At 54.9% G+C, this 111,684-nt stretch carries 114 protein-coding genes, 2 tRNA genes, 1 pseudogene and 2 riboswitches (2 of these 119 only partly in view); of the genes and pseudogenes, 47 read left to right on the plus strand and 70 right to left on the minus strand.

Going from position 1 to position 111,684, the window contains the following annotated elements; all coding sequences use genetic code 11:
* The 8 genes from msrB to ACFIO0_RS18135 form a co-directional block, all read right to left on the minus strand.
* Positions 1 to 286, minus strand: the 5' portion of a protein-coding gene (gene msrB / locus ACFIO0_RS18100; RefSeq protein WP_390911796.1) for a peptide-methionine (R)-S-oxide reductase MsrB. The gene continues 164 nt to the left of window position 1, outside the view; 286 of the gene's 450 nt are visible here — the first part of the coding sequence; the start codon lies at positions 284 to 286; its stop codon lies off the left edge, out of view.
* A 188-nt stretch (positions 287 to 474) separates the two neighbouring features.
* Positions 475 to 738, minus strand: coding sequence for a hypothetical protein (locus ACFIO0_RS18105; protein WP_390911797.1), 264 nt, complete (start codon positions 736 to 738; stop codon positions 475 to 477).
* 274 nt (positions 739 to 1,012) lie between these two features.
* Positions 1,013 to 1,264: a hypothetical protein gene (locus ACFIO0_RS18110; RefSeq protein WP_390911798.1), complete on the minus strand. Its 252-nt coding sequence runs from the start codon at positions 1,262 to 1,264 to the stop codon at positions 1,013 to 1,015.
* Positions 1,265 to 1,514: 250 nt separating this feature from the next.
* Positions 1,515 to 2,198: a YjbF family lipoprotein gene (locus ACFIO0_RS18115; RefSeq protein WP_390911799.1), complete on the minus strand. Its 684-nt coding sequence runs from the start codon at positions 2,196 to 2,198 to the stop codon at positions 1,515 to 1,517.
* 5 nt (positions 2,199 to 2,203) lie between these two features.
* Positions 2,204 to 4,378, minus strand: coding sequence for a YjbH domain-containing protein (locus ACFIO0_RS18120; protein ID WP_390911800.1), 2,175 nt, complete (start codon positions 4,376 to 4,378; stop codon positions 2,204 to 2,206).
* A 151-nt stretch (positions 4,379 to 4,529) separates the two neighbouring features.
* Positions 4,530 to 6,434: a polysaccharide biosynthesis protein gene (locus tag ACFIO0_RS18125; RefSeq protein ID WP_390911801.1), complete on the minus strand. Its 1,905-nt coding sequence runs from the start codon at positions 6,432 to 6,434 to the stop codon at positions 4,530 to 4,532.
* 138 nt (positions 6,435 to 6,572) lie between these two features.
* A complete protein-coding gene (locus tag ACFIO0_RS18130; RefSeq protein ID WP_390911802.1) occupies positions 6,573 to 7,199 on the minus strand; it encodes a sugar transferase in 627 nt (208 codons plus the stop codon).
* Complete coding sequence (locus ACFIO0_RS18135) at positions 7,196 to 8,035, minus strand: NAD-dependent epimerase/dehydratase family protein (protein WP_390911803.1); 840 nt, start codon at positions 8,033 to 8,035, stop codon at positions 7,196 to 7,198. The genes ACFIO0_RS18130 and ACFIO0_RS18135 overlap by 4 nt, the downstream gene beginning before the upstream one ends.
* Before the next feature lie 184 nt (positions 8,036 to 8,219).
* Here ACFIO0_RS18135 and ACFIO0_RS18140 point away from each other — a divergent pair, with 184 nt between their 5' ends.
* Positions 8,220 to 9,263, plus strand: coding sequence for a polysaccharide biosynthesis/export family protein (locus tag ACFIO0_RS18140; RefSeq protein WP_390911804.1), 1,044 nt, complete (start codon positions 8,220 to 8,222; stop codon positions 9,261 to 9,263).
* 37 nt (positions 9,264 to 9,300) lie between these two features.
* Here the strand turns inward: ACFIO0_RS18140 and ACFIO0_RS18145 are convergent, their stop codons facing one another.
* The 7 genes from ACFIO0_RS18145 to ade all read right to left on the minus strand — a co-directional run bounded on the left by ACFIO0_RS18145 (position 9,301) and on the right by ade (position 16,508).
* Positions 9,301 to 9,915 carry a GH25 family lysozyme gene (locus ACFIO0_RS18145; RefSeq protein WP_390911805.1) on the minus strand — a complete coding sequence of 205 codons (615 nt, stop codon included), beginning with the start codon at positions 9,913 to 9,915 and terminating at the stop codon, positions 9,301 to 9,303.
* A 75-nt stretch (positions 9,916 to 9,990) separates the two neighbouring features.
* The gene (locus ACFIO0_RS18150) at positions 9,991 to 11,241 is read right to left on the minus strand and encodes a glycosyltransferase (protein ID WP_390911806.1); all 1,251 of its coding nucleotides are present in this window, start codon (positions 11,239 to 11,241) and stop codon (positions 9,991 to 9,993) included.
* A gap of 41 nt (positions 11,242 to 11,282) precedes the next feature.
* Positions 11,283 to 11,696, minus strand: coding sequence for a thioredoxin family protein (locus ACFIO0_RS18155; protein ID WP_390911807.1), 414 nt, complete (start codon positions 11,694 to 11,696; stop codon positions 11,283 to 11,285).
* A gap of 82 nt (positions 11,697 to 11,778) precedes the next feature.
* The gene (locus tag ACFIO0_RS18160; RefSeq protein ID WP_390911808.1) at positions 11,779 to 12,648 is read right to left on the minus strand and encodes an EamA family transporter; all 870 of its coding nucleotides are present in this window, start codon (positions 12,646 to 12,648) and stop codon (positions 11,779 to 11,781) included.
* 145 nt (positions 12,649 to 12,793) lie between these two features.
* Positions 12,794 to 13,081: an HU family DNA-binding protein gene (locus ACFIO0_RS18165; RefSeq protein ID WP_390911809.1), complete on the minus strand. Its 288-nt coding sequence runs from the start codon at positions 13,079 to 13,081 to the stop codon at positions 12,794 to 12,796.
* Between the two features lie 139 nt (positions 13,082 to 13,220).
* Positions 13,221 to 14,684 (minus strand): AMP nucleosidase, encoded by a 1,464-nt coding sequence (locus ACFIO0_RS18170; RefSeq protein WP_390911810.1) that lies wholly within the window; start codon positions 14,682 to 14,684, stop codon positions 13,221 to 13,223.
* A gap of 21 nt (positions 14,685 to 14,705) precedes the next feature.
* Positions 14,706 to 16,508 (minus strand): adenine deaminase, encoded by a 1,803-nt coding sequence (gene ade / locus ACFIO0_RS18175; protein WP_390911811.1) that lies wholly within the window; start codon positions 16,506 to 16,508, stop codon positions 14,706 to 14,708.
* An 89-nt stretch (positions 16,509 to 16,597) separates the two neighbouring features.
* On the opposite strand from ade, the gene ACFIO0_RS18180 reads away from it, so the two are divergent.
* Both ACFIO0_RS18180 and ACFIO0_RS18185 read left to right on the plus strand, forming a co-directional pair.
* Positions 16,598 to 17,020, plus strand: coding sequence for an ArsC/Spx/MgsR family protein (locus tag ACFIO0_RS18180; protein ID WP_390911812.1), 423 nt, complete (start codon positions 16,598 to 16,600; stop codon positions 17,018 to 17,020).
* A gap of 38 nt (positions 17,021 to 17,058) precedes the next feature.
* Positions 17,059 to 17,493, plus strand: a complete 435-nt coding sequence (locus ACFIO0_RS18185) for a VOC family protein (protein ID WP_390911813.1) — start codon at positions 17,059 to 17,061, stop codon at positions 17,491 to 17,493.
* On the opposite strand, the gene ACFIO0_RS18190 is transcribed toward ACFIO0_RS18185, so the two are convergent.
* A complete protein-coding gene (locus ACFIO0_RS18190; protein ID WP_390911814.1) occupies positions 17,448 to 18,350 on the minus strand; it encodes a LysR substrate-binding domain-containing protein in 903 nt (300 codons plus the stop codon). The two genes, ACFIO0_RS18185 and ACFIO0_RS18190, sit on opposite strands and share 46 nt — an antisense overlap.
* Positions 18,351 to 18,453: 103 nt before the next feature.
* On the opposite strand from ACFIO0_RS18190, the gene ACFIO0_RS18195 reads away from it, so the two are divergent.
* The 5 genes from ACFIO0_RS18195 to ACFIO0_RS18215 are packed head-to-tail and all read left to right on the plus strand — an operon-like array spanning position 18,454 to position 24,153.
* Positions 18,454 to 19,197 carry a class II aldolase/adducin family protein gene (locus tag ACFIO0_RS18195; RefSeq protein WP_390911815.1) on the plus strand — a complete coding sequence of 248 codons (744 nt, stop codon included), beginning with the start codon at positions 18,454 to 18,456 and terminating at the stop codon, positions 19,195 to 19,197.
* Complete coding sequence (locus ACFIO0_RS18200) at positions 19,187 to 20,170, plus strand: sterol desaturase family protein (RefSeq protein WP_390911816.1); 984 nt, start codon at positions 19,187 to 19,189, stop codon at positions 20,168 to 20,170. Before ACFIO0_RS18195 ends, ACFIO0_RS18200 begins: the two co-directional genes overlap by 11 nt.
* On the plus strand, positions 20,167 to 21,327 hold the full coding sequence (locus ACFIO0_RS18205) for an acyl-CoA dehydrogenase family protein (protein WP_390911817.1): 1,161 nt from the start codon (positions 20,167 to 20,169) through the stop codon (positions 21,325 to 21,327). The genes ACFIO0_RS18200 and ACFIO0_RS18205 overlap by 4 nt, the downstream gene beginning before the upstream one ends.
* Positions 21,328 to 21,363: 36 nt before the next feature.
* The gene (locus tag ACFIO0_RS18210; RefSeq protein WP_390911818.1) at positions 21,364 to 23,370 is read left to right on the plus strand and encodes an acetate--CoA ligase family protein; all 2,007 of its coding nucleotides are present in this window, start codon (positions 21,364 to 21,366) and stop codon (positions 23,368 to 23,370) included.
* A gap of 3 nt (positions 23,371 to 23,373) precedes the next feature.
* Positions 23,374 to 24,153, plus strand: coding sequence for an enoyl-CoA hydratase-related protein (locus tag ACFIO0_RS18215; protein WP_390911819.1), 780 nt, complete (start codon positions 23,374 to 23,376; stop codon positions 24,151 to 24,153).
* Here the strand turns inward: ACFIO0_RS18215 and ACFIO0_RS18220 are convergent.
* Complete coding sequence (locus tag ACFIO0_RS18220) at positions 24,150 to 24,776, minus strand: methyltransferase domain-containing protein (protein WP_390911820.1); 627 nt, start codon at positions 24,774 to 24,776, stop codon at positions 24,150 to 24,152. The genes ACFIO0_RS18215 and ACFIO0_RS18220 overlap by 4 nt on opposite strands.
* 76 nt (positions 24,777 to 24,852) lie before the next feature.
* On the opposite strand from ACFIO0_RS18220, the gene ACFIO0_RS18225 reads away from it, so the two are divergent.
* Positions 24,853 to 25,707 (plus strand): SDR family oxidoreductase, encoded by an 855-nt coding sequence (locus ACFIO0_RS18225; RefSeq protein ID WP_390911821.1) that lies wholly within the window; start codon positions 24,853 to 24,855, stop codon positions 25,705 to 25,707.
* A 78-nt stretch (positions 25,708 to 25,785) separates the two neighbouring features.
* Positions 25,786 to 26,574: an ion transporter gene (locus tag ACFIO0_RS18230; protein WP_390911822.1), complete on the plus strand. Its 789-nt coding sequence runs from the start codon at positions 25,786 to 25,788 to the stop codon at positions 26,572 to 26,574.
* A gap of 3 nt (positions 26,575 to 26,577) precedes the next feature.
* On the opposite strand, the gene dxs is transcribed toward ACFIO0_RS18230, so the two are convergent.
* The 7 genes from dxs to ACFIO0_RS18265 are packed head-to-tail and all read right to left on the minus strand — an operon-like array spanning position 26,578 to position 32,084.
* On the minus strand, positions 26,578 to 28,518 hold the full coding sequence (dxs, locus tag ACFIO0_RS18235; RefSeq protein ID WP_390911823.1) for a 1-deoxy-D-xylulose-5-phosphate synthase: 1,941 nt from the start codon (positions 28,516 to 28,518) through the stop codon (positions 26,578 to 26,580).
* Between the two features lie 10 nt (positions 28,519 to 28,528).
* Positions 28,529 to 29,395: a polyprenyl synthetase family protein gene (locus tag ACFIO0_RS18240; protein WP_390911824.1), complete on the minus strand. Its 867-nt coding sequence runs from the start codon at positions 29,393 to 29,395 to the stop codon at positions 28,529 to 28,531.
* Positions 29,395 to 29,637 (minus strand): exodeoxyribonuclease VII small subunit, encoded by a 243-nt coding sequence (locus tag ACFIO0_RS18245; protein WP_390911825.1) that lies wholly within the window; start codon positions 29,635 to 29,637, stop codon positions 29,395 to 29,397. The genes ACFIO0_RS18240 and ACFIO0_RS18245 overlap by 1 nt, the downstream gene beginning before the upstream one ends.
* Positions 29,634 to 30,560 (minus strand): histone deacetylase family protein, encoded by a 927-nt coding sequence (locus tag ACFIO0_RS18250; protein ID WP_390911826.1) that lies wholly within the window; start codon positions 30,558 to 30,560, stop codon positions 29,634 to 29,636. The genes ACFIO0_RS18245 and ACFIO0_RS18250 overlap by 4 nt, the downstream gene beginning before the upstream one ends.
* Complete coding sequence (locus ACFIO0_RS18255; RefSeq protein WP_390911827.1) at positions 30,557 to 30,817, minus strand: hypothetical protein; 261 nt, start codon at positions 30,815 to 30,817, stop codon at positions 30,557 to 30,559. Before ACFIO0_RS18255 ends, ACFIO0_RS18250 begins: the two co-directional genes overlap by 4 nt.
* Positions 30,818 to 30,873: 56 nt before the next feature.
* Positions 30,874 to 31,575, minus strand: coding sequence for a response regulator (locus ACFIO0_RS18260; RefSeq protein ID WP_390911828.1), 702 nt, complete (start codon positions 31,573 to 31,575; stop codon positions 30,874 to 30,876).
* Complete coding sequence (locus ACFIO0_RS18265; RefSeq protein WP_390911829.1) at positions 31,572 to 32,084, minus strand: MarR family transcriptional regulator; 513 nt, start codon at positions 32,082 to 32,084, stop codon at positions 31,572 to 31,574. The genes ACFIO0_RS18260 and ACFIO0_RS18265 overlap by 4 nt, the downstream gene beginning before the upstream one ends.
* A gap of 159 nt (positions 32,085 to 32,243) precedes the next feature.
* On the opposite strand from ACFIO0_RS18265, the gene ACFIO0_RS18270 reads away from it, so the two are divergent.
* Positions 32,244 to 33,113, plus strand: coding sequence for a branched-chain amino acid aminotransferase (locus ACFIO0_RS18270; protein ID WP_390911830.1), 870 nt, complete (start codon positions 32,244 to 32,246; stop codon positions 33,111 to 33,113).
* 13 nt (positions 33,114 to 33,126) lie between these two features.
* Positions 33,127 to 33,468, plus strand: coding sequence for a nuclear transport factor 2 family protein (locus tag ACFIO0_RS18275; RefSeq protein ID WP_390911831.1), 342 nt, complete (start codon positions 33,127 to 33,129; stop codon positions 33,466 to 33,468).
* Between the two features lie 45 nt (positions 33,469 to 33,513).
* On the opposite strand, the gene ACFIO0_RS18280 is transcribed toward ACFIO0_RS18275, so the two are convergent.
* The 3 genes from ACFIO0_RS18280 to aroC all read right to left on the minus strand — a co-directional run bounded on the left by ACFIO0_RS18280 (position 33,514) and on the right by aroC (position 36,637).
* On the minus strand, positions 33,514 to 34,458 hold the full coding sequence (locus ACFIO0_RS18280; protein WP_390911832.1) for a cyclase family protein: 945 nt from the start codon (positions 34,456 to 34,458) through the stop codon (positions 33,514 to 33,516).
* Positions 34,459 to 34,539: 81 nt separating this feature from the next.
* Positions 34,540 to 35,484, minus strand: coding sequence for an EamA family transporter (locus ACFIO0_RS18285; protein WP_390911833.1), 945 nt, complete (start codon positions 35,482 to 35,484; stop codon positions 34,540 to 34,542).
* 52 nt (positions 35,485 to 35,536) lie between these two features.
* On the minus strand, positions 35,537 to 36,637 hold the full coding sequence (gene aroC / locus ACFIO0_RS18290) for a chorismate synthase (protein ID WP_390911834.1): 1,101 nt from the start codon (positions 36,635 to 36,637) through the stop codon (positions 35,537 to 35,539).
* Between the two features lie 89 nt (positions 36,638 to 36,726).
* Positions 36,727 to 36,827: riboswitch (TPP riboswitch) on the plus strand.
* Positions 36,828 to 36,862: 35 nt separating this feature from the next.
* Here aroC and thiB point away from each other — a divergent pair.
* Genes thiB through ACFIO0_RS18305 form a run of 3 tightly spaced genes read left to right on the plus strand, consistent with a single transcriptional unit; the run spans position 36,863 to position 40,051 of the window.
* Entirely contained in the window at positions 36,863 to 37,840 is a 978-nt protein-coding gene (gene thiB / locus ACFIO0_RS18295) for a thiamine ABC transporter substrate binding subunit (RefSeq protein ID WP_390911835.1), read from the plus strand.
* Positions 37,816 to 39,375 carry a thiamine/thiamine pyrophosphate ABC transporter permease ThiP gene (locus tag ACFIO0_RS18300; protein ID WP_390911836.1) on the plus strand — a complete coding sequence of 520 codons (1,560 nt, stop codon included), beginning with the start codon at positions 37,816 to 37,818 and terminating at the stop codon, positions 39,373 to 39,375. Before thiB ends, ACFIO0_RS18300 begins: the two co-directional genes overlap by 25 nt.
* Positions 39,359 to 40,051 (plus strand): ATP-binding cassette domain-containing protein, encoded by a 693-nt coding sequence (locus ACFIO0_RS18305; RefSeq protein WP_390911837.1) that lies wholly within the window; start codon positions 39,359 to 39,361, stop codon positions 40,049 to 40,051. The genes ACFIO0_RS18300 and ACFIO0_RS18305 overlap by 17 nt, the downstream gene beginning before the upstream one ends.
* On the opposite strand, the gene ACFIO0_RS18310 is transcribed toward ACFIO0_RS18305, so the two are convergent.
* Entirely contained in the window at positions 40,043 to 40,489 is a 447-nt protein-coding gene (locus ACFIO0_RS18310; RefSeq protein WP_390911838.1) for a 6,7-dimethyl-8-ribityllumazine synthase, read from the minus strand. The genes ACFIO0_RS18305 and ACFIO0_RS18310 overlap by 9 nt on opposite strands.
* Positions 40,490 to 40,564: 75 nt before the next feature.
* Positions 40,565 to 40,723, minus strand: a riboswitch (FMN riboswitch).
* Between the two features lie 61 nt (positions 40,724 to 40,784).
* Between ACFIO0_RS18310 and ACFIO0_RS18315 the strand changes: the two genes are divergently transcribed.
* From ACFIO0_RS18315 to ACFIO0_RS18345, 7 genes are all read left to right on the plus strand, one after another.
* Positions 40,785 to 41,402 (plus strand): FMN-binding negative transcriptional regulator, encoded by a 618-nt coding sequence (locus ACFIO0_RS18315; RefSeq protein WP_390911839.1) that lies wholly within the window; start codon positions 40,785 to 40,787, stop codon positions 41,400 to 41,402.
* 55 nt (positions 41,403 to 41,457) lie between these two features.
* Positions 41,458 to 42,072: a glutathione S-transferase N-terminal domain-containing protein gene (locus ACFIO0_RS18320; protein ID WP_390911840.1), complete on the plus strand. Its 615-nt coding sequence runs from the start codon at positions 41,458 to 41,460 to the stop codon at positions 42,070 to 42,072.
* A gap of 9 nt (positions 42,073 to 42,081) precedes the next feature.
* Positions 42,082 to 42,510, plus strand: coding sequence for an NUDIX domain-containing protein (locus ACFIO0_RS18325; RefSeq protein ID WP_390911841.1), 429 nt, complete (start codon positions 42,082 to 42,084; stop codon positions 42,508 to 42,510).
* Positions 42,511 to 42,889: 379 nt separating this feature from the next.
* Positions 42,890 to 43,447 carry a ubiquinol-cytochrome c reductase iron-sulfur subunit gene (petA, locus tag ACFIO0_RS18330; protein WP_390911842.1) on the plus strand — a complete coding sequence of 186 codons (558 nt, stop codon included), beginning with the start codon at positions 42,890 to 42,892 and terminating at the stop codon, positions 43,445 to 43,447.
* 12 nt (positions 43,448 to 43,459) lie between these two features.
* Positions 43,460 to 44,788, plus strand: coding sequence for a cytochrome b (gene petB, locus ACFIO0_RS18335; RefSeq protein ID WP_390911843.1), 1,329 nt, complete (start codon positions 43,460 to 43,462; stop codon positions 44,786 to 44,788).
* A 6-nt stretch (positions 44,789 to 44,794) separates the two neighbouring features.
* Positions 44,795 to 45,667 (plus strand): cytochrome c1, encoded by an 873-nt coding sequence (locus ACFIO0_RS18340; protein WP_390911844.1) that lies wholly within the window; start codon positions 44,795 to 44,797, stop codon positions 45,665 to 45,667.
* A gap of 81 nt (positions 45,668 to 45,748) precedes the next feature.
* Positions 45,749 to 46,147 (plus strand): VOC family protein, encoded by a 399-nt coding sequence (locus ACFIO0_RS18345; RefSeq protein WP_390911845.1) that lies wholly within the window; start codon positions 45,749 to 45,751, stop codon positions 46,145 to 46,147.
* A 7-nt stretch (positions 46,148 to 46,154) separates the two neighbouring features.
* Here the strand turns inward: ACFIO0_RS18345 and mtaB are convergent, their stop codons facing one another.
* Together mtaB and dapF are read right to left on the minus strand one after the other, a co-directional pair.
* Positions 46,155 to 47,408 (minus strand): tRNA (N(6)-L-threonylcarbamoyladenosine(37)-C(2))-methylthiotransferase MtaB, encoded by a 1,254-nt coding sequence (gene mtaB, locus ACFIO0_RS18350; RefSeq protein WP_390911846.1) that lies wholly within the window; start codon positions 47,406 to 47,408, stop codon positions 46,155 to 46,157.
* Positions 47,405 to 48,247 carry a diaminopimelate epimerase gene (gene dapF, locus ACFIO0_RS18355; protein ID WP_390911847.1) on the minus strand — a complete coding sequence of 281 codons (843 nt, stop codon included), beginning with the start codon at positions 48,245 to 48,247 and terminating at the stop codon, positions 47,405 to 47,407. Before dapF ends, mtaB begins: the two co-directional genes overlap by 4 nt.
* A gap of 96 nt (positions 48,248 to 48,343) precedes the next feature.
* Between dapF and ACFIO0_RS18360 the strand changes: the two genes are divergently transcribed.
* Positions 48,344 to 48,419 (plus strand) — tRNA-Lys (locus ACFIO0_RS18360).
* A 291-nt stretch (positions 48,420 to 48,710) separates the two neighbouring features.
* On the opposite strand, the gene ACFIO0_RS18365 is transcribed toward ACFIO0_RS18360, so the two are convergent.
* Together ACFIO0_RS18365 and ACFIO0_RS18370 are read right to left on the minus strand one after the other, a co-directional pair.
* Positions 48,711 to 50,216: a hypothetical protein gene (locus tag ACFIO0_RS18365; protein ID WP_390911848.1), complete on the minus strand. Its 1,506-nt coding sequence runs from the start codon at positions 50,214 to 50,216 to the stop codon at positions 48,711 to 48,713.
* Positions 50,217 to 50,510: 294 nt separating this feature from the next.
* Positions 50,511 to 50,957, minus strand: a complete 447-nt coding sequence (locus ACFIO0_RS18370) for a hypothetical protein (protein WP_390911849.1) — start codon at positions 50,955 to 50,957, stop codon at positions 50,511 to 50,513.
* 372 nt (positions 50,958 to 51,329) lie between these two features.
* Between ACFIO0_RS18370 and ACFIO0_RS18375 the strand changes: the two genes are divergently transcribed.
* Complete coding sequence (locus ACFIO0_RS18375) at positions 51,330 to 52,211, plus strand: hypothetical protein (protein WP_390911850.1); 882 nt, start codon at positions 51,330 to 51,332, stop codon at positions 52,209 to 52,211.
* Positions 52,212 to 53,130: 919 nt separating this feature from the next.
* Here ACFIO0_RS18375 and ACFIO0_RS18380 read toward each other — a convergent pair.
* The 5 genes from ACFIO0_RS18380 to ACFIO0_RS18400 form a co-directional block, all read right to left on the minus strand.
* Positions 53,131 to 54,378 (minus strand): hypothetical protein, encoded by a 1,248-nt coding sequence (locus ACFIO0_RS18380; RefSeq protein WP_390911851.1) that lies wholly within the window; start codon positions 54,376 to 54,378, stop codon positions 53,131 to 53,133.
* 142 nt (positions 54,379 to 54,520) lie between these two features.
* Entirely contained in the window at positions 54,521 to 54,778 is a 258-nt protein-coding gene (locus tag ACFIO0_RS18385; protein WP_390911852.1) for a hypothetical protein, read from the minus strand.
* A 101-nt stretch (positions 54,779 to 54,879) separates the two neighbouring features.
* On the minus strand, positions 54,880 to 55,098 hold the full coding sequence (locus tag ACFIO0_RS18390; RefSeq protein WP_390911853.1) for a helix-turn-helix domain-containing protein: 219 nt from the start codon (positions 55,096 to 55,098) through the stop codon (positions 54,880 to 54,882).
* A gap of 170 nt (positions 55,099 to 55,268) precedes the next feature.
* A complete protein-coding gene (locus ACFIO0_RS18395; protein WP_390911854.1) occupies positions 55,269 to 56,123 on the minus strand; it encodes a hypothetical protein in 855 nt (284 codons plus the stop codon).
* 33 nt (positions 56,124 to 56,156) lie between these two features.
* Positions 56,157 to 57,314, minus strand: coding sequence for a tyrosine-type recombinase/integrase (locus ACFIO0_RS18400; protein WP_390911855.1), 1,158 nt, complete (start codon positions 57,312 to 57,314; stop codon positions 56,157 to 56,159).
* Positions 57,315 to 57,935: 621 nt separating this feature from the next.
* On the opposite strand from ACFIO0_RS18400, the gene ACFIO0_RS18405 reads away from it, so the two are divergent.
* Genes ACFIO0_RS18405 through ACFIO0_RS18415 form a run of 3 tightly spaced genes read left to right on the plus strand, consistent with a single transcriptional unit; the run spans position 57,936 to position 59,459 of the window.
* Entirely contained in the window at positions 57,936 to 58,139 is a 204-nt protein-coding gene (locus tag ACFIO0_RS18405) for a DUF4238 domain-containing protein (RefSeq protein ID WP_390911856.1), read from the plus strand.
* A 24-nt stretch (positions 58,140 to 58,163) separates the two neighbouring features.
* Entirely contained in the window at positions 58,164 to 58,418 is a 255-nt protein-coding gene (locus ACFIO0_RS18410; RefSeq protein ID WP_390911857.1) for a hypothetical protein, read from the plus strand.
* 51 nt (positions 58,419 to 58,469) lie between these two features.
* A complete protein-coding gene (locus tag ACFIO0_RS18415; protein ID WP_390911858.1) occupies positions 58,470 to 59,459 on the plus strand; it encodes a hypothetical protein in 990 nt (329 codons plus the stop codon).
* Positions 59,460 to 59,474: 15 nt separating this feature from the next.
* On the opposite strand, the pseudogene ACFIO0_RS18420 reads toward ACFIO0_RS18415, so the two are convergent.
* Positions 59,475 to 60,672, minus strand: a pseudogene (locus ACFIO0_RS18420) (IS3 family transposase).
* 227 nt (positions 60,673 to 60,899) lie between these two features.
* On the opposite strand from ACFIO0_RS18420, the gene ACFIO0_RS18425 reads away from it, so the two are divergent.
* Positions 60,900 to 62,251, plus strand: a protein-coding gene (locus ACFIO0_RS18425) for an IS3 family transposase (protein ID WP_390910864.1) whose coding sequence is annotated in 2 segments (ribosomal slippage) — positions 60,900 to 61,236 and positions 61,236 to 62,251 — 1,353 coding nt in all. Because the reading frame shifts where the segments join, the coding sequence is not laid out codon by codon here.
* Positions 62,252 to 62,345: 94 nt separating this feature from the next.
* Here ACFIO0_RS18425 and ACFIO0_RS18430 read toward each other — a convergent pair.
* Positions 62,346 to 62,795: a helix-turn-helix domain-containing protein gene (locus ACFIO0_RS18430; protein ID WP_390911859.1), complete on the minus strand. Its 450-nt coding sequence runs from the start codon at positions 62,793 to 62,795 to the stop codon at positions 62,346 to 62,348.
* Positions 62,796 to 62,944: 149 nt separating this feature from the next.
* Here ACFIO0_RS18430 and ACFIO0_RS18435 point away from each other — a divergent pair, with 149 nt between their 5' ends.
* The gene (locus tag ACFIO0_RS18435; protein WP_390911860.1) at positions 62,945 to 63,613 is read left to right on the plus strand and encodes an OB-fold-containig protein; all 669 of its coding nucleotides are present in this window, start codon (positions 62,945 to 62,947) and stop codon (positions 63,611 to 63,613) included.
* A gap of 48 nt (positions 63,614 to 63,661) precedes the next feature.
* Complete coding sequence (locus tag ACFIO0_RS18440; protein ID WP_390911861.1) at positions 63,662 to 65,332, plus strand: flotillin domain-containing protein; 1,671 nt, start codon at positions 63,662 to 63,664, stop codon at positions 65,330 to 65,332.
* A 71-nt stretch (positions 65,333 to 65,403) separates the two neighbouring features.
* Here the strand turns inward: ACFIO0_RS18440 and ACFIO0_RS18445 are convergent, their stop codons facing one another.
* Complete coding sequence (locus ACFIO0_RS18445; RefSeq protein WP_390911862.1) at positions 65,404 to 66,660, minus strand: Hint domain-containing protein; 1,257 nt, start codon at positions 66,658 to 66,660, stop codon at positions 65,404 to 65,406.
* A gap of 276 nt (positions 66,661 to 66,936) precedes the next feature.
* Here ACFIO0_RS18445 and ACFIO0_RS18450 point away from each other — a divergent pair, with 276 nt between their 5' ends.
* Positions 66,937 to 68,109, plus strand: a complete 1,173-nt coding sequence (locus ACFIO0_RS18450; protein ID WP_390911863.1) for an amidohydrolase — start codon at positions 66,937 to 66,939, stop codon at positions 68,107 to 68,109.
* A 28-nt stretch (positions 68,110 to 68,137) separates the two neighbouring features.
* Here ACFIO0_RS18450 and ACFIO0_RS18455 read toward each other — a convergent pair whose 3' ends face one another.
* The 8 genes from ACFIO0_RS18455 to ACFIO0_RS18490 all read right to left on the minus strand — a co-directional run bounded on the left by ACFIO0_RS18455 (position 68,138) and on the right by ACFIO0_RS18490 (position 73,111).
* Positions 68,138 to 68,566, minus strand: a complete 429-nt coding sequence (locus ACFIO0_RS18455) for a 5-carboxymethyl-2-hydroxymuconate Delta-isomerase (RefSeq protein WP_390911864.1) — start codon at positions 68,564 to 68,566, stop codon at positions 68,138 to 68,140.
* Positions 68,529 to 69,341: an amidohydrolase family protein gene (locus ACFIO0_RS18460; RefSeq protein WP_390911865.1), complete on the minus strand. Its 813-nt coding sequence runs from the start codon at positions 69,339 to 69,341 to the stop codon at positions 68,529 to 68,531. The genes ACFIO0_RS18455 and ACFIO0_RS18460 overlap by 38 nt, the downstream gene beginning before the upstream one ends.
* Positions 69,342 to 69,345: 4 nt before the next feature.
* Complete coding sequence (locus ACFIO0_RS18465; protein WP_390911866.1) at positions 69,346 to 70,503, minus strand: TRAP transporter large permease subunit; 1,158 nt, start codon at positions 70,501 to 70,503, stop codon at positions 69,346 to 69,348.
* A 33-nt stretch (positions 70,504 to 70,536) separates the two neighbouring features.
* Positions 70,537 to 70,716 (minus strand): hypothetical protein, encoded by a 180-nt coding sequence (locus ACFIO0_RS18470; protein WP_390911867.1) that lies wholly within the window; start codon positions 70,714 to 70,716, stop codon positions 70,537 to 70,539.
* A gap of 33 nt (positions 70,717 to 70,749) precedes the next feature.
* Positions 70,750 to 71,103 carry a TRAP transporter small permease subunit gene (locus ACFIO0_RS18475; RefSeq protein ID WP_390911868.1) on the minus strand — a complete coding sequence of 118 codons (354 nt, stop codon included), beginning with the start codon at positions 71,101 to 71,103 and terminating at the stop codon, positions 70,750 to 70,752.
* Between the two features lie 67 nt (positions 71,104 to 71,170).
* On the minus strand, positions 71,171 to 71,770 hold the full coding sequence (locus ACFIO0_RS18480; protein ID WP_390915366.1) for a hypothetical protein: 600 nt from the start codon (positions 71,768 to 71,770) through the stop codon (positions 71,171 to 71,173).
* Between the two features lie 6 nt (positions 71,771 to 71,776).
* Positions 71,777 to 72,247, minus strand: coding sequence for a hypothetical protein (locus ACFIO0_RS18485; protein WP_390911869.1), 471 nt, complete (start codon positions 72,245 to 72,247; stop codon positions 71,777 to 71,779).
* A gap of 93 nt (positions 72,248 to 72,340) precedes the next feature.
* A complete protein-coding gene (locus ACFIO0_RS18490; RefSeq protein WP_390911870.1) occupies positions 72,341 to 73,111 on the minus strand; it encodes a hypothetical protein in 771 nt (256 codons plus the stop codon).
* A gap of 135 nt (positions 73,112 to 73,246) precedes the next feature.
* On the opposite strand from ACFIO0_RS18490, the gene ACFIO0_RS18495 reads away from it, so the two are divergent.
* The 4 genes from ACFIO0_RS18495 to ACFIO0_RS18510 all read left to right on the plus strand — a co-directional run bounded on the left by ACFIO0_RS18495 (position 73,247) and on the right by ACFIO0_RS18510 (position 76,375).
* Complete coding sequence (locus ACFIO0_RS18495; RefSeq protein WP_390911871.1) at positions 73,247 to 74,296, plus strand: aminotransferase class I/II-fold pyridoxal phosphate-dependent enzyme; 1,050 nt, start codon at positions 73,247 to 73,249, stop codon at positions 74,294 to 74,296.
* The gene (locus ACFIO0_RS18500) at positions 74,251 to 74,523 is read left to right on the plus strand and encodes a hypothetical protein (protein WP_390911872.1); all 273 of its coding nucleotides are present in this window, start codon (positions 74,251 to 74,253) and stop codon (positions 74,521 to 74,523) included. The genes ACFIO0_RS18495 and ACFIO0_RS18500 overlap by 46 nt, the downstream gene beginning before the upstream one ends.
* Before the next feature lie 157 nt (positions 74,524 to 74,680).
* Entirely contained in the window at positions 74,681 to 75,994 is a 1,314-nt protein-coding gene (locus ACFIO0_RS18505; RefSeq protein WP_390911873.1) for an FAD-dependent oxidoreductase, read from the plus strand.
* A gap of 33 nt (positions 75,995 to 76,027) precedes the next feature.
* On the plus strand, positions 76,028 to 76,375 hold the full coding sequence (locus ACFIO0_RS18510) for a cupin domain-containing protein (RefSeq protein ID WP_390911874.1): 348 nt from the start codon (positions 76,028 to 76,030) through the stop codon (positions 76,373 to 76,375).
* On the opposite strand, the gene ccoS is transcribed toward ACFIO0_RS18510, so the two are convergent.
* The 8 genes from ccoS to ccoN all read right to left on the minus strand — a co-directional run bounded on the left by ccoS (position 76,372) and on the right by ccoN (position 84,131).
* Positions 76,372 to 76,527: a cbb3-type cytochrome oxidase assembly protein CcoS gene (gene ccoS, locus ACFIO0_RS18515; RefSeq protein ID WP_390911875.1), complete on the minus strand. Its 156-nt coding sequence runs from the start codon at positions 76,525 to 76,527 to the stop codon at positions 76,372 to 76,374. The two genes, ACFIO0_RS18510 and ccoS, sit on opposite strands and share 4 nt — an antisense overlap.
* 2 nt (positions 76,528 to 76,529) lie before the next feature.
* Positions 76,530 to 78,674: a copper-translocating P-type ATPase gene (locus tag ACFIO0_RS18520; RefSeq protein WP_390911876.1), complete on the minus strand. Its 2,145-nt coding sequence runs from the start codon at positions 78,672 to 78,674 to the stop codon at positions 76,530 to 76,532.
* Entirely contained in the window at positions 78,671 to 79,135 is a 465-nt protein-coding gene (locus ACFIO0_RS18525) for a FixH family protein (RefSeq protein WP_390911877.1), read from the minus strand. The genes ACFIO0_RS18520 and ACFIO0_RS18525 overlap by 4 nt, the downstream gene beginning before the upstream one ends.
* Positions 79,135 to 80,547, minus strand: coding sequence for a cytochrome c oxidase accessory protein CcoG (gene ccoG / locus ACFIO0_RS18530; protein ID WP_390911878.1), 1,413 nt, complete (start codon positions 80,545 to 80,547; stop codon positions 79,135 to 79,137). Before ccoG ends, ACFIO0_RS18525 begins: the two co-directional genes overlap by 1 nt.
* A 183-nt stretch (positions 80,548 to 80,730) precedes the next feature.
* A complete protein-coding gene (gene ccoP / locus ACFIO0_RS18535) occupies positions 80,731 to 81,600 on the minus strand; it encodes a cytochrome-c oxidase, cbb3-type subunit III (RefSeq protein WP_390911879.1) in 870 nt (289 codons plus the stop codon).
* Positions 81,597 to 81,785, minus strand: coding sequence for a CcoQ/FixQ family Cbb3-type cytochrome c oxidase assembly chaperone (locus ACFIO0_RS18540; RefSeq protein ID WP_390911880.1), 189 nt, complete (start codon positions 81,783 to 81,785; stop codon positions 81,597 to 81,599). Before ACFIO0_RS18540 ends, ccoP begins: the two co-directional genes overlap by 4 nt.
* Positions 81,786 to 81,797: 12 nt before the next feature.
* Positions 81,798 to 82,523 carry a cytochrome-c oxidase, cbb3-type subunit II gene (ccoO, locus tag ACFIO0_RS18545; protein WP_390911881.1) on the minus strand — a complete coding sequence of 242 codons (726 nt, stop codon included), beginning with the start codon at positions 82,521 to 82,523 and terminating at the stop codon, positions 81,798 to 81,800.
* Between the two features lie 12 nt (positions 82,524 to 82,535).
* Positions 82,536 to 84,131 (minus strand): cytochrome-c oxidase, cbb3-type subunit I, encoded by a 1,596-nt coding sequence (gene ccoN / locus ACFIO0_RS18550; RefSeq protein WP_390911882.1) that lies wholly within the window; start codon positions 84,129 to 84,131, stop codon positions 82,536 to 82,538.
* 206 nt (positions 84,132 to 84,337) lie between these two features.
* Here ccoN and ACFIO0_RS18555 point away from each other — a divergent pair, with 206 nt between their 5' ends.
* Positions 84,338 to 85,177 (plus strand): universal stress protein, encoded by an 840-nt coding sequence (locus tag ACFIO0_RS18555; protein ID WP_390911883.1) that lies wholly within the window; start codon positions 84,338 to 84,340, stop codon positions 85,175 to 85,177.
* Here the strand turns inward: ACFIO0_RS18555 and fnrL are convergent.
* From fnrL to ACFIO0_RS18585, 6 genes are all read right to left on the minus strand, one after another.
* Entirely contained in the window at positions 85,174 to 85,899 is a 726-nt protein-coding gene (fnrL, locus tag ACFIO0_RS18560; RefSeq protein ID WP_390911884.1) for a transcriptional regulator FnrL, read from the minus strand. The genes ACFIO0_RS18555 and fnrL overlap by 4 nt on opposite strands.
* A 182-nt stretch (positions 85,900 to 86,081) precedes the next feature.
* Positions 86,082 to 87,104 (minus strand): extracellular solute-binding protein, encoded by a 1,023-nt coding sequence (locus ACFIO0_RS18565; RefSeq protein ID WP_390911885.1) that lies wholly within the window; start codon positions 87,102 to 87,104, stop codon positions 86,082 to 86,084.
* 116 nt (positions 87,105 to 87,220) lie between these two features.
* A complete protein-coding gene (locus tag ACFIO0_RS18570) occupies positions 87,221 to 89,266 on the minus strand; it encodes an FAD-dependent oxidoreductase (protein ID WP_390911886.1) in 2,046 nt (681 codons plus the stop codon).
* A 9-nt stretch (positions 89,267 to 89,275) separates the two neighbouring features.
* Complete coding sequence (locus ACFIO0_RS18575) at positions 89,276 to 90,046, minus strand: 5-oxoprolinase subunit PxpA (RefSeq protein ID WP_390911887.1); 771 nt, start codon at positions 90,044 to 90,046, stop codon at positions 89,276 to 89,278.
* A gap of 4 nt (positions 90,047 to 90,050) precedes the next feature.
* Complete coding sequence (locus ACFIO0_RS18580) at positions 90,051 to 91,067, minus strand: biotin-dependent carboxyltransferase family protein (RefSeq protein ID WP_390911888.1); 1,017 nt, start codon at positions 91,065 to 91,067, stop codon at positions 90,051 to 90,053.
* Entirely contained in the window at positions 91,064 to 91,822 is a 759-nt protein-coding gene (locus ACFIO0_RS18585) for a carboxyltransferase domain-containing protein (RefSeq protein ID WP_390911889.1), read from the minus strand. The genes ACFIO0_RS18580 and ACFIO0_RS18585 overlap by 4 nt, the downstream gene beginning before the upstream one ends.
* Before the next feature lie 120 nt (positions 91,823 to 91,942).
* Here ACFIO0_RS18585 and ACFIO0_RS18590 point away from each other — a divergent pair, with 120 nt between their 5' ends.
* Complete coding sequence (locus ACFIO0_RS18590; protein WP_390911890.1) at positions 91,943 to 93,457, plus strand: AMP-binding protein; 1,515 nt, start codon at positions 91,943 to 91,945, stop codon at positions 93,455 to 93,457.
* Here ACFIO0_RS18590 and ACFIO0_RS18595 read toward each other — a convergent pair.
* Together ACFIO0_RS18595 and ACFIO0_RS18600 are read right to left on the minus strand one after the other, a co-directional pair.
* A complete protein-coding gene (locus ACFIO0_RS18595; protein ID WP_390911891.1) occupies positions 93,454 to 94,671 on the minus strand; it encodes a DNA glycosylase AlkZ-like family protein in 1,218 nt (405 codons plus the stop codon). The genes ACFIO0_RS18590 and ACFIO0_RS18595 overlap by 4 nt on opposite strands.
* A complete protein-coding gene (locus ACFIO0_RS18600; protein ID WP_390911892.1) occupies positions 94,668 to 95,702 on the minus strand; it encodes a LacI family DNA-binding transcriptional regulator in 1,035 nt (344 codons plus the stop codon). Before ACFIO0_RS18600 ends, ACFIO0_RS18595 begins: the two co-directional genes overlap by 4 nt.
* Positions 95,703 to 95,824: 122 nt before the next feature.
* On the opposite strand from ACFIO0_RS18600, the gene ACFIO0_RS18605 reads away from it, so the two are divergent.
* The 5 genes from ACFIO0_RS18605 (at position 95,825) to ACFIO0_RS18625 (ending at position 99,527) form a co-directional block, all read left to right on the plus strand.
* Positions 95,825 to 95,901, plus strand: a tRNA-Arg gene (locus ACFIO0_RS18605).
* 224 nt (positions 95,902 to 96,125) lie between these two features.
* Positions 96,126 to 96,911 carry a hypothetical protein gene (locus ACFIO0_RS18610; RefSeq protein WP_390911893.1) on the plus strand — a complete coding sequence of 262 codons (786 nt, stop codon included), beginning with the start codon at positions 96,126 to 96,128 and terminating at the stop codon, positions 96,909 to 96,911.
* Entirely contained in the window at positions 96,908 to 97,381 is a 474-nt protein-coding gene (locus tag ACFIO0_RS18615) for a plasmid mobilization protein (RefSeq protein WP_390911894.1), read from the plus strand. The genes ACFIO0_RS18610 and ACFIO0_RS18615 overlap by 4 nt, the downstream gene beginning before the upstream one ends.
* Positions 97,375 to 98,898 (plus strand): relaxase/mobilization nuclease domain-containing protein, encoded by a 1,524-nt coding sequence (locus tag ACFIO0_RS18620; protein ID WP_390911895.1) that lies wholly within the window; start codon positions 97,375 to 97,377, stop codon positions 98,896 to 98,898. Before ACFIO0_RS18615 ends, ACFIO0_RS18620 begins: the two co-directional genes overlap by 7 nt.
* Positions 98,899 to 99,011: 113 nt before the next feature.
* On the plus strand, positions 99,012 to 99,527 hold the full coding sequence (locus ACFIO0_RS18625; RefSeq protein ID WP_390911896.1) for a hypothetical protein: 516 nt from the start codon (positions 99,012 to 99,014) through the stop codon (positions 99,525 to 99,527).
* Between the two features lie 224 nt (positions 99,528 to 99,751).
* Here the strand turns inward: ACFIO0_RS18625 and ACFIO0_RS18630 are convergent, their stop codons facing one another.
* Genes ACFIO0_RS18630 through ACFIO0_RS18645 form a run of 4 tightly spaced genes read right to left on the minus strand, consistent with a single transcriptional unit; the run spans position 99,752 to position 103,588 of the window.
* Positions 99,752 to 100,585: a DUF6339 family protein gene (locus tag ACFIO0_RS18630; protein WP_390911897.1), complete on the minus strand. Its 834-nt coding sequence runs from the start codon at positions 100,583 to 100,585 to the stop codon at positions 99,752 to 99,754.
* The gene (locus ACFIO0_RS18635; RefSeq protein WP_390911898.1) at positions 100,578 to 101,420 is read right to left on the minus strand and encodes a hypothetical protein; all 843 of its coding nucleotides are present in this window, start codon (positions 101,418 to 101,420) and stop codon (positions 100,578 to 100,580) included. The genes ACFIO0_RS18630 and ACFIO0_RS18635 overlap by 8 nt, the downstream gene beginning before the upstream one ends.
* On the minus strand, positions 101,417 to 103,300 hold the full coding sequence (locus ACFIO0_RS18640) for a hypothetical protein (protein WP_390911899.1): 1,884 nt from the start codon (positions 103,298 to 103,300) through the stop codon (positions 101,417 to 101,419). Before ACFIO0_RS18640 ends, ACFIO0_RS18635 begins: the two co-directional genes overlap by 4 nt.
* A gap of 57 nt (positions 103,301 to 103,357) precedes the next feature.
* Complete coding sequence (locus ACFIO0_RS18645) at positions 103,358 to 103,588, minus strand: hypothetical protein (RefSeq protein ID WP_390911900.1); 231 nt, start codon at positions 103,586 to 103,588, stop codon at positions 103,358 to 103,360.
* A gap of 599 nt (positions 103,589 to 104,187) precedes the next feature.
* Between ACFIO0_RS18645 and dcm the strand changes: the two genes are divergently transcribed.
* The 4 genes from dcm (at position 104,188) to ACFIO0_RS18665 (ending at position 109,081) form a co-directional block, all read left to right on the plus strand.
* Positions 104,188 to 105,453 (plus strand): DNA (cytosine-5-)-methyltransferase, encoded by a 1,266-nt coding sequence (gene dcm / locus ACFIO0_RS18650; RefSeq protein WP_390911901.1) that lies wholly within the window; start codon positions 104,188 to 104,190, stop codon positions 105,451 to 105,453.
* A gap of 3 nt (positions 105,454 to 105,456) precedes the next feature.
* Positions 105,457 to 105,909, plus strand: a complete 453-nt coding sequence (locus tag ACFIO0_RS18655; RefSeq protein WP_390911902.1) for a DNA mismatch endonuclease Vsr — start codon at positions 105,457 to 105,459, stop codon at positions 105,907 to 105,909.
* A 66-nt stretch (positions 105,910 to 105,975) separates the two neighbouring features.
* Positions 105,976 to 107,784, plus strand: coding sequence for an AAA family ATPase (locus ACFIO0_RS18660; RefSeq protein ID WP_390911903.1), 1,809 nt, complete (start codon positions 105,976 to 105,978; stop codon positions 107,782 to 107,784).
* A gap of 226 nt (positions 107,785 to 108,010) precedes the next feature.
* Complete coding sequence (locus ACFIO0_RS18665) at positions 108,011 to 109,081, plus strand: LlaJI family restriction endonuclease (protein ID WP_390915367.1); 1,071 nt, start codon at positions 108,011 to 108,013, stop codon at positions 109,079 to 109,081.
* A gap of 124 nt (positions 109,082 to 109,205) precedes the next feature.
* Here ACFIO0_RS18665 and ACFIO0_RS18670 read toward each other — a convergent pair whose 3' ends face one another.
* Both ACFIO0_RS18670 and ACFIO0_RS18675 read right to left on the minus strand, forming a co-directional pair.
* Positions 109,206 to 110,474 (minus strand): MBL fold metallo-hydrolase, encoded by a 1,269-nt coding sequence (locus tag ACFIO0_RS18670; protein WP_390911904.1) that lies wholly within the window; start codon positions 110,472 to 110,474, stop codon positions 109,206 to 109,208.
* On the minus strand, positions 110,471 to 110,641 hold the full coding sequence (locus tag ACFIO0_RS18675; RefSeq protein ID WP_390911905.1) for a hypothetical protein: 171 nt from the start codon (positions 110,639 to 110,641) through the stop codon (positions 110,471 to 110,473). Before ACFIO0_RS18675 ends, ACFIO0_RS18670 begins: the two co-directional genes overlap by 4 nt.
* 265 nt (positions 110,642 to 110,906) lie before the next feature.
* Between ACFIO0_RS18675 and ACFIO0_RS18680 the strand changes: the two genes are divergently transcribed.
* A protein-coding gene (locus ACFIO0_RS18680) for an IS3 family transposase (RefSeq protein WP_390910864.1) occupies positions 110,907 to 111,684 on the plus strand; the annotation gives its coding sequence in 2 pieces (ribosomal slippage) (positions 110,907 to 111,243 and positions 111,243 to 111,684; 1,353 coding nt in all) (it continues 574 nt past the right edge of the window).

The following is a 111,684-nucleotide window of genomic DNA, read 5'->3' on the forward strand; positions in this document are numbered from 1 at the left end:
TGGACCGGACTTCGGTGCGCATCATGCCCAGCGTGGCGTCCTGCAATTCCTCGACAAACTCAGTCACCAAAGGTTTGGTAAAGCTGGGCCAGCCGCAGCCGGACTCGTATTTGTCAGCTGATGCAAACAGGGGTTCGCCGGATACGATATCGACGTAGATGCCGGGTTCGTTGTTGCCAAGCAATTTGCCGGTGCCAGGGCGTTCCGTACCACTTTCTTGCGTCACGTAGAATTCCTCTGGCGAGAGGGTGGCAATGACATCCGGGTTTTTGGTGTACTGCGTCATGAGCGCCGTCCTTTCAATGTTCCTGCCCATTAGATGGGGCTTAGCCGGGAAAATCAAAGGGGATATTGTGATGACACAATTCGTTGATCATGGGTCGCGGCCATCAGGACGACAGGCGGACCACCCAAATAGCCCGAGCACAGCGATTTTGCGTGCTCGGGCGAATATTCGAAACGCTGGGGTTTAGTTCAGCGGGTCGTCGTTGTCGTTGTTGCAACTGTATCGTCGTCGTCACCTGCGAGTGCCACAGCTAAACCGACCGCAACAGCTGCGCCAATCGCAACTTGGGTGCCCAATTGACCACCGAGCAAAGCGCCATCCGTCGGTGCAGGTGCCTGCGCTGGCGGAGGTGTTTCTTGTGGAGGAGGGGCTGTTTGTTGCGCGTTCGCAGCTGTCGTCACCATCGCGAAAGCGATTAACGGGGCGATGTGAAATTTGGATAGTTTAGCCATCTTGGATTCCTCTTGCGTTTCAGAAACTCGAAAGAGGAGTGAGGCCAGTGATTTGCCGGTCTCGCAAGAGAGCAGGAGAAGCGGAGCAAAAACCGGATAAAACCTGCCAGAATTAGCGAAACGGACAGGCGGTTTCGGGCTGGTTTTAAAAATGCTTCCCACTTTTTGGGACGCAAATCAGCCGAACGTGATTTATGAAATAACTAGCGGGCACAAAAAAACCGGGCGCAATGTGCACGATGCGCCCGGTTCGAATTTCAGTCGTATAGCGCGCTTAGGAGGAGCTAACGAGTGTTGTAGACGTTGTGCCGTTGTCTTGCGTTACGGTTACGAGAACCATTGCGCCCACAACGACCATTGCGGTGATTGTGCCGCCAGCAAGTGCGCCGCCCAGGACAAGACCTTGGCCGTCGACTGCTGCCACGCCTTGGCCGCCTGTAACGTCAGAGTTCAGTGGCAGTTGCTGCGCGAAAGCAGGAGCTGCGAAAGCTGCTGTAAGAGCAACTGTAACAAGTACATTTTTCATGATTAATAATCCTTCAGATCTGGAGACTGATAAATACTGTAAAAAACATTAGCTTTCAACAGAGTTTACAAACGCCGGTAAAAACTGATGCAATTTTCACCAGTTTGGGTGAAAATGGCCTCTCGTCCGCAGCCATCGGCGCAGATGACACCTGTTTTGAAGCATTTTTCCGTGTTCAACCTCGCTGTTTTGGTATTCGAATCAACCACAGACGACTTTCCCACCTAAGAAAAAGCTAGAAAAACGCGCGCTATTTCTTGAGCAAACGGAACGATAGATAACCCAGTCTTGGTCCGCCCCATTGGCGTGATTTGCGAACTGTGCCATCGCGCCCTTCAACCCAGAAATCGTTTACGACGCGGCCTGTCGCGTTCGAACAGACCTCGCGCATGTGGGTCGTGGCGTAGCTGCGTTCGACGATGACCACGCTTTCGGGTCCTACATTGGTGATTTCGCACTGTAGTCGAATGGGTTCAATAGTGTTGTCGTCGCGTCGGATATAAAGAGTTTTTTCGCCAGTTTTGGTGCTGCGCGTTTGCAGTCCGCGCACAGTCACGCGCGCATCAGTTGATCCAAGGTCATTGCCAAGACCCTTGGTGCCAACAAGCACACCGTCACGCAAAATGATGTTTTCCGTGCCAACCGTTTTCCACACGACAATCTTGCCGTTGCCGGAATTCGTGCGTGCCGCAATCGGGATCATGAACGCAGTTGTGTTCGTGGTTTCGACGGTTGTCTCAAGCGAGCTGATAGTGATGCTGTTTAACAGATCGCGCGTCAGGACCGGCAAAGGGGCAGGTTGCTTGTTGCGCTTGCCAAAATTGCCGGCTTTTATGGCTTCTTTGATCGCCTGACCTTGACCAGTTGCGGTTTCGGTACCGCCACTACAGGCAGTGATCAGCGCCAAAGATGCCAGCGCAAGAAGGCGTGTCATATTCTTCATTCCCAAACCCTCGACCAGTCAGAGACAATACTGCTTTTGTGTCCTTGGCGCACTTGTTCGTACAAGCGGCCTGGTACACTGACCCGTGCCCCGCCATCGCGTTGGATTGGGCGGATCGTTGTGGAAATGCTTTGCTGGGATGGCTTGCCCAAGAACCAGTTCAAAGGAACGGTCAGCAAGATGCCCTTATCAAACGACCCTTCGCCAAAATCGGCAGAGGAAACGTCAGTGAGGGTAAAGAACCCGCCGACCTTCCAGCCATTGTCGAATTCGCGAGATAAGGTGGCTGTTGCACCGTAGTCGCCTGCCAGATAGCGCCCGACATCCAACTGACCTTGATAGCCGTTGCCGATGTCATAGTAGGCCGACACATGCCCCGTCGCGATTGAATAGTCCCGGAACCCAAAGCGCTGATCAAAGTCACGTTGTTTGACATAGTTCGCTTCGACCCCAAGGGCCAAACGACTGCCAACAGGCTTCCACAAAAGTTCGCCTGAAACGCCACCGTACATGGATTCAAAATAACCGGCTGACATGCGGGCATAGGTGTTCGAGCCGGGTTTCCACTGGCGGCTGATGTACAAGCGGTTCAGTGTCGTATCTGCGGCGCGGGCGTACAGGATGCCATCGGTGCGCACACGTGGCAGCACAGAGTTCGAGGTTCGGGTTGAATCACCGACGTTGCCACCCAAGCGGTGGCGGACTTCGCCAGAAACCAACCAACCCGGCGCAAACCGATAGCGGAATTCGGCCCTGATACCGGCGTCTGCGCGAACAGGTTGGTCTGGATCAAAGTAGCTAGGTGCGACGTACGGCCCGATCGAATAGTTCATCTGCGGGTACAAACCCGGCTGCGTAACCCCGCCAGCCAACGATGGGCTTGCGGCATTAATCCCGGTGACTGCCAGCAATGCTTCTGAGTTGTTCGGCACAAATTCCAGCGTTTCCAGATCGGAACGGCGGATCGTCACAGTGGACAGCGCCAGCCCGTTTTGCATGGTCACGATACGGAAGGTTTCAACAGAGGGCGGCATGGTTTGCGCCAACACCCGCGCGGCACGTCCAATCGCCAAGGATTGCGAATTGTAGCGTTGATTGCTGATGCGCAATTCTGCGCTGTTGGCGGACACGGCCAGCTCTTCGAGCGTCAGTCCCTCTTTTGACAAAGCCGGAACCAGCGCGTCGCGCAATTGTGCGGGTGCGGTTTGGCTGTTTGCCCAATCTGTGCGCCATGCGGCTGGATTGCTGTTGCGGCTAGGGCGCGGCAAAACCGGTGTCGGGGCTGAAACTGTTGTCGGTGTCAGCGCCTGTTTCGGGTTCAGTTGCAGTTGCGCGTTGATGCCGACTTCGGATCCGTACAAATAGTAGCCGCCCAAACGCAGCCGTTCCGAATACTGGTATTCAACCCCAAAGTTGACCCGTGATTTTAGCGAAAACACGCCGCGAGACGTCTCGGGTAGGTACGCGTCAGAGGAATATTCAGCCTTCAGGCCAAGCTTGTCGTTCACGAGCCATTCAACGCCACCAAAGGGGGCTACGTCACCGCGGAACCATTGATCCACGGACGGGCTGCCGCCTGTTGATCCTGCGGTAAAACTGCCGCGCACTCCAAAGGGTGCACCGATTGAACCGTTAGAGCCCAAGCGCCCCCAGCCCAAGCCGCCGGTCAGCTTGATTGTGCCTGCATTGGCGGTTTCAAATGTTTTGGTCGCAACGATGTATTCGCCCGCGTAGATGCCGGTGCCTGCAAAGTCTTGCAGACCGATCGAAACGGCCGGCAGATATTTGCGTTCGCGTAGCGCCAGATAGCGCACGTCAAAACTGCGGTCACGGTAGGTGCTGAACCCGTTCGAATTCCAGTTTTGAATGCCGACATACCGAAAACTGGCACTAATTCTAGGCGTCGCCTGGAATGTCAAAGTGGTGCGGGTTGTCCCACCGAAATGGGAAACACCCAGAGCGACCTGACCGTCGGGCAAGGCCTCGGCGGTGGGGGTGTCAATCAAACCCGGCAAACCGTAGAAGTTCAGCGAAGGCTGCGGCGACACCGCAAAGGTCGGCGTTTGTTCTTGTGCGGATGCGGTTTGTGGCATGCAAATCAAGCCGATGGCAGCACCCAAAGCGAGAACGCTGGCGGTGCCCATAATAGCGCTGTGACGAAAAATCAGCATAAAATCCTCGACTGCCTTGCAATACCCTTGCAGCGTTACAGCACGACAAGGATTCTGGATCAATCTTTTGGTATCACAGTAACTTAAATCGCGACATTCAAGTGACAGGTCACAACCAGAAGTATTTGCGCAAAAAGCTGCCGTGCCAGACTTAGCTATCTGCGGTCGTTGACTGGGTTGGTGCGGGTTGGTCAGGAACGCTTGCATAGCCCTCGACCCAGCGTCTTGCCACGTCACAGGCACCAACGTCGTCTCGTTTTCGCAGTGCTTCACGCAGGGCACGTGTTGCTGCGGCGACTTCGATTTCCGACAGGCGCGCTTCGTCAGAGAAGAAGATCTTTTTGTGGACAGTGCCTTCCAGATTACCGGTCAAGGTCAGCTCTTCGATCATCTTTTCACCGGGGCGAAGGCCGGTAAACACGATTTCAATGTCACCCTCTGGATTGGATTTTTCTTTGACAGAATATCCTGCACTTTCAACAACTTGGCGTGCGAGTTTTTCAATCGACACAGGCTTGCCCATGTCCAGAACGTAGACCTCGCCGCCTGACGCCATAGCACCTGCGCGCAAAACCAGTGTCACCGCCTCTTGGACGGTCATGAAATAGCGCGCCATGTCGGAATGGGTCACCGTGAGAGGGCCGCCGCGCCGCAGTTGATCCTGAAACAGCGGCACAACAGAGCCAGAGGAGCCCAGCACATTGCCGAAACGCACCATCGAAAAAATAGGCCCTTGGCCTGCAGGAACACGGCTGGCCAAGTCTTGTACGACTTGTTCGGCCAATCGTTTTGATGCGCCCATGACGTTGGCCGGTCGCACGGCTTTGTCCGATGAAATCAGCACAAAACGTTCGATCTGGGCCTTTGCGGATTCTTGCGCTAAAACCTGCGTGCCCAAGACGTTGTTGGACAAACCGGCCAATGCGTTGCTTTCGACCAAAGGCACGTGTTTGTAGGCGGCCGCGTGCAGCACCACGTGAATGTCATGATCTTGCAGCAATTTACGCACATGTTTTGCGTCGGTGATTGACCCAAGCACCGGTATGATCTCGATGTTGGAATGCTCTGCTTGTTGGCGCATTTCCATGTCGATGTTGAACAAGGCCAATTCCGACAGCTCAAAAATCACCAACTTTGTGGGTTGAGCTTCGAGGATCTGACGGCACAATTCTGAACCGATCGATCCACCGCCGCCGGAAATCAAGATATTGCGACCAGCGTAACTGTCGCGTGCCTCGTCAAATGTTTCGGATACTTCATCGCGGTTCAGGAACAGGCTAGGTTCGATGGGGGTCAATTTGTCGACCAGCGCGTCCTCGCCAATCAGCTGCGAGAACGAGGGAACAGCCTGAACTTCTAGTCCCATTTTCTGCAAGCGATGCGCGATTTGTGCCTGTTTGGGTTGCGACAAGGACGGCATCGCCAACAACACGCGGTCGATCTTTTTCTCGGCGCTGATTTCTTTGATTCTGACGGGGGTCAGGATGGGCAAGCTGGACAAGGTCAAGCCATGCAGCGCGGTGTTGTCATCGACAAATGCGACCGCTTCGATCTGTTTGTGATTGCGCAAGGCAGACACCAATTGCGTACCGGTGCTGCCCGCGCCGTAGATCAAAACCCGCAAATGCGCGTCAGAGCGGCGATAGATTGCCAGTACGATCTGCAAAAGAATGGCCCGGCTGAGGACGCAAAACACAAATAAGAACAGCGCAAAAGTCATGTTGGCAGCGACTGGAAACTGCATGTTGGCGGCGGTGGACAGCGCCACAGAACTAAAGCCAAGCAAGGTTGCGAATACAGCGGTAATGACGATGGATCCGGTGTCATAAGCGTTCAATTGAATGGAACAAATGCCCAACCAAATTGACAAACCAGCAGCTATGACCAGCAAATATGGCAGAACCACCAAGTAACCCTTGGCGTATACCCAGCCCTCGACGAAGCCGAATTGCGTACCCATCGCCAAGACAAGCGATACAACGATCAGAACTGAATCGATCCCGATGATGATCGCATTCTTCTGTGTCTGGGTAAGCGTTTTTACAAAGTCTAACACAACATTTCCGGTCTTTGGTCCGAGGCAAGTCGCCGCAAGAACCATAGCACCAAGTTCAGGCAACGTAGTATTTATTCTTAGTTTAATGGGATTTAGCGCGAATGGCGACTTGAATTCCCTTTGTGCGCGAAAACTTTCTTATTTGCGCCTATTATTTTTGCGCCGTAATAAATTGCCGATGGTTTGAAAAACCAGATCAAAATCATAGCAGGTGGTTTGATTGCGTTGATAGATCAAGTCCAGCCGGGCTTTGCGCGGGATGCAGATGCGGGTGTAGACGTCGTCGGTTTGCGCAGGCGTGTCGCACCGCGCCAGCAGTCGATCTTCGTGTTTGTGAAACCGGATTGTGGCAAGGCCGGTAACGCCGGGGCGTGATTTTAGAACTTCGGTGTAGATCTGGGGAAACCGTTCCACGTATTCGCGCAGGGGCGGACGCGGCCCGACAAAGCTGAGATCGCCCTTTAAGATGTTCCAAAGCTGCGGGAATTCATCCAGCCGTTTCGCACGCAGTTTTTGGCCCAGCGGCGTGATGCGGCTGTCTTTGTCACCGCCAGAAACGCCTGCGTCCTTATCGACCACGCTCATCGTGCGGAATTTCCACAGACCAAAAGACTGCGTCGGCGAGCGCATTCGCTCGGCGACATAAAATAACGGTCGCCCTTGTTTGATCAGGATGTAGGCGATCAAACACAGGGTGAAAGGCCCGATGATGAACACCAAAAGGCAGGCAAAAAAGATATCAAAGATGCGTTTGCGGATGGTCATAAAGTGATCGCTTCTTTCCATTCGCGCACCATCTGCGCGGGGTCGCTGTCTTGTGCGCTGAACGGCACAAAGGTTTCAAGTAGTCGAGTGTCGAGCGTGACATTTGCAAGCGTTTGCGCGCTAGCTGGCCGATAGGAATACGGGCGATCAGCGGCGGTCACAAGCGCACCCATTTCAAGCGATCCAGGGGCGGCCAGATTCAAGATTTTTGGCAAGGCAGGCGTGGTCACCAATCGCAGCAAAGCGCGCGCCAAAGTGGCGGGCCCGATGTAACTGCGGGTCGGTGTCGAGCCATCTGAAAACTGGTCCATCACGGCACCCGGCTGCCAACCGCCGACGGCTGCATCAGCGCCCACGACATTCCCGATCCGCAGGCACGTCGACGGATGGCTGTGCTGTGTCGCCATCTGCTCCATCTGGTGTTTGGCGTGGCCGTAGTCAGAGATCGGATGCACGTCAGTCGTCTCGCTTAGATCGCCATCGTCGGCACCATAAATCGCAGCAGAAGACGTCAGTAAAACATGCCCCGCGTGCGCATCAGACGCAGCGTTAAGGCACGCTTTGGCAAGGTTGACGTTATCGTCAAAATGGGCGTCCGGTGCCGGGGTCACGCCGGCAAAACAGATCACGCAATCAGCACCGACCAGCATCGCTTTTAACCCGTCAGGATCGTTCAGAATGTCGACGCGCTCACAGCCATTTAAAGGCGTTCGTGATTGCCACCGTACAGGCATGTTTTCCCAGAATGGGCGGATCAAACGCGCCAGCCGTCCAGACGCGCCCAAGACGACAATATTGGGAAAATCAGCGGATTGTTTAGATTGTATTGACGACATGGTTACACGCAGTATCCTGCGCGCGAGCAAAAACCAATATCCTCATACGCGCAGCTGCCAAAAACTGCCGATTTTTAAAAGGATATGGTGATATCGGGACACAGGGATGCAGGCCGTTATGTTATTGAACTTAAAGCGAAGTATTAGGTTATGTTTGATATTAACACTGGCCGCATGTTCGAGTTTGCCGCGCGGTGCTGCCGTAGACAACGAAATTCTCAAAGCGGCCGATGACCCCAACGCAGACTTTGCGATTTACCCGGTCACCCGTGCTTTTTTGCCTAGTCTTAATGATTGGCCAACATTCGGAACACGCAATTATGGTTGGATAGGGCATTCTCACGGCTCGACAACCAACGTCATCCAGCCCGGCGACACGATCAATCTGCGCATCTGGGACAGCGAAGATAACTCGCTTTTGACGGGCGTTGGCCAGCAAGCTGCGGACCTGCCCGGATTGGTCGTAACGCCGAACGGCACGATCTTTGTGCCCTACGTTGGCAAGGTCAACGTTTCCGGTCGTTCGCCCGATGCTGCGCGCGCCACAATCCAACGTTCGCTCGAGGCGATTTCGCCGTCCGCGCAAGTCCAGCTGACCATGGAGCAAGGGCGTGGAAACTCGGTTGATTTGGTCGGTGGTGTGAACACGCCGGGTAACTTTCCGATGCAAGGCACGGGCTATTCGGTCCTTAGTTTGATTTCGGCCGGTGGTGGTGTTTCGAATTCTTTCAGCAACCCGCAAATCCGTCTGGTGCGTGGCCACGATATCTACGGCACGTCGATCGAGCACTTGTATGACAACCCGCGTTTGGACACCCGTCTGCGCGGTGGCGACAAGGTCTATATCGAAGAAGACGAACGCTATTTCTTGTCCCTTGGGGCTGCGGGCACAGAGGCTCTGCATCCGTTTACAAAGGCCGATGTTTCTGCCCTTGATGCGATGTCGATTGTGGGTGGTGTGAACGATTCACGCGGTGATCCGCAGGGCATCTTGATCTTGCGCGAATACCCCAATTCGGCAGTGCGCCCGGGCGTGCGTGGGCCGCGCCAGCAACGTGTGGTGTTCACCATCGATCTGACCTCGTCGGACGGCTTGTTTTCAGCCCGCAATTTTCAGGTCATGAACGAAGATCTGGTGCTGATCACGGAAAGCCCGATCAACAACGCGCGTACCATTTTGGGTTTGGTTGGGTCTGCCTTTGGGATCGCAAGCGCGGTGAGCGACTAAGCATTTGACCCCTCCTAATTTAGGAGGGGTCGTTTTCTTACAGGCGGAATTTTTCCAACGTTTCGGCAGAGCCGTTGAAATTATCCATGTCGACATCGCCCGTGACGCCCGAAACGGAGCCGTTTTGACTGTATTGCCAGATCGTATAAAGCGTCCACGCAGCAGGTAGTTTTGGTTTTGTGACGCCGTATTCAGCGACCCACAATGGGCACTCTTCAAAGCCTTTTGGGTTGCCGATTTTCGCGAAAAAACTGGCAGTCGTGTACAGAAACGGTTTGCGGCCGGTGGCCTTTTCGACCGTGTCGACCCAAGCCAAAGCGCCAGAAGCAACTTGTTCCGGACTGGCACCGCCGTCGCCTTCGAGATCAAGCATTGGCAGCAAATCGCCCTTTTGCGGCTTTGCGATTTCCAAGAAATAGTTGGCTTGGTCGGCACCATCCAAAGTGCCGCTGTAAAAGTGATACCCGCCTGAAATCAGGCCGGTTTTGCGGGCTTTATCAATGTTGTCGGTGTAGTAGCTGGCAGATGAATAATGCGTGCCTTGGGTCGCTTTGATACTTACAAAACTTTGCCCGCCAGATTTAAGTTTGGCGAAATCTACAGTGCCTTGAAAATGCGAAACATCGACACCCGTAGGGTGGGGAATGGCCATAATTGCCTCCTGAATTTTCTAATACAGGTTGATTAAGCCCCACGTGGGGTGATCTGGCAAGGGCTAAGGTACGATCTAGGCGGGAATTTCGATCCGCTTGTCAGATGGTACAAGCGCGTTGATCTGGCGCAAATGTTCGGGCAAACACACCGTCAAGAAGTCATAGGTTTCGACCACATGTTTGCGTGCGTTTGGCCCGATATGCGCAAATTTTTCTGGTTCGGCGCAAACCTTTGCCACTTGATTGGCCAGCGCTTCGGGATCGAAGAAATCAACAAGCAGACCGGTTTCCCCATGGGTGATCGCCTCGCGCACAGGGGCCACATCGCTGGCGACAATTGTGGCCTGCATCGACATGGATTCCAGCAACGACCAGCTCATGACAAAGGGCATTGTCAGGTAAATATGGCAGCGGCTGATCTGGATTATTTTTTGGTAATCCTCGTAGGGAACTTGCCCCAGAAAATGCACCATGTCCCAATTTACGCTGTCACCGACCTCGGCCTCCATTTGGCCGCGCAGCCCGCCTTTGTGTTTGGATTTGCCGCCATAAGACGTGTCATTGCCGCCGATCACCAGCACGCGGGCGTTGGGCCGTTTCGCTTGTAGCGTCGGCAGCGCGCGCATGAATTGATGAAAGCCACGCGTGGTTTCAAGGTTGCGGGCCATGTAGGTCACGACCTCGTCCTGGCGCGTGATCGGTTTTTCCAATCGCCCAAGTTCCAGCGTCACATCAGCGTTTGGCAGCATCTGTTCTGTGCGAATTCCGTCATGACAGACATAGCCACGATCATGGAAGGTTTTGGGAAAGCGATCGCGCTGCCAGTAGGTCGGGAAATGCGCTTGGTCGACGACCTCGATATTCACCAACGGTACGGTGTTGTGCGCGGCCATCAGGTAGGGCGAATGTTCCGATACTGGGCTTTCGGGATCAAAGCCAACTGGCCCACCTTTGACGGAATAGTAGTATTCGAAAAAGCCGATGACGGGCACGTCAGGGTAGATTTCCTTGATAAAGGTCAATTCACCCCAGCCGACGTGGCCGATGATAATGTCTGGCGTCCAGCCGCCATCGCGCAACTGTTTGGCTGCCATTGCCGCACCAAAGCCTGAGCCGGCGGCGTTTTCCCATGTTTTGACCAAGCCATAAGCGTCGTCTTTTGCGCGGTTGTGCGGCTTGTAGATCACCTCTCGCACGCCTTTGAATTTGGGCGGACTTTTGCGCTGCGTCAAAAACACAATGTCATGGTCACCGCTGTCCCCTAACCATTGCACAAGCTCGCGATATTGGCCGGGCATGTTTTGGTGAACAAACAGGAATTTCATGACAGGGGTCTCGCTCGGATGATTGTGTTCAAGGGTGTCGTTCAAGCGGCTAAAGCGGCATCGAGCAAAGCACGGATTTTGCGCTCAAAGGGTTCGTTTTCGATCCGCGTGATTTCGCGCCCGTTTTTCATCACAACAAGGGTTGAGCGGCGCGTGACCTTCATCCGGTTGGTCATGATCGATTGCCCGAACGTGTCCCAGTTGATGTCAACAAAGGTCAGGTCCGAATAGGCGGGGTTTTCACCGATCAGCTTGGCGATCAGTTCCAGTTTGATCTGACAGGTCAACGACCAACTGGCGCGCCAATTCAGGATCACGGTTTGATCGGTTTTGCGGATGCGATCCCATTCCTGGGGCGAGAATGTGATCGAGGTGTAGGCCTGCGCCATGTGGGGCAGTGCGGTGCCAGCAATCGCGCTGGCGGCAGTCATCATTAAAAAAGCACGACGGTTCATCTATAGGCTCCGGAAAACACGTAATTTGGCCAGACAGTACTTTGCATTTGTGGCTCTGATAAGGCTCGGGGTGGTCAAATGCTCAGGTTTTTGCTTGCCGTGACAGTTGTACCGCAAGAATACCGACGGTGATGATCAACACGCCGATCACATCGCGCAGGCTCAGGCGTTCACCCAGCAGCAGTGCGGCAATGGCGACGCCAAAGAACGGGTTCAAAAAGTGGAAGGTGGCGGCCCGAACGGCACCGATACGTTCGACCAGTTTGAACCAGATCCACGTGGCCAATAGCCCGGGCGCAAGCGTGGTATAGACAAAGGCCGCGATCAGTTCGGGGGTGACGTTCACCACCAGCGTTTCAGTCACGCCCGAGGCAACGCCAAGGATCGCAGAGCCCACCAACATTTGCAGACCCACAACCATCAACAGGTTTCCGCCAGACGACGCGCCACGCATCGACAGCGTTGCGACGGTCAACGCGACGGCTCCGATCAAGCACAATGCGACGCCGCGCAAATCGACGCCTGCCTCGATCCGTGCCGACATGATGATCACCACGCCCGCGATCCCGAACGCCAATCCCAACACGCCCAATTTCGGCAAACGGTCGCGGAAAATGATCCAGCTGGCCAGCGCAACCATCAGCGGCATGGTGGATGCGATGATCGATGCAAGCGAGGCTTGGATCGTCTGCATCGCCACAAAATTCAGACCCAGATAGATCGCGTTTTGGCAGAGCCCAAAGATCAAAGTTGCGCGCCACTGCTCGCGGCTTAGGGCCCATGTTTGACCCAACGCGCGCGCGATAATCACCCCGATGATACCAGACAAAAGGAACCGCATCGCAAGCGAGGCAAGCGGCGGCGCATCCGCGACAATGATGCGGGCCGAGGAAAAAGCAGAGGACCAGATGAAGGCAAACAGAAGCCCCATAGCAATTGCGCGGATATCCATCTGGTGGGCTTTCTGTGAGGAAGTGATTGAGCGCACAGTTTCCGAAAATTGATCTAGGTGCAATGGTGCGCGAGCTCTGATCCGCCCAAGAAAAAAGGGCCACCCCTTTCAGAGTGACCCTTTCGAAAACTGGTGGTGGGCTAAATTAGCCGTTCACGCTGTCTTTCAGAGCTTTCGCAATTGTCATTTTGACAACTTTGTCCGCGTCTTTTTTGAACTGTTCGCCTGTCGCAGGGTTACGAACCATACGCTCTGGACGTTCGCGGCAGTAGATTTTGCCAACGCCTGGAAGAGTAACGGCACCGCCGCCAGATACTTCACGTGTGATCAGGTTGCACACTGCGTCGAGTGCTGCGCCTGCTGCTTTTTTGTCTGCGCCCATATCTTCTGCCAATGCGGCGACGAGTTGGGTTTTGGTCATCGGTTTTGCCATTATGGTCTCCTTCGTCCGCCCGAATGTTGGGCCTCATTCGTGGAATGTAACGGAATGTTGTGGATGAACACAACGAATAGTGGGGCAAAAAATCCCAAAAATACGTATTATTATCGTTTTTCGCGGCGTCACGGGCAACTTACAGGAACGCAGTCTCTTCAAACGAGCGTAATTTGCGACTTTGAATGCGTTCCAGTGGCATTTCCCGCAGGTGCTCCATCGCGCGAATTCCGATCATCAGGTGATTTGCGACTTGGGTTTTATAGAAATCCGAGGCCATTCCGGGCAGTTTGAGTTCCCCATGAAGCGGCTTGTCAGACACACACAGCAGCGTTCCGTAAGGCACGCGGAACCGGTAACCGTTGGCGGCAATCGTTGCGCTTTCCATATCCAAGGCGACCGCGCGCGATTGTGATAGCCGCTGAACAGGCCCCGATTGATCGCGCAGTTCCCAGTTTCGATTGTCGATTGTTGCGACTGTGCCTGTCCGCATGATCCGCTTTAGTTCGTACCCTTCTAACTTGGTCACTTGGGCCACGGCGGTTTCCAGCGCGATCTGGATTTCAGCGAGTGCGGGGATCGGAATCCAAACCGGTAGATCGTCATCCAAGACGTGGTCTTCGCGCAGATAGGCGTGTGCCAGTACAAAATCACCCAGCGCTTGCGTGTTGCGCAGCCCCGCACAGTGCCCGACCATCAGCCAAGCATGCGGACGCAGAACAGCAATGTGGTCAGTGGCGGTTTTAGCATTCGATGGCCCGACCCCGATGTTGACCAAAGTGATGCCAGACCCGTCCGCCCGTTTCAGGTGATAGGTTGGCATTTGCGGTACTTTGTCAGAGCCTGCGAGGGTCTGATCGCCGGATGTGATTTCCTCGTTTCCGGTGGATACAAATGCGGTGTAGCCGCTGTCGGGATCATCCAGTTGCGCACGGGCGTAGGATTCAAATTCGGACACGTAGAACTGGTAGTTTGTGAACAGAACGTGGTTCTGAAAATGCGATGGATCGGTCGCGGTGTAGTGCGACAAGCGGGCCAACGAATAGTCGACGCGCTGGGCGGTGAATGGCGCCAACGGGCCAGTGTCATCAGGTGACACATACGTCCCGTTTACAATGTCGTCGTTTGTGGTGCTCAGGTCCGGCACATCAAAGAAGTCGCGCAATGTGAAATCAGCAGCGCCGTCATGAGGGACGGTGATCGAAGTGTCGTTGGCCACGGCAAAATGCACCGGAATCGGAGTATCGGATGGCCCGATGGTCACGGTCGTGTCGTGGTTTTCCAGCAGCAAGCACAGTTGCTGTACCAGATAATTGCGAAATAAATCCGGTCGCGTAATCGTTGCGGCATAGGTGCCGGGCATCGATACATGGCCGTAGGACAGGCGCGTGTCGATCTGGGCAAAGCTGGTCGTGGTGATGCGGACTTCGGGGTAAAATGCGCGAATACGTGCCGCGGGTGCGCCGTTGATCAGCGCCCCTGAAAAATGTTCGCACAAGAACTCTGTGGCTTGGACATACAGCGTCTCAAGCCGATCTACCGCCGCCTCTGCGTTATCAAATTTTTCGGAAGCCCCAGTTTCGGGTGTCATTATTTTTGTCATTATTTTCTCTTTTTTCTGCGCCTATTTGGGCGTCTCTATTACGGGTATAAATTCGAATGTGCGCACATCGACCAATCCAAGGTCAGAAATGCGCAATTCAGGGATCACGACGAGCGCGAGCAGTGAATGCTGCATGTACGCGTTGTTTAGGGTGCAGCCGGAATCGACCATCGCGGCGATTAGCTTGTCCGCTTTTGCGGCGACTTTGGCTGCGGGTTGGTCTGACATCAGGCCCGCGATGGGCAGCTCGACCAAGGCTTGTTCTACGCCATCTTTGAACAGGGTGATGCCGCCGCCAACCTCGGCCAAACGGTTGGCGGCCAATGCCATATTGGCGCGGTCTGTGCCGACAACAATCATGTGGTGGCTGTCGTGCGCGACCGTGGATGCCATGGCCATAGGCCCCTCGTATCCAAAGCCGGCGACGAATGCATTGACCACACCGCCCGTCGCTTGGTGGCGCTCGACAAGTGCGATTTGGCAAGTGTCACCATGGCTTTGGACCAGCCCGTCTTGAACAGGAAGGTCAAGCTTTAGCGCCTTCGTCGGCGCTTGATTTTCGACAACGCCGATGACGTTTGCACTGACTGAATTTGACCCGGCAGGGGCCGCGATTTCAAAATCTTTTGCGCTCAGGGTTTTGCCCAGATGCACGGTTTGACGCGCTTTGGCAGGCCAATCCAAATGCGGGCATTCAACGCTGATTTTACCGTTGTTAGACACTGTTTTACCACGCGCGATCACTTGTTCTATCGGTAGCGTTGTCAGGTCAGAGGTCAGGATCACGTCCGCCCGACGACCGGGGGTAAGTGAGCCGATATCGCGTTCCAGACCAAAGTGTGTCGCGGTGTTGATCGTCGCCATTTGCAAGGCCACCAGCGGGTCGCATCCGCACGCAATTGCATGACGGACAACGCGGTTCATGTGCCCTTCGTTCACGAGCGTGCCAGAGTGGCAATCGTCGGTACACAAGATCATGTTGCGCGAATCCAAACCCTTTTGCGTGATCGCGGTGATCTGGGTTTCGACGTCATACCACGCTGATCCGAGGCGGATCATTGACCGCATCCCTTGGCGCATTCTGGCGACGGCATCTGCCTCGCAGGTGCCCTCATGATCGTCGGCCGGACCACCGGCAACGTAGGCCGCAAACGCAGGCCCAAGATCGGGTGACGCATAATGCCCGCCAACGGTTTTTCCGGCCCTTTGGGTCGCGGCCATTTCAGCCAGCATTTGCGGATCAGCGGCAGACACGCCGGGGAAATTCATCATCTCGCCAAGGCCAACAATGCCCGGCCACGTCATCGCCTCAGCCACGTCCTCGGCGGTGATTTCAAAACCTGTGGTTTCCATGCCCGGGGCGCTGGGCGCGCAGGATGGCATTTGGGTAAAGATGTTGATGGGCTGCAAAAGCGCCTCGTCATGCATCAACCGCACGCCCTCAAGGCCCAGAACATTGGCGATTTCGTGGGGGTCTGTGAACATGGATGTGGTGCCGTGCGGGATCACGGCAGCGGCAAATTCTGCCGGGGTCAACATGCCGGATTCGATGTGCATGTGCCCATCACACAGACCCGGGATCATGTAGCGACCGTTCGCCTCGATGATGTCGGTGTCGGGGCCAATGCAATGGCTGGCGTCTGGCACAACGCAGGCGATCCGCCCGTACGTGATGGCAATGTCGTGGTTTGGCAAAGCTTCGCGCGTGTGCACATTCACCCAAATTCCGCCGCGAATAACGACCTCAGCGGGCACGCGACCTGCGGCGGTTTCGATCAAATGGGGGGCGACGTCGGGCCAGCTTGGGAAAGTGTTGTGTTCCATGGACCGATTATTCGTAGATTGGAGGAAGGTGCAAGGGGGTGCGGCCTCAGTTCTTGAAACTGTTACATATGACAGGCTAAAGACTGCGTATGGATATCATCATACATCACTTTCCCGAATGCGGGACATCGACCCACGCGCTGAAAATCATTCGCGACGCCGGGTATGATCCTGTCGTGAACGAATACATGAAAACCGGTTGGACCAAACCGCAACTGCAAGAGCTGTTTGCAGCTGCCGGCATGACCGCACGGCGTGCGTTGCGCATTCACAAGACCAACGCCAAAGAGTTGGGTTTGACGGCCGAAGGCGTTAGTGAAGACGAGATATTGGATGCAATGGTCGTGTTCCCGAAATTGGTGAACCGCCCGATTGTGGTGACCGACGATGGCGTCGCGTTGTGCCGCCCGTCCGAAGCTGTTTTGGACCTGCTCCCGAACTGGCCCGCTGGCCCCTATCCAGCCAAGGATGGGTCGCCTTTGATTGATGCTGATGGCAATCGCGTCGATTAGGGACTTTCGGACTTGGCAATTCATGGCATAGTAAGCCCATGGATTTTGAAAACGTCAGCGCCGGTGACTTTGGTAAATCCCTTTCGGGGGTTGGGCTAAACCTGTTGGTGCGCGATGTTGCGGCCCAATGTGCCTTTTTCGAGACCGTTTTTCAGGCAAAAGCGCATCGTATCTCAGCTGACTTTGCCATCGTAACCTACGGAACTGACGTGTTTCAGTTGCACAGTGATGGCACGTATCACGCCAATCCGTTGTTGAATTTACTGCCTGAAAACCCACCGCGCGGTGCCGGGATCGAGATCAGATTATACGACACTGATCCGGATCAGGCCGTGGTGCGTGCGCAAACCTTGAACGCGATGATCTTGCAAGAACCAACCAACAAACCCCACGGTCTACGCGAGGCATATATCTTGTGCGAAAACGGTTACGCATGGGTGCCAAGCCGCGCATTACGTTCTGACGAAGCGTAGTCGCGCGCCATTTCCTCGGTGATCCAAGCTGCGAAGTGAGCGGCGTCAGCTTTGCCTTCTGCCCTCGGGTTTAGTGTTAGATAATAGGCCTCTTGCATTTGCGCCGAATGTGCAAACGGTCGAACAAGACGGCCGTTTTCCAGCAAATGATGCACCATGCAATCATGCGCCATAGCAAGCCCTGCACCGGCCTCTGCTGCGGCCAACGCTGTCCCTAAAACGCGGGTATGATTTATCTTTGGGGCTGGCATCGGGGGCTGCGTTTCTGCCCACGCATCCCAAGTTGTCAGCATCGCGGTGCAATAAAACAAACGATGTTGGGCGATTGTGTCCAACTGAACGGAATAGTCAGGGGCGCAGACCGGATAAAATGTGTCCCAAGTAAGCCGCTTGGCTTGTGGATCGGCCTCTGGTGAAATCAGCAACCGGATTTCTATGTCAGCTTCATCAACACGTTCCATTCTGTCCCAAATGGCGGTTGTGATGTGCAAATGCATGTCAGGGTGGCGTGCGTACAGTCGTGGCAAGCGTGGGGCCAGCCAGTTGGTCGAAAACGTGAGGTTGGTTTGAATATGCAGGGCGCGGGTTGTACCGCTATCGACCAACATGCGGGTTCCGCGTTCTAATGTCTGAAATGCCTCGCGCACGACTGGGACAAAATTAAACCCTGTGACTGTCAATTCCAACGCCCTTGGTCGCCGATAAAACAGCGGTTGCCCCAGATGATTTTCCAACGACTTGATCTGCTGGCTGACCGCACTTTGCGTCATGTTTAATTCCGCCGCCGCCGCAGTGAACGACAAATGGCGGGCAGCGGCCTCAAAGGCGCGAAGCTGGTTGAGCGGCGGTAGGTTCATAAGTCATACATTAGTCAAGCTAATGCCACAGCGAAAGTTTTTTCGTTGGTCACAGTACACGGTGTCGATCATCCTGACTGCAAATCAAGAGGAGGACAGCGGTATGGACCGTCCGAATATGGATCATTGGCAAGAACGCGTGGACCTGGCAGCGGCGTTTCGCTGGACGGTTCGATTGAACATGCACGAGGCCGTGGCGAACCATTTTTCCCTCGCAATAAATGACGATGGTACCAAGTTCCTGATGAACCCGAACCAGAAGCATTTCAGTCGGATCAAAGCCAGTGATTTGATCGTGGTTGACGCCAATGACCCTACCAGCATGGAAGGGCTGGATGCGCCTGATCCGACGGCTTGGGGGCTGCACGGCGGCATGCATCGACACTGCGCACACGCCCGCTGCGCCATGCACGTTCATTCGCCTTATGCGACAGCTTTGGCCGCGTTGGCGGACAGCCGGCTACCCCCTGTTGATCAGAACGCCTGCACGTTTTTCAACCGCTATGTGATCGACGAAAGCTACGGTGGATTGGCGTTTGAGGAAGAGGGTATTCGCTGCGCGCAACTGTTCGATGACCCTAAGAAAAAGGTCATGATCATGGGCAACCACGGCATCATGATTGTTGGTGAAACCGTCGCGGAAACATTTAATAGGCTCTATTATTTCGAACGTGCCTGCATGACATACATCATGGCATTGCAAACCGGGCAGCCCCTGCGTGTGCTGTCTGATGAGGTTGCAGAAAAGACAGCACAAGAACTAGAAACCTACCCCGAACAAGATGCGCGCCACTTGGCCGAGCTTAAGGCGATACTGGACGACGAAGGGTCCAATTATGCCAGCTGATGAACCGGATTATGGCGTCTGGAATTACCACCCTGATTTGCCGCTAAAGGATCCTTCGATCTTTTCCAAAGACGCATCACCACAGTACATCGCCGGATGGTTTCGCCGGAACTGGTTGGCGCTGAGCGAACGAATGATTCTACTGATTTTGTCCGTTGCGGCCTACTATCTTTTGTACCCGTCGCTGGACGTCGCGCGTGAATGGAGTGTTGGCTGGGTGGCCCAAACCTACCTCGTGAACATGGGTTTTGTACTGGCAATCGCGGGCGGGCTGCACTGGTATTTCTACATGCGAAAAGGCCAAGGCAAGACGCTGAAATTTGATGGTCGCGATCAGGCCAAGTCCAACCGCGCGTTCCTGTTTGCGGATCAAGTCCAAGACAACATGTTCTGGTCGCTTGCCAGCGGTGTCGCCCAGCTAACTGCGTTTCAAGTGGTGACAATGTGGTTGATGGCGAACGGGTATGTGCCAGTGATTACGCTTGCCTCTAATCCGATTTGGTTCGTGCTGTGGATCGTTTTGCTGCCTGTTTGGTCGGCCTTCCATTTCTATTGGGTGCACCGTTTGCTGCACGTTCCCTTCCTTTATACCCGCGTCCATTCCCTGCATCATCGCAACATCAATATCGGGCCTTGGTCCGGATTTTCGATGCATCCGGTGGAACATATTTTGTACCTAAGCAGCCTGTGCGTGCACTGGGTTGTTGCCTCGCATCCGATCCACCTGATTTTCCATGTGCTGTACCAAGGGCCGGGCGCTGCGATGACGCACACAGGGTACGAAGACCTGCTGATCAAAGACAAACGTAGCCTCGCGCTGGGCACGTTTTATCACACGCTACACCACCGGTATTTTGAATGTAATTACGGCAATCAAGAGATGCCGTGGGACCGTTGGTTCGGAACTTTTCACGATGGCTCTGACGAGGCCACAACACAAACACGCGACCGCAAAAAGAAGATGTATCAATGATTTACGGCCTAACTGACGAACAGAACATGATTGCGGACACCGTGCGCAGCTTTGTAGAAAAAGAGATTTATCCGCACGAAGAACTGGTTGAACGCACCGGCGAAGTGCCTGCCGAGATCGCGCAAGAGATTAAGCAAAAGACGCTCGATCTAGGTTTTTACGCGTGTAATTTCCCGGAAAGCGTTGGCTGCGCGGGGCTGAGCCACGTCGAATTCGCGCTGGTTGAACGGGAACTTGGGCGTGGGTCAATGGCGCTGAATCATTTTTTCGGGCGGCCTCAGAACATCTTGATGGCCTGCGAAGGTGACCAAATCGAACGCTATCTGATGCCTGCCGTTCGGGGTGAACGGATGGATGCGTTGGCAATGACCGAACCGGGTGCGGGATCGGATGTGCGCGGCATGAAATGTTCTGCGGTACGCGATGGCGGCGATTGGGTCGTGAACGGGACAAAGCACTTTATTTCGGGCGCGGAACATGCCGATTTCATCATCGTTTTCATCGCGACCGGCGAAGATGACACGCCCAAAGGCCCGAAAAAACGCATCACTGCATTCTTGGTGGACCGGGGGATGCCGGGCTTTACGATCAGGGACGGGTACAAATCAGTCAGCCATCGTGGCTACAAAAACATGATCCTCGATTTTGACGATTGCCGACTGCCAGATGCACAGGTTTTGGGCGAGGTTGATGGCGGGTTCGCGGTGATGAATTCGTGGCTGTATGCGACGCGCATTACGGTTGCGACGATGTCCGTTGGCCGTGCGCGCCGTGCGTTTGATTACGCGCTGAACTATGCCGCCCAACGTGAACAATTCGGGCAACCCATTGGCAAATTTCAAGGCGTCAGTTTTCAATTGGCGGACATGATCACAGAGATTGACGCGGCTGATTTACTAACGCTCGCCGCCGCTGATCGTCTGGACAAAGGGCTGCCTGCAAACCGCGAAATCGCCTCGGCAAAACTGTATGCCTCAGAGATGCTGTCGCGGGTCACAGACGCCGCGATTCAGGTGTATGGCGGCATGGGCTTGATGGATGATTTTCCGCTTGAACGGTTTTGGCGTGATGCGCGGGTTGAGCGGATTTGGGACGGGACGTCGGAAATTCAACGCCACATTATCAGCCGTGAAATGTTGCGCGCGCTGGGGGCATGACGTTGCTTCGCTGTGGCTACACAAAGCGTGACCGGCATGCGTGATTTGTCTCGCCTTTTGCGCCCGAAATCCATCGCGGTCATCGGCGGTGGTGCGTGGTGCGATCAGATAATTCATCAGTGCCAAAAGATCGGCTTTCAGGGTGATGTTTGGATGGTTCACCCCAAAGGGATCGCTCTGCGTGGTGTGCAATCTGTTCCAACGATTAGCGATCTGCCGGGTGTTCCGGATGCAGTTTTTGTCGGTGTGAACCGCCATCTGAGCATCGATTTGATTGGTCAATTGTCCGCAATGGGTGCCGGTGGTGCCGTATGTTTTGCATCGGGTTTTTCCGAAGCCGTGGCCGAAGATTCGACTGGCCATGACTTGCAATCTCAGTTGGTTGCGGCTGCGGGCGACATGCCGATCTTGGGGCCGAATTGCTACGGATTTATCAACGCGCTTGATAACGCGCTGTTGTGGCCGGACCAGCATGGCTGCGCACCTGTGGATCGCGGGGTGGCGATCCTGACGCAATCGTCGAACATCGCGATCAATTTGACCATGCAGCAGCGTGCCTTACCGATCGCCTACACCGTGGCGTGTGGGAACATGGCGCAAACCAGTCAGGCGCAGATCGCGTTGGCGTTGTTGGACGATCCGCGCGTCACTGCGATTGGCCTGCACATTGAAGGGTTCGGGGATACGGCGGAATGGTTCGAGTTGTCACAAAAGGCGCATGCCAAAGGTGTTCCGCTTGTCGCGTTGAAGGTCGGAAAATCGGATCAAGCACAGCATGCGACGATCTCGCACACGGCGTCGCTTGCAGGCAGTGATGCTGGTGCGCAGGCGCTTTTGCGACGATTGGGCATTGCGCATGTGCATGATTTACCGACGTTTTTGGAGACGCTAAAACTACTGCATTGCAACGGCCCGCTGGATGCTAGAACGCTGTCTTCAGTCAGTTGCTCAGGTGGTGAAGCAAGCCTTGCCGCCGACACAGCACACGGGGGATCAATGTCATTTCCGGCACTGACAAATGATCAAAAACAGTCCCTAAAAAGGGCTTTGGGGCCCATGGTCGCCTTGTCAAATCCGCTTGATTACAACACCTACATTTGGCGTGATGCGCAGGCGATGACGGATGCGTGGCTCCCGATGGCGGCACTGCATATCGGGCTGACTTTGTTGATCGTTGATTATCCGCACACTGACGCCAGCGATTGGGTTTGCGCAACCGAGGCCGCAATCGCTGTGCGTGCACAAAGCGGACGACCCGTTGCTGTTGTTGCGACCTTGCCCGAACTGATGCCGCTTGATGTCGCGCACACTTTGATGGCGGCTGGCGTCACCCCGATCAACGGTCTTAGCGAAGCGATTACCGCCGCTGAAATCGCTGCAAACATGAGCGCCCCATCAGATGTGCCACCCTTGCTTGCCGGCGACGATCGTGACGGTGTCGTGATGACAGAATTCGAGGCCAAGTGCGCCTTGGCTGATGTGGGCGTCACCGTTCCGCGAAATGCTACGGGCCTTTCAAGTGCTGCGGATCTTGTTCAACCTTTTGCTGTCAAGGGCATGGGGATTGCACATAAATCTGAATTGGGTGCTGTCAAATTAAACGTGGTCCATGCTGATTTGAAGTCCGTGATTGCAACATTGCCCGGCACATCGATCCTGATCGAGGAGATGGTTCAGGGCGCTGTCGCCGAGATGTTGATCGGCGTCGTTCGTGATCCTGCGCATGGTTTTGTGCTCACGTTAGGGGCGGGTGGCGTGTTAACAGAATTGCTGCAGGACACGGTTTCGCTGCTGATCCCTGCCAGTGTTTCGGACGTCAAAACGGCTCTAACACGCCTCAAAACATACAAACTACTGACTGGGTTTCGTGGAAAACCCGCAGTAGATATCGATGCTTTGGTGACATCCATCATGGCCGTGCAGGCCTATGTAGTTGCCCACGCCCATACGATCAGCGAAGTTGAAATTAACCCGATGATGTGCATGCCTGATGCCGCAATCGCTGCGGATGCGTTGATCCGAAAATGTCCCGAAAGGACCTAAGCTATGAACCCGATCAAAACGCGCCGCGATGGTAGCATTTTTGAAGTCACTCTGGATCGCCCCAAGGCCAATGCCATCGATCTGGTGACCAGCCGGATCATGGGGCAAGTGTTCGCAGATTTCCGCGACGATCCCGAATTGCGGGTCGCGATTATTACCGGCGGCGGCGACAAATTCTTTTGTCCCGGCTGGGACTTAAAAGCAGCGGCAGACGGGGACGAAGTCGATGGTGACTACGGCGTTGGTGGCTTTGGCGGTCTGCAAGAGTTGCGAGATTTGAACAAACCTGTCATCGCGGCCGTGAACGGTATTTGCTGCGGCGGTGGGCTGGAATTGGCGCTAAGCGCGGACATCATTCTGGCGGCTGATCATGCCAGTTTCGCGTTGCCGGAAATCCGGTCCGGCACCGTTGCCGATGCCGCCAGCGTTAAATTGCCCAAACGCATTCCGTATCACATCGCGATGGAACTGTTGCTGACCGGGCGTTGGTTTGATGCCGTCGAAGCCAATCGCTGGGGCATTGTGAACGAAATAATTGCAGGCGCTGATTTGATGGACCGCGCATGGGATCTGGCGCGCTTGCTCGCCTCCGGTCCACCTCTGGTTTATGCGGCGATCAAAGAGGTGGTGCGTGATGCCGAGGATTCGAAATTCCAAGACAGTATGAACCGCATCACCAAGCGACAATTGGGGTCGATTGACCGGCTCTATGCCTCAGAGGATCAGCTAGAAGGCGCCAAGGCGTTTGCCGAAAAACGTGATCCTGTCTGGAAGGGGCGCTAGCGCTTTCTGAACAGCGCGACGTAGCCGGTGTCATTGGCGTTTTCGCCCGTGGCATCGTCCGCATAGATCGGCAATTCGGTTAGGGCAAAGTCGCAAATATGTGGCTCTAACTTAGCTAGTTTTGCCTGAAATCCCTGGTCGACATAGTGCTGCGCGTTGATCGACAGTGCGATCCAGCCACCGGATCGCGTGACACGTAACACTTCGTCCAATGCCTCAGGGCCGACGTGCCCGTGGGTGAACGTGCCCGAGCTGACAACGCCTGCGTATGCACCGTCCGGCACGTCCAATCCTGCGAGAATGTCGCCGATGAAAAGGGCCGCATAGATGCCTTTGGCACGTGCGACCTCTAACATTTCTGGTGAAATATCTGTGGCGTCAATTTGGTCCAAACCGCGCGCCCGCAGGGCATGGCCGCATAACCCCGTTCCGGCCCCGATATCCAAAACCGGTTGATACCCGCCGGCGTTCACATAGGCCCGCGCGACGTGTTCGTGCATGATGTAGCGGTGCGCAGCGGCAAAGGTTTCATCGTAGGTTTTAGCCCATTCTTTGTACAAGCGCTGCGAATCTTGCGGCGTTTTCAAATCATAGGCACCAGTCAGCGAAGGTGTTTTTTCCATTCACAAAGAGGAGCGCAGAACGCCCGCGTGCGCAACCCCTCTTGCGTCGTGACCTCGCAGAGGTCACCTATGGGGTATGACAAAAACCATGCTCTCTTTCGGACACGGCTATTCAGCGCGTGAAGTTGCCAAGACTCTTTTGGCAGATGGATGGCGCGTGATCGGTACGACCCGGTCCGAGGAAAAAGCAGCAGCGCTGCGGGCGTCCGGTGTTGACCCCTTGGTCTGGCCGGGCGCTGATTTGACGGGTGCAATTGCGGCCGCAGATCACATCCTGATTTCGGCCGGTCCAGATGGTGACGGCGATCCGGTGTTCAACGCGTGGGGCCCACAAATCGCGGCGCGTGCCAAGGCGCTGAATTGGGTTGGCTACTTGTCCACAACTGGGGTTTACGGAAATTTCAATGGCGCGTGGGTGGATGAAAATACGCCGCTGAATCCGACAACGCGGCGCGGGCAATTGCGCAAATCTGCAGAAGAAAACTGGCAATCTATTTCCGACCTACCTTTGCATATTTTCCGCCTTGCGGGCATTTATGGCCCTGGTCGTGGCCCGTTTTCCAAAGTGCGAAACGGCACCGCGCGTCGTGTGATCAAAGAGGGCCAAGTGTTTTCGCGCACTCATGTCGAGGACATCGCGCAGATTGTCCTTGCCTCAATCGCGCGGCCTAATCCCGGGGCTGCCTACAACGTGTGCGACAATGATCCTGCCCCACCCCAAGACGTGATTGCGCATGCGGCGGAACTGCTGAACATGCCCGTGCCAACGGCCATCGCGTACGAGGATGCCGAGTTCACACCGATGGCGCGCAGCTTTTACGCCGAGAACAAAAAGGTCCGCAATGACCGGATCAAGGATGAACTGGGGGTAACGCTAAAATACCCGACATATCGCGAAGGTTTGGCAGCCCTTTTGGCGCAATCAGAATAAATTAGCTATTGTGCGCTATGGCCACCTTGTCGGGGCTACGCAGCACTTGCATACAAGCGCGGTAACGAGGGCTGATAGATGACACTGCAGGACAACATCAAAGCGTTTCTGGATCGTGCAATTGTACGCAACGCCATCATCGGCGTGATCATTTTCAACGCGATCATTCTAGGGCTCGAAACGTCCGACTTTGTGATGGATCGGATCGGTGGATTGATCCGCTTGCTGGACATGCTGTGCCTCAGCATTTTTGTCGCCGAACTGGTCGCCAAGATGTTTGCCTATCGTTTCCGGTTCTTCCGTGACGGGTGGAACCTGTTTGATTTCGTGATCATTGCGATTTCACTGGTGCCCGCTGCCCAAGGGTTCTCTGCCCTGCGCGCGCTGCGGATTTTGCGGGTGCTGCGGGTTGTGTCTGCTGCCCCCAGCCTGCGCCGCGTGGTAGAAGGATTCATTACCGCATTGCCCGGCATGGGGTCGGTGTTTTTGCTGATGGCGCTGATCTTTTACATCGCGTCAGTGATCGCGACAAAACTGTTCGGAGAGTCGTTTCCTGAATGGTTCGGATCGCTCGGTGGGTCCGCATATTCGTTGTTCCAAATCATGACGTTAGAAAGCTGGTCAATGGGCATCGTGCGCCCCGTGATGGAGGTTTACCCCCTCGCGTGGCTGTTCTTTGTGCCGTTCATCATGGTGACGACCTTCGCCGTGGTGAACCTGCTGGTAGGCTTGATCGTGAACTCGATGCAGGACGCACACCACGAGGAATCAGATGCGCAAACCAGCGACTATCGCGACGACGTTGTCGAGCGTTTGAAGGCGATCGAAACGCATCTCGCCGCACTCGGAAAATCGCAAAACAAATAGCAGTTACGCGCGGGCTTCGCCAATTGTTGCTATGCCCATTACGTCCAAAACCTTGGCTTCGATGTCTGCCGCGTTCAGCTTGGCGTCGGCGTACATGTCTTCGGGATTTGCGTGATCGATAAAGGTATCCGGCAGCACCATTGAGCGGAATTTTAGCCCGTGATCAAACACGCCTTCATCCGCCAACAGTTGGGCGACGTGGCTGCCAAAGCCGCCAATCGCGCCTTCTTCGATGGTGATCAACGCGTCGTGGGATGCGGCCAATTCAAGGATCATGTCGCGGTCCAAAGGTTTGGCGAAACGCGCGTCCGCAATTGTCGGGGTGATGCCTTTGGCAGCCAAAGATTCGGCAGCTTTTTGCACTTCGGATAGACGCGTGCCAAACGACAACAATGCGACCTGTGCACCCTTTTGGATCATACGGCCTTTGCCGATTTCCAAGGGTGTGCCGCGTTCAGGCAGCTCAACCCCGTTGCCTTCGCCGCGCGGGAATCGGAACGCGATTGGACCGTCATCGTGGGCTGCTGCGGTGGCAACCATGTGCGCCAATTCGGCCTCGTCCGCGGCGGCCATCACCACAAATCCGGGTAAGTTCGCTAGGTAGGCGACGTCGAATGCGCCCGCGTGCGTGGCACCATCAGCGCCGACCAATCCGGCGCGGTCGATAGCAAATCGCACAGGCAGGCGTTGGATGGCGACGTCATGCACAACTTGGTCGTAGCCGCGTTGCAAAAATGTGGAATACATCGCGCAGAATGGTTTCATTCCACCTGCCGCCAAAGCCGCCGAAAATGTTACGCCGTGCTGTTCTGCGATGCCCACGTCAAAGCAGCGGCTGGGGTAGCGTTCGGCGAACAAATTCAGGCCGGTGCCGTCTGGCATGGCTGCGGTCACCGCGCAGATTTTGTCGTCGAGCGCGGCTTCTTTCAGCAAGTATTCCGAGAACACTTTGGTGTAGCTAGGCGCATTGCTGGGCGCTTTTTTCTGCTCGCCTGTCACGACGTTGAACTTGGACACGCCGTGCCCTTTGTCGCGGGCTGTTTCGGCGGGGCCGTAGCCTTTGCCTTTTTTGGTCAGAACGTGGATCAGGATCGGGCCAGTCGCGCGTTGTTTGACGGTGCGCAAAACGGGCAACAACTGGGTCAGATCGTGCCCGTCGATGGGCCCTAGATAGCTGAACCCAAGTTGCTCAAACAAGGTGCCACCAACGGTCATGCCTTTTAACATATCCTTGGCCCGCCGCGCTCCTTCGCGGAACGGTTCAGGCAGCAGGCTGACGGCCCCTTTGGCGGCGGCCTTGAGATCTTGAAACGGTTCTTCGGCGTAAAGGCGCGAAAGATAGGCCGACATCGCACCGACGGGTGGGGCAATCGACATTTCATTGTCGTTCAGGATCACGATCAGGCGCTTGCCCAAATGACCGGCGTTGTTCATCGCCTCGTAGGCCATGCCGGCAGACATCGATCCGTCGCCGATGACTGCAATCGCGTCGCCCAATCCTTCGGGGGTCACACCGCCCAAATCACGCGCGACGGCAAAGCCCAAAGCGGCGGAAATCGACGTTGAACTGTGCGCTGCGCCAAATGGATCGTAGGGTGATTCAGAGCGTTTGGTAAATCCGCTAAGCCCGTCTTTTTGGCGCAGGGTGCGAATGCGATCACGGCGTTCGGTCAGAATTTTGTGAGGGTAACATTGGTGGCCCACATCCCAGACAATCTTGTCGCGCGGGGTGTCGAAAATGGCATGTAACGCGACCGTCAATTCGACCACGCCCAAGCCCGCACCCAAGTGTCCGCCCGTAACAGACACAGCAGAAACGGTTTCGTCGCGCAGTTCTCCAGCCAGTTGGATCAACTGTTTGTCCGACAGTTGGTTCATGTCGGACGGGCGCTGGATCTGATCCAGAAGCGGGGTATTTGGGCGGTTGCTTGTATGATCGGACATTGCCGTTTTCCTAGCTTTTGCGTGCGACGACGAATGCTGCGGCGTCACGCAGCGTGGTTGCATCGTCACCGTATATATTTAATGCGTCCGAGGCGGATTCCACCAGCCTGGCTGCGCGGCGTTTCGCCTCGTCTAAACCTAGCAAGGACACAAAGGTCGCTTTGCCGGCGTCTGCATCCTTGGCTGTGGCTTTGCCAACAGTAGCCGCGTCGCCGGTCACATCCAGAATGTCGTCAGCGATTTGAAAGGCCAAACCAAGGGCGCGAGAATAGGTTTGAAGGGCGCTAAGGTCCGCTTGGGCCATGCGCGCGCCTGCGGTTGCAGACCATTCGATCAATGCGCCGGTTTTGCCTGCTTGTAGGGTTGTGATTTCGTCTAGCGACAATGGTTCTGTTGCAGTTTCAGCTGCAATATCAAGTGCTTGACCTAGAACCATACCTTGTGCGCCACTGGCCTGAGCAAGGGACAAGGTCAGATCAGCGCGGACCAGAGCATCTCCAACTTCGGGGCGTGACACCATCTCAAACGCTAAGGATTGCAGCGCATCGCCCGCCAAAACAGCGGTCGCATCGTCCCATTTCACATGCACTGTTGGTTGCCCGCGCCGCAGATCGTCATCGTCCATGCAGGGCAAATCATCGTGGACCAGCGAATAGGCGTGCAAGGCCTCGATCCCTGTTGCAGGCCAGATCGCTTTGGCTGGATCAACGCCATGCAGGCGCGCTGATTCCAGCACCAGAAACCCGCGCAGACGTTTGCCGCCATTCGTTGCATGCGCCATGGCGTGCACAACAGACAGGTCATCCAGACCGCCAAGCACAGCATCAAACTGCGCCTGAATAGCGGTGGCGCTTTGTGTCAAACGGGTGGAAAACATCAGAGCCCTTCGACGGGCTTTAGACCTGTGGGATTGCCGTCGCTGTCCAGCGTGATGGCAGCAACTTTTTCCTCGGCTTCTTTCAACTTTGCCTCGCAGCGGGCCTTTAGGGCGGCACCGCGTTCGTACAGCGTGATCGACTGATCCAGCGCGACATCGCCGCGTTCCAATTGGCCCAGAACCTGTTCCAGTTCCGCCATTGCCGCCTCAAAGCTCATTTCGTCTACTGCTACATCACTCATCGCGCGGCCTTCATCAGTTCCTGAACATGGACGCGAGCGGAAGCCGCCAGCGCATCCAGATCATAACCGCCTTCGAGCACTGATACCAGCCGCCCCTTGCACAGTTCTTGTGCAAGTTTCGCGATAGCGGCGGTCATTTTTGCAAAGTCATCGGTAGACCAGCTGAGGTTCGCCAGCGGGTCATCCTGATGGGCGTCAAACCCCGCTGAGATCAGGATCAGGTCAGGCTGATGCGCGCGCAAGGCTGGAAATGCGATATCGTCGTAGGTTTTGAGCGCATGCACACCGTCACTGCCGGGCGCGAGCGGAATGTTGACGATGTTGTTGAGCGGGCCGCGATCCGACGCCTCGCCGGTTCCGGGCCACAGCGGCATTTGTTGCGAGGTGATGACCAACGCGCGCGGCTCGTCGCTGAGTAACGCTTGGGTGCCGTTGCCGTGGTGCACGTCGAAATCAACGACGGCGACGCGGTCAATGTCTGGGTGCTCTAGCGCGTGTTTGGCCGCGATCGCGACGTTGCCAAACAGGCAGAAGCCCATTGGCGTGGTTGCTTCGGCGTGATGCCCCGGTGGGCGCACGGCGACAAATGCGTTTTGGGCTTGGTCGGACAGGACCAAATCGACGGCAGCTACGGCACCGCCTGCTGCGCGATACGCGGCCGTTAATGACCCTGCGGATACGGATGTGTCAGCATCCAGCGACGCGAACCCATCGGATGGAATACTGGCACGGATGCGGTCGATGTGACTTTGCGGATGACAGCGCAAAATATCGGCATCGTCGGCCAACGGCGCGTCAGTGCGCAGCACATCCAAGTCCTGCAAAGCGTTCAAAATGTAGCGCAACCGGGCAACTTGTTCTGGTGCCCCGTCCGGTGTGACGTGTCCAAGGCAATCGGGGTGGGTGATCAAAGATGTTTTCATAAGTCTTTCAGCGATTTGATGATGATAAATCCAAACGTGCTATAGAATTGAACGAGAACGCCGCGGCGCACACGTTTGACAAGCTCAAACATTTTGTCGTCTGCAAACACATGAACTGGAAATTCTTGAGGCACAAAACACGCCATTTGGAGGGTTGTGAGATCGCTCAACCAAGGGCCAGAAATGGCGCGATCAAGCCGGCTTGTGCCAAATTTGTTTAACATAAAGTCAAGCTCGGCCGGATAGGAGCGACGCATGTGTCGACGCAACCGCAAAAGCGAGCGTAAGTAGATGAGCGCGAGCAGCTGCATCCTTAATCCGGGGCTAACATGTAACCTGCGCCACGGACCGTTTGCAGGTAGCGCGGTTGTTTCGGGTTGGTTTCGATTTTGCGGCGCAGGCGGGTGATTTGAACGTCGACTGCGCGTTCTTGGGCTTGACCACGATCACGGCCTAAATCTTCGACCAGCTTGGAGCGGCTGATCGGTTCGCCGGTCTTGGCTGAAAAAATCTTCATCAGCTGCATTTCTGTGGCGGTCAGGCGCACCAGATCTTCGCCCATCCACATTTCACCGCGTTCCATGTCATAGCGAATCGGGCCGAGATGCAGGATTTTGGGCACTGATTCTTCGGCCGGGGTTTCGGGCATCCGGCGCAGAACCGCGTTGATACGCAACAGCAGTTCTTTGGGCTCGAACGGTTTGGGGAGGTAGTCGTCCGCGCCGGCCTCTAACCCTTCGATCCGGTTGTCGGTTTCGCCCTTTGCAGTCAGCAACATAATCGGCGTTTGCGACGTTTCGCGGATCGATTTGCACAGCGAAATGCCGTCTTCGCCGGGCATCATCACATCCAGGATCAGCATGTCGAAATCCAGACCCGACAGAATACGCCGTGCGTGTTGGGCATCTCGGGCCGCAGTTACCAAAAACCCGTGACGCATCAGGAATTTTTGCAACAACGTGCGAATGCGTTCGTCGTCATCAACGATCAGCAGGTGGGCGTCCATTTCGCTCATTGTCCGGTCTCCTTGAGGCGCGTGTAGGCGCGCTGCATTTCTGTGTCCATCATTGCCTCAAGCACGGTACGAAAGCCCGCGACGGCGTCAGGCCCTGCATCACGAAACGCACTGCGCATTCGCGCGCGCTGGGCGTCTGATAAGGTTTGTTCCAATGTCTTGCCTTTGTCTGTCAGATACAAATGACGTTCGCGTTTATCGACTTTGCCCACAAGGCTTTGAACGAGACCGTCTTCGATCAGGGTGCGCAACACGCGGTTCAGCGACTGTTTTGTGACCCCGAGAATGTTGAGCAAGTTGTTCACCGTTGTGCCGGGCGCGCGATTGATAAAGTGGATCGCGCGGTGATGCGCACGCCCATAGGCCATGTCAGACAGGATGCGGTCCGGGTCCGCCGTGAATCCGCGATAGGCAAAGAACATCGCCTCAATCCCTTGGCGCAACTGTTCGTCGGTCAAAAACAGCAGGCTTTCACCGCTGTAGGGGGAGGGCGCGCGCATGTCCGACATCAGCCTTGATCCTTGTTTGTCGTGTTCAATTGTTACAACATACGTCAGTGTTATTGACATTCCAATACTAAAGACCTATCGAATGAGAGGTTTTGCGCAATTTTATGTCCGTACCGGACGTATCGGCGCAATTTATGCAAACACGAGAGGAATACAGCCATGGCTGGTGCATATGATGATCGCGACGGAAAAATCTGGATGGATGGCCAATTGGTCGACTGGCGTTCGGCCAATGTCCACATTCTAACTCATGCCATGCACTACGCGTCTTCGGTCTTTGAGGGCGAGCGTTGCTATTCCGGTAAGATTTTCAAATCGCGCGAGCATTCGGCGCGTTTGATCACATCGGGCAAGCTGATCGATTTCGACATCCCGTATTCCGTGGATGAAATCGAGGCCGCGAAACAAGCAGCGCTTGATGCCAACGGTCTGAGAGACGCTTACGTTCGTGCGGTTGCTTGGCGCGGATCTGGCACTGATATGGGTGTCGCGGCGGCTGCCAACCCTGTCCACATGGCCGTGGCCGTTTGGGAATGGGGCAACTATTATGGTGACGCCAAGATGAAGGGTGCCAAGCTCGACATCGCAAAATGGAAACGGCCCAGCCCTGAAACAGCGCCGTCCCAAGCCAAGGCCGCTGGCCTTTATATGATCGCGACAATGTCCAAACACGCGGCCGAGGCAAAAGGCTGTTCTGACGCTATGATGTTCGATTATCGCGGCTACATCGCCGAGGCGACTGGTGCGAATATCTTCTTTGTCAAAGACGGCGAAGTGCACACGCCTGACGCGGATGCGTTCCTGAATGGCATCACCCGTCAGACTGTCATCGGCATGCTGAAAGACAAAGGCATCAAGGTGCATGAACGCGTGATCATGCCGGATGAACTCGAAGGGTTCGAGCAATGCTGGCTGACCGGTACCGCTGCCGAAGTGACGCCTGTTGGGCAGATCGGTGACTACAATTTCGAAGTGGGTGCGCTGACGCGTGACATCTCGGAAAGCTACGAAAAGCTGGTCCGGATTTAAAAGGCGCATCTAAGTGGACTTTACCGCGTTCGCGATCGAGTGGGAGGCCGCATGGAACTCCCACTCGCTTGACCGTATTTTGGCGCATTATGCACCGGACGTTGTATTCCGGTCGCACAAAGCGATGCGATTGGTCGGCACTGGCGAACTGCACGGCCGCAATGCGCTGCGCGACTACTGGGGCCGTGCGCTAAAGGCCCAGCCAAACCTGTCCTTTGTCGTCGTCGATGTGCTGCATGGGTACGGGATGATGGTGATCACCTATCGCAATCAAAACGATGTGCTGGCCGCCGAAACGCTAAGGTTCGGACCGGACGGTTTGGTGATCGAGGCGTCGGCGTGTCACGCGAAATAGCATAGTTGCGGCGGTGATCATTCAGAATCACCGCCGCTTTGCTTTTTAGTACAACGCGACCGGGTTGATCATCGCTTGCACCGTGCCTTTGATCCGGGCTTGACCCAGCACAAACATGAACTCGTTCACGCCGTCACGCAGGACGGGGCCTGTGTTCATCGTCTCTAAGATGTAAATGCCGTTTTCCTTGAGCAAGGTGACGTGGCCATAAAAGATCTTGTCGCCTTCGGGTGCGGGGATCGGTTCAACCCCCCAAGTGTCCGCGCCCACTGCCATCGGATTAAGCGATGCGATGTATACGGCGCCCTCGTTGTTCAGGCCCGGTTCGGAGGATCCCCACGCGGTCGGGTCGCTTTCGAATTTGCCATCGGTCCAGCCGGTGTGGAACAGGATGATGTCACCTTCGCCCATGGTCACATTTTGTGCTTCGGCTGCGGCTTTGATGTCGTCAGAGCCGAAGTGCGCACCTGCCTCCATCACGTCGACGCCAAAGTGTTTCGCCATGTCGAGGATCACCGCGCGCCCAACCAACGGAGGCACGTCGTGTGTGCCCAGTTTGGTCAAACCAGTGATCACGCTGATCTCTTTTTCATCCAGACAATTGTAGTATTTCCCACCTTCGCCCAGATGCCCGAGGCCATCCAGTTGCGATCCGATTCCAACCCAGGTTTGCAAGATGTCGTCGTTGTAATTGCCCTCGTATCCAAAGCCTGACAGTTTTTGTCCGCCCTGTTGGTTGGGCTGCACAACTTGCAGGTTCAAAGATCGTGGCGGAAAGGCCGGCGTGTCGGATCCGATGGTGATGCCGAGGGGCATGGATTTGCCCTGCTTGATCAATTTTGACGCCATCAACGTGCGCTCAGGCGTGACAAGATTTGCGGAGCCGATGGTGTCTTCGGCACCCCATTTCGAATAGGCGCACTCAGCAGTCGCAATGCTGGCGGCAAGCGTTAGAACGCATGTTAGGCCGGTTAAGTGTTTGATTTTCATAAAAGTTCCTCCCATAAAAATGACAGGTCACCCGTCGTTCAGGTGATTCCCTGCACTGGAATTCATTCTAGCACGGGTTGTTTATTCGCCCTTTGGTGCCGTTGCGGCACGAGATTTCGCGCGGTCCATGCCCAACTGCCGTTCGCGCCAGATGATCAGGACACCGCCCGCAACAACCAGGCCCGCACCCAAGGCCATGTTAAGCGTCGGCGCTTCGGCAAAGAAAACGTACCCAAGGATCGCGGCGAAAATCAGCGACGAATAGTCAAACGGGGCCAGCATAGACGCGGCCCCAAACCGGTAGGACGAGGTGACAAGAATTTGCGCAACGCCGCCCACAAGACCTGCGCCGATCATCAGCATCAGCGCGTTTTGAGTCGGCCAGACCCAGCCAAACGGGATCGTCAGTAGCGACAAAGTTGTCGCCGTGAGTGAAAAGTAAAACACGATGGCAGCCGTGTGTTCGGAGGCCACCATCTTGCGCACATGAATTTGCACCAGCGCGCGTAACAAGGCGGCACCAAGGACCATCATCGCCCCAATGCTTGCCCCCGATGTCATGGTTTCGGCATCCAGTGATAGGCGCGGGGCCATCACGATTATGACGCCGATCAGGCCAAGTGCCACGGCAGACAGGCGAAAGACGCGGATCTTTTCACCCAGCATGAGCGCGGCGAGGATGACGGTGAACATTGGTGTGGCGTAGCCGATCGCGGTCGCTTCGGGGAGGGGGATCAGGCCAAGCCCGCCGAACGTCAGGATCATCGCGGAGGTGCCGAACAGCCCGCGCCAAACGTGTCCGACGAAGTTGTTGGGAACCAGTCCTTCGCGAATTTCACCGCGCTGCCACAACCACACGAAAATCACGGGCATGGCGAACAGTGAACGGAAAAACACGGCCTCGCCGGGGGGGACATCTTGGATGGCTGCTTTGATCATCGCGGCCATGCACATGAACAAGAACACTGCGATCAGTTTGAACGCGATTGCGCGGCCGGGGCGGTGTTCTGTGTGTGGTTTTTCCATAGTTTCGCGCCCGCTGATTTTTTTTGAGTATTTTTGATCAGAACAGGCGGGGCTAGCCGATGGATCCTTGGTTTTCGCCCTGCTGGCCGCGGTGCATCAGAATGTGATCGAGAATCACGCAGGCCATCATTGCTTCGCCCACGGGAACCGCGCGAATGCCGACGCAGGGGTCGTGGCGCCCTTTGGTGATGATGTCAGTTTCCTCGCCCGATTTTGTGATTGTTTTACGCGGGGTTGTGATGGATGACGTTGGTTTCACGGCGAACCTAACCACCACGTCTTGGCCGGTTGAGATGCCGCCAAGGATGCCACCTGCGTGGTTGTCGGAAAATCGTGGTCCGTCATTGCCCATACGGATTTCGTCGGCGTTTTCGGTACCCAAAAGGGCTGCTGCTGCCATGCCTTCGCCGATTTCCACACCCTTAACCGCATTGATCGACATCATCGCTGCGGCGAGGTCTGTGTCGAGTTTTGCGTAGACCGGTGCGCCGAGGCCGGCAGGCACGTTGCGTGCGGTGACTTCGATTACGGCCCCAACCGAGTTTTGTGATTTGCGGATGCCGTCTAAGTAAGTGTCCCATTCTTTAGCGGATTCGTGGGAAGGCACCCAGAACGGGTTTTGGTCAATTGCATCCCAATCGAAGGTCGTGCGGTCCAGATGCTTTTCGCCCATCTGCACCATGTAGCCGGTGATTTTCAGATCGGGAGCCAACAGTTTGATCGCCTCGCGTGCGATCCCGCCTGCGGCAACGCGGCTTGCTGTTTCACGCGCAGATGACCGCCCGCCACCGCGATAGTCGCGAATGCCGTATTTCATCCAGTACGAAATATCCGCGTGACCGGGCCGGAATTTTTCAACGATATCACCGTAGTCCTTGGACCGCTGATCGGTGTTTTCGATCAACAACTGAATCGGCGTGCCTGTCGTTTTGCCCTCAAACACACCGGACAGAATCTTGACCGCGTCTGCCTCTTTTCGCTGGGTCACGTTCTTGCCGGTACCTGGTTTGCGCATGTCCAGCCAGACCTGCAGCATCTCGGGCGTCACAGGCACGTTCGGTGGGCAGCCATCAACAGTGGCCCCAATCGCGGGTCCGTGGCTTTCGCCCCAAGTGGTGACGCGGAACATATGGCCGAAGGTGTTGTATGACATGTGCGGTATCCTTTGGGTGCGTTCTAACTGCGACGGCTTGCCCCCTCAAGGGGTTTTGCCTTGCGCGTGCGCTGGTGACCCCCTAAGCAGGCGCTACCTTGGGGTGCTTTAAATAGCTGAGATGCCACTGTGCGGACCCATTGAACCTGAACCGGCTAACACCGGCGGAGGGAAGGTAACGGCACAAAAGCCTCCTTTTCCCTATCGTCGCAAAAGGAGGATGCCATGAAGTATTCTACACTTGCTGCGGGCGTATTGACTGCAACATCGGCTATGGCCGAAACGCCTGAATTGACTGTTTACACCTACGATAGTTTTGTCTCTGACTGGGGCCCTGGCCCCGCGGTCGAGGCCGCATTCGAAGAGGTTTGCGCCTGCGATCTGAAATTTGTGGGCGCAGGTGACGGCGCGGCATTGCTCGCACGGATCAAGCTGGAAGGCGCGCGTTCCGAGGCTGACGTCGTTCTAGGTTTGGACACAAACCTGACCGCAGCGGCCAAGGCGACAGGCCTGTTCGCGACCCATTCGGTGACAGCGGATTACACGCTGCCGGTTGAGTGGAACGACGACACATTTGCCCCCTACGATTGGGGTTATTTTGCGTTTGTTCACAACGTTGATGAAGCTGCCCCTGCGAACTTCAAAGAGCTCGCCGCCAGCGACAAAAAGATCGTTATCCAAGACCCCCGTTCGTCCACACCCGGCCTGGGTTTGCTGATGTGGGTCAAGGCGGCGTACGGCGATGACGCTGACGCAATTTGGGCTGATCTGGCCGACAACATCGTCACTGTGACCCCCGGTTGGTCCGAGGCGTATGGCTTGTTTCTAGAGGGCGAGGCCGACATGGTCCTGTCCTACACGACCTCGCCCGCTTATCACCTGATCGCCGAAGAAGATGCGACCAAGGCGGCGGCGACATTCGACGAAGGTCACTATTTGCAGATCGAAGTTGCGGGCAAACTGAAATCCTCTGACAATCAGGAACTGGCGGATCAATTCCTGTCGTTCATGGTGTCCGAGGCGTTCCAAACGATCATCCCGACAACCAACTGGATGTACCCGGCAGTGACGCCTGCGGGCGGTTTGCCTGCTGGTTTTGAAACTCTGGTTCAGCCGTCCAAAGCATTGCTGATTCCAGCTGACGAAGCGGATGCCGCACGCGACAAAGCACTGGCCGAATGGCTCGCAGCGCTTTCCAAATAAGCCCACGATTGGGTGTCAGCGCTGCGGTTCTGATCGCAGCGCTGATCCTGTCTGCGCTGGGCGCTGTTGTGTCCCGCGCAACAAGTGACTTTGTGCTTAGCCCAGCTGATTGGGCCGCTGTGCGATTCACAATTTGGCAGGCGTTTTTGTCTGCAACCTTTTCATGTTTGCTTGCGATCGTTGTGGCCAGAGCATTGGCGCGACGCCAGTTCTGGGGGCGGGGATTGCTGATCACGCTGCTTGGTGCACCGTTCATTCTGCCAGTCATTGTGGCGGTTTTAGGTTTGCTCGCGATCTTTGGTCGCTCAGGTATTCTGAATGATGCGCTGGGTCTGATCGGGCTTCAATCGGTGTCGATCTATGGCCTCCAGGGCGTTGTCCTGGCCCACGTATTTTTCAACCTACCTTTGGTGACCCGCTTGTTGCTGCAAGGTTGGCAATCCATTCCGGCTGAGCGATTCCGTCTGGTCGCCCAACTGGGCATGCCGCCGCGCATGGTGTTTGGGCTTATCGAATGGCCGTTGATTTTGCGGATCATTCCGGGGGCTTTTGCCTTGGTGTTTGTGATCTGCCTGACCAGTTTTGCGGTGGCGCTGACGCTTGGCGGTGGGCCGCGTGCCACCACGATTGAATTGGCGATCTACCAAGCTTTCAGGTTCGATTTTGACCTCGGTCGTGCCGCCTACCTAAGCATCTTGCAGCTTGGGATTGCAGGCGGCGCTGCCGTTGTCGCGCTGTGGCTGATCCCTTCGGTTGGTTTGGGGGGCGGGCTGGACCGGATGCAAAAACGCTGGGACGTTCGTGGGGGTATTTCGCGTCTTCGCGATGCAGTTGTTATTAGCCTTGCTGCGACCTTTTTGATTTTACCTTTGGGCGCGGTTTTGGTGTCGGGTTTGCGTGGGTTGGCAGATGTTCCGCCAAGCGTTTGGGCCTCGGCATGGACGTCGACGTGGGTGGCGTTGTTGTCGACAATCGTGTTGCTGGCGTTGGCCTTGCCGATGGCGGGCTGGATCGCGACATCGCGGCGGACCAGCGTCGAGGCTGTCGGGCTGTTGGGCCTTGCCGCATCGCCGCTGATGATCGGAACCGGCTGGTTCATCTTGATCCATCCGTTTGCGAACCCGGCGGACTGGGCGCTAACTGTGACGATCATCGTGAACGCAATGATGGCGCTGCCGTTTGCGTTGCGTATTCTGGTGCCAAGCTTGCGCGACAGTGCGCAGGCTTACGGGCGACTGAGCGCGGGATTGGGACTGGGTGGTATGCGCCTGTGGGCGTGGGTATTGATCCCGCGCGGGCGGTCCCAAATCGGATTTGCGGCGGGACTGACCGCTGCGTTGTCGGTTGGGGATCTTGGCGTCATCGCCTTGTTTGCCGACCCTGACCGCGCAACATTACCGTTGCAGATGTACCGGTTGATGGGCAGCTACCGGACCGAAGCGGCATCCGGTGCGGCATTGATTTTGCTGGTTCTGGCGTTGGGATTATTTTGGATTATGGATTATTGGGGGCGTCGAAATGCTATCGTTGACTGATGTTGTAATCCAACAAGACGGCTTTCGCCTCAGCGCTGATTTCTCGATTTCAACTGGGCAGCGCGTTGCGGTTATCGGGCCGTCAGGGGCGGGCAAATCGACGTTAGTCAATGCGATCTGCGGGTTTGTGGACGTTTCCGCTGGAACCATTGCTTTGCAAGGCACGGACATCACCAAATCGATGCCATCCGAACGCGACATGGCGATTTTGTTTCAGGACAACAATTTGTTTGCGCATCTCAGCATTGCGCAAAATGTGGGCCTTGGGATCAGGCCCGCGATGCGGCTGAGCGTTGCTGAAAATGAAGTTGTTGCGCACGCGTTGGCGCGTGTTGGATTGGACGGGTTTGGTACTCGCAAACCTGGCGCGCTGTCGGGCGGCCAACAAAGCCGTGCAGCCTTGGCACGCGCGCTGGTCCAATCGAAACCGTGGATGATTTTGGATGAACCTTTTGCAGCGCTTGGCCCCGCCTTGCGCGCAGAAATGCTGGATTTAGTTGCCGAAGTTGCGACAGAAACCGGGGCAGGGGTGCTGATGGTCACACACGCACCCGAAGACGCGCGGCGCATTGCAGACACAGTGATTTTTGTCGCAGACGGCGTTGCACACGCGCCCGTGGTGACGGCAGAATTGTTGGACAATCCGCCGCCAGCCTTAAAGGCGTATTTAGGCTAGTGTTGCGCGTGCTTTAACGATGCTTAGCGCAGCACCCGCTGCTTCGCGTCCCTTGGTGACAAAGTGTTCGCGGTAAATCGTGTTGTGGTGATCTGTCTCTTGGTAGTGATGCGGCGTGAGCGAAACCGACAAGACTGGCACGCCGGAATCCATGCTGGCACGCATCAGCCCGTCAACCACGGCTGAGGCCACAAAATCGTGCCGGTAAATTCCGCCGTCGACGACAAATGCAGCGCAAATTACGGCGGCGTATTTTCCGGTCTGTGCAAGGTCACGTGCAATCAATGGCATTTCGAATGCACCCGGCACATCGATGACATCGATCTGATCCATGGGGATGATTTCGGCAAAACCGTCTAGTGCACGGTCGACAATATCAGCGTGCCATTGCGCTTTGACAAAAGCGTATCTGGTCGCGGTCGTAAGGGTGTGTGTCATCGGTAATCTCCTTGTTGGTTCGACACTGCACCCAAGGCGATTACATGCGTTTACTGCCCCCTAAAGGGCAGCCTCGCACATTCTCTTTCATCCGGACTATGACCGTCGGCTCAGGCATCTCACCTGATCTGCTAGACCCTGCGTCCCTCGCAAGAGGGGCACAAGCGCTCGCGGGCTCGTGGATCTGGTCCACATACCGCCGGTGGGGAATTGCGCCCCGCCCTGAGAATGATTGCACGTTGCCAATTTGGCGGGGCGTGCGCAATATCAAAAATGAGTATTTGAGGATCAGAACATGCACCCGAACCCGATTTACCACGATGCGGATGCTGCGCGTAATCTCGCGTTTGCACGCGAAGTCGGATTTGGGGTTTTGGCGGTGAACGGGCAGGCGGCCCCGATGCTGAGCCATGTGCCGTTTTTACTGTCGGATGACGGGGTGTTCGCTGAGTTGCATTTGGTGCGCTCAAACCCGATTGCGCGGGCATTAAAGGTGCCGCTGTCTGCCAGCATCGCAATCAGTGGTCCGCATGGGTATATTTCGCCTGACTGGTATGGGATTGATGATCAGGTACCGACTTGGAATTATGTGGCGGTGCATTTGTCCGGTCAGCTAGAGTTACGGCCCCAAGATGAATTGCGTGATCTGCTGGACCGTCAGTCTGGGCATTTTGAGAATTTGTTGTCGCCAAAGCCGCCTTGGACAACGGACAAGATGACACCCGACGTGATGGACAAGATGATGCGCCAGATTGTGCCGTGCCGGATGAAAATCACAGGTGTCGATGGCACATGGAAGCTGAATCAGAATAAAACCGATGAGGTACGCCTGCGCGCCGCCGATGGTGTCAAGGCGAATGATTTAGGTGTGAACACGGACGCGTTGTCGATGCACATGCGCACTGCAAAATAGTAATGTTGCCGGGCAGTGGCGCGGCAAAACCCGATGATCGTGAAAGGATCGCCAGATGAAATTGTATTATAGCCCGACATCGCCATACGTGCGCAAGGTGATGATCTTGTTGCATGAAACCGGACAGTTGGGTGACGTTGAATTGCTGTCTGCGCAGACGTCGCCGTTGGCCCCAGCAGATGGTTTGCCCGCCAAGAACCCATTGGCCAAGGTTCCTGCGTTAGAACGCGCAGATGGTCCGACGCTGTATGACAGTCGGGTGATTTGTGCGTATCTTGATGCCCGCGGAGGCGACAAATTGTACCCGGCCGGCGCGCGCCGTTGGGATACGATGACGCTAGAAGCCACAGGCGACGGTATTTTGGATGCAGCGCTGTTGATCACCTATGAGGCGCGCATGCGTCCCGAGGACAAGCAGTGGCCAGAATGGACAGACGCGCAGTGGTCCAAAATTTCTGGCGCTTGTGCGGCCCTGAACACCCGCTGGATGAGTCATCTGAACGGGCCTTTGGACATGGGGCAAATCGCTGTTGCATGCGCGCTGTCGTACGTGGATTTTCGCCACGACGCACGTGGATGGCGCCACGGAAATGATGCCTTGGCTGCATGGTACGCTGATTTTGCAGCTCGTGATGTTATGGTGCAGACCGCGCCGCCTGTCGGGGGATAACGGCGCGCAATGACGGATCGCCCCAAAGTCGCGGCCCTCGCGGTTGTATTGCGCGAGGGTCATGTGTTGCTGGTGAAACGCAAGAATGAACCGGACGCTGGTTTGTGGGGCTTTCCTGGCGGGCATGTTGAGCTGGGTGAGACCGGATTGGATGCGGCTGCGCGCGAGCTGCATGAAGAAACCGGGGTGATTGCGACGTCGATTGCTTATCTGACCAATCTCGACATCATCACGCATGATCCTGATGGTGGTATTGCGTTTCATTTTCTGCTCGCTGCCGTTCTGTGCAACTACCAATCGGGAACACCCCGCGCGATGGATGATGCGCAAGACGCCGACTGGATTCGCGTTCAGGATGTCGAAAGTAAATCAATCGCCCTTAGCCAGAATGTCGATGACGTATTGCGGTTGGCTTTGGCCTATCAGCGCGGTCATTGACGGCGCGCAAAACCTCTGTGGTGCTGTACTAGGCGTTGCCGCTGGTAGCTTTGTGGGGCGCTCGGCGCGGATCATTCGGATGCCTGACGGGTTCAGCCTGACAAATCCAGCGCAAAATGCCGCCTAGAATCACTGGCATCTAAAACTTTGTTCCTTCAATTTTAGAAATGTGATTTCACGAAACCGCAGTTAAACGGTCAAAATAGGTACTAAGGTTGTATTTTTCATGCCTTAATAGGTGCCTGCGACCACATGCGTCACTGATGTGTCTGGACGCAACGGTGCAGCCTCGTTAAACAGCGCCCAGCAAGGGTGCGCTATTGACGCACTCAATGTGTCTAATGGCCCGCACAGGGCTGGAAAAATTGGAGAAACCCACGTGTCTAACTCAGAAGAACACGAAGGCACCCGCCGGGATTTCCTGCTCTATGCCACTGGTGGCACAGGTGCAGTGGTCGCTGGTGCTGCGGTCTGGCCGCTGATCAACCAAATGAACCCATCCGCAGACGTACGCGCGCTGGCCTCGATTTTCGTCAATGTTGGCGATCTTGAGCCAGGCACGCAGTTGACGGTCAAATGGCTGGGCAAGCCCGTGTTTATCCGCCGCCGTACCGAAGACGAGATTGCTGAAGCAGCAGCCGTTGCGCTGACTGATCTGCCTGACGCAGACGCGCGCAACGCCAACATCGGTGCAGCCGACGCATCTGATGCGAACCGGTCTTTGTCAGAAGATGGCGAATGGCTGGTGATGATGGGCGTTTGTACGCACCTTGGCTGTGTGCCTTTGGGCGACGCTGGCGACTTTGGCGGCTGGTTCTGCCCATGCCACGGGTCGCACTACGACACAGCCGGTCGTATCCGCAAAGGTCCAGCACCTGAAAACTTGCCGGTTCCACCGGCCGTCTTCGTGGACGACGCCACGATCAAACTCGGTTAAGGGAGAGACGCAATGGGTGGAATTCCTCACGACCATTACGAACCAAAAACCAAGGGCGAAAAGTGGCTAGACAGCCGTTTGCCTATCGTTGGTTTGATGTACACAACATTGACGGCACCAACGCCGAAAAACCTGAACTGGATGTGGATCTGGGGCATCGTTTTGACGTTCTGTCTGGCGCTGCAAATCGTGACTGGCATCGTTTTAGCGATGCACTACACACCGCATGTCGACAATGCGTTTGCGTCTGTTGAACACATCACACGCAACGTAAACGGCGGCTACATGCTGCGGTACTTGCATGCCAACGGCGCGTCGTTGTTCTTTGTGGCCGTTTACGCCCACATTTTCCGCGGCCTGTACTACGGTTCTTACAAATCCCCACGCGAAGTCACGTGGATCATCGGCATGTTGATCTACTTGCTGATGATGGCGACTGGTTTCATGGGTTACGTTTTGCCTTGGGGTCAAATGTCATTCTGGGGCGCGACTGTTATCACTGGTTTGTTCGGTGCGATCCCGTTCATCGGTGACACGCTGCAAACCTTCCTGCTGGGCGGACCTGCTGTTGATAACGCAACGCTGAACCGTTTCTTTAGCTTGCACTATCTTCTGCCGTTCGTGATTGCCGGTCTGGTGATCGTGCACATCTGGGCGTTCCACACGACAGGCAACAACAACCCAACCGGTGTTGAAGTGCGTCGCGGATCCAAGGAAGAAGCTGAAAAAGACACGCTGCCGTTCTGGCCGTATTTCGTGATCAAAGACTTGTTCGCGTTGGCGGTTATTCTGGCTGTGTTCTTTGCCATCGTCGGCTTTATGCCGAACTACCTTGGTCACCCGGACAACTACATCGAAGCGAACCCGCTTTCGACGCCTGCACACATTGTGCCTGAGTGGTACTTCTTGCCATTCTACGCCATCCTGCGCGCCTTTACGGCCGAAGTATGGGTTGTGCAAATCGCGACATTCGTGACCGGTGGTATCGTTACAGCCAAGTTCTTTGGAGTTCTGGCGATGTTTGGTGCGATCGCGGTTATGGCGCTGGTGCCATGGCTTGATACATCGTCGGTCCGCTCTGGTCGGTTCCGTCCAATGTTCAAGTGGTGGTTTGCACTGCTGGTCATCGATTTCTTTGCCCTGATGTGGCTGGGTGCGATGCCTGCAGAAGAACCCTATGCGTCGTTCTCTTTGATCGCGTCGGCCTATTGGTTCGCATACTTCTTGGTTATCTTGCCGCTGCTTGGCGTGATCGAGAAACCGGATACACCGCCTGCGACCATCGAAGATGACTTTGCTGCCCACTACGGTAGCGACGCTGACAAACAGCCAGCGGAATAAGAGGAAATGCGTATGTTTAAGAAACTCGCAATCAGCACTGTTGCAGCGATTACGTTTGCAACAGGCGCTATGGCAGCAGGCGAAGGCGCGCATATCGAGAACATCGATTTCTCGTTTGACGGCCCCTTTGGCACCTACGATCAGAACCAACTGCAACGCGGTCTGCAAATCTACACAGAGGTTTGCGCGGCGTGTCACGGTCTGAAATATGTGCCGATCCGCACGCTCGGCGATGAGGGTGGTCCACACCTTCCTGCTGATCAGGTTCGCGCCTATGCCGATCAGTTCAGCGTCAACGACGAGCTGGCAAACCCGCAGCTGTTTGATCTGGAAACCGAAGAATATCGCGCCCTGACACCGGCCGATAGCTTTCCGATCAACAATGCCAACGCGGCCCCTGATTTGTCTTTGATGGCGAAATCACGTGCAGCGTTCCACGGCCCTTACGGTCTTGGCATCAACCAGTTGATGAAGGGCACAGGCGGCGCAGAATACATCGCGGCACTGATGCAGGGCTACGTCGATGCACCGTCGTGCACACCGGACGACATGGACGGCTCGTACAACAAATACTTCACATCTGGCGGCTATCCGGCAGAGTGCATGGACGAAGACGGTCATCACAAGTATCCGGGCAGCTGGATTGCGATGGGCCAACCTTTGTACGGCGAAGATGTTGATTATGCAGACGGCCATTCCAACAGCCTGCACCACGAATCCGAAGACGTTGCGGCGTTTTTGATGTGGGCGGCTGAGCCAAAGCTGCAAGCGCGCAAACAAGCTGGTTTTGTTGGTGTACTGCTGCTGACGCTATTGTCGGTGCTGCTGTACCTGACGAACAAGCGCCTTTGGGCACCGCACAAAAAGAAAAAGCACTAAGGGCAAACGCCTTTCCGCGAAATAGCCCCGCACTGGAAACAGCGCGGGGCTTTATTTTTTTGAAACAGGTCTGAGATCAAGATGAAACAATCGCTCGCTCTAATCACTTTGGTCGTGTCAAATTATGACGATGCAATCGCGTTTTATACGGATGTGCTAGGCTTTGATCTGATCGATGACACCTACCAGCCCGAGCAGGACAAACGGTGGGTTGTTGTCAAACCCAAAGGCGGTGGCGATGCATCGGTTTTGTTGGCCAAAGCCTCTAACGCAGAACAATCGGACCGCGTCGGTGATCAGACGGGTGGCCGTGTCGCGCTATTTTTGCAAACCGATAATTTTGAACGCGACTATGCTGCATACCAAAGCAAGGGTGTGAAATTTGTACGGGCCCCAAAAACTGAACCTTATGGAACAGTGGCGGTGTTTGCTGACCTTTACGGCAACCTGTGGGACCTGATCGAATTCAGCAAAGCCTAAGTTCGTTTCAGGCGCGCAGCTGAGTGCCGTCAACGCCGACAATTTGCGTCGACACGATCTGTCCCTCGGTCTGGGGGACTTCAAACGTCACTTCTGTGAACTGCTCTGTGCGGCCCATGTGGGCGTTCTCCATCAAGACCTGATGCGTGCGTCCGATCTGTGATTGCAGATGCGCTGCGACCTGCATTTGCCCTGCTGCGCGCAAAGTGGCGGCGCGTGCCTTGATCGCTTTGCCGTTCACTTGCGGCATGCGTGCGGCAGGTGTGCCAGGGCGCGGCGAGTAGGGAAACACGTGTAGCCAGGTCAGATCGCAGTCTTTGACCAACGCCAGCGAGTTTGCGAACATTGCTTCGGTCTCGGTTGGGAAGCCTGCGATGATGTCAGCCCCGAATGTCATGTCTGGTCGCAGTTTTTTCGCATCTTCGGCAAAACGGATCGCGTCGTCGCGCAGATGCCGTCGCTTCATCCGTTTCAGGATCATGTCGTCGCCGTGCTGTAGCGAAAGGTGCAAGTGCGGCATCAGGCGGGGTTCGGTCGCGATGGCCTGCATCAGGTTTTCATCCACCTCGATGCTGTCGATCGAACTGATCCGCAGGCGCGGCAAATCGGGCACCAAGCGCAAGATGCGCATGACCAGATCACCAAGTTTCGGAGCCGATGGTAAATCGCCGCCCCAGCTGGTCATGTCCACACCGGTCAGCACGACTTCGTTGTAGCCCTTGTCGACGAGCCGCTTGATCTGGTCGACCACAACGCCCGCAGGCACGGACCGTGAATTGCCGCGACCGTATGGAATGATGCAAAACGTGCAGCGGTGATCGCAGCCGTTCTGAACCTGCACGTAGGCACGTGACCGCGTGCCAAACCCGTCGATCAAATGCCCTGCGGTTTCGGTGACGGACATGATGTCGTTGACCTGTACGGCCTCACTGTCGCCGATGAAGTCAGCCGCCAGACCTTGCCACGTATCGCCCTGCATTTTTTCGGTGTTGCCGATCACGGCGTCGACTTCGTCCATCGCGGTGAAGGTTGCGGGCTCGGTTTGCGCGGCACATCCGGTCACGATCAATCGAGCGTCCGGGTTTTCGCGACGCAGTTTGCGAATGTCCTGGCGGGCTTTGCGCACAGCCTCGGCCGTCACGGCACATGTGTTCACAATCACCGCGTTCGTGAGACCGGCTTGTTCGGCCAATTCCTTCATCGCTTCGGTTTCGTACATGTTTAACCGACAGCCGTGATTTGAAAATTTGGGCGCGCTCATGACAGGCTGTCCATAAAGCTTTGCGTCAGCTTGCCAGAAAATACGTGCATCGTAGCACCTGTCATCCAAACGCCATCTTCGCGCCAGTCAACGTGCAACGTGCCACCGTCCAGATCAATGCGCACAGAGCGGCCCGTCAGGCCCCGTCTGGCCGCCGCAACGGCAGTGGCGCAGGACGAAGACCCAGACGCCAGCGTGATGCCAACGCCACGTTCCCACACACGCATGCGGATGTGATCGGGGCCAACGATTTGCGCGAACTGCACGTTTGTGCGATCTGGATAGAGCGGGTGATGTTCGAGCTCGGATCCGCGCACAGCCAGATCAATCGCTGCGACATCATCCACGAAAAACGTGCAGTGCGGGTTGCCCATGCCGGTGGCCGTCGGTGCGCCGTCGATTGGCAATTCTAGGGTGTCCATCGCACTGGCCAGCGGCACGTCCGCCCAGTCTAGCTGCGGATGCCCCATGTTGACCGACGTGATGCCGTCGCCCTGATCAACCGCGTGCAGGGCACCGCGATCAGTGGTCAGCGTTAGCGTTTTCGCACCACTACCGTCCATCAAAAATCGCGCAATGCAACGGGTCGCATTTCCGCAGGCCGCCGAAGTCGAACCATCAGAATTGTAAAACGTCAGATGTGCGTCCTCGGCCCCGTCGCTGATCACTGCCAGCTGGTCAAAGCCAACACCACAACGCCGATCAGCCAGCGCCTTGGCGAGTGATTCAGACATCTCGAACGCTTGCGTCCGTGCGTCCATGACAACAAAATCGTTGCCGAGCCCGTGCATTTTCATGAAGGGCAAAGAGAGAGGGGCTGAATGGGTCATTTCGGGCATATAACGCCCCCGCCGGAGTGAATCCAGAGCAAGAGAAATAAAGTTGATAATAAGGGCTTGACCCCCCCGCCGACTCTTTCTACTTAGCGACGCAGTGGGCCTGTAGCTCAGTTGGTAGAGCAACTGACTTTTAATCAGTAGGTCTCCGGTTCGAACCCGGACGGGCTCACCATTTTTTGTTTTAAATCAGTTACTTAGGCAGATTTTGCTTGGGTGAATTTTTGCCTTTGAAATCCGAAAGCTTATAGTAACCCGATTTTGACAGCCAACCTGTGTAACGCCGAAACCACATCTCAGCTTCTTTGCAGCAACCTATTGACGTAGGCTGTTCTGATGAGTTTTTGCTGTGTCGCTGTCTTAGACTTCTTCCGCAATCAAAAGTGACTTAGTTGGACGCATTCCCCAAAACAGGCATTGACGCGTAGCGTATTCTAATCCGCTTGTGTAGCGTTTTGCGTGTACCCTAACTGCGTTTTGGGCGATCATCCCACCACGGTAGCAGACGCCCTAAGTCATCAGCATAAAGATAACCGCGCTTTTCGGGCAGATCATCACCATTTGCATTGCGAAACATCGTATCCAACCGCCAGCCTATTTTCTCGTCCGAGTTGGACTCAATCAAAGCTGCTTTGAAGCTGGTGTGGGTGGCAACTGAAAGCACTCTTTCAAGTTCTGGAGCCGCGACAAATGTAATCGGCCTGCGATCAACTGCCATGATTTGTGGGTCTTTCTGATCTGCCATATCTTTGGCGTCCTCTAACACCTTTCGCCGTAGTGACTCTGCCATCTCAAGCCAGTTATTCAACGTCAACACGACCCCGACAGCATCATCTCTGACCCCGCGCCCCGTGAAACCACGACGACAGTGCGAGAAAAATCGCCAAAGCTGAAATACAGCCTTGGTCATATCTTCGTAGCCTCTCGCAGCCATGGGGTCTTTGCCGAACATGGCTTCTTGGGACATTCTCGTGGCCTTACATTCTACTGCAATATCTATATCCCCATCGACCATGCAGAGAATGTCGGGGGAAGCAAAGGATTGCGGCTTCTTTTTATAACTGAATTCACGCTCCCATTCTGGTCCAGCAAGAGTTTCAGAAAGGTATCGAAAACAATAATCTTCAAAACGTCGCCCGTAGTCGTCTCTGATAGCGCCGCCACCACCGACGACATCGTAGAACACACCAGACGTAACGCGTTCAAGGATCAACTCAGGTAAGGGTGCGCGGACCCTTTCACCATTCTTTCCGAAACGTAGGCAAGGTGCTTGGCGCAATATACTTGGTTTGTCAGCGGTATGAATGACCTTACGCCGCCTCTCTCGCGCTAGCTTTGCTGCATTCGGATAAGGTAAGGCAATCAGAGCAAGAACTTTTTCTACTTCCTCCCACTTCACGTCTAGCGTGGCCCAGGTGGCATTGTCTCGGATGACAGGAAAATTCATCAGACAGACAAACAGCATGAAGCCGATTTGAGAGAACCGGTTTAGAGAAATTCCATGGGTTTTTTCAAAATAGCTGGCACACTCCCCTTGCCCATAGACGTAAGCATTTCGGTAAAATTGAGGTATATTTACAAAACCACGTTGCCAGTCGAACTGCCGAGCGGCTATCCGACCCATTTCGATGAAGATGTCTTGTTGGCTTTTCTGAATACAGAATTCTGCGTTTTCAAGATCCCTGAGCCAGTTGGCACAACTAAGTGACGACTGGAAGTGGTCCCAACGCAAAGTACGTACCTTACCCGATTTCCTTAGCTTCGCTTTCGGGACTGTCATCAATTCATTGGCAAGCGTTTCAATCTCCCATTGCTTGATAGATAGCCTGTTTGAAAACTCAGCACCGATAGCGCCGTCCGGTATGGTGCTTGGATCAAAGTACTTACGGGCAACGTCTGGTGTGTCAGTTTGGAGCATCCGCGTTGCCCAAAGCAACTGTATGAATTCTTCATTTCCAGCGGCTTCAAGCAACTTGTTCAATTTCGTACGATAGTATGACCGCATCTCACCACCCAACACTAGACTTCAAATCCAACTATGTTCTTGGCGTCGGATTTACGAGAGGGCCTGTTCCTTTATCGCTATCGGCCCCAACCGGACCTTGATGCATTTGTCGTCCAACGACCGCTCCCCGAACTTAGCAGGCATTGGAATTGCTGGTCCCGTGACGGCTCTGCGGAGGAAGCGAGTTTCAGATGCATCTTCGTTAATGCTCGTTTCGGGGCGCTTCAGTTGAGGCTGTCCAGAAATAGTCAGGCCCTCTGCTTATTCCGCACGATCATCTTTGCTGATCACTTCTCCACTTGACATCATATCACCATCTTCAAGTATTTGGGCTGTGCTTGGCGGTGGTAAAAGCTTCACAGCCTCTTTCAGATCTTCAATGGTTTTCGCTTCGATCTTGTAGTCATCGTACTCAATTTTCAGAGATCTGTTTCGATCACCGTTGAGCCATTTTTCGACCAACAGGAGAACGCTTCCCGTGAAAACTGTTGCGCCAGCGGTCACCGTTTGAGGATGCGTCACAAACCAGAGCAGGTGCTCCATAACAGATGCTGATCCGGAGCTATCCTTTGTCATCATCGCGTTGCCCACAGCGACCCCGTTCTCCGCAAGCGACAAGCTCAACGCTTTCGCCGTGTCAGCCTCGTCTTTCGTTTTGCTGTGGGACAAAACGATACAAACTCTGTCGTTAATCACTTCTCTAACCATTATGGTTTCCTATCCGTTGGTCGAGTCATTCTCTTCACGAGAATGGTGTGTAAATCATATGATGCAAACCCTTGGCAAAACCCACTTTAATTTTTCCGCGTTTTGGTTGGGCTTTGAAAAGCAATCGTTCGTGCATAGCGCAGCATTGGTAGAAGTGGGCTTGGAACTGACATCTGACAGTTTTGTTAGGTTGACGGCAGACCGGCTAAATTTATAGGAAAAGTTGAGCATAAGTTACGTATAGAGTCTCAGATTGTACTGTGCAGACGCAGTGAAAGTTGGAGTCCTTGTCTTTGATGGATTCAATCAATCCTTGCATTCATCTCCCTTGAGTTGCAGTGTTTCAGAGTAATAATGGTAGAGAAATCTAGAATGCAAATCGGTCTGCGGATTTATAAAGTCCAAGTTTATCACAATCACAAATCGCAAATTCTAACATCCGACAAAGGCCCAGCCGATATTCTTAGTTTCATTCGGGACTGTTGTTTTGCCTTTTCAAAAAAGCCGTTGGATGATGGAGAAACGAAAATTGTCCGATTTGAGCCTAGTGCTAATTTCATAAACAGCGCTCATGGTCTAGTGAGATACGGTAAATACGGGTATGGGTCGCAAGTAGAGGACAAAAACTCCGGCGTTATTGAACATACCCGTACGATAGATCAAGCAGACATGATCCCACTATACTATCGATTTTGGCTAGCCGACGGTAAAACGTATGGTCTTGTAGGTCTTCAATCTTTTGGCGGGCTTTCCTGTGTGGATATCGTAAATCGTGCAATGATCAATACTCACGGGATGATGTACAAAGATTGGCAATTAACGATGAAGAAAGTGATGCCGAACGACGTTAAATTATATGGTAACAAAGTTGTTCGTTCTGTTCAGTTGGTTAAGAAAAATACTGACCAAAATATTGTTGACAAGGCTCTACGGCCATCGGATTCAGATACCAAAATGGATGTTGAGCTTTTCTTAAGAGCTAGAGGGAATGGAAACTTCGGTAAGTTGAAGGACCTCAATGATAAGATCGGCGGCCATATGGAGATCGGGGATATGGAATTTTCAGGTGCTTATGCAAATGTCAAAGTTGGATCGTCATTTAAGAAGATCGGTGTGGTGGGGGTTGCAAGCACCGCAGGTGTCATTGATCTAACGGACGACTTGGTCCTAGACGCAAATAATCACCCAACTTTGAAGAGTGTTTCTGATGAGACAACACGTCATATAGCTGATTTTGCAACGATGCTCGGATGAAAGGCAGACTCAACATAGTTTGCATTTTTCAGGACTTTTGGCGAGCCTTAGTGCGGGACTTACATCCATTGCAGGTTCTGTTTGTTTTCTTGTGTTTTTTCGGTGTCCCTCTAGGCGTTGGCATTGCCACACATGCGTTCTGCGTTCAAATCCCGAACGAACAATTCTCTTCCTTAATTTCGGTTTATGCAATTTTCTCAGCGCTTCTTTTCGGTGCGCAAATTTCTGCGTTTTCCATTTTCAGAAGCTTGACAGAATTTCAGACATCAAGAGTCAAACCGAATGAGGAAGACCCGGTGCTGAAAGCTTCTATTGAATCTGATGCAACAAAGAGGATTTCCGACCTGAAGTTGGCATTCAAGGACATCAACTCTAATATCTCCTACTTAATAATGACGGCGGTGATACTCTTAAGTATCTTAATAACTTTTGCCATTTCCGGAGTCGCAAATGTATTTTCTAGTTCTGTGGTAATATCACTCACAGCGCATTTGGTCCTAGTACTAACCATGGTAATCAAACAGTGCCATCTTATTTTCAGCGCCGCTTACTCTGAATGAATTCGCTCGACGCTAGGCAATGCCATCGCAGAGAATGGCGGAAAAGATGGGCCACGACACAGCGGTTGCAAAGGCGTTTCTTGCGTTTGAATGTCAATCTGTGCATAACTTTGCCAAAATACGCTAACTGCGCATAGCTGGCCTTGGTGCGTGTCGCAGCGAAGGTCCGGTTCCCGCCCATCTTTATATCAAATGTTAAAGTGTGGCGCTGGAAGGGATGCCCCTACTTTCAGGACTGTTCTGAGAAACCATGAAAAACCGGACATTTCCGGTGTATTGGTGAAAATCCATGTCCGCAAAAGGAACGTAAAAGCACACATTAGCATAGTAAAAACCATGCTAATGTGTGCTTTTACATACTATTTGGTACCTTTTGTCCCATTCAGAAAGACATACCGATCTTTGGCGTCATTTAGTTGCTTTTCCGTTTTTGTCAGGTTGCTCAATGCCAGACATTTCAGGTCATTTCCGGTCTTGTCGAAGAAGTCACCAATCCCGTCTATGTCCACACCATTCAAGGCAGCCAATGAAATGCTAGTGCCCAGAATGTTCCGGATAAGGACGGAAATGTGTGTTCCTTTGTGGACCTCCTTTATCGGGTTTGGATTTGCCCCACTGTGCATTTCAAGCAAATCATCGGTCATTTCAGCCACGATGGCGTCCCAAATTGGATGGCTCGGCCAACGGCTGCGGTTGGGATCATTATTGGGTGCGGTGTAGCGCACGGTTTCGCCCGTTTGCTGTATCAGGTCACCGAACAGATCGAACAATTGCCCCCAAGTGCGGATGCCCCATGTGTCTTTTAGATAGGCTTTGCCCGCCCGAAATTCGACCCGCCATACACGGCTTATGTCCGGCTGTGTGGCGTCGATGAAATGATCCGCGTTCTCTACATAAGGTAACGTAACGGGGGAGGCGTCAGGCCCACTCTCCCTACGTACTGTTACATAACGTAGGGGCGGCAGGTTTTGCTTACGTAACGTATCGTTCCAGATCGCCCACCAATAGGTTTTGGAGCGCGCAATCACTTCGGCGCGTTTGTCGTACACAATGACTTGGCGGTTTGGCATTTTGCCCAAGGTGACGGATGTGGTGCGCCCTGACTTGCCGTTCACGGCTTTGTCCGTGTCGGTGATGTAATCACGCCGACCGGTGCCACTGTGCATGACAAAATGTTCCGGTTGTAACGTGAACGACGGTGCAAACACATCAACGCAGAAATCGACGCGGGCGATACTGACGTCATCGGCTTGGAAGCGGATACCCCAAGCGGCCAGCGTGTCCTCAACATGCGCCTTGGCACGGCCTAGTCCATACAACGCGAGGTGCCTTGAGCCGATATTGATGCGGACGCCCCATGGGTCTTTGGGGTGAGGGCGCTTAAAGGCCCATGACGCGCCGTCGGGGCCACCGTCAAGCAGGAATTGGTATCCGGTCCCGCCGTGGTGCTTGAGGTGGAACTGAACGTCGCCATATCGGCACAACACGGATGCATTGTCAGCTTTGGCGCGGGTCTGTTCGGTTTCAAGGTAATCTAGGAACTCTGGCGTCAACGCCGCCTTGATCGACAAAGCAATGGTATCAAAGCCTTTATGTAAAATGGTCATGTCTGGAATGGTGCGTGTATTTCCAGAGGGGGGTGCTACTACCACCCCCCTTGGGGTGCGTTTGGTGGATTGTTTGGCCTGATTGGTGCCTCCGGCGGGACAGCTTAGGTTTTGGGGCCGAACTGGGTTTTGGTCGGGCGCATCATTTGTCCGCATTTGACTGCCTCGCGATCCAATTTTCCGCGCGTTCTGCCGACTTGGCTATATTGAGCAGATCAGCATGGCCGTAGCTGGTCGTGTTTTGCCATTGGCCTTCGCTGTTTTTGTAAGAGCGCGACAGATCGACAGAATAGAAGCCGTCGTTATCCCAGATGGTTGCGTTGATTAGCCCCAATTTGAACTTGAAGGCGGGTTGTTTGGACATGGTAAATCCCTTTCGGATTGGATTGACGACAGACATAGAAAGGGCGCGCAGTCGCGAAACCACGCGCCCATTTGAAAGCCTTTCGGCCCCAAAATCCTCAAAGGTGCTGTCAGGCCCCTTGAGGCAAAACTGGTGTGTTAGATGGTTTGAGCGGTGTTGCTCACCGTGCGCGCTGCGATCCACTTTTCCAGATCGGTGCGACGGTAACGAACCGAGCGGGACGAGACCTTTACAAAGTCAGGACCACCGCCGCGATGCCGCCAATTTTGGAGCGCACGGACGGAATAACAAAGGATCGACGCGGCTTCGCGTTCATCGACTAGGGTGGATGCGGAATGTGTATCTTGCTGTGTCATTTGCTCTGCTCACTTGGTTTGAATTTGTGAGACAAACGTAACTAAGCGATTCCATTCCAAACAGTCGGGGGGCTTACACAAAATTGACTGCTTAACATTGATGGGGTTTTGGAACCCCTTATTTGTATGACCTAAATCCAATAACTATTTCAAACCACATCCTGTTGCACTCAAACATCACTAGGCTTTGAAGGCTTGCCGCCCTTTCGCCAGTCGTTCGGAGCGTACAGCTCCCAAACTGCATCGAGCTTCTTTTCTAGACGATCCAATTCTTCAACACGGGCAAACTTTTCTTCGTACTCTCTCAGAACCATTTGACGGCTTAAGCGCTCTTTCTTTGCTGAAAAATCGGAAACAAGATCTTTGAACCAAAGGACGAAATCATCTTCGACAGGTGTTTTTCGATACATTGATAAGTCCCCTTGCAAAGGCTCAGCCCATTGCTCAAACGCCCTTTTGAGAAAGTACGCTCTATATTTTTGCCGCCGCGCAGGGGATGCTGGTGTCACAACGTATGAATGCGAAAAACTAACCCTAAAATCTTTGTGGTTCGTCCAGTCAGCCATTGATCCAAACACCGTTCCTGAACCGAGATAGGTTTTTAGATCAACCTTGCGAATGGCATTGCAAATGAGGCTTTCGACGGCTTGCTTTCGCTCAAATGCAAGTGCGTCTCTTATACGGTTGTCATAGCTTCGGCCAAATTCATGTGCCGCAGTCTTGGCGTGATCTGCCTCAGGTTGCGCGATATCCAGCTTTTTCTTTAGTGCGTCATAGCTCGCTTGATCACCACCTGAGTAAAGGCCCATCCTTATTTCCGTCGCAATTCTCTGTTTAAATTCAGCTTGGGCGTTCAAGCGGTCCTTTTCTTCCCTAAGCGTCTCGCCCGAACTTTCAGGCCAAGACGAAATTTCCAGTCCGGTCCAAGCATCGGGGAACATGAAGCATCCAAGTGCATGAAATGCTTCGTTCAGCGAGAAGTATTGGCTTCGGTCAAATTGAAGTCTTGGAAAAGTATAGGCCATGTAGGAGACTCGCGGTTCTGGTGTGAGATTTAACTACGCCACACTTCCCAACGTCGCCGCAAGCCGATTGGCAATCTGTCCGGCGGCTTTTTGCACCGCATCATCTGACAAATGCGCATAGCGCAGCGTTGTGGACAGGTTTTTGTGACCTAAAATCTCTTTCAGCGTGAAAGGATCAATTCCATTCATCACGGCGACAGACGCATAGGTGTGGCGCAGATCGTGAATACGAACGTCACTCAGCCCTGCGCGCGCTCTTATTCTGCGCCAAGGTTTCTGCAGGTCGTTATAGTGGCCCTCACCGTGGGTGCCTAAGATGACGTAAGGGTTCCCGTCGCGCCTCTCTAACGTGTCAATTAACGCGCGTGCTGCGCGGGGCAAGGGGATGCGCCGCCGTCCTGTTTTACTGTCAGGCAATTCCAAGTGCGTCTGTGTCACATAATCCCATTTTAGCTTTTGAATTTCGCCAAGACGGCAACCCGTAAGCAGTAAAAGGTAGAACGTGGCGAAGACGTAACGGCTAATTTTTTCGCGTTGCAACATGTCGGCCAGAACCTCGCCAAGCCGTTCTTGCTCCTCCTCGCTCAAATACCGTTTCTTTTCCTCTTCCGGATACCGCTTGATCCGTTTTGTCGGGTTCGTGTTCATCGGGCGCAGCCCCCAATCTTCGGCAAGGTTCAACATCTTGGACAGAACCATCACGCACCGATTGGCCTGATAGGGTGTTTCACGCCGCTTTAAGTGCAGCGCCTGAATATCCACAAAGGTGATTTCAGACGTTTTAATGCCACCCAAAATCGGATTAACGACCTTGTTTAGCAGGTTGGTGTAATCGTAATGGGTTGTCGGTTTGCAATGCAACGCGACGTGCTCTCTTAGGAATCGTTCGCCAAGTTCCTTGATTGACGGACTGCGCAATCGCGCTTTGCGCTCTGCTGCTGGATCAGAGCCGCGCGCCACGTCTGCTTGCGCCAGCTTGGCATCCTTGCGCGCCTCGTCAGCAGTCAAGATGCCATGCTTGCCAAGGGTCTTGCGACGGGTGCGCCCGTGCAGCTTATATTGCACAACAAAGACCTTGCGACCTGTCGGATATATCCGCACGCCAAAGCCTGCCAAATCGTCATCCCAAAGGATGGTTTCTTTAGCGGGGTTTGGTATGCTGTCCACATATCGTTTGGTCAGTTTTGTCATCGGGTCACTCGCTTGAAATTACCAAATCCGGAAGCCTACCGGAAGACTCGTGCAGCGTTTCATAGCGTCAGTAATGTTAGGCGAGCGGGCGAATGGTCAAGAATAAATGTTTATATTCAGTCATTTATGGCCGATGAGCGCGATGTGGCGAAATTGAGCGAAACCCCTTGCTGGCCGCTTTTAATCAGTAGGTCTCCGGTTCGAACCCGGACGGGCTCACCATTTTTTGTTTTATTGTCATTGGGCCATAACAGTGCGGATTTGGAGCATAAGCTTGCAAATTCGCCCGTATGGTTAGCTTTCAACATCAACTTGAGTCTGCAATCGAGATGATGCCTCGCTTTGGACTAGTCGAGACAATCTCGGCGGATAGTTCAGTTGGAAAGGCAACGGATTGGTAGGCAACGGCGCGTAACCGCGTCGTCGAACTGAGCCTCAGTTAAGAAATTTGATCTGATTGAAGGCTCCAACAAACCAAGGTTAGATCGATTGCCTTTCGCGATTTGTGTTTTCTGCTAGGAAAGTCACTGCTAGAGAACTTTGCCATCACACAGCAAGTGCGTATTTTCTGTATTGAATCAGTAGCCTTGATGATAACCATTTTAGATGGAGGACTCGTAGTTGTCAGGTAGAAAGCAGCATTATATTCCGCAGCATTTTCAACAGCCGTTTGCAATAAAAGGCTCTCAGCGGAAAATCTGGCTGTATCGCAAGGGAAAGCCCGAACCCATACCAGCTTCCATAGGAGACACAGCCGCTCAACGGGACTTTTACACTAAGCCATCCGACGATGATTTGCCGACGCTTGACGATCTTATTACCTAATATGAGCAAACTATGCATAGCACAGTGGACGAGCTCAGATCGTTAAATGTCGGTGATAACATCGATCCACTGGTGATCGCCGAAGTCGTCACACACTTGGCGATACGCTCTTCATACATGCGGGGCATAGTCGAAGATGCTGCTGAATCAATGGTAGAAGTCATTGAAGCGACAGCTAAGGGAAATATTGATGGCAGAGCGATCAAATTTCCAGCACACAAAGTACCGTCAGCAGTAGAGAAGTTGATCTTAGAAGAATTTGATAAACGTGGGCTATAAGAGTTAACGCCTGTCGATGGGAAGACCCTGCCGAAACTCCTATATTTTGCCTTGCGGGAAGGTGCTGATCAGTTCCTTGCAGAAGCAAGAGGCCTATTGGATCACTTGATCGGGGAATTAGAGGAGAAATCGCCACAACTTGGCCACAGAACGCAGACTTCCGTGCTTTCAGAAAGCATGGCTCCCACCGCAAGAATAAAAAAACTGGCGTTGCTTGACTGGCGGGTTAAGGCAAGTCCGAACGGTCACGCAATTCTACCTGATAGTACAAGCATTGCATTTAATGGTACGGAATGGACATCGCTGCTTTTTGTTAGCAATGACGAGATTGAAGCAGTTGTGCTTCCTCTCACCCCCGACCGTTTAGCGGTAGGTGTTCGAAAGGGTTGCGCAGTACCAAATCTTACTGCTTTTGATGAGTTAGCGGCACGGGCATCCCATACATTCTTTTTGTCTTCGGAGCGTCGCAAAGAGCATGATGATTTCCTTCCTATTCTCGGTGGCAAGGTGCATGAGCAAGTCTCCAGCATGACTAAAGGCGCAATGACGCAAGCCGTTGATGAAATGCTCAGGGCTGATCCCCACCTACTTTATGAGGCGCAAGCTGAGCACGCGGTGAATGAATCTTGGTCAAACCCAGAAAAAGGAGAACAAATTAATTTCTCCTTGCAGCTTTTCGATTTTGGCGATGATGCGCTTGCAAACGGAGTAGCTGAAACGATCAAGCAAATATTGATTACATTCTCAAAACATTTACCTGTCTATGATCTCAGCGGGTTTGTATTCGCCAATGACTACCGAACAGCTCTCAAATCTGTGGAGAGAGGTTTCGATGCAAGAAATGACCTTGAACCAATAGAAGACGACAACAAAGTTGGTGTTAGTATGCCCCTTTCAGTTCTGAAGGACGGGAAGGTCCGGACGGTAGTCGTGAGTCGAAGTAGCATTGCTATCGATTTAGTCTCAGACGATGAGAGTGCGAAGACCGAGGCGACAAGCATTATTCTGCACAATCTATCAAGCGCTGCGTTAACAAGCTGAGGTGCCCCTAGTTTCCTAGACGCCCGCCTTGTTCATTTTTCTTTGTTCTGTTTCATAGTCAACTGGCGACAGCATGCCGTTGTTGGTGTGCTTGCGGGTCGGGTTGTAGAACATCTCGATGTAGTCGAACACGTCCTGTCTTGCTGCGTCGCGTGTGACATATGTCCGCCGCCTGACGCGTTCCCGTTTCAAAAGCTGGAAGAAGCTTTCAGCCACCGCATTGTCATGGCAGTTCCCACGTCTGCTCATGCTGGCATCCAGATTGTGTTTGTCCAGGAACGATTGCCACTCTTTGCCCGTGAACTGCGATCCTTGATCAGAATGGATCATCACCTTGGTCTTTGGTTTGCGCCGCCAAACAGCAGCTAACAGTGCTTGCAAAGCAAGATCAGTTGTCATGCGCGACTGCATTGACCAGCCAACGACACGCCGCGAGAACAGATCAATGACCACAGCGAGATACGACCAGCCCTCATGCGTTCTGATGTAGGTAATGTCTGTCACCCATACCGTATCGGGCGCATCAACTTCGAAATGACGGTCCAAGGTGTTGTCGGCAACAACAGCAGGCTTGCCGCCATAGCGCCCTGGACGGCGTCTGTAGTCAATCTGTGCCGAGATGCCTGCTAAGCTGGTCAAACGTGCAACACGGTTCTCTGAGCAGGTCTCGCCTTGATCCAAAAGATCATCGTGCAGTTTGCGGTAGCCGTAGACCTTGCCGCTGTCCGTCCATGCCTGTTGCAGCAGATCAGTTTGCCGAGCGTCTTCAAGCGCACGCTGGCTCAACGGTTCTTTAACCCATGCGTAAAAGCCACTGAAATGCACCATCAGCACACGACACATTGACCGCACCGAAAACTCCGCCCGATGAGCCTCAATAAATGCGTACTTCACTGAGACTCTCGCGCGAAGTTCCCTCTCGTGCATTGCTGCGCAATACCCTGCCGGGCAGCGCGACGGTCGCCTTTTTTAAGATGGTGCGTTCCTCGGTCACCCGGGCCAGTTCGCGCTTCAACCGTCTTATCTCAGCAGCCTGTTCCGCAACCTCAGATCGGGCGCGTGGTGACTTCGCAAACTGCGCCTTCCAAGTGTACAAGGATTTGGTGCTGATACCCAACCGCTCGACCACTTCGCTGACAGCGTAACCACGCTCAACAACCTGCGCCACGGCGTCCTGTTTGAACTCGTCTGTAAATCGTATTCCCTTGTTCATAACCGTCTCTCCTTGGTTCCAAAATTACCAAGCAAAGCGTCTACAATACTAGGGGCACCTCATACCGACTTCACCTACTTCAAGATTATTGGCTGGGGTTGGTACTATCTCGGCACGATCTTGGATGATTACAGCCGCTACTGTCTGACGTCAGCGCTTATGGGTCCAAATAGGTATATTTGATAAGAGAGAGTTGTTGGCTCATCGTAACCACTGAGGAGTGGGACATGAGACAGACAACTGGAACACGCAAAAGCCCTGGCGAGAAGATCGTCAAAGACATCAAGCGGGCCACGCGCAAGCATTATTCATCCGAAGAGAAGATCAGGATCGTCCTGGACGGTCTGCGTGGAGAAGACAGCATCGCCGAACTGTGCCGCCGTGAAGGCATATCACAGGGCATCTATTACAAATGGTCCAAGGACTTCATGGAGGCTGGCAAACGGCGGCTAGCTGGCGATACGGCACGTGCTGCAAACACAGATGAGGTTAAGGACCTGCGCCGCGAAGCCCGTGATCTGAAGGAAGTGGTGGCTGAACAGACGCTGGAACTGCGTCTTCTCAAAAAAAGCATGTTCGACGGTGGGGGCGACCCCGAATGAGATACCCTGCATCTGAGAAACTAGAGATCATCCGGTTGGTCGAAGAAAGCCACCTGTCAGCCCGCCTGACGCTCGCCAAGCTCGGTATCCCCCGCACCACATTCTACCGTTGGTATGATCGCTACCTCCAGCGTGGTGAGGCTGGGCTGCAGGACCAGTCTCCCAGGCCCAAGCACGTCTGGAACCGCATCCCTGACGACGTGCGTCGCAAGGTGGTCAAACTGGCGTTGAAGGAGACAGAGTTGTCACCGCGAGAACTGGCGGTGACGTTCACAGATACAGAAAGCTACTTTGTATCAGAGGCTTCAACGTATCGGATCTTGAAGGCGCACGATCTGATCACCAGTCCTGCCTTCATTGTGATCAAGGCCGCCAGTGAGTTCAAAGACAAAACGACGGCCATCAATCAGCTGTGGCAGACCGACTTCACCTATCTGAAGATCATCGGTTGGGGCTGGTTCTATCTCAGCACGATCCTGGACGACTACAGCCGTTACATCATCGCGTGGAAGCTTTGCACCAATATGCGGACCCGCGACGTCACTGACACGTTGGATCTGGCTTTAGCAGCGTCGGGATGTGACCAAGTTCATGTCGTCCACAAGCCGCGACTGCTCAGCGACAACGGCTCCAGCTACGTCTCGGGGGAACTGGCCGAATGGTTGCAGAATAAAGGTATGAAGCACTCGCGCGGTGCGCCGTATCATCCGCAAACCCAGGGCAAGATCGAGCGTTGGCATCAGACTTTGAAGAACCGCATCTTGCTGGAAAACTACTTCCTACCCGGTGATCTCGAAGCCCAGATTGAAGCCTTCGTCGATCACTACAATCATCGGCGCTTCCACGAGAGCCTGAGCAACGTCACACCGTCTGATGTCTACTTCGGACGGTACAAAGCCATTCTACAGCAACGAGAAAGGATCAAACATAAGACGCTCGAAACGCGACGCTTGCATCACAGACAACGCGCCGCATAATCAAACCAACCAGATGAGCCAAACTCTGTCTTAGCTTAAGCTGCCATTGGTTCCAAAAACCCTGACGACGGACACTGGCGGGATGGTTTTGGGATCACCTTGTGTCGTCCCAGAAATCTGTTGGCATATCGTGCAGTTGCTGGGCGGTTGTATCATCGATCCAGTCTTGGCGTTCGTCAACGGACCAACTTTCATATCCGGGTTCTAATGCCGCAATCGCGTGGGCGCGCCGGATGGCTTGGTGGTATTTTAATTGCTCAATAGGAGCATCCGGAACAATCGCGTAAACAAATTTGCCGCCCATGGCTGTCGCTAATTGCTCCATTTGTTTGATTGAAACCGACCCTTCCTTTTCGCTGCGCTCTGCCTGATAGACGGCATTTCGACTGACACCTTTGCGCACCGCAACCTGTTCTGCGGACATGCCCAAGGCCAATCGCATTGTCGCGATCCACCCCTTTTCAGGTACTTGGCTGTTTGCAAACTGTTCCGCCGCACGATCCAGAATACGCGCCAGCCGCCTGCGTTGCATAAAGTCCGGCATGATGTTCCCTTAACGATCACTGCGTTGCGTGCTTAAACTAGGCAGTCTACGCCGTAAAATCAATATATTTTGCGGAATATTGACAAAAATGTATATATATACCTAACATTATTGAAATAACTCCCTATATAGAAGTGGAAGGGACCTCAATGCTCAATACTTTTTTAACACCCGAATCTTATCCGTTCGCCATTGCACTCGCTGTCACGGCGGGATTGTTTATTCTTGAAATCATAAGCTCCTTGTTGGGGGCGACTGTTTTGGGGCTGGGCGGTGACGCGCCTGATATCGATGTCGATGCTGACTTTGATTTGTCGGCAGATATTGATGGTGTAGGCATTCCATCTGACGCGTTTGAGGGCACGACCAGTCCTTCGGGCGTCTTCACTTGGATTGGTGCGCGTGATGTCCCGTTCCTGATTTGGCTCGTGTCATTTCTGACAATGTTTGGCTTGGCTGGTCTGATCATCCAATCCATCGCGACCACAATTCTTGGCGTGCCTCTGTACACAATGCTGGCTGTTGTGCTCGCTTTTGTCCCTGCAATCGGGATCACGCGGGTCATCGCCAATTGGGTTGCGCTGATCATGCCGAAAACGGAAACCAGTGCGATGCGCACGCGGTTTCTTGGCGGGCATCGCGGAACGATCACCCAAGGCACTGCGGCGCGGGGCAAACCTGCCGAGGCCAAGATCAAAGATCGGCATGGCAACATGCACTACCTGCGGGTCGAACCGCTGGATGACGACGGCGTCTTTGCCCAAGGCAGCGACGTCACACTGATCCGCAAGCGTGGCGATAAATTCTTTGTCATCTAAGCCGCGCTTTCGACCCAAATTCTGAAATATAACCCAACGGAGTATTCTATGGATATGACTTCTATTCTGACCATCGCGGGCATTCTCGTTGCCCTTCTAGTGTTCATCGGCCTGATTATGGCCCGTCTGTACAAACGTGCGACTCGCGAAACCAGCTTGGTGAAAACCGGGGCAGGTGGACGGGTTGTGATCATGGATGGTGGCACAATCGTCGTGCCGTTCCTGCACGAGGTCGCAAAGGTCAACATGAAGACATTGCGTCTCGAAGTGGCCCGCGTAAACGAGCAATCCCTGATCACCAAAGACCGGATGCGTGTGGACGTGGGCGTGGAATTTTACGTCTCTGTGAACGCGACCGACGATGGTATTTCACGTGCTGCCCAGACGCTTGGGGATCGCACGTTCCACGTCGAACAGTTGCGCGAAATGATCGAGGGTAAACTGATTGACGGCTTGCGTGCAGTTGCGGCCCAAATGACGATGGACGAATTGCACGAAAACCGCGCCAGCTTTGTGCAAGAGGTGCAAAATGCGATCTCCGAGGACCTGTTGAAAAACGGGCTGGAGCTCGAAGCTGTGTCTCTGACCGCCCTGGATCAAACGCCATTTGAATCGTTGGATGAAAACAACGCCTTTAACGCTGTGGGTATGCAAAAACTGGCAGCCGTGATCGCGACGTCCCGCAAGGAGCGCGCTGAAATCACCGCCGAGGCGGATGTGTCCGTGGCCCGTTCTGAAATGGAAGCTGAAAAGCTGAAGTACCAGATTGACCGCGAGCAGCAAGAAGCCTCGATCACGCAAATCCGTGAAATCCAGACCTTGCAAGCCAGCCAAGAGGCAGAGATTGCGCGCAATCAAGAAGCTTCGGATCAGGCCAAAGATCAGGCGCGTATTGAACGTGAACGTGCGGTGCGCGCATCAGAAATCGAACGCGAACGCACCATCCGCGAAGCAGAGATCGCCAAGGAACGCGAGCTTGAGGTTGCAGATCAAGACCGTCAGATCATCGTGGCGCGCAAATCCGAAGAGGAAAGCCAGGCACGTGCATCTGCTGACAACGCGCGCGCAGAAGCGATCAAGGCCTCAGAGGCGATTGAAACCGCCCGCGCCGTGGCTGAATCCGAACGTCATAAACAGATCGCCTTGATCGAAGCCGAGAAGGAAGCCGAGCGTCAGGCAACGGGTATCCGCCTCGCTGCTGCTGCCGAAAAGGACGCCGCGAGCGACCGGGCCGCTGCGAAACTGGAAGAAGCCCAAGCCGACGCAAGTGCGATGATCGTGCGTGCCGAAGCCAACAAAGCAGACTTGCTTGCGACCGCTGAGGGTCAGACCGCGATTGCGAATTCTGAAAACGAACTTAGTGCGGAAATTATCGCGATGAAAATCCGTTTGGCCAGCCTAGAAGCGATGCCTGCGATTATCGCCGAAATGGTGAAACCTGCCGAAAAGATCGACTCGATCAAGATCCACCAAGTCACAGGTATGGGCCGCGGTGGCGCTGGCGAAATGTCTGGCGACGGTGGTGGCACCCCTGTCAATCAAGCGCTCGATTCCGTGCTTGGCATGGCGTTGCAAATGCCAGCGATGCAGGCGCTTGGAAAAGAGCTGGGTATCAGTCTTGAGAACGGTGTCGCCGGGGTTGCGAACGGTGCGTTGGGGTTAGAAAAGCCAAGCACAGCCGCGACTGAAGTCACACCCGAGGATGCGGCCACGTCCTAAAACAGCGCTGGCGAAAAATGGCACGGGAAATGGCACGGGCGTTCGTTTGATCACGAACGCCCGATCGCTGTTCACAGGCACAAATACGCTTCATAACTTTTGATGAACGGGCGTGCAGCCTGCTGGGCTTTGTGGTTGCCCGTTGAAATCTCGGGGAACAACTCTACCAATTCGTGATAGCAGGCACGATCCGCCTCGATGATGTAGTCCCCGACGTAAAAGCTTTCTAGCAGGGCACTTTCGGCAAAGATGATCTCGTGACGATCAAACATGACGTGGAAATACGTAATTTCTTCGCAAGGGGCCGTGTAAATTTGATCGCCGTTACACAGTTGCTTGGCCGCGCAAAGCACCTCTGGATCATGAAACAACAGCTCGCATTTCCAACCTGACAAGAGAACGCGATGCTGAGGCGACACTTTGATTTCGCGCGTGTTGCCGATGCTGTCGGGGCGGAAACAGATCGGGGCCAGCTTGCCCTTGCCCGCAACCGTGCGTTCCCCGATCCAGCGGATTTTCTGTGGTCCATGATCTAGCGTTTCAACCAAATCGCCAACGGCCAGCGTTTCGACCGGCACATCGCCGTTTGGCGTTCTGATCGACGTGCCTTGGGTGAAACAGGCCACCGTAACGCTGTCGATATCGAGGTAAACAAAGCTGTCGCCCGTGGACAGCGTGACGTTGCCGCCTGTTGAGCCCGGGAAAAACGGCGTCACGGTCGAGCCTTCTGGCACAACCAGCGAATTGGTCCCATCGCCGCCTTGAACAAAGTTGGTGTTCAGCCCCGCAAAGATAGCATCGTCGCCATCGCCGCCCTCTAGGTTGCCGCCGCCGTCTTCGGCATACAGCGTGTCATCGCCGTCACCACCGGTCAGGATGTTGTTCGTACCGGAACCGCCCCGCAAGACGTCATCGCCGTCGCCGCCAGAGATGTTGTTGTTGCCGGTGCCGCCTGTCAGCGTGTCGTCGCCTTCGCCGCCAGTTAAGCCGCCGCCAAGGCTGCCATCGTCGGTAAAAGTATCGTCGCCTTCGCCGCCGGTATAGCCGGAACTGTTCAGGCCAACCGCCCCGCTTACATCGCTGTCGCCGTCGTTGCCGATGAACTCAACGAACGCACTGAATGATCCCGATGACAAATCGGAATCTGTGTATGTGGTCGTTGTCCCCAAGTTTGTGTCGGTGAATGCGATCGAACTTGCGGTCACCGTGATCTGGAAATCTTCGCTGATACCAGATGCATCTATTGTGCTGTCTGCGCTGACATCCAAAGCGGCCCAAAACGTGGGATCAGTAACATCTGTATCGGTAAGCGTGATGAAAACGGGCATCTCAGTCCCTTTTCCCTTATTTGAGACATCCGTCGGCACCGCCGCGCATGCCTGTCTGATTCTTTGAGTAGAACTTTCAATGCAACTTATGGTTGGAATGAATTCAACATCTGAACCAGCAAAGCGCCGGAACGCGCGGTTTATGGCTTAGGCGGGCGAAATATCGGCAGGAAAAGGCCTATCGCCGGTGGGTTTGCACAGTTTCCGTCCACTCTTCACAACGCAATTGACGGGCATTAGGCTGTGTTCGATCTGTTTGCACCCGGAGCCCGCCTGATGAAAACCCTGCCGCTGATTGCCAAAAGCACCGACGAGCTGAACGCGATTTTTCGGGATCTGCACGCGCATCCCGAAATCGGATTCACGGAAACACGGACCAGTATCGTTGTCGCGGACAAGTTGCATGAATACGGGGTCGATGAGGTCCATACAGGCCTTGGAAAGACCGGCGTTGTGGGGCTGATCCATGGTAAGCAAAAGGGCAATCGTCGGGTGGGCCTGCGCGCGGATATGGATGCGTTGCCGATCCACGAGATGACGGGTTTGGACTATGCCTCGACCAACGACGGGGTGATGCACGCCTGTGGGCATGACGCGCACACAACCATGCTGCTGGGGGCTGCAAAACATCTGGCGGCCACCCGTGATTTTGATGGCACTGCGGTGATCGTATTTCAACCGGCCGAAGAGGGTTTGGGCGGCGCCCGCCAGATGATTGCGGATGGCCTGTTCGAGCAGTTTCCGTGTGACGAAATTTACGGCATGCACAATTTTCCAAACGGTGAACTGGGCAAAGTCAGCATTTGCAAAGGCGCGGCAATGGCGGGGGCGGCGTTCTTTGACATCAAGGTTACAGGCCAAGGCAGTCATGCCGCGGTGCCGTCCCAAAGCAAGGACGCATTGATCATCGCGGCAAGCCTTGCCAGTGAATTGCAAACCATCCTAAGCCGCAATGTGCCCGCGCTGGACACATGCGTTTTGTCGGTCACGATGCTGAATGCCGGTGCCGCCTACAACGTCATTCCAGAAGTCGCGACACTGGGCGGCACCATCCGCTATTTCAAAGATGAGGTGTATGAATTGGCGGCGGGCCGGATGCAGGCGATTTGCGATGGTTTTGCGCTAGCGCATGGGGTCGAAATCGCGCTGGAACTGCGAAACGTATTTGATGTTTTGATCAACGACAATGACCTTTCGGATGCCTATCTTGAGGCCGCAGCGGACATTGTTGGTCAGGAAAATATCATGCTGGCAGATGAACCCAAAACGGGATCAGAAGACTTTGCCGACATGCTGAAAATCGTGCCGGGCGCGTATTGCGTGGTCGGTCATGCAGGCACGGTGCCGTTGCACAATCCGTCCTTCACGCTGGATCCCGAAATTTTGCCAATCGGGGCGTCGATTATGGCGCGCATGATTGAAAAACGCCTGCCGCTGCAGACCGTCTAGCGGTGATTTTTGATCAATCAATGCCGTTTTAAAGCACCCGTTTTGCGTAGGTTGCAGCGGTCATTTCGATCTCTTGAACGGTTAGGCTGGCCACATCAGGCAGCGCTTTTTCGAGTACGCCCGGGATAGTCTGATTGAGCCGCAGCCGCGTTGCGTCATCGCGATCAGACATCAACGACAACCTGGCATGCGCGAACGTCTGAGGTTCGGTTCCGACCCGAAAATACGCGACGGGCACAGCGCGGACCTCGATGGCGGCAGCGTTGGGAAAACTGCCCTGATCGGCAAGGGCGGTGAACACCTCGTTGCAGATCGATTGAATATCGTGTGTCTGCTCTAAGCCTTCGGAGAACTCGATCGAAACATGTGGGATTTTGTATTTTCTCTTTGTGTGTGGGGTTTGTTCTAGAAATTTGGCGTTAACGATCAAACCCGTACAGGACCGCCGGATTATCAACGAGAATTGCGATTTTCTGATCGTTTGAATCTACATAGCTGTCCAGCGCATCCAGCAGTGTTCCATCGTCCGGCATAAAGTCGAACATCGCAGGATGTGGCCAATCCGTGCCCCATAGCATCCGCTCCGCGCCGTCGCGGATCAAGGCGCGGGCAAAGGGGATCGCGTCCTCGAATTCGGGGCGTTGGTTCGAGATTCTGTAGTTACCAGACAGTTTCACCCAGGCTTTTCCAGACAACACCAGCCGCCTGAGTGCGACAAATCCGGGCTGATCCAAGCCATCGTGTGCCTGAATATGCCCGATGTGGTCGATGACAATGTCGACCGGAAGAGTCGCCAATTTGGGTGCAAGATCAGCCAAGGTCGGCCCATCGATCAACAGTTGCAGGTGCCAGCCGATGTCAGCGGCGCGATGGGCAAGCGCGTCAAGCGCACCAAGATCGATGCCGCCGCCGAACAAGGTGTTGATCCGTGCACCGCGAATACCGGCAGCGTTAAGGGCCGCAAGCTCCGTATCCGGGCAATCGGGTTCGACCACAGCGATGCCGCGACAGGCGTCACCGTACGCGGCGATTGCCGCAGTCGTCACGCGGTTGTCCGTCCCGTACACCGACGGCTGCACAATAACCGCACGCTGGATACCCAGCTGTTTGTGCATCGCAAGATACGCGTCCAGCGTCGCGGGCGGCGGGGTGTAGGATCTGTTGGCAACAAAGGGGTGCGCCGCCTCGGGCAGGATCACATGCGCGTGGCAGTCGCACGCACTGTCCGGCAACGGATCACACGGCGCACTCGGGCTTTGCAAGGGGGGTAAAACAGGGCGCGATCAGCGCGGCCTCCATCAGATCGGTGATCAGAATGCCGAACCAAACCGGATCATAGCCCATGTGCACGACGATCGGGACCACGATGGGCACAGTTGTCAGCATCATCGACAGGGTCTCCATGAACATGGCGAGGAACAGATAAAAGACGATGATCATCAGGATGGTTTGTGTCGGTGTCCATCGCAATGAATCAATGCCCGAGATCAGCTTTTGAGTCACGCCCATAAAACCGAGCACAAAGTTCAGGAACACCGCAGCAAGGATGATGATCATGACCATTCCTGTGGCGCGCATCGTGCCTTCAAATGCGGCGATCAGCATTTTGACCGGCAAGGACCAATACATCGCCGCGATGACCAAGGCGGTCACAACCCCGATAGAGGCAGCTTCGGTCGGGGAGGCGAACCCTGCGTAGATCGACCCGACCACGACAAAGAACAGCCCGATCGGAGCCAGCAAATCTGGCAGTGTCGAAATCCGTTTGGACCAATTCGCGTCGACCTTTTCACCGCCCCAAAATGGTTTGAACAGGCAGGCGATGGTGATCACCAACATGAACAGGCTCGCCAGAATGATGCCCGGAATGACACCGGCAAGATACAGTTCCGGCACCGATGTTTCGGTCAGCAGCCCGTATAGGATCAGGTTGATCGAGGGGGGATCAAAATGCCTAGTGTCCCGCCAGCCGCCAGTGAGCCAAGGAAAATCCGTTCGTTGTATTTGCGTTTTTTCGATCTCTGGGTAGGCCACGGTGCCGACTGTGGCGACGGTTGCAACGCTGGATCCAGATGTCGCGGCAAAGATCGCGCTGGATCCGGTGTTGGCGTGCATCAAACCGTCGGGCAACCACGACAACCATGTGGCAACGGCCGCGTACATCCGGCGGGCGATGCCGGCGCGCAGCATTGTTTCGCCCAGCAGGATGAACATCGGAACCGACACAAGGATGTACTGGATGCTTTGTTCCCAGACAAAATCGCCCAGCATCAGGGCACGGTGCCCGCGCATGAAAACCTCGTCCAGTCCGAGCCCGAGAATGCCGAGAACTGCGGCGATCGGAACAGCACTCGCGACCAGAAACAGAAGGCAGAATAGAATAATGCTTGGCATTTTTGTGACCTTTATCGGCGTATTGCGATGGGATTAGACGTGGGTTTCTTCTACGATGTCTTGCACGACGGATCGCACACCAATCAGCGTGCCCATCGCCTGCCAACGCCCTGCAATCAGGTGGCGCAGTGACACGATCATCAGCACCACGCAGCACAGCATCATGAACGCCAGCCCGCCAAACCAGAACGATTGTGGCAGCCAAAGCGGCACCGCCAGCGGCGTGGTCGAGGTGTAGTTGTACGACTAGCTAACGTGCACCATGTCCCACGCGCTGCGCGAGAGCACAAAAATGTAAGTGGCAAGCAGCCCAAGGCCGACAATGTCCATGGTGCTGCGCAAACGGGGTCCAGCCTTGAGATAACCAACATCGATGCGGATGTTCGAACGCGTGAACAGGCAATGGGCGTAGGCCCATGTTGTCACACCGGCAAAAACGTAGCCGGTGATTTCGTCAGAACCGCGCATGGTGACACCAAAAAATTTGCGCGCCAAAACGTCGCCCGTCACCATAAAGGCGCACAGCATCAGGGCGCATCCCCCGATGATTGCGGCCCAACGCGCCGTGCCAGCCAGACTTTTGTGTATGTGATCAAGCATGTGTTTTCCCCCTTGGAAACGCGGTCACAGCCCGTCAGCAAAAGTGCCGCCGGACCCTGGTGTTTTGCTAACCGTCTGTGCCGGGCGCGGTCACACCGATGATTTTGCCGATGGTGTCGTTCCATTCCTGCGCACACACAGCGCCGCATCGTTCGGCCCAACGGGCAACGGTGAACTCGGTTGCGATGCGTTCTAGCGTTGCCTGATCTTCATCCGTCGGCAGGACCGGAACCATGACTGCTGCGTCGCCAGCTTCGCATGGACCGGTCGTGTTGCAGGCCATCGACGTTTCATCGATTGCGCGCATGTAGGTCCAGATGTCGCCTTCGAATACGGCGGCTTTTTCAAGGATCATCTGCTGGGTGACGTCATTCATGCCCCCCCAAACATCAAGGTTGATCGCAGTGAACGTGGCGGCAAACCCAAGACGGACTTGGATGTTATGCGTGACGACCTGACCCCAATTGCCGTTGTAGGCAGGTTGGGTTCCGGTGACCCCGCAATCTGCCACACCGCGTTCCAGCGCGGGTACAACTTCGGCCAATGGCAGGGTGATCGACGTGCCGCCTAGGCCCTCGACACAGTCGCCTTGGGTGCGCGAATAAGTCCGGATTTTCTTGCCTGCGAGGTCCGCAAGGCTGACGTCCGTGATCGTGCGATCCCCCAGATTGCACTAAATCTGCTGCGACGGGAACGGATAAAGGTTCACGATTTGCGCGTCGTATTTCTCGCGCACTTCGCGCTCGATGATCGGTCGGTAGGCGTCAACAGCCAGGCGGTACGTGTCCCAGTCTTGAATGATGCCGGACAGGTCGATGCCCTCTAGCGCGGGGCTTGCTTGGCTGGAATAGCTGGTCAGCGCGTGGACCACGTCGTACGAACCGGTGCGCGCGCCTGCCATCACCTCATAGCCGTTCAGGTCAAGTTCAGTGTACGGTTTCGCGTTGGCTGTGATCCGACCACCGGATGCTTCGGGGATGATCGTGTTCCAGAACGGGGCCTCGAATTTGGACCAATTGTCCAAGAACCCCCACGTGCCAACGACCTCGAGCTGTAGTTCATCAAAGGCTTTGTGCCCGTCGGCGTTTTCACCAACTGTCGCTGCGATCAGAAATGCAGACGCAATTATGGGCGTCTTTTTCATGTCTTCCTCCCTAGGATAGGCCCCACAAGAGGGCAGCGCCTAAACGAGCTGCTTTCTGGATATTAAGAGATAGCCAGAAACTGTGACCCCTGTTTAGGGCTTGAATGTCTCGCGGGTGTAGATTGGGCGGTCCGCTAGGCTGGTCAGCGTTTGCGTGCCGTCAAACATCGGCAGCAATTCAGGGATCGTGATGCTGACGAACAGGTTCGATGTACGGTCTGTGCCCTTGGGGATGCTTTTCACCACGTCGGTCAACTGATCAAAGCGGTAGATGCGGCCGACAGAGGCGTCCAAGGGCGTCGACAGGATGCTTTCGCCGGATTTACGACCTGGGATCGCGCCCTCGTAGTCAAACGCAATCGCAAGTTCGCCGCCGCCCTGTTTGACGGTCCAAGCGTGGCGGCCCGACAGTGGTGCGGCCCCGATTCCGGACAAGGTCACGGCGTGCGACACCTCTGCTTGGACCTGCGTTTTGTACGGGCCAGCACCGTCACCGGGCGCATAAAAGCGCGAAATGAATGTCGCGGTTTCGCCGGTGTCCGGGTTCTTTGCCGGCACAATCATCGCAACCATACGGTAGGCTCCGCCATTTTTGGGCGCACCTTGCGCGTCCTGATGCTGCATCCGGTCGATGAACATGAACAAGACATTTGCACCTTTGAATGACCCTTTGGCGTAGGGGTTCGAAACATGCGTGTTGGGCAACCAAGGCTGCAGCGCGTCGCTGTCCACCTTGAAAAAGGCCAGCGTTCGCATGTCGGCAATTGTGGAATCGAAGGTCTCGGCCAACACGGCGGTTTGCGTGATCACGAGCGTTGCACAGGCCGCGATGAAATGACGGATGCGAGGAATTAAAGTGGTCATCGGTATCTCCCTTAAAGTCGAAAAAGACGGCAAATGCCGCCAAAATTAGATGTTGATAAAATATTGGCCTAAGGCCACTGTCCAAAATCTGACCATTCCAAAGGTCCAGAATTCTGGTTTCGAACAGGAGCATGCATGGCCCGAACGGCTTCGGGGGCTCTTTTGCCGGGACTTAGCGTGGACACCGGTGGGCGGCATTCCATGACGGCGCAGTTGTTCAATGCGCTGCGCCAGCAAATCAAAATTGGTTGGATTGATCCGGGAATTCGGATGCCGTCAACGCGCACGCTTGCGTCTGACTTAGGCGTATCGCGCACGACTGTGGCGACAGCATACGAACAGCTAAAGTCCGAGGGTTACTTGATCGGGCGTGAAAAGTCCGGAACCTTTGTTACCGACGTTCTGCCGCAGGTTTTGTTGCAGCAGAACGAAGGGTCCCACGGGTTAGGCCCCGCTGACGCCGATCTCGAGACACATCTTGCGACGCGGTTTGACGACAACCCGCTAAAGCCGCGCGAACGCACCAGCCGCACCTTGCCATTCAATCCGGGCATCCCTGTCGTGTCCGAATTCCTGTCACAGGCATGGTGGCGTTTGATGCGGCCCATCGTGTCGCAACTGGCCCCGTCCGGGATTGCGCGATGCCCTGCCGAGGGCGCAATCGAGCTGCGTGAAGAAGTTGCAAGTTACCTTGCCAACAGCCGCGGTGTCGTGTGCTCAACGGACCAGATCCTGATTGTGTCTGGCACACGCCAAGCGTTGTTGCTGATCCTGATGGCTCTGTCGAATCCAGGCGATTACGGTTGGACCGAAGACCCCGGTTATCCGGGCACGCCGGTGTCGTACAACTTGTTTCGCGTCAAAACGGTGCCGGTTCCCGTAGACGAAGACGGCCTCGTGGTTGAGGAAGGCATAAGGCGCAAACCGGATGCGAAGTTCGCCTATGTCACACCCGCGCGCCAAGCCCCGCTGGGTCACACGATGACGATCAAACGTCGGGTAGAACTGCTGAATTGGGCGCATGAAACTGGCGTCGCTTGGCATTGGCTATCTTGTTGTGCCGCGCCGCTACATCGAAACCTTTCGCAGCCTGCTAGATGCGGTCGCTTTACATTCGTCGTCAGAATGAGCTGTCACGCGTGCTTGAAGCCGAACTTGGATCGTTGCTGGACACCCACGTGCTGAACGCCGGGCTGCATCTGTTGGGGTATCTGCAAGACGGGCAAGACGATCGGCAGGTCGCGGCCATAGCCCGCAGTCTCGGGTTATTTCCGTGGCCGCTTTCGGACTACGCGTTGGATGCAAAAACGCGCTCAGGATTGCTTATCGGATTTTCGAACATTTCCGAAGACGGCATGCCACGCGCTGCAAAGGTGCTTCGCCGGGCCATTCTTGAAACGCGCCAGTCCTAAGCCAGGTTCGGGTCGTGGATCAGGGGCAGCTTTGGCAGGTATCTGCCGCGCCCTTGCTGGTCAAAATTTGTATTGACCGGGTTGGAGGTGAGTAATATGTTTCTTTATGCAAATATTATGTTTTGAAATATGAAACAATCAAGAAAGACCATCCCAAATGACCAATCCCGGATCAAAGGCATCAACCAATGGACGCATTCATTGGTACAGCACGGCCGGTGCGGCCCCTGAATGTTCGGTTTTGGCATCAGACATCGAAGCTGACTTTGTCGTTGTCGGAGGGGGGTTAACAGGCACGCGGACAGCACTTGGGCTTGCGGAACAAGGGGCTAGGGTCGCACTGCTTGAGGCCCGTGAAATTGGGTGGGGCGCATCCGGACGCAGCGGTGGTCAGTGTAACCCGATGTGGCGGGCAACACCCGACGATTTGGCGCAACGGGTGGGTGACGCTTGCGGTGCCCGTTTGGTTGAAACCACAATCGGGTCAGCGGATGCGCTGTTTCGCGACATCGAAACCTACGGCATCGATTGCGATCCCGAACAAAACGGCTGGGTCCAAGCGGCGCATTGCGGCAAGGCGCAAAACCGTCTGGAACGGTTGGGCGAGGCGTGGAACAATGTCGGCACCAACATCAGCTTTCAAGATCGCGCGCAGACACAAACGATCAGTGGATCGCCCGCCTATGCATTTTCGCTGTTTCACCCGAACGGTGGGCATGTGCAGCCCCTGTCGCTGACTCGTGGTTTCGCCCGCACCGCGATCAAATTTGGCGCGCAATTGTTTGAAAACAGTCCCGTTCTGGGCATGACCCGCGTCGGCAGCAAATGGAAAGTGGCCACCGCAAACGGATCGGTCACCACCCCCCAAGTCATCCTGACGACAAATGCATATTCCGACGATCTGTGGCCGAAATTGCGCCAAACTTTCTATCCGCTGGTTAGCATTTCATTGGCGACGGCGCCGCTGTCGGACAATCTGCAAAAGACGGTTTTACCGAACGCCGTGACCATCGCAGACAGTCGTCGCGCGATTTATTATTCTCGCTACGACCGTGATCGCCGTCTGATTTTTGGCTGTGTTGGCAGTACCGAAAACGCAGCGACCTTGGGCGGTATTCAGCGATTAAAACGTGGTTTGCGCACGGTGTTCCCCCAGCTTGCAGATCAACCAATCGAAGCGACGTGGGCAGGTCGCATTGCTGTCACGCCCGAAATGATGCCGCATCTGCATGAGCCGGACAGCGGCGTTTTGGCGGGCCTTGGCTTTAGCGGTCGCGGCATTGCGATGACGTCTGTGATGGCGCGAACCTTGGTCAAAAAGGCGCTGGGCGCGGGCGATGAAACGCTGCCGTTTCCAGTTTTGCCTGTTAAACCGATTCCGTTTCAGCCGGTGACACGTCGCTTAATTCCGCTTGCTGCACCTGCCATGACACTGCGCGACAGGCTTGATGCCGTCCTTGGTAGATCATAAAGTCATCCCCAAAAAAATCACAAAGGTTACCCCATGAAATTCACATTGTTTCGCGATCAATCCCCCGCACGCGTCGAAAAAGAAATTGCCGACTCCATCGTTAGCGGTACACCGCAACAGCACGCTCAGTTGATGTTTTCGGGCCAGCAGGACAGCATCAAATCCGGTGTTTGGGAAAGCACGGCAGGCGTGTTTACAGCCGTCATGCAAGACCAGATTGAATTCTGCCACATCCTTGAGGGCAGCGCGACAATCCGCACCGACGAGGGCGAAACATTCACCGTCAAAGCGGGTGATGGGTTTGTCATGGAAAGCGGGCTCAGCACGGAATGGACGGTCGATGACTTTATCAAAAAACACTTCGTGATTTGCGCAGTCTAAGGGTCTTTTGGTTCCTCATCCTCGACCAGAATGCGCCACGCATCGCCGTCTAGATCGTCGTACTGATGGCTGCGCAAGGTCCATAAAAATGCCGCAAGGCCAACGCCTGCCAGCAGCAACGAAACGGGTATGAGAATGAATAGAATGTTCATATTTATCTGACCCTTAGGGCATTTAGCAGGACAGTGATTGATGAGGCCGACATTGCAATAGCTGCAGCCAAAGGCGTTGCAAAACCCATGACGGCAATCGGGATCGCGATCATGTTGTAGCCTGCCGCAATCGCAAAATTCTCGATCACTCGGGCGCGGGCCGATTTCGCAGTTTTGATCGCATCGGGGATCTCGATCAGGGATCGTCCGAGCAGTACAATATCGGATGCCGTGCGCGAGGCATCCAGTGCGGAAGCCGGTGAAATCGAGGCATGCGCTTGGGTCAATGCCGCAGTGTCATTCAGACCGTCGCCGACCATCAAGACACGTTTCCCAGTCGCCTCCAATTGTTTGACCCGATCAAGTTTGTCTTGAGGTCGCATGTCTGCTTGAACCTGTGAAATACCGAGCGCTGCACCCATTTTGGTAACAGGTACCTGAGCGTCGCCAGACAGGATGTGCAGGTCAACGCCAGCGGCGTGCAATTTGTCTACGGCATCCTTTGCACCATCCCGCAGAGTTTCGGAAAACGACAAAATCAAAGGCGCGCTTTTACCAATCGCAAAGGCGGGTGATCCACTGGCCCCAACCCATTCTGCACGTCCTAAGCGAACGGGTTTTCCGGCCCAGTTTGCCTGAACACCTGCGCCGGGAATTTCGCGAATGTCCGTCAGTTTTGCCATCACGGTGTCGTTGGGGATTGCCGCCGAAATCGCGCGCGATACCGGATGGCTTGACCCGGCACTTAGGGCCGCAAGGACGCATTTTTGATCCACATTCAGCTGATGTAAATCGATACGCGCATGCCCTTCCGTCAGGGTACCGGTTTTGTCGAAGACAATGCTGTCGACCTCGGCCAATCGCTCGAGCGCGGTACCGTTCTTGACCAGCAACCCGCGACGAAACAACCGGCCTGAGGCGGCCGTCATCACCGCGGGCACAGCCAGTCCCAGCGCGCAGGGGCAGGTGATGATCAACACGGAAATGGCGACGTTCAACGACCGCACCATGTCGCCGGATACCAAAATCCAGCCCGCAAATGTCGCAAATGCCAGCAAATGAACTGCGGGTGCGTAGATCAGTGCGGCGCGATCGGCCAGGGCTGTGTACCGGTTTTTGGCGCCCTCTGCGGTCTCGACCAAGGCGGCCATGCGGCGCAGGGTTGTGTCCTCGCCCACGGCTGTGACGCGCAATGTGATCGGGCCGGTCAAGTTGACTTCACCCGCCGCGATCATGTCGCCTGTGTGGATAGAAACCGGCAGGCTTTCTCCGGTCAAAAACGAGCGGTCTGTTTCGGATTGACCCGCAACCACTTGCCCGTCGACGGGGACCCGCATCCCGACCATGACGACGATCTTGTCGTCGATTTGCACGTCCGCGACGTTCACGGTGTGATGCTGGCCTGCGATCAATTTTGTGGTTCGGGGCACTTCGAGCGCGCTGAGTTCTTGTGCCGCTGAGCGTGCCGCCATGCGTGTGCGATGATCTAGGTATCTGCCCACCAGCAGGAAAAACGTGAGCGACAGTGCTGCGTCGAAATACACATGCGCGCCGCCAAATGCGGTTTCGTAAACGGACATGCCGCCTGCCAAAATGATGGCGAGCGAGATCGGCACGTCCATGTTCAACCGGCCCACGCGCAGCGCAGTCCAAGCGTTGGAAAAGAAAACCTGTGCGCTAAAAAGCAGGGCTGGGATCGCGATGGAGGCGGAGATCCAATGAAAGATGCCTTGGGTCGCTTCGGCCGCCCCGGACCACACCGCCACCGAAAACAGCATGACGTTCATCATCGCGAATCCAGCGACGGCCAAGCGCACGAGCAACGCGCGTCCCGCAGTGTCGGTTTCTGCATCGCCCAAAAGGGACGCGTCCAGCTCGTTGGCCTCGTAGCCGACGTCCGCTAACATTTTGATCAACGTGTCTGCGTCTAGATCGGGGGCGTCGATTGTCACGCGCTTGCGACTAAGGTTCACGCGGGCGTTTTTCACCTCTTTTGAGGCCAGTAATGTCCGCTCAACCGTGCCGATGCATGCGGCGCAATGAATGCCCGGCAAGGACAGCACGATATTGGCACCCTTTACGTCGCGGGCCGCAATGTCTTGGGCCAACGGCGCGACGTCACATGCAGGGCAGGCGGCCAGTGTCATTTGGTGACGTCCACGATGATGCGTTGGCGAAACATGGTGCCATCGGCGGCTTTGGCGACCAAACGCAGGTTCCAATTGCCGGCCCCCAGATCGACGGGCGCGACGTAGTCTTGGCCGTCAAACACCAGAATCGGGGTTTGGTCTTGGGCAACATTGGTGGCGCGGCCCAGTACGGCAGAGACGATCTGAGCCTCGACGGGTGCTGAGTCTTTGCGCAGGCTGAGGCGCAGAACACCTTGGTCCAGACGTGCGGACACATCCCAGTTCAACGCCTGTTGCGCTGCGCGATCCGCATCGAACGTCTGGCTCGAAACGTAGGAATTTTTCGTCTCTAACCCGGGGAAAGTCGCGACGGCTTGATAGGCCAGGGTCAGGTTCACGGCGATGATGACTGCAAAAGCAGAGCAAATGATCAGTAGAACTTTGCGCCCTGTGAGCGGTTTTCCGGCGGTGGTATCCATCAGTTTGCCTTTCCGTTAAAGAGGCTGTCGCGGTGCGCGCGTTCGCCGTTTTTCGTGTCTTCGATCCAAAATCTCAGGCCTGTGCGTTCGGTGTGCGCCGCCTCGTCTTGAGGGCGTGCGATGACGTAGACGCGGTGTTGCGTGGTGCTGTCGGGCGGCACGGTCAGGATGTTGCTGGCGGATCCTTCTTGTCGAATGCGCAGGATGCTTTCGGATGTCAGCGAGATGCGGAAATCGCGCGCTTCGCCGTGTTTGTTGCGCAGCCGGATGTTGTAGGTGTTGCGAACCGAACCATCAGACATCGTGATGAATTGCGGGTTGCGCACAGGTTCGACTGTTAGGTCGATGTCAGCCCGAATAAACAAGGCAAAGACCAGACCAAAGCCAATCATCGACCACAAAGCCGTGTACAAAACGGTGCGCGGACGCAGCACGTGTTTCCACATCGGGCGCGGCGGGTCGCCGGCGCGTTCTGCCGGTTCGTCCGCCAGCGCAAGGTAGTCGATCAAGCCACGTGGTTTGCCGATCTTGTCCATCACATCATCACAGGCGTCGATGCACAGGGCGCAGGTGATGCACTCCATTTGTTGGCCGTCGCGGATGTCGATGCCCATGGGGCAGACGTTGACGCAGGCCATGCAATCGATGCAATCGCCGGTATCTTCGACCCGCTTTTTCGCCCGTGGTTCACCGCGCCAATCGCGGTAAGCGACGGTCAGTGTGTCGTCATCCATCATCGCGCCTTGGATGCGGGGCCATGGGCACATGTAGATGCAAACCTGTTCGCGCATGAAGCCCCCGAACAGGAACGTCGTGGCGGTCAAAATCGCGATGGTCGAATAGGCGACCGGGTGTGCGGTGAACGTGACCAGTTCAACGGCCAAGCGTGGCGCGTCGGTGAAATAAAACACCCAAGCCCCACCTGTGGACACGGCGATCAGCAGCCACACCAGCCATTTGGTCAGCCGCAGTCGCCACTTGCGAAAATCCCATTTGGCCTTCCATAATCGGACACGGGCGTTGCGGTCGCCTTCGATCCAGCGTTCCACCAGAATGAACAGATCGGTCCACACGGTTTGTGGGCACGCATAGCCGCACCAGACGCGCCCTAGGGCCGAGGTGAACAGGAACAATCCCAGCCCGGCCATGATCAGCAGACCCGCGACGAAATAGAATTCGTGCGGCCAGATTTCGATCCAGAAGAAATAGAACCGGCGGTTGGCCATATCGACCAGAACCGCTTGGTCTGGCAAGGACGGCCCGCGGTCCCATCTGATCCAAGGGGTCAGATAGTAAATGCCGAGCGTCACAGCCATAATCCACCATTTGAAACGGCGGAATGCACCTGTCACGCGACGAGGGAAAATCGGTTCCTGCGCCGCGAATAGAGGTGGGGTGTCAGGGGTGTTCATCACATTCTCCGGACCTGTTCGCAGGATCATCGTTAGCTTGAGTTGCACCGATGGCCTTTGACCCAGATCAAATAGGCATAAAAAAACCGCCCCCGGAATGTTGCGAACAGGTCCGGGGGCGGTTGCCAGCAGCACAAAACCGGTGTGCGTCTGGACCTCCCTTTCTGTATCAGAAAGGTTCCGCTATTCGCCGCCGCCCAGTTGGTGAACGTAGGCGGCAACGGCGTTGACTTGATCGTCGCTTAGGCGTGTGCCCCAAGGCGGCATGACGCCAAAGCGCGAATAGGTAATTGTCTGTTCCAAAGTTGCGGGATCCCCACCATAGAGCCAGATTGCATCGGCAAGATTGGGGGCCCCTTGTTCGCGATCACCCAGACCTGTTTCGCCGTGGCAATCAGAGCAGTTTTCCAAAAACAGATCAGCGCCAGTGGCAGCCAAACCGGCGTCATGTTCCGCACCACTTAGTGAGCGAACATGCTGGACCAATGCACTGATTTCTTCGGTTTCAAGGATTTCGCCAAAGGCTGGCATTTGCGAATAATGCGCATCATCGTCCAGTTCGTTCCGGATGCCATGACGGATGGAATAGACAATCGTTTCGATGTCCCCACCCCACAGCCAATCGTCGTCCAGAAGGTTCGGATAGCCCTTGGCTCCGTTCGCGCCAGAGCCGTGACATTGCGAGCAATTGGCCCGAAAAACCGCAGCACCACCGGCAACGGCAAAACGTTGCAGGTCAGGGTTTTCGCCAAGCGTGGTCATGTCAGCAGCAGCAAGTGCGGTCCGCAGATCGGCGTTCAAATCATCAAAACGGGCGATTTCTGTGGCCACCTCGGCGCGGGTTGAATAGCCCAACAGACCGGCCGTGGCCCCGTTCACCAAAGGCCATGCCGGATAGGCGATGACATATCCAATGCCCCAGACGATCGTCAGGTAAAAGCACCACAGCCACCAGCGCGGCAGCGGATTGTTCAACTCTTTGATCCCGTCCCAGTCGTGGCCGGTGGTTTCAACGCCGGTCTCCTGGTCAATATCTTGGTTTTTATCGGTCATTTTCCATCCTCCTGTTCAAGTGTCGTTGGGATGGTTTCATTGCGAAACGGAATGTCAGCCGTGTCCTCGTGGGTTTTCCTGCTGCCGGGTCGAAAGGACCACACGATCGTGCCAATAAAAAAGCACGTCAGCGCCAGTAAAACCCAGCTGTCTGCCAGCTCGCGTAGGAATGAATAAGTGTCCATGTTTTGCCCTCCTTAGCGGCTTGCGTCTGGGGTAAAGGTCGAGAAATCGACCAGCGTGCCCAGCATTTGCAGATATGCGATCAATGCGTCCATTTCGGTCAGCAATGCCTGACCGTCAAAGTTGGATACGACCGCCTTGGGATAGCGCGCCACCAGATCATCCCAGTCGCTGTCAGGGTCCGCTTGGGCGGCGAAATCTGCCTGCGCGTTGTCGATCATTTCGTCGGTGTAAGGCACGCCAACCATGCGGTGCGTTTCGAGCAGATCCTGAACATACTTGCCGTCAATCGCGACGTCCGACAGGAATGAATATTTTGGCATGATCGATTCCGGAACCACGGATTGCGGATCGCTTAGGTGATCGACGTGCCATGCATCCGAATAGCGCCCGCCGACCCGCGCAACGTCGGGTCCGGTCCGTTTTGAGCCCCATTGAAACGGATGGTCGTACATCGATTCTGCGGCCAGTGAATAATGCCCATAGCGTTCGACTTCGTCCCGCATCGGGCGGATCATCTGGCTGTGACAGTTGTAGCAGCCTTCGCGCACGTAGATGTCACGACCCGTCAATTCCAGAGGGCTGTAGGGACGCACCCCTTCGACCTTTTCGATGGTGTTTTCGAGGTAGAACAGCGGGGCGATTTCGACGATCCCCCCGATGCTAACCACGAGAAACGAAGCGACCAGCAGCAGTGTCGGGCTGCGTTCCAGTATTTGATGTTTGTTGAGAAAACCCATGATCCAGGCCCCTTATTCTGCAGGAATGCCAACGGGTGCAGCAACCTTTTGGCCGCCCCGAATGGTCATCCACATATTCCAAACCATGATCAACGCGCCGGTCAGATACATCACCCCGCCCAAAGCACGCACAACGTACATCGGGAATTTGGCAGTGACCGTGTCGGCAAAGCTGTTCACAAGGAAGCCTTGGGCATCAACTTCGCGCCACATCAGGCCCTCCATGATGCCGCTGACCCACATCGAGGACGCGTATAAAACGATGCCGATTGTCGCGAGCCAAAAGTGCCAGTTAATCGCGCTCATGGAATACATTGCGGTACGCCCCCACAGTTTTGGTGTCAGGAAATACAGCGCGCCAAAGGTGATCATGCCGTTCCAGCCAAGCGCGCCGGAATGCACGTGCCCGATGGTCCAGTCGGTATAGTGGCTCAGGCTGTTCACAGCGCGGATCGACATCATCGGACCCTCGAATGTGGACATGCCGTAAAAGGCCAGCGACACCACCATCATCCGAATGATCGGATCGGTGCGCAGTTTGTCCCACGCGCCTTGAAGCGTCATCAGACCGTTGATCATGCCGCCCCAGCTGGGCATCCAAAGGATGATCGAAAACACCATGCCCAAGGTCGCCGCCCAATCGGGCAAAGCGGTGTAGTGCAAGTGGTGCGGACCCGCCCAGATGTACAAAAAGATCAGCGCCCAAAAGTGGATGATCGACAGTTTGTAGCTGAACACCGGACGCCCGGCTTGTTTCGGGACAAAGTAGTACATCATCCCCAGAAAACCCGCTGTCAGGAAGAACCCAACGGCGTTGTGCCCGTACCACCACTGGGTCATTGCGTCTTGGACGCCCGCGAATACTTGTACCGACTTGGAGCCCCAAAATGACACCGGGATCGACAGGTTGTTGACCACATGCAGCATCGCGACGGTGACGATAAAGCTGAGCAAGAACCAGTTGGCCACGTAAATGTGACGTTCTCGTCTTGTGAAGATCGTGCCCATGAACACGATAAGAAAGGCAACCCAAACAATGGTCAGCCAAATGTCGATGTACCACTCGGGCTCTGCGTATTCTTTGGATTGGGTCGCGCCCAGCAAATAGCCGGTGGCCGCCAAAACGATGAACAGGTTGTAGCCCCAAAAGACGAACCAGCTTAGGTTGCCGCCCCAAAGGCGCGCGCCACAGGTGCGTTGCACAATGTAGAACGACGACATGATCAGCGCGTTGCCCCCAAAGGCAAAAATCACGGCACTGGTGTGCAGTGGGCGCAGCCGCCCAAAGTTGGCAAAGGGTTGCGCCCAATCAAGGTTCAACACCGGAAACGCCAATTGCAGTGCGATGATCACCCCGACCAGAAATCCGACAACACCCCAGAACCCTGTGGCGATGACACCGGCGCGCACAACGCCGTCCATGTAACCGTTGGCGTCAACTTGGACGACGGGTTCATCCGTGCGCCGCAGCACCCAGATAAACATGCCCGCGGCGATGAATAAGATCAGCGTCGCGTGCACCTGATACGCCAAATCGCGTGCGAAATTTATACCCATGGCTGCGAATAAAATAACGATGCTGAGCACCAGCAGCTTTACATAATTCATGATTTTTAATCCTCTCTCGTGGCGTTGCAACCGAACACCTGTTCGAATCGCAAAGCCGCCTGTTCGCTGAGAGTGTTCTGCCGTGCTTGAGGCCCCCGTACTTTGATCTGGGTCAACTCACCGGATGATTGCGCCCTTGAGGTAGATCAAAGACGCAACTGTTCGGGCGCGCCATCGTGACCATTCAACCAGCAAGGGATCCCGCCATGTCTTACAAGGCCATCGCCACGATACTGTTTGATGCAGAGCAAGCAAAAACAGTCCTGTTTGGCGCTATCCAACTGGCGCAGCACACTGGCGCGCATCTCAAGGTGATATGCACAGGCGTGGATCATACGGAAATCGGTTACTATTACGCCGGTGCTCAGGCGATCGCAGTGCAGCAGAATTTGGACATGGCGTTGGAAGACGCGAACAAACTGCAGTTTCACGCCCGCGCAGTGCTTGAGGCGGCGGGCGTATCCTACGACATCGAAGTCGAAACGATCGGCGTCGGCAGTGTCTGTGATTTTGTCTGCGACCGGATGCGGTTTTTCGATCTGGCGGTGCTCGCGTTGCCGTATCAGGACCAAAGCACCGGGCTGGATGTTGTCGCCTTTGAGGCCTGCTTGTTCGATGCAAAACGTCCGGTGTTCATGTTGCCGTATCAGGGCAGCGCAGCATTGGCGTTCGAAAAATCAATGATTGCTTGGGATGATGGCGCGCAGGCGTTGGCCGCCGTGCACGCGGCAGGTCCTTTGCTTGCTGCCCCCGCGCGTGCCTCCATCATCATGATCAGCCCTGCGACCAATGTACCCGACCGATCCGACCCGGGTGGTCGCCTGTCCGAAGTGCTGGCGCGTCATGGGGCCAAGGTCGACATCGCCATTCTGGCAAAAACCGACCGGTCCATCGCGTATCAATTGCTGAGCCAGGCCAAAAAGGAAAATGCGGATTTTATGATCATGGGCGCGTACAAACATTCCCGTCTGCGCGAGGCCATTTTGGGCGGCACGACGCGCGACGTTCTTAGGTTGTCTGACGTCCCCGTGTTACTCGCGCATTAGATTTGGTCTGATCCCGCTTCTGCCTGAAGGGCCGAAACATTCGGAATGATAATGCTGCGTTTGCCGTCCATTTCGATCAGCCCGTCTTTTCGCAATCCCGAAAACTGGCGGCTCACTGTTTCTAATGTCAGCCCCATATAATCTGCCATGGCGTCGCGGGTGAGCGGCAGTTTGATCTTGGACTGACTGGCAGCATCAATGGTGTTTGATTCCGTGGTGCGCCGCACGATCATCATCAAGAACGTCGCGATTTTCTCTCGGGCGGTTTTGCGACCCAGCAACAGCATCCAATCGCGCGCTGAATCCAACTCATCCAAGGCCATTTCCAAAAGGCGCTGGGCAACATTTGGTTTTGTCGCAACAAGCTGTTCGAACTGTCCGCGCCGGAAACAGCAAAGGGTCACATCTGTCACCGCTGTCACATCGTAAATCGCAACTTCGCGCCCGGGCCTGCCAATGAAATCAGAAGGCAATAACAGACCCATCGTTTGTTTGCGCCCGTCCTCCATCAGCCGCTCGATCGTCGCAGTGCCAACAACAACAGAGCCAACAAATTCCATTTTGTCGCCGCCCCACATAATGGGCTGACCGGCCTCAAAACTGCGGTAGTATTTCATTTGCTCTAACTGCGTCATCTCGTCTGGTTCACAATTGGAACAGACCGCACGATGGCGGATTGGACAGTGGGTACAATCGGAACTGAATGACATTGCGGTGCTCATATGCGTCCTGCAGTGAAACATCTATCTGCAGTCAGAATGGCGTATGACGTGGAAAACTGCAACTCTGGCAGAACGTCGCGGGGTGTTTGTCTGTGGACCAAGGCTCAGAATCTGATGTCCAATTGACAAAAAACGCCCGCAGTGAGTGCGGGCGTTTAAACACTTAGAACTGATCTGAACGGTTACTTCCAACCAACAGTATCAAAGATTTTCTGCGCCACAGGGACGTTCTTGGCCACAGCGCTCAGATCAACTGCGTCGGCTTTAAACTCACCCAATTTCGCGACAGACGGACTCAGCGGTACACCCGCAACAGCCGGGAATTCATCGTTGCCCGCAGAGAAATACACCTGCGCCTGTTCTGATGCTAAATACTCAAGAAACTTAACCGCATTGTCCTTGTTCGGCGCATTGGCCGCAACGCCGGCTCCGGACAGGTTCATGTGCGCGCCTTCTGCATCTTGCGATGGGAACACCCAACCGATCATGTCGATGTCAGATGTCACGCCCTTGACGTCTTTGCGCAGCGAACGGGCAAAGTAATAGGTGTTGGAAATCGAGATTTCGCACTCGCCAGATACCAATCCGCGCAGCTGATCCGTATCGCCGCCTTGTGGGTCACGGGCAAAGTTATCAACGAAGCCTTGGGCCCAAGCGGTCGCCGCTTCTTCGCCGTGGTTTTCGATGACCGCGGACAACAGCGTTTGTGAATACACGTTCGAGGACGAGCGGTGGCAGACCATGCCCTTGTACGCAGGATCGGCCAGATCAAGGTAGGTCATCGGTGGGTTTTGTACGTCGTTTTTATCGTAAAAGATAATGCGCGCGCGTTGCGAAAACCCGAACCATTGATTGTCAGAATCCTGCAAGTTGCTCGGGATGCGTTCCTCGAGCAGGGCACTTTCGGTTGCTTGCAAAACGCCGGCGTCTTTGGCGCGCTCCAGACGAGACGTGTCGACCGTCAACAACACATCCGCAGGTGAATTTGCGCCCTCGGCTTGCATGCGTGCGATCAATTCGTCGGCCTTGCCTTCGATGCGATTGATGGTGATGCCGGTCTGCTCAGTGAAATCTGAGTACAGCCGTTCGTCGGTGTCATAGTGGCGTGAGGAATACAGGTTCAGTTCGCCTTCTGCCTGCGCTTCGGCTGCGATGCCAGTTGCGATCAGGGCGGCAAGTGTAGTGATTTTGACGTTAGTAGACATGTGGATCCTCGTTTGGGTTTAACACAAATATTTAACTGACTGTTTTAGTCAATTACCTGATTCCACACGTATTGCAAGGATGTTGACTAAATTAGTCGGAAATTAATTGAGACCATCTAAATGTCTTTCATCAACCGCAGCGCATCGTAGATCGCCGCATGCGTGTTGCGCGCAGATACGGCGTCGCCAATGCGAAACAGTTGGAATGACCCCTCTGGATTTCGCGAAATTGTCTGAGGATTACCGGCGATCAAAGCATCATGATCAACCGCGCCGCCGTTCACTGACAGCGGTTTTAGGTCGAAATACAAATCGTCCAAGGGTAAAGTGCCGTAGTTGACGACAACCTGATCGTAGGATTTCTCGGTCTTTAGATCGCTGTAATCGGTCCCGATCGTCGCCGTCAGTTGGTTGCCATCGCGCACGACATTCAGCAGCCGGCGCGTCACAGTAAAGGTCACGTCCTTGTCCTGCAAATTGCGCATGTAGGGCACCAAATTCATCGCCATGATGTCTGGCGAAAACGTCCGGTCGGGCGTCATGATTTCGACTTTGGTACCGGCATTCGCAGCTGTTTCTGCGGCCATCAATGCCGGGTGATCACCGCTTTCGTCGTAGATCAGTATGTTACCGGCAGGGGCAACATCACCCGCGATCATGTCCCACGCCGAGATGGCCAGAGATTGTTCCTGCTTGCTCTCGAACAGTTCCATGTTGGGCATGCCGCCTGTGGCGATGATGACCACGTCCGGGTTCAATTCTGTCACGTCCTGCGCCTCGGCCCAGGTGTTGAACCGGAATTCGACGTCACGGGCAGCGCACTGTGACATGCGCCAGTCAATGATCGAGATCATCTCGCGCCGTCGCGGGTTTTGTGCCGTCAAACGGATTTGCCCGCCGGGGTCACCTGCCGCCTCAAAAACCGTCACATCGTGCCCGCGCATGGCGGCCACCCGCGCGGCCTCTAGTCCCGCAGGGCCAGTGCCAACAACCACAACCTTTTTGCGCGTGTCACTAGGTGTGATGTCGTGCGGCATAGACAGTTCGCGCCCTGTCGCTGCGTTGTGAATGCATAGCGCCTCGCCCGCTTGATAGATGCGATCAAGGCAGTAGGTGGCCCCGACGCAGGGGCGGATGTCGTCTTCGCGTCCTTCGATCAATTTCCGCACAATGTGCGGGTCGGCCATGTGCGCGCGGGTCATCCCGACCATGTCCAGCAGGCCGCTGGCAACAGCGTGGCGCGCAGTCGCAAGATCAGGGATTTTCGCGGCGTGGAACGTGGGCATACCGGTGGCCGCTTTGACCGCGCCTGCGAAATCCAGATGCGGGGCGTTGGCCATACCTTGCACCGGAATAAGATCGGTCATGGCGGGATCAGTGTGAATGCGCCCGCGTACGACGTTCAGAAAATCAACCTTACCCGTCGCCGTCAGCCGTTTGGAAATCTCGAGCCCTTCTGCGGGGTCGATCCCACCGGCTTCTGCCTCGTCCGCAGTATAGCGCAGCCCGACGATGAACTTTTCACCAACACGGTCGCGGATAGCGGCCAGAATATCGAGCGGGAATTTCATGCGGCTGTTCAGCGTCGCGCCGCCGTAAGGCCCATCCAGATCGTTTGTCAAAGGCGACCAGAATTGATCGATCAAATGGCCATAAACCTGCAATTCAATCCCGTCCATGCCGCCCGCTTGCATCCGTTCTGCAGCGTCGGCGAAATCAGAAATGATCCGCTCAATATCCCAGTCTTCGGCCAGTTTCGGGAACGCGCGATGCGCCGGTTCGCGGTGTTTGGACGAGGACACAGAAGGCAGCCAGTCGCCTTTGTTCCACGTGGTCCGCCGCCCCAAATGGGTCAGCTGGATCATCGCCGCACAACCGTGTTCGTGCAGCGCATCGGTCAGGCGTTGAATGTGTGGAACCACCTCGTCCTTGTAGGCAAGAATGTTGTTGAACACCGGTGGGCTGTCGCGTGACACAGCGGCTGACCCTGCGGTCATCGCCAGCGCAACACCGGCTTTGGCCCGCTCTGCGTGGTAGGCCACGTAGCGGTCGGTTGGCATGCCGCCTTCGGGGTAGGCCGGTTCATGGCTGGTCGTCATGATGCGGTTTTTCAACGTCAAATGTTTAAGCTGGAACGGCTGTAAAAGAGGATCGTTTGACATGGGTCTTCCTTACGCACTGCGGCCTAGAAACTGGGTGACGTTGATATTCTCTGCCACAAGCGCGTCGCGCACAGCTTGGGCCATTTGCACGGCGGTTGGTCCATCACCGTGCAGGCAAATCGTGTCAATCGGGGTGGGAATGTGTTTGCCGGATTCGGTAATGATCGCTTGCGCTAGGACCATGTCGACCATGCGCTGACCGGCGATACTGGCGTCATGAATCACCGCGCCCGGCAGCGATCGATCAACCAGCGTCGCATCGTCATTGTAGGCGCGATCGGCAAAGATTTCGCAGGCGTAGGAACAGCCCAGCGATTTCACCGCGGACACTTGCGCCGTCGCGGCAAGGACCATCACGATCAAGTCCGGATCAACCTGCAACGCGGCCTCGTAACAGGCGCGCGCCATGGCCTCGTCTTCGCAGGTCATGTTGGACAATGCGCCGTGCAGTTTCAGGTGGCGGACCTTGACGCCAAGCGCCTTTGCCATGCCAAGCGATGCCCCAACTTGGACGCGGATCGAGTTTTGCAACGAGGCGATGGGGATATTCATGCGCCGCCGTCCGAACCCTTGAAGGTCGGCAAAACCGGGGTGTGATCCGATTCCAACGTCGTTGTCGCGCGCCATCCGCATCGTAGCTGCCATTACATCAGGATCACCCGCATGCGCGCCGCACGCGATGTTGGCCGAGGTTACGACATTCAGCAATCCTGCGTCGTCGCCCATCTTCCAAGGGCCAAAGCTTTCGCCCATGTCGGCATTCAAATCGACCTTAAGCATCGGGTTATCCTTCGTCTTTTGCGGTGGCAGAAATGGCGCCGCTGATCAGTTGGTAACTTAGCAAATCTTGCATGGTTGCAGGGTCGCGCACGAGCGGTTTTACGACACGCCGCATGTTCGCCAGCGACGTGTTCGCGCGGGCTTGGATCGTGGCGGCCTGATCAAAGGTCAGAAATTCGAATTGCAGCGTGCCGCCAATGGGGGCTTGCGACACCTTCGACAGATCGGCAGGCAACACGGTGCCAATGCGCGGATAGCCTCCCGTCGTCTGACATTCGTGCATCAGCACAAACGGTGTGCCGTCGCCCGTGATCTGGATGTCGCCAGGCACCACAATTTCCGACACGATGTTCAACTGACCAGAGGCGTGAAACCCGTCGCCGTCAAAATCCATCCGCATCCCTTGGCGATTGCCACGCGGGTCACGACGGAACTTTGTCGCCTCGAAGCGCGCGCGGGTTTCATCCGAAAATTTGTCGGTCTGCACGCTGGGCACCACACGGATTGTACCACCGTCAAGACGCGGTTCGGGGATCAGATGCAGCCCGGTTTCGGTGCCACTGTCGGCCAAAGCGTTCAGCGTGTCGCCAACCGCAATCAGTTGCCCAAGACCCGCAGATAAATGCGATCCGCGTGTGCCAAGATGCAGCGGCGTGTCAAACCCACCACCAACGTGCAGGTAGCCAAACGTGCCACGCCGCGCCGCGCCGATGGCCAAAATCGCGCCTTTGGGCAGCAGGTGGGACGCGTTCCAATGCACAGGATCACCGTCGATGGTTGCGGTCATGTCGGCCCCTGTCAGGGCGATGCGCATGTCGGCGGTGGCCTCAAACGTGCCACCCATTCCAGCCATTTCTAACGCGGCCATTTCGGGCGCGTGGTGCAGCAATGCGGCCCCCTCGTACAGGGCTGTCGGGTCTGACGCCCCACCACGGGTTAGGCCATTTGCCAGAAATCCGGGCCGGCCCAAATCCTGGATTGCGCAGGCGGGGCCGATGCTACGAACGATCAGCGCGCTCATGGAATCGCCTCGCGTTGTGCGCCGCCTAAACCGTCTTTGACGGAGGCTTCGATTTTGGCGAATTCAGTCTCTGATACAGGGTCAAAGATCATTTCATCCCCTGCGCGCAGAACAAATGGCTCGTCCGCCCAGGGCCGAAAACTAAGGAAGCCGGTTTGCCCGACGTGTCGCCATCCAGTCGGCGTGTCGTAGGGAAACAGGCAAAACTGGCGCACGGCTGTGACCAAAGCACCGGCAGGCACGCGCGGTGTAATTTGCGACAAACGCGGGATTTCCCAGTGATCGGGCAGGGTGCCAAGATAGGGCTGGCCGGGGGCAAATCCGATGGTCAATGCGCGCATGGTTGTGGTCGACAGATCCGTGATCGCTTCGTTCACGCTGCGCCCAGCCATGTCTGCGGCCTCTTGCAATTGCGGGGCGCGATCCGTGCCAAACAACGTCGGGACACGCCATAGAGTTCGACCATCGGGCAACGGTGCATCCAGCCAATTTTGTGTGCCCAGCAGGTCGCGCAAACGTTCGACCAACGGCTCTGGTCGGTGGGCGGCCAGATCGATACGAAAAAACGCAGACACAAGGGTCGAGTTGCTTTCCTCGATCTCCGTCCAGTCCTGGTCTTTGACAGCCGCGCGAAACGCAATCGCAGCCCGATTGGCCGGCTCTGACAAGACAGGCGAGAACGTCACAAGAATACCGGCCAGTCCCACAGTTTTGATCTGCGGCCAGTCGTCATGTGATGGGGTGTTTGCAGTCATATAGCCAACTTTGCGCCTCTGGTTCCGGGGTAGCCTAGGGGCAGGTGCCGTGGCCCGCAAGCAGGGGTTGGCGCGATTGTGCGATCCGGTCTAGAACAGTCCAAACATCAGGAGACGACCGTGGCCAACCCGCTTTTTGATCGACTATTTGCACGCCACATTGGATCGGCCGCACCGTTTCTGCATTTGCCGGGTGGTGGACGGTTAAGTTATGGCGATTTCCTGACCCAAGCGGCGCGTTTTGCCGGGGTCATTCGGACCGCAGGTCTGGAACCGGGCGACAGGTTGGCCGTACAAATCAACAAGTCGCCTGAGGCCTTGGCTGTCTACGCGGCATGCGCGATTACGGGTGTCATTTTCTTGCCGCTGAATACTGCGTATGCACCAGCCGAAGTGTCGTATTTCTTGTCAGACAGCGGGGCCGCATTGTTTCTTTGTGACCCGTCCAAATTGGACAGCCTGACCGAAGTGGCAGCAACCGCCGGTGCGCAGATCATGACCTTGGGCAGCTCGGGTGACGGCAGTTTTGCAGAAGCTGCCAAGACCGAGATTGCGCAGTTCAAAGTGGCTGACTGCAGCGAGGACGACCTTGCCGCGTTCTTGTACACCTCTGGCACAACGGGGCGATCCAAAGGCGCGATGCTGAGCCAGCGTAATCTGTTGTCCAACGCCGAAACGCTGACCAACTTGTGGCAATTCAGTGAACGTGATGTGCTGCTGCACGCCTTACCGATCTTTCACACGCACGGGCTGTTTGTTGGTACGAATGTGATGCTGATCGCCGGTGGCGCGATGTTGTTTCTACCTAAATTCGACGTGGATCAGATGGTCGCCAACATGACGCGTTCCACGGCGATGATGGGTGTGCCGACGTTTTATACACGCCTGCTGGATCATCCAGAATTTGACGCCGATCTGACGCAGCATATGCGGGTGTTCATCTCGGGTTCCGCGCCGATGTTGTCTGAAACACACGCCCAGTTTCAGGCGCGGACTGGCCACACGGTGCTGGAACGCTACGGGATGACCGAGACGAATATGAACACCTCGAACCCGTATTCGGGGCAGCGCAAACCGGGCACTGTCGGGTTGCCGTTGGCCGGTGTTGAATTAATAATATGTGACCCTAATACAGGGCAAGAGGTCGAGCAGGGTGAAATCGGCGTGATCGAAGTACGCGGCGACAACGTGTTTCAAGGCTATTGGAACATGCCGGAAAAGACAGCCGAAGAATTGCGCGGCAACGGGTTTTTCATCACCGGTGATTTGGCGCAAGTGGACACAGATGGCTACGTCACAATCGTTGGACGCGGCAAGGATTTGATCATTTCTGGTGGCTTCAACATCTACCCAAAAGAGCTGGAAATGATCCTCGATGATCAGCCCGGCGTTTTGGAAAGCGCGGTGATCGCGGTGCCGCATGCGGACATGGGCGAAGCGGCACTGGCCATTTTGGTGCGCTCAGGTGGTGGCCCGGATTTGGACGCGATCAAAGCGATGATGTCGCTGGATGTCGCCCGTTTCAAACACCCGCGCGATTACATTGTCGTTGACGCATTGCCACGTAACACGATGGGTAAGGTGCAGAAAAACGTGATGCGTGACAGCTATGGCGATTGGTTTTCTAAGTCCTAGAATTGGTCGATGCGCAGCCAGTTATTGTCGAATTCGACGGTACTAACACCAGCCAGTTTGGTCAGCCTTTGCACCTCTGAATCAAACGCTTTGGCACGCGCGGGGGTCCAACGCACACCACGTTCCAGCCACAAGGCTTTGACGCGCAAAACGTCCTGATCGCGGAACGCTTTCATGTCGACACGACCAACTAAACGATCCCCCTCGAGCAGCGGAAAAACGTAGTAGCCGTACTTGCGTTTGGGTTCGGGTACGAACATTTCGACGGTGAAATCAAACCCGAACAGGCGGCTGGCGCGCTTGCGATCGCGCAAGGCTGGATCAAACGGGCTAAGCACGCGCAGGCGCGACGTCGGTTTGATCAACTGCGCAGGATCATCAGCGATGTCAGGACGGGCAAACGCAGGTTTAAGCTGTTTGTCAGCCCCTTCGATCATGATTTGGATGATATCACCGCGCTCGCCCGCCCGCGTACACCACGTTTTCGCCTCGGCAGGGGTGATATGCGCCCAGAATGCCGCGATTTCAGCATGGGTTCCAAACCCCAACCGGTCGAGCGCTTGATTGCAGCACCAATCAATCGTTTCGGCCTCGTCAGGGCCAAGGTTCGTGTCGCACAATTGCTGATCCAGCACCCGGTCCGTCAGGTCATAGCGTTTCTGAAAACCGTCACGACCGACAACGCACAACGCGCCACTGCGCCACAAATATTCCAGTGCAGTTTTGGACGGATGCCAATCCCACCATCCGCCAGAGCCGCGTTTTTCATCCTTGCCCACGTCGGCAGAACAGCATGGGCCCTGTTCGCGAATTTGGTCCAGTACGGCTTGGATTTTGCTCTCGAACCCTTCGCGTCGACCTTCTTTCCAGTGGCCTTTCAGGCGCGTCGCATCGCGGTTTCGTCGCATCTGCCACTGTGGATAAAACTCTAGCGGAATCACAGCTGCATCGTGGGTCCAATGTTCAAACAATGTGCGGTCATGTTCGTAAACCGATTTTAGAACCTTTGGCTGGTACTGCGCCTTTCGCGTGAACAGGATCAAGTCATGGGCCCGCGCGACCGTATTGATGCTGTCGAGTTGGACAAAGCCGAGCTTGGTCACAACATTCAAAATATCGGCGTTTTTGGCAGGGCCCGTCGGCGCATCACTTAGCAAATGACGGTGCATAAACACCCGCCGCGCGGCGCGATTGGTTAGGACAAAATCGCTCACACGCGCCGATTGCGACGCAGGGTATCGCCATAGCTGATGGTCGGGGTCAGCGTTTGCAAAACAGGGGCGTCATCGGCACCGTCAGCGTTGCGATCCACGATAATTTGCGCGGCAGCACGCCCGATTTCCAGACGACAGGCATCCATGGTTGCCAGCTTGCGCGGCAGGCCTTGCAGCAGTTCCACATCGTTAAAACCAGCGAGGCCAATTTGGCCCGGAACATCAATCCCTTGGTCCAGCAACCACAGCAAACCACCAGCACCAATCATGTCGTTTGAATAGTACAAGAAATCCAGATCAGGCGAGCGTTCCAGCATCGCTTGGGTCATTTCACGCCCCTTCGCAAGCGCCGATCCGCCCGAGTAAAATTCGCGATCCTCGATTTCGACACCAGCTTTTGCCAAACCTTCGGTAAAGCCTTCGAACCGTTTGCGGGCACGGTGATCAAGCGGCATCTTTGTGCCCATAAACCCGATGTGTTCGTAGCCTTGTTTCAGGATCGCTTTGGCCATTTCCTGACCTGCACGACGGTGCGAAATGCCGATCATCGAGTCTACGGCGCGCCCGTCGGCGTCCATGATTTCGACCACCGGAATGCCTGCATTGTTCATCATGGCACGCGCAGCGTCGGTGTGTTCAAGCCCTGCTAAAATCACGCCAGAGGGCCGCCACGACAACATCTCGTACAGCACACGCTCTTCTTTTTCGGGCATATAATCCGTGACACCAACGACGGGCTGCAACGGCGTGTCCTCGAACACTTGATTGATGCCGTTCAGAACCTCGGGAAATACCATGTTGGACAGCGACGGAATGATGATTGCGACCAAATTCACACGCTGACTGGCCAATGATCCTGCGATCTGGTTGGGGACATAGCCCAGCTCCTTTGCTGCGGCGAGCACGCGTTTGCGGGTCGCATCGCTGACGTCACCACGATTGCGCAACACGCGACTGACGGTCATTTCAGAGACGCCGGATGCTTCGGAAACGTCACGCAATGTCAGCGGGCGGCGCGGGGATTGGGTCAATGCAGGTATCCTGTAAATTGTTAGCCTAACGCTAGCGCAAACGAGGGCAATGTTTCAAGCACATCACGCGTAACAGTGTGGGGATGACAATGCGCCGCTGGTGGATTAGATCGGATGTGCGTGGCCCCGTGGCTCAACTGGATAGAGCAGCCCCCTCCTAAGGGGCAGGTTGCAGGTTCGAATCCTGCCGGGGTCACCAAAAACACCTGTAAAATATGGCTTATTTACAGGGCTTTGTGCGGTCGCTTGCAGAAAGTCCCGTGAGCTTTCGGGTCGAATTCTGCTGAAACGGCGGAAATCTCGTACAAAACCTGTACAAAATTCGCACGTCTTTGCGTCTTTGGGGGCCTTCCAATGAGCTGGCGGGTGGCAAACACATGCGCGGAACGGAAGTTCGGCAGCGCAACGCGAAAGCAGATCATCATGTTCCTGGCTGACAAAGCAAGCGATGACGGCTCCGGCATTTGGTGCTCCAAGGGCACAATCCAGCGACATACCGAGCTAGGGGAGACCACAGTCAAGCGAACCGTGCGCGACTTCCTGAAGGAAGGCATTCTGGTCGAGACCGGCGCACGCACCTGCAAGAATGGTTTCACCGTCGTTTACCGGATTGATCTGGCCAAGGTCGAGGCGCTGGAAACGACCGCAGAGCCCGAGATTGAGACGGGGTCCACAGTGGCCCCCGTCCAGTCTGGCCCCGGTACGGGGGCCACTGTGGCCGGGGTACCGGGGCCACCACGGCCCCCAAACCATCCTAAAACCATCCATAAACCACCTACGCGCAGGCGCGAGGCGGCGGGGGATGAAGAGGCTGAGAAGATTTTGGCGACGTATCCAACCGACCGATTGCGGGGCGAAGCGGCCTGTCTTGCCCAGATCGAAGAGGTCATGAAGGAAGGTATCAGGCCGGAGGACTTGCGGCAGGCCGTCCAAGCCTACGCCAACGGTAGCGCAGGTTTCACCCGCTCCAAGGTCTGCTTTTCCGACAACTGGTTTCAGACGCGGCGCTGGCAGGCCTATGTCGAGAAGCAGGCCGAAGACCGGGAGAAGGCGGCAGCGTTGCAGGCTGACCATCATGCGCGGCTGGCGTGCTGGATCAGTGATCGCAGCCCGATGTGCAAACACATCACGGGCACCCAAGTCACGGCTTTGCTCGCCTCGAAACTGGTGACGCAGGCGCAAATCCAAGCCGCAGGCCTCAGATCATGACCGCTACCGATCCCACTGAAGAGCAAACAGCAAGGCGACCCATGTCATACGCTGGCGCTGCTGACACGGGACCTTGCGAGGGGCGGCTAGCCTCCCCTTCGAACCCCACCGGCGCGGGAAAAGCCCGCACCAAAGAGCCGCTGACCGAGACGTTCGTCTTTCGGTGCTCGGCGACAGAGAAGGCCGAGCTGCGCGCCAAAGCCGAGGCTGCTGGCCTTCCCGCTGCAACCCTGCTGCGCGAGGCGCTTGGCCTGACGGAGGCCCGCCGTCGCAAGCCCATCCCCCGCGTTGATCCTGCGCTGGTGCTGGCCGTCGGTCGCATCGGCGGCAACCTCAATCAGATCGCCCGCTGGCTGAACCGCGCGATGTTGGCGGGCCGTGTCGACCTCGATGCGCTGACCGTTGCCCGCCGCTTGTTGACCATCGAACGCCAGCTTGCCCAGATCGTCGAGGCTGCCCGCCGATGCTGATCAAGTTCTTCCGCAACGGCAAAGGCGCGGGCGCTGGTCCGGTCGGCTACCTCGTGGCGGACAAGGTGCTGGCCTATGACGACAACCGCGACCTGATCCGCGATGCCGACGGCCAGCCGATGACGGTCACGCGCGAGCCACTGCCCGAGGTCCTGCGCGGCAACCCTGACCGCACCGAAGCCTTGATCGACGCCAGCCGACATCAGTGGACCTACCGCGCGGGGGTAATCAGCTTTGCCGCAACCGATGCCCCGACCAAGGAACAGCAGGCCGAGGTCATGGACCACTTCGAGCGTCTGGCCTTCGCGGGGCTGGACCCGACGCAATATGACGTGCTTTGGGTCCGACATACCCACGAAGACCGCGTCGAGCTTCACTTCTGCACACCGCGCTTGGAGCTGACCTCGGGGAGGAGCCTGAACATCGCGCCGCCCGGTTATGAGAAAGCCTTCGACAGCCTGCGCGACGTGATGAACCAGCGCCACGGCTGGGCCGATCCGATGGAACTGGAGCGCGCCCAGGAGGTGCGCGACACCATCGAGACCCCAACCCGCGCTCAAGGACGGGACGAGCTGCATGCGTGGCTGCAAGACCAGGTCAGCGTCGGCCTGATCACCGACCGCGCCAGCATGGTCGACGCTCTCGCCGACGCAGGCTTCGACCTGCCCCGCGTCGGTAAAGCATACCTGACCGCCCAAGACCCGGACACCGGCGAGCGCTGGCGTTTGAAAGGAGAGATATTCCATGAAGACTGGCAAGCCGACCCGGTTGAGCGAGAAGCTGAACGCGGAACTGGACACGATCCGGCAGGACTACGCCGCCTCGATGGCATCGCAATTGGAGAGCTTCAGGACCGATTTGAACGCCATTGCGACCAACGCGCAGCGTACAATCGAGACCGATATCCGCACATTTCTGCGACAGAACAAGAGCTGGCTGACGATCTCGCCCTGGCTGATCACGGGGACATTCTTGCTGGGGATCGTCTCGATGATGGCCGCGAGCTTGCTTTGGACGCTGATGCTGGCCAGCTCGGAACTGACGGACTTGGGCCTGACGCGGATCGACAGGGAGGACGGGACATGGCTGGTGCTGGACCCGACCAAGACGAGGCTGAGGACCTGCACGCTGGGCGGCAGATCAGTGACCTGCATCAAGATCGAGGAGAACTAGATGACGACACCCCTGACAGCCTTGGAACGCGACTTGCTCGCTTGCGTCGAGCGGTTGGTGACGGCCTGCGAAACCTCAGCAAAGGAATTGAGCGGGTTAGAGGCACGCTCGACGACCAAGATGCAGAGCCAGCTGGATGGTATCGCGCAATGCGTGACGCTGCTGGTGCGTTCGCAAGCCGTGTCACTGAAAGCATTGCGTGGATTGTTGAACGAGGAAGCGAGCTACGCGACGCTCGACAAGCAACTGAGCACCAGCTTGAGCTTAGCGAAGGACGCCGAAGAGAGGCTGAGACAGAGCTAGAAGCGCGGGAGGTCGAGATGGATCGGGGGATGACGCATTAGGGTGCCGTTTGGTCAGCGGTGCCGACAAAATGACGTTCGCCTATGCTCTAACTGGCTGCAGTTTGTTCAAGATGTTATGTGAAGCAAATAATGGTCAGCAGGGACTAAGTGTTATGAATGATTACGTAGCTACGATTCGCTCTCGACGTCAAATGTCGCTGTCCGAAACCACCGAGTTTGCTTCGATAATTTACAGCTATGGAGCGGTCAAAGGCACCCTTGCACAAATCACTGACCGTGTGCTGAAGGTAGATGCCATTTGCTATGTTCGCATGGGCAACAGAATGGTAGCAACAGCCGCGCTGAAGCAGCCGGCCAATAGCTATCGCAAGAAATTAGAGTCTGAGACTAAAGCCAATGTTTCAGAAGCGGATTTCCCATTGGAAATGGGCTATGTTGTTGTCGTAGAAGGACATCGCGGAGAAAAGCTTCCTGAAAAGGGCAGGCTGTCAGATATGGTGATGGCCAAGGTGATGACACAAGCGAAAGGTCGTGGTGTTTTCGCAACTACGAAAATCGAAGTGTTCGTAGAAACTGCACTCCCCGCATTGGGCTTTGGCGTAGTAGGAAAGTACCAGAATGCCACGAAACAGACGATACATGTCTTGACCAAAGGCACACTACGATAAGCTAGCTTCTGCCTAACTGAGATGATGTCCAACTTGGAGATGGCGATAGTTCTCCGGGAGTTATGACCGTTTCCCGAACTCAGGTATTTTCCGCACCTCAGAAACCCCTGCACCATAGCCCATCGAAAAGGACGCTAAAACGCCACCTACCAAAGAATTCAAATGGACCATCAAGGCGCGCGCGGAACGCAATTCTGAGTTTTGCGTCAGCCTGAGGTGGTAGACTAGGCCGCCTGACTCGCTTTCTCACCCTTTCGAAGGGCATCATCACGGCACTTCAGAAGGATCCCGTCAGTTTCTTGAGTGGAAAGAGCTTCGAACAGCACTCCACCACCACGTATGTTCACTGCCTTCATGAAATCTCGGAATGTGATTTCGGCACCATATATGTCGGGATGATTCCGCATAGTACGGATAATACCTCGCATGAGGTCTGCTCGATTACTCAGCATAGGGCGCTCAACGAGGTTTGACCTAATGTCTGCAGTTCGAAGCAGTTCTATAAGGACGCCCTCTTGATCTTGATGATCAATCCGCTTTGCAATGTAGGCGTTCCACCAAAGCCGAGCTACGGAATTGTCGTCCCGATAGCCGGTACGGCCTCGTGCAAAATAGTGCTTCTCAACTTGGGTTATGTTCTGGTGAAGTACTTTTTTTCGCTTTTCATTTGCCTTCTCCTTCGCGCCCGTTAGCCCATCGAAGAGACCATTCTTCTCTCGAGGATCATCTTTGATCGGCCACCGCCCTCTGGTATAATCAAGGCATTCGAAGTGCGTCAAACGACTCCAGACGCGCTCTTCTGTTGCGAGCGAAGGCGTCATACCCTCGATTGCCTCGAAAACCAGCATGGAGTTGCTGATTTCGGCGGCACTCCCGCCACTTTGACTCAAAACGGCTAGTTTTTCTGGCTCGACCTCAACCGCTGAAAGTTCCATCGCCCAGCCATTTTGGTCTGTGCGGTCACCGAATCCGGAAGCACGGTACCGCTCAAGATTTCGAGATACATTTGCTCTCAGTTCAGCAAGGACACTTTCGGAAAAATACTTCAACTTATGCATTTTCAGTCAACTCCTTGAACGATTTACCTAGCTTGCCAACTGGTGAAGCCAGAAGCCTTTGCGCGCTCTCGAGAAGCGGCGCCCTCTCGATGTCGATCCCAAAATGTTCACATTTTGCGGCGAAGACACGGTACCATGGCTTGGACTCGTAGCCGGAGTTCTGCTCTCCGCGCAGGTTTTCTAGAACTTCCATAACAACGGGTAGGTAGACCGCGCTGAGTAGCAGCGGCTTGCCGTGGCTACTTCCTCGCATCAACTCGATGGACTTGAAGATTTCAAACGGCGCGAGAATGCGGATCACATCAGATTGTAGATCCAGCTTCAGCTGGCCTTCCGGAATCTCGTCGGTCCGAACTAATTCAAAAATACTCTCGAATTTCTTTAGCTTTTCCTGACCGATATTGAACCAGGTATCGTTGGCCAGTCCTATGATTTCTGATTTCCGCATCGATATCGCTGAACCATATTCAGGGTTCAAGCTTTCTGCGTTCCAGCTATCAAGTTGTTGCTTGAGCCAAATCATAGGTTTGACCTCGACGCGGCCGAACAACGTTCCTCTATCAAAACGCCAAGTGCCACTCTTGCCATCGGCTGGCCGCAGCTCAGAATAAAACGTGTCCTGACAGCGAATGAATGCACCAAGGGATGCCGCTCCACTCTCCAACAATTCACGGATTTCGGGTAAAGTTTGAGAGAATGCATAGTCGATTTCTATATCGCCAGCTGTGGACTCACGAACTTCTGTAATGCTCAGATCGAAGCGGCCGCTCTTGAAATCATCGTTGCTGTCGCTTAATACCGGATGCGGAAAGTGGCTATTAAGGTCTACCTTCATTTGGCCGCCCCCCGAACACCAAGTAACTCGATAGGACCCGAGTAATCGTCCTCGAACGTAACTTCGATCTCGACCCGATTACCTTTCGAGACGTCCACCGCCACATGGCCCTTGAAAGCGGTGCACTGATCAGATCCCGAAGCCGATGCAACCCTCAGCTCGGCTGTATCAAACACCCCAAGCGCATAAAAAGTGAGTTCAATCCTTCCGGACTCGTCTGGCGTGAAAAATACCTTGCGAACCCGAGGGGCACGCTCCACGTTTCTGACTGCTGCCAAACGGACGACATTCTGCTGGCCCTGAGTGCCTTTAGCGCCGTCACCATCTCCCGTACCGTCTCCCTGACCATCCGTGCCAGCCCCACCCGAGCCAGCGCTATTTCCAGCGCCCCCTTCATCTCCACCTAGGAATGGAGCAACAGGTCTGTGAGGTTTTGGTTTCATTCGTTTTGCAGGCGTAAACTTGATTGTTTCGGGATCATCTTCATTCGAGGGCATCTTGGATTCCTCACTGCCCGCGTCAGCAAAAAATTCGCCAAGCTCGTCCAACTTAACAGCATCCCCACCGGTGATCTCCGCATTCTCTCTGATGAGATTTCGAATTTCGACAATGAGGCGCTTCATTGCTCGAGTAACGTCCCTTTGTTTCTTTGGGTCATCAAGACGACCCGCCGAGAACGCATTGTGCTGCGGGTTCTCTAACGATTTCAGAATTTTGCTCGCTTCATTGTCAGCCGGTTCAACCATCAAGATGAAGTCGCGCGCCCCCGGAAACCGAGCAAAGCGGTCATTGAAGTGCTCAAGAGATTGCGCGATCAGCATCCCGTTGCGAATGATTGCTACGCGCTTGGGCATTCCTTCTTTGACAAGGATTTTTGCCGAGAATTCACCGAGTCCATCGATCATGAAGCGCTTGCTGGTGGCTTCTTCTGACTTTCTGCACTGAAATAGCTGCCGCGCAAGCCGGATGTCATCGCCGTGGGAAGCCTCATCAGCAGCTTCTATAATTTGGGGATCCTCAAGAAGGTCAGATAGTGTCTCGGCATTTACGAGACGCTCGTCATTCCCAACCTTGAAAATGATCTTGTTATCATCAACCGCAGCAAAAAAGTTTGAAAGTAGTGGAACTGTCATTCGATCAACCCAGTTCTCGTTGCCCCTAAAGCCAATCGAAAAAACTGAAGTTCCTTTCTGATTTCTCCGAAGCCATGTGGGGACCTGTTCTGGATCTTCAACGGCGGAGAAGTCTTCGTCATATCCCCAATAGCCCTTTGAGGTCCGCGCGGTGCCCTCTGCGTCTTTGTGGGAAACCAATTGGACCTTCCCTTGTACCGCTGACTTTTCGCCATCGCCGGATCCATAAACTGTCGAATAGAAGACAGTCCTCAGGTCAGACACGGCGAAAGTAGCGTTCTTTCCGATTCCGAATGATCCCCCCGACGTTTCGGTGGACTTGTTACTTTTGCCCGTACTCTTTACCAGCGCGTGAAATTTCGAACCGCTATCGTTAGGCGGGCCCTCTAACCCAGTCGTGTTGAAGTCTGCGATCTCGAGGACCGGTATCTCGTCTCGCGAAACGACTTGGAGGGCGTTCACGAAAAAATCGACATCTTTTTCCGTTCCGGAGAAATTTGCTGATTTAAGGCAGGCCCCGATCGTTTCGCGAAGCTTTTCGATTCCGGGGATTTCGGTTGCTCTGATCAAATGCTCTCGAAGCACCATTTCGACAGGCTCGTTATCCGCAGCATCAAGGGTGTTTTGGCCGGCCTCCCGACTACAGCTTGTGAAAGGTGTATCGCGGAAGGTCTCGATACCGGCGTGACCAAGCCCCTCCTCCTCACCCGCTTGGTTTACCAAGAATTCCAGTTTTGTTTCAGCCATCTTTACCATTCCTCACGACAACAAGACGACCAAAATCTGGTCCAACCCATTGTTCCCCTATTCAATACGGAAGCCATCACTTCCACCCTTCTCGCCACTCACAAAACGCCCCTTCGCCCCTTCAAGCTCTTTCTGAAGAGTTCGGAAAATCTTGCGGATATCATCATCCGTGAAATCATATGCCGACCTGTTAGAGAGGTTTCCGATCAGGCGAAGCTCCTTGATGGCTCTGTTCACACGACTCTCTGCAAGTTTCACAAACTTTGCTCTTTTATCTCGTTCTTTCATCCAAATTCTAAGCTCCGCTGACGGTATTTTGAATATGTATGCATCATGGTCGCCATTTTGCAACTTTTTATCATAACATTTCGGATATATTACGAGAAATATTCGTCCATATGTTTCTAACAAACACATCAACTATATGTTTTTAATGAAAATAAAACCGAAAAACTGAGGAAAAATCGATCAACGGCTTAAAAAGAAATTGCAAGAATTCGCACTTTGATTTTCCAGGGGGAACCGAAAATGTTCGCCTTAAGTCCATCTCATTTAGGGTTAAAAGGCGCTACAACCTAGAGGAATAATTGAGATTCTCTGGCAACTTTGAACTTTTTTTATTGGTGAAATTTGGGCGCGGGGCTGTGATGATAACGGCAACGTGGCTCGCGGCGGCAGAGCCTACCTAACCGTCTAGGGTTGGGCAGTTGAGCTTGACCTTGGCGAAGCATGCCAAAGAGAGGCCGAGCTAGAGGGGCGGAAAGTGAGGTTGGATCTGGGTCTGATGCATTGCGACTGTGCGATCTTCTTAGCTGAATCTAAATCTTTATCCTGTAGTTGACCCGGCGAATGAGACCTGGTAACGCTTGGATCAAAAGGAGAACAAAATGCTTGACCGGATGTTGGGTAGTGGAGCTTGGGTGCAGGCGAAGCGCGAAGGCTTGGGGCTGACACAGAAGGCTTTTGCAGAACTCCTGGGAATGCCGGAAGCAGGCGAGCGTACTGTACGCGGTTGGGAGCTTGGGGAACATTTTCCAACACCAGCAAAGCGGGCGCAAATCGAGAATTTACCTGATACCGCGCTGCTGCGCAGTCCTTACGCAAGTAATCCGAAACTTGCAGAATTTTCGTTCATCGATTTGTTCGCAGGTATTGGTGGGATCCGTTATCCCTTTCAAAAGCAAGGTGGACACTGCGCCTTCACATCCGAGTGGGACAAGTTTTCCAAGAAAACCTACGCCGCCAATTTTGGTGAAGTGCCCTATGGCGATATCACCAAAATCGCGGCCCATGATATTCCCAAGCATGATGTTCTGTTGGCGGGCTTTCCCTGTCAGGCGTTTTCACAGGCTGGGTTGAAGCAAGGCTTCAATGATACGCGGGGGACAATGTTCTTCGAGATCCAGCGGATCTTGGCGCATCATCGACCAAAGGCGTTTCTGCTCGAAAATGTGAAGCAGTTGAGAGGGCACGACCAAGGGCGGACGCTAAAAACCATTCTCGCAATCCTAGAAGGGCGCAAAGTTCCAGACATTCCGGGGTCTGTTCCAATGTCCGAGGAGGCTCGGGCATCACTTGGCGCCAAGTTAAATTATCGGGTTGGGTTCCGCGTTCTCAAGGCAGCAAATTTTGGTGTCCCGCAAAATCGGGAGCGTGTTTACATCATCGGGTTTGACAGGGATCAGGTCCGAGCCGCTGATGATGCTGATATCTGTTCAATGATCTTTGATCGCTTGAGCAAAAGAAAAGCCACGACACGCGTGGGCGATATTCTCGAAGACAACGCTCGGGTCGATCCAAAATATACGATCTCGGACAAGTTGTTGGCGGGGCATGTAAGGCGGCTTGCAGGCCACAAACAGAAGGGAAACGGGTTTGGCTTCAGCGTGTTTACGCCTGACAGCCCGTACACAAACACAATAAGTGCGCGCTACTATAAGGATGGTAGCGAAATCCTCATTGACCAGAGCGACATAGGTGAGAACCCGCGTAAACTCACCCCTCAGGAATGCGCGCGTCTTCAAGGCTTCCCGGACGAGTTTAACGTAGATGCAGTTTCCGATTGCCAAAATTACCGGCAGTTCGGAAATTCAGTCTCCGTACCAGTCATCGAGGCTATCGCGGCCGAGATGAAGCCCTACATTTCAAGCTAGATCGTGGCGGACATCGTTTCCCCTGAAAAACGCAGTGACATGATGTCGGGTATTCGGGGGAAGGATACCAAGCCGGAGATCATTGTGCGCCGACTGCTTCACCGGCTTGGTTACAGGTTCCGCCTTCATCGCAAAGACCTGCCAGGGCGTCCGGACGTCGTGCTGCCAAAGTGGCGCACTGTGATCTTCGTGAACGGCTGCTATTGGCATGGCCACGAAGACTGCCATCTTTTTCGCCCGCCCAAAACCCGAACAGAATTCTGGACCAACAAGATCGAAGGCAATCAGGCGCGCGACCGGCGCAACTACGCCGCGCTGGAGGATGCCGGGTGGAAGGTTCTGGTTATCTGGGAATGTGCGGTATCCAAAAAGCTGAGCCTGACCACAGAGCAGCTGGAAATTACGATTGCTGCCGCCCTAACGTCGTCAGGGAGCCATATTGATATCCGGGGTTAATCGCCGGTTGTTGAAACGCAGATACAACCTGTAAGCTATTGATGATTCTTGTTTTAAGGGCATTCAATGGCTGAGCCAGTTATTCCGACCGATTCCAAAGTAGCTTTATACACCGTTTGCTTGTTCCTTGCGCAGTCAGGCGAGCCCCACACCGAACTGGGGTACAAAACCCAAACCGCTGCATTTGACGAGATTGGGACAAAGTTCGGCGTGCCCAAGAACTCTGTGCGCAATGTGCGGGATATGTTTGACAGGTTTACTGATAGCGACAGGGTTGGTTGGGAGAACGCTGAACTGCCACTACGTTTCAAGACAATTCTTGATCAACACGCAGACACCGGACGAGAAGAACTGCGCGACATCTCTCTGGAGATCATGAGTTCGGAATGGGAAAAGCTCGGCAAGGAGGACGATCAGAAAATGAAAGACGGGGGCGAGCTTTCAGAAACTGCCAGATTCTCCCAGGAGGTCGCCGCAAACTTTTTGATACCTAAGTTTACCATCATAGCTGAGAGCTATGCTACAACATGGGGTTTCGTGAACGGAGCGGGCAGGACATTTAAGTTATCAAACGATGACTTGAAAAGAGCGTTGACCGAAATTCTCGCAGCATGGGGCGACTGGACCGCAGCGGATCTAAACAATAATAGTAAGAACCCCGATGACACGCTGACCAGTTTCGCAGGCAAGCACTTTTCATCAGGCGCGCATCAGGTTCTCGCAAATGACCAGCGCCGGGGCTTTCTTCACTTCATTTCAGCGATAGCGTTTACGGCGACACATGACATCCCGTTCGACGAAGCGGCGTCAAAGTTGCCTTTGAAAAAAGAAGATTACGAAGCTGCCCTCGGTCTGGTCTCTGAAATTCAGCGGAACAGCAAAATTGTCTCCCAAGGTACGTCAACATCTGACGTGATCAAAAAACAGCAACCCGCGCTTAAAGGTGGCGAAAACGTAATCTTTTACGGCGCGCCTGGGACAGGCAAGTCGAACCGTGTTGAGAAAAAAATCAACGAAGCAGGCAAGCGACCTTTTAGAACAGTCTTTCACCCTGATCTGCAGAACAGTGATTTTTTTGGATGCCTCAAACCGCAAATGGATGGCAAGAAAGTACGTTACGGGTTTTCGCCCGGGCCATTCATGAAGGCGCTTGCTGGGGCCTACCGAGAACCCGCAGAACCGGTCTTCCTTGTGATCGAGGAGCTGAACCGCGCTGCTGCAGCTGCTGTCTTTGGCGATCTGTTTCTCCTGCTTGACCGCGACGACGACGGGAAGGGCGAATACGATGTTAGCTTTCCTTCACCCGAAAGCGAACAGTGGTTTGAGGCTGAGACGGGAAGGGCTAATGAGGCACTTTTGCTACCATCCAACCTGTATATCTACGCTACGATGAACAGCGCGGATCAGGGCGTGTACCCCATAGACACCGCCTTCAGGAGGCGGTGGCGGCAGGAATACCTACCGCTCGACTATAAATCTGGCCCTGACGGGGACGTTGCTTATGTCGATTCCACGGGAAAACGCCACTCGCTTGCATGGCGCGAATTCGTCAAGTTGTTGAACGGGCACCTTACAAGCAGTCAGACACTGGATATAGCCGAAGACCGTCTGCTGGGGCAGTGGTTCGTCAAGAAGAAGGAGCTGGACGGAAAAGGTATTCCAGAGAAGGTCTTGCTCTACCTTTGGGACGATTTGCTGCGGCATGAAGGTCGCGATTTGATCTTTGATACAAGCAGCATCAAGACTTACGGGAACCTTACAACCGAGATCGCACGTGAAGGCCGGATCTTGTCTGATCGTTTCCTCGCAGCTCTCAATGCAGCCTCGGATGTCGATACCACGGAACCGGAAGAGACGGTCGAAGATGAGAGCTGACTTACCTGTCTTCTTGTCTGATCGCGATCCCTTAGCGGTTCTTGATCGACACGCCGACACGGTGCTATCTGCAATGCGCGAATGGGGTATCGGACGCATCGACGAAAGGGAGACGGTCCATTTCTGCGGCCTGATACATCATCCGGAAGAAGGCGCTGTGGTGTTTCTGCCAAGGGAATCAGGAACGGGTGATCCAGTTACTGATCTAGAGACTGCGTCCCTAACCATGCGGGCGCTTGCGAGGTTCGGCGTCGAGGCGTCCAAACGAGATTATGAGGATGACGGTGAGGCGGGCAACCCCGGGTCCTTGTCAGTTATCAGACGACTGGCAGATGACTTCCGGGATCATGGCCTTTTCGCGGAACGTACACGTCAACGGACTATAAACTCGGGAAAGCCCGACTGGATGAGGACCGTCAAACGCGAGGTTGCGATACCAGGGCATAAAGGCCAACCGATCTTTACCGACATCCGGAGCAGCCGCTCTACGAAGAGCTCGGACGCACTTCTTTCGCAGATACAGGCAGCAGTCATTCGTGAAATCTTTGTTGCACATTCATGGTGGCTGACCGGCACATTCAGTAGGCGCGAAGAGCTCTTGTCGTGTCAGCGACCACGGTTCCCACGAACAATTTGGGCGCGGAAATTGGAAGCTATGCTGCCGTCACTCTATTCAGCCAGGTCAATTTTCTTAGCTGAGTATTTACGCTATTATCTGCGCGAAACACGAGCATCTGCGAGTGGGTCTTTCGTGTTTGGCGTCGAGGACTTTCACCGTGTTTGGGAGACAATTCTACGCGAAACTATCGTCCGCGCGCCGTGCGATTCCATGCGGAACTGGAACAGCGAACTGCCCAAACCCTTTTATTTGCACCAAGGTTCTCTCACGCATGACCCACGCAGCAGGGGCATGCAAACGGACATCATACTGGAGAACGAGTCATCATTTACTATCGTTGACGCCAAGTACTACGCAGCCAAGAATGCGGGATCGGCTCCAGGGTGGCCTGACATCGCCAAGCAGATTTTTTATGAAAAAGCCCTTCGAGAGATAGTAGACAACGTCTCAGAATTGCCTGCCGTGATCCACAACATCTTTGCATTCCCTGGGAAAACAAATGATGGCCCCCTGACCAAAGCCGAAATCCGGCACACAGACGGCAAACCAGTGAGCTCTGCCTTTCCACCGATCGCATGTTCGTACGTTTCAGTACGCGATGCGCTAAACCACTATGTATTGCGTTCCCAAGGCATTGAACTAGCAAACAATGATCCAGTTGATGCTCTGCAAGGGTAAGAGTCCATTCGGAAGAAAGGATGCATGGTTGAGCAACGATCATCTCCTCTAACATCAGTTCAGATGGAAGAATCCCTTTTGTTTCAGTTAAGAGGGTCCAGACCGCGTGGCTGATTGGCATGCTCTATTCCTTCGGAAGGCTAAAATGCGTGTCCCATTTGAAGTCGTTGTGTTTGTCGACTTGCTTTGACCCGAAAAGTAAAAAGTCTCTCAGGACCTCGGCGTGAGGGTGGCCATATCTTCGGGTTGGATCAGAAGAGAACACACTGAATGTCGGTGAAACGAGCCGTGCGTTCCCGTTCTTCCAATTGTATCGAGATCCATGGTGTGGCACTTGGAACGTTGAGATGGCCTTTGTTCGTTTGTTCCCCAGAAATGTCGCCAGTCGAAGCCAATGTGTCTTCGTTGAAAAATTGCCGTCACCAGTATACAAGATTGGGGCTGGCGCGTCAGGAATAGAAGTGGCGTTCGCGCCCACGATCTTTCCGCTATCGAACGTCCAACGGCTGAGCGGCACGGGCCCCGTATAAATCGACAACGATAGATCGTTCTGCGATCCAGCGGGGAAACCGCGACTATACAGTCTCTTTAGCTGCTTGAGAGCCTTTTCTCGCGCCACATCATCATGGCCAAGAAGGATTGGACGCAGCTCATTCACAGTCTTCTTGAACGTTTCCGGCGATTTTGGTGCGGATTTGGGGTCATTGTAGGGAACGAATTCCCAAGCTCCACCCTTTACTAGGCGAGCGCCAGATTTGAAAACTTCAGTGAAATGACGGTTTTCTGACGTATCCGGTACTTGGAGTTTGTCCGGCAATCTGGTCGGCGCGGCCTTGATGCCTTCTCGACGATCGAGGTCAGGACCATCTGGGTCTAATGATGGAAACGGCTCGTCAGGGTCTGTTCGGTCTCCACCATCTGACGGAAGGACGAAGAAAATCCGCTCAAAACGATCAGAAGCCACACTGGCAATGTATCCTGTGGGGTCAGCATAAAACTCTAATTCTACGTCACCGTCCCGTAAACCTTGTTCAAATCCGATAAGAAGCCGTTGCCATAGGGGAGCCCAAGGCAGCATTATGGATTTGACATGCACCTTCTTAAGAAGCTCCAACAGACCACTGATGTGATCAAAGTGAAGGTGAGAAATCACGATCAGATCAAGGCTCTTGCCGTTCAACTTACTGGCAATATCTTGAATGCCTCGATTGACGAGAGTTTGTCCGGAAGAGCTCCCGCAGTCGTAGACCCACTGAAATTCCCATTCAGGAGCCTGTCCTGCAAATGTGATGCGCCGTTTGCCTTTGGGGGTGTGCAACATGGTAAGGCTTCCGTATGCAAACAGGCCTTGGCCAACAGGCTTGAACTCATGCTCCACATAGAGGTGCATCATGCGGCTTCCACAGCTTTGACGGACGTCTGCTCCATCGCTTTGTGGAACAAGGCTTCACGCAGGCAGGCGCTAACTGCCAGATTCAGAGCGAATCTTCGCAGCCTCACGATGGCGTCTGGCGCTTTGCTGATCTGTTCATACAATTCCAATAGACGGTCAGCATTCATGGCTTGGCAAACTCCTCAAACGTCGGGCCATCTTTAAGGCGGAATTCGACCTCATACGATTTGAAAGACACAGAAGGCACTACCTCAAGCGCATAATGCAGCTGTGGATCGCCTTCGGTGGCGACTACAAGACCCTCAACCATTTCATCGTCTTCAATCAGATGCTTCTGAACCCAACCTGTCTGACGTCAGCGCTTATGGGTCCAAATAGGTATATTTGATAAGAGAGAGTTGTTGGCTCATCGTAACCACTGAGGAGTGGGACATGAGACAGACAACTGGAACACGCAAAAGCCCTGGCGAGAAGATCGTCAAAGACATCAAGCGGGCCACGCGCAAGCATTATTCATCCGAAGAGAAGATCAGGATCGTCCTGGACGGTCTGCGTGGAGAAGACAGCATCGCCGAACTGTGCCGCCGTGAAGGCATATCACAGGGCATCTATTACAAATGGTCCAAGGACTTCATGGAGGCTGGCAAACGGCGGCTAGCTGGCGATACGGCACGTGCTGCAAACACAGATGAGGTTAAGGACCTGCGCCGCGAAGCCCGTGATCTGAAGGAAGTGGTGGCTGAACAGACGCTGGAACTGCGTCTTCTCAAAAAAAGCATGTTCGACGGTGGGGGCGACCCCGAATGAGATACCCTGCATCTGAGAAACTAGAGATCATCCGGTTGGTCGAAGAAAGCCACCTGTCAGCCCGCCTGACGCTCGCCAAGCTCGGTATCCCCCGCACCACATTCTACCGTTGGTATGATCGCTACCTCCAGCGTGGTGAGGCTGGGCTGCAGGACCAGTCTCCCAGGCCCAAGCACGTCTGGAACCGCATCCCTGACGACGTGCGTCGCAAGGTGGTCAAACTGGCGTTGAAGGAGACAGAGTTGTCACCGCGAGAACTGGCGGTGACGTTCACAGATACAGAAAGCTACTTTGTATCAGAGGCTTCAACGTATCGGATCTTGAAGGCGCACGATCTGATCACCAGTCCTGCCTTCATTGTGATCAAGGCCGCCAGTGAGTTCAAAGACAAAACGACGGCCAT

Origin of the sequence: Pseudosulfitobacter sp. SM2401 (assembly GCF_042932805.1) — a bacterium.
GTDB lineage: Bacteria > Pseudomonadota > Alphaproteobacteria > Rhodobacterales > Rhodobacteraceae > Ascidiaceihabitans.

Excerpts from the sequence above, each read along its gene's own strand:
- ACFIO0_RS18310 (WP_390911838.1), bottom strand. The coding sequence starts at position 40,489 with ATGACACACACCCTTACGACCGCGACCAGATACGCTTTTGTCAAAGCG.
- ACFIO0_RS18450 (WP_390911863.1), top strand. The coding sequence starts at position 66,937 with ATGAAAACCCTGCCGCTGATTGCCAAAAGCACCGACGAGCTGAACGCG.
- ACFIO0_RS18325 (WP_390911841.1), top strand. The coding sequence starts at position 42,082 with ATGACGGATCGCCCCAAAGTCGCGGCCCTCGCGGTTGTATTGCGCGAG.
- ACFIO0_RS18155 (WP_390911807.1), bottom strand. The coding sequence starts at position 11,696 with ATGAACCGTCGTGCTTTTTTAATGATGACTGCCGCCAGCGCGATTGCT.
- ACFIO0_RS18620 (WP_390911895.1), top strand. The coding sequence starts at position 97,375 with ATGCTGATCAAGTTCTTCCGCAACGGCAAAGGCGCGGGCGCTGGTCCG.
- ACFIO0_RS18345 (WP_390911845.1), top strand. The coding sequence starts at position 45,749 with ATGAAACAATCGCTCGCTCTAATCACTTTGGTCGTGTCAAATTATGAC.
- ACFIO0_RS18370 (WP_390911849.1), bottom strand. The coding sequence starts at position 50,957 with ATGGTTAGAGAAGTGATTAACGACAGAGTTTGTATCGTTTTGTCCCAC.
- ACFIO0_RS18475 (WP_390911868.1), bottom strand. The coding sequence starts at position 71,103 with ATGCTTGATCACATACACAAAAGTCTGGCTGGCACGGCGCGTTGGGCC.
- ACFIO0_RS18670 (WP_390911904.1), bottom strand. The coding sequence starts at position 110,474 with ATGATGCACCTCTATGTGGAGCATGAGTTCAAGCCTGTTGGCCAAGGC.
- ACFIO0_RS18390 (WP_390911853.1), bottom strand. The coding sequence starts at position 55,098 with ATGACACAGCAAGATACACATTCCGCATCCACCCTAGTCGATGAACGC.
- ACFIO0_RS18285 (WP_390911833.1), bottom strand. The coding sequence starts at position 35,484 with ATGGAAAAACCACACACAGAACACCGCCCCGGCCGCGCAATCGCGTTC.
- ACFIO0_RS18660 (WP_390911903.1), top strand. The coding sequence starts at position 105,976 with ATGGCTGAGCCAGTTATTCCGACCGATTCCAAAGTAGCTTTATACACC.
- ade (WP_390911811.1), bottom strand. The coding sequence starts at position 16,508 with ATGGAACACAACACTTTCCCAAGCTGGCCCGACGTCGCCCCCCATTTG.
- ACFIO0_RS18340 (WP_390911844.1), top strand. The coding sequence starts at position 44,795 with ATGCGTATGTTTAAGAAACTCGCAATCAGCACTGTTGCAGCGATTACG.
- ACFIO0_RS18615 (WP_390911894.1), top strand. The coding sequence starts at position 96,908 with ATGACCGCTACCGATCCCACTGAAGAGCAAACAGCAAGGCGACCCATG.
- ACFIO0_RS18540 (WP_390911880.1), bottom strand. The coding sequence starts at position 81,785 with ATGGACACTTATTCATTCCTACGCGAGCTGGCAGACAGCTGGGTTTTA.
- ACFIO0_RS18575 (WP_390911887.1), bottom strand. The coding sequence starts at position 90,046 with ATGCTTAAGGTCGATTTGAATGCCGACATGGGCGAAAGCTTTGGCCCT.
- ACFIO0_RS18430 (WP_390911859.1), bottom strand. The coding sequence starts at position 62,795 with ATGCCGGACTTTATGCAACGCAGGCGGCTGGCGCGTATTCTGGATCGT.
- aroC (WP_390911834.1), bottom strand. The coding sequence starts at position 36,637 with ATGTCATACAACACCTTCGGCCATATGTTCCGCGTCACCACTTGGGGC.
- ccoG (WP_390911878.1), bottom strand. The coding sequence starts at position 80,547 with ATGAACACCCCTGACACCCCACCTCTATTCGCGGCGCAGGAACCGATT.
- ACFIO0_RS18490 (WP_390911870.1), bottom strand. The coding sequence starts at position 73,111 with ATGACCACTTTAATTCCTCGCATCCGTCATTTCATCGCGGCCTGTGCA.
- ccoO (WP_390911881.1), bottom strand. The coding sequence starts at position 82,523 with ATGGGTTTTCTCAACAAACATCAAATACTGGAACGCAGCCCGACACTG.
- ACFIO0_RS18250 (WP_390911826.1), bottom strand. The coding sequence starts at position 30,560 with ATGAAAACATCTTTGATCACCCACCCCGATTGCCTTGGACACGTCACA.
- ACFIO0_RS18190 (WP_390911814.1), bottom strand. The coding sequence starts at position 18,350 with ATGAACCTACCGCCGCTCAACCAGCTTCGCGCCTTTGAGGCCGCTGCC.
- ACFIO0_RS18435 (WP_390911860.1), top strand. The coding sequence starts at position 62,945 with ATGCTCAATACTTTTTTAACACCCGAATCTTATCCGTTCGCCATTGCA.
- ACFIO0_RS18465 (WP_390911866.1), bottom strand. The coding sequence starts at position 70,503 with ATGCCAAGCATTATTCTATTCTGCCTTCTGTTTCTGGTCGCGAGTGCT.
- ACFIO0_RS18105 (WP_390911797.1), bottom strand. The coding sequence starts at position 738 with ATGGCTAAACTATCCAAATTTCACATCGCCCCGTTAATCGCTTTCGCG.
- ACFIO0_RS18145 (WP_390911805.1), bottom strand. The coding sequence starts at position 9,915 with ATGGCCATTCCCCACCCTACGGGTGTCGATGTTTCGCATTTTCAAGGC.
- ACFIO0_RS18630 (WP_390911897.1), bottom strand. The coding sequence starts at position 100,585 with ATGCATAAGTTGAAGTATTTTTCCGAAAGTGTCCTTGCTGAACTGAGA.
- ACFIO0_RS18265 (WP_390911829.1), bottom strand. The coding sequence starts at position 32,084 with ATGTCGGACATGCGCGCGCCCTCCCCCTACAGCGGTGAAAGCCTGCTG.
- ACFIO0_RS18520 (WP_390911876.1), bottom strand. The coding sequence starts at position 78,674 with ATGACACTGGCCGCCTGCCCTGCATGTGACGTCGCGCCGTTGGCCCAA.
- ACFIO0_RS18445 (WP_390911862.1), bottom strand. The coding sequence starts at position 66,660 with ATGCCCGTTTTCATCACGCTTACCGATACAGATGTTACTGATCCCACG.
- ACFIO0_RS18665 (WP_390915367.1), top strand. The coding sequence starts at position 108,011 with ATGCGGGCGCTTGCGAGGTTCGGCGTCGAGGCGTCCAAACGAGATTAT.
- ccoP (WP_390911879.1), bottom strand. The coding sequence starts at position 81,600 with ATGACCGATAAAAACCAAGATATTGACCAGGAGACCGGCGTTGAAACC.
- ACFIO0_RS18505 (WP_390911873.1), top strand. The coding sequence starts at position 74,681 with ATGACCAATCCCGGATCAAAGGCATCAACCAATGGACGCATTCATTGG.
- ACFIO0_RS18200 (WP_390911816.1), top strand. The coding sequence starts at position 19,187 with ATGCCAGCTGATGAACCGGATTATGGCGTCTGGAATTACCACCCTGAT.
- ACFIO0_RS18625 (WP_390911896.1), top strand. The coding sequence starts at position 99,012 with ATGAATGATTACGTAGCTACGATTCGCTCTCGACGTCAAATGTCGCTG.
- ACFIO0_RS18130 (WP_390911802.1), bottom strand. The coding sequence starts at position 7,199 with ATGACCATCCGCAAACGCATCTTTGATATCTTTTTTGCCTGCCTTTTG.
- ACFIO0_RS18210 (WP_390911818.1), top strand. The coding sequence starts at position 21,364 with ATGCGTGATTTGTCTCGCCTTTTGCGCCCGAAATCCATCGCGGTCATC.
- ACFIO0_RS18635 (WP_390911898.1), bottom strand. The coding sequence starts at position 101,420 with ATGAAGGTAGACCTTAATAGCCACTTTCCGCATCCGGTATTAAGCGAC.
- ACFIO0_RS18555 (WP_390911883.1), top strand. The coding sequence starts at position 84,338 with ATGTCTTACAAGGCCATCGCCACGATACTGTTTGATGCAGAGCAAGCA.
- ACFIO0_RS18610 (WP_390911893.1), top strand. The coding sequence starts at position 96,126 with ATGTTCCTGGCTGACAAAGCAAGCGATGACGGCTCCGGCATTTGGTGC.
- ACFIO0_RS18525 (WP_390911877.1), bottom strand. The coding sequence starts at position 79,135 with ATGGATACCACCGCCGGAAAACCGCTCACAGGGCGCAAAGTTCTACTG.
- ccoN (WP_390911882.1), bottom strand. The coding sequence starts at position 84,131 with ATGAATTATGTAAAGCTGCTGGTGCTCAGCATCGTTATTTTATTCGCA.
- ACFIO0_RS18675 (WP_390911905.1), bottom strand. The coding sequence starts at position 110,641 with ATGAATGCTGACCGTCTATTGGAATTGTATGAACAGATCAGCAAAGCG.
- ACFIO0_RS18245 (WP_390911825.1), bottom strand. The coding sequence starts at position 29,637 with ATGAGTGATGTAGCAGTAGACGAAATGAGCTTTGAGGCGGCAATGGCG.
- dxs (WP_390911823.1), bottom strand. The coding sequence starts at position 28,518 with ATGTCCGATCATACAAGCAACCGCCCAAATACCCCGCTTCTGGATCAG.
- ACFIO0_RS18120 (WP_390911800.1), bottom strand. The coding sequence starts at position 4,378 with ATGCTGATTTTTCGTCACAGCGCTATTATGGGCACCGCCAGCGTTCTC.
- ACFIO0_RS18205 (WP_390911817.1), top strand. The coding sequence starts at position 20,167 with ATGATTTACGGCCTAACTGACGAACAGAACATGATTGCGGACACCGTG.
- ACFIO0_RS18180 (WP_390911812.1), top strand. The coding sequence starts at position 16,598 with ATGGATATCATCATACATCACTTTCCCGAATGCGGGACATCGACCCAC.
- ACFIO0_RS18165 (WP_390911809.1), bottom strand. The coding sequence starts at position 13,081 with ATGGCAAAACCGATGACCAAAACCCAACTCGTCGCCGCATTGGCAGAA.
- ACFIO0_RS18580 (WP_390911888.1), bottom strand. The coding sequence starts at position 91,067 with ATGAGCGCGCTGATCGTTCGTAGCATCGGCCCCGCCTGCGCAATCCAG.
- ACFIO0_RS18170 (WP_390911810.1), bottom strand. The coding sequence starts at position 14,684 with ATGACAAAAATAATGACACCCGAAACTGGGGCTTCCGAAAAATTTGAT.
- ACFIO0_RS18585 (WP_390911889.1), bottom strand. The coding sequence starts at position 91,822 with ATGACTGCAAACACCCCATCACATGACGACTGGCCGCAGATCAAAACT.
- ACFIO0_RS18135 (WP_390911803.1), bottom strand. The coding sequence starts at position 8,035 with ATGTCGTCAATACAATCTAAACAATCCGCTGATTTTCCCAATATTGTC.
- ACFIO0_RS18570 (WP_390911886.1), bottom strand. The coding sequence starts at position 89,266 with ATGTCAAACGATCCTCTTTTACAGCCGTTCCAGCTTAAACATTTGACG.
- ACFIO0_RS18115 (WP_390911799.1), bottom strand. The coding sequence starts at position 2,198 with ATGACACGCCTTCTTGCGCTGGCATCTTTGGCGCTGATCACTGCCTGT.
- ACFIO0_RS18255 (WP_390911827.1), bottom strand. The coding sequence starts at position 30,817 with ATGCGTCGCTCCTATCCGGCCGAGCTTGACTTTATGTTAAACAAATTT.
- thiB (WP_390911835.1), top strand. The coding sequence starts at position 36,863 with ATGAAGTATTCTACACTTGCTGCGGGCGTATTGACTGCAACATCGGCT.
- dcm (WP_390911901.1), top strand. The coding sequence starts at position 104,188 with ATGCTTGACCGGATGTTGGGTAGTGGAGCTTGGGTGCAGGCGAAGCGC.
- ccoS (WP_390911875.1), bottom strand. The coding sequence starts at position 76,527 with ATGAACATTCTATTCATTCTCATACCCGTTTCGTTGCTGCTGGCAGGC.
- ACFIO0_RS18240 (WP_390911824.1), bottom strand. The coding sequence starts at position 29,395 with ATGTTTTCCACCCGTTTGACACAAAGCGCCACCGCTATTCAGGCGCAG.
- ACFIO0_RS18375 (WP_390911850.1), top strand. The coding sequence starts at position 51,330 with ATGCAAATCGGTCTGCGGATTTATAAAGTCCAAGTTTATCACAATCAC.
- ACFIO0_RS18305 (WP_390911837.1), top strand. The coding sequence starts at position 39,359 with ATGCTATCGTTGACTGATGTTGTAATCCAACAAGACGGCTTTCGCCTC.
- ACFIO0_RS18400 (WP_390911855.1), bottom strand. The coding sequence starts at position 57,314 with ATGACAAAACTGACCAAACGATATGTGGACAGCATACCAAACCCCGCT.
- ACFIO0_RS18230 (WP_390911822.1), top strand. The coding sequence starts at position 25,786 with ATGACACTGCAGGACAACATCAAAGCGTTTCTGGATCGTGCAATTGTA.
- ACFIO0_RS18185 (WP_390911813.1), top strand. The coding sequence starts at position 17,059 with ATGGATTTTGAAAACGTCAGCGCCGGTGACTTTGGTAAATCCCTTTCG.
- ACFIO0_RS18260 (WP_390911828.1), bottom strand. The coding sequence starts at position 31,575 with ATGAGCGAAATGGACGCCCACCTGCTGATCGTTGATGACGACGAACGC.
- ACFIO0_RS18160 (WP_390911808.1), bottom strand. The coding sequence starts at position 12,648 with ATGGATATCCGCGCAATTGCTATGGGGCTTCTGTTTGCCTTCATCTGG.
- ACFIO0_RS18280 (WP_390911832.1), bottom strand. The coding sequence starts at position 34,458 with ATGAAAATCAAACACTTAACCGGCCTAACATGCGTTCTAACGCTTGCC.
- ACFIO0_RS18320 (WP_390911840.1), top strand. The coding sequence starts at position 41,458 with ATGAAATTGTATTATAGCCCGACATCGCCATACGTGCGCAAGGTGATG.
- ACFIO0_RS18485 (WP_390911869.1), bottom strand. The coding sequence starts at position 72,247 with ATGAAAAAGACGCCCATAATTGCGTCTGCATTTCTGATCGCAGCGACA.
- ACFIO0_RS18510 (WP_390911874.1), top strand. The coding sequence starts at position 76,028 with ATGAAATTCACATTGTTTCGCGATCAATCCCCCGCACGCGTCGAAAAA.
- ACFIO0_RS18110 (WP_390911798.1), bottom strand. The coding sequence starts at position 1,264 with ATGAAAAATGTACTTGTTACAGTTGCTCTTACAGCAGCTTTCGCAGCT.
- ACFIO0_RS18225 (WP_390911821.1), top strand. The coding sequence starts at position 24,853 with ATGACAAAAACCATGCTCTCTTTCGGACACGGCTATTCAGCGCGTGAA.
- ACFIO0_RS18315 (WP_390911839.1), top strand. The coding sequence starts at position 40,785 with ATGCACCCGAACCCGATTTACCACGATGCGGATGCTGCGCGTAATCTC.
- ACFIO0_RS18380 (WP_390911851.1), bottom strand. The coding sequence starts at position 54,378 with ATGACCATTTTACATAAAGGCTTTGATACCATTGCTTTGTCGATCAAG.
- mtaB (WP_390911846.1), bottom strand. The coding sequence starts at position 47,408 with ATGAGCGCGCCCAAATTTTCAAATCACGGCTGTCGGTTAAACATGTAC.
- ACFIO0_RS18495 (WP_390911871.1), top strand. The coding sequence starts at position 73,247 with ATGGCCCGAACGGCTTCGGGGGCTCTTTTGCCGGGACTTAGCGTGGAC.
- ACFIO0_RS18440 (WP_390911861.1), top strand. The coding sequence starts at position 63,662 with ATGGATATGACTTCTATTCTGACCATCGCGGGCATTCTCGTTGCCCTT.
- dapF (WP_390911847.1), bottom strand. The coding sequence starts at position 48,247 with ATGCCCGAAATGACCCATTCAGCCCCTCTCTCTTTGCCCTTCATGAAA.
- ACFIO0_RS18385 (WP_390911852.1), bottom strand. The coding sequence starts at position 54,778 with ATGTCTGTCGTCAATCCAATCCGAAAGGGATTTACCATGTCCAAACAA.
- petB (WP_390911843.1), top strand. The coding sequence starts at position 43,460 with ATGGGTGGAATTCCTCACGACCATTACGAACCAAAAACCAAGGGCGAA.
- ACFIO0_RS18565 (WP_390911885.1), bottom strand. The coding sequence starts at position 87,104 with ATGTCTACTAACGTCAAAATCACTACACTTGCCGCCCTGATCGCAACT.
- ACFIO0_RS18150 (WP_390911806.1), bottom strand. The coding sequence starts at position 11,241 with ATGAAATTCCTGTTTGTTCACCAAAACATGCCCGGCCAATATCGCGAG.
- ACFIO0_RS18640 (WP_390911899.1), bottom strand. The coding sequence starts at position 103,300 with ATGGCTGAAACAAAACTGGAATTCTTGGTAAACCAAGCGGGTGAGGAG.
- ACFIO0_RS18215 (WP_390911819.1), top strand. The coding sequence starts at position 23,374 with ATGAACCCGATCAAAACGCGCCGCGATGGTAGCATTTTTGAAGTCACT.
- ACFIO0_RS18645 (WP_390911900.1), bottom strand. The coding sequence starts at position 103,588 with ATGAAAGAACGAGATAAAAGAGCAAAGTTTGTGAAACTTGCAGAGAGT.
- ACFIO0_RS18220 (WP_390911820.1), bottom strand. The coding sequence starts at position 24,776 with ATGGAAAAAACACCTTCGCTGACTGGTGCCTATGATTTGAAAACGCCG.
- fnrL (WP_390911884.1), bottom strand. The coding sequence starts at position 85,899 with ATGAGCACCGCAATGTCATTCAGTTCCGATTGTACCCACTGTCCAATC.
- ACFIO0_RS18395 (WP_390911854.1), bottom strand. The coding sequence starts at position 56,123 with ATGGCCTATACTTTTCCAAGACTTCAATTTGACCGAAGCCAATACTTC.
- ACFIO0_RS18195 (WP_390911815.1), top strand. The coding sequence starts at position 18,454 with ATGGACCGTCCGAATATGGATCATTGGCAAGAACGCGTGGACCTGGCA.
- ACFIO0_RS18300 (WP_390911836.1), top strand. The coding sequence starts at position 37,816 with ATGGCTCGCAGCGCTTTCCAAATAAGCCCACGATTGGGTGTCAGCGCT.
- ACFIO0_RS18270 (WP_390911830.1), top strand. The coding sequence starts at position 32,244 with ATGGCTGGTGCATATGATGATCGCGACGGAAAAATCTGGATGGATGGC.